We start from the raw sequence: 115,343 nt of genomic DNA, 5'->3' as shown, positions 1-115,343 counted from the left end.
CTCGTAGATGGCAATATCCAATGATTTTCATAGGAGCAGTCGTGACGATCCTCATGTTAATTGTAATTGGGCCATGGAATCAAGTAGAGACATCCAAGCATGCTTCGATTGTTGAACTAGCCCAGCATGAGGTTAAACAGTTTACGAGTGCGTATAATCGGGAGGAGGATACCTTTAAGGCCGGAAGAACTGGCTGGATTTTAGGGCAACAGTCTTATAAAAATGATTCGGAAACAAAGCTCATTGCCAATACGCTTCAAAAGGCAGTTATTTCGAAGAATGATGATGATTACTATGCATACCGTGATGTATGGGTGGAGTTTAACAATGGGCAGGCTGTGCAGCTAAAAATGTTCTTAAACGATGGACAGCTAGCTTTCAGCGATCGACATACAAATGTCTTTTACAAAGTGCAAGATGACGATACTGCCTCAGCATTTATTGCGCTTATGGAAGATGAAAAAGAATTTAGTTTTGGTAAGATCTTTACTTTTTTCATAATGGCTCTCTTACTAGGATGGCTTTTAGAAAAAGCTATTCGAAAAAAGTTTAGCATTTCAAAGGAACCAAAATATATAAATACAAGCCATCAACGTACAACGTATATTGCTAAGTTTATACAAGGGGCGACCTTAATTTTATTTAATTTAAATGGGTGGTTTTTATATACATCTGCATTTTGGATATTTTTAACTGTCGCTATAGTAAGCAATTTTTTGATTGACTATTATTATGGACGTGAAGAAAAAAGACATTATGTTTCGATAGGGTCATTTGCACTAGTGCCGCTAATTATTATATTTATCATTTATTTTCTATAGAAAAGGAAACGAACGAAAAGAGATGCTCACATTATTCCAGAGCATCTCTTTTTGATGGATTGAAAACTTGTTTTGAAATTACCGACAAAAATACTAAATTAACGCCGTTCTAAAAAGTACTTTTTTACTTGTATGTTTTTTTGTTATAACTGATTGGTTTAGTTGCTTTTAAGTTTAAAAAGCATTACTAGCAGAGTCTAAAAAATGTGTAGGATTCATTTTAAGTGAAAAAATATATATTTGAATAATAAAAATGAATGGGTAGTGATTATTCATTTTGAAATATACAAAAAGTGTATTGGATTTATTTTATTGAATATCCATTAAAAGTTAAATAGATCGTTTAACAGTGTTTTTTAGCATCCTTTAACGAGAAAGAAATTCATTTATTTAAGCTGTAAAATTCTCTCTTATTCTAAAAATTTCTACATAGTGATTCCCTTTTTGTGCCCTATTCAAGAAATATGTTGGATTAATGAGAGTAAAGGAAAAAGGAATATACATAGATTGCATGTGAAAATATGCACAAAATTAATTATATCAAAATAATTTTTGCGCAACTTGATAATAGAGTAGAAAAATAATATTAGCTAAAAAATGTTACGGTTTTCGTTTAATAAACATCTATTTACTTAGAGACTGTAGGGTTTTTGTTATAAAATCACTAGGGTGAAAAATAAAATACTTTTTGGAGAAATAATATTTTTTAAAAAAACATCTTGCATTTGAATAATTCTAAGTGTTAAATTGTTTTCAGGGACGTTCATAAAACTTTCACAGGTAGCAAAAGAGGGGAGAAAAGAGAAATTATGAATAAAAATAGATGGTTAATTGCATTATCCGCAATCGCTATTCATCTTTCGATCGGTGGAGCATATGCATACAGTGTATACAAGCTACCGATTGTCAAAGAGATGGGATGGAGTGAAACAAACGTAACGGTTGCCTTCACAATAATGATGGGGCTTGCTGGTTTTTCAGCAGCATTGTTCGGTAACTTAGTAGAAAAAATGGGGCCACGTAAATCTGCCATGATAGCAGCTGTTCTATTTGGAGCAGGACAAGCTGGTGCGGGTGTAGCGATTTCAATGGATTCCGTAACATTGTATTGGTTAACATATGGTTTACTAAGTGGCTTGGGTATGGGTATTGGTTATATTGCGCCAGTATCGACATTGGTAAAATGGTTCCCAGATCGCCGCGGTTTAGCAACGGGTATGGCTGTACTTGGATTTGGTTCAGGGGCACTTATTACAGCGCCAGTCGCAGCTAACTTAATGGAGGCTGTAGGTATTTCTACAACGTACTTTATTTTAGGGGCAAGTTATTTCACGTTAATGATTTTAGGGGCTTCATATATAGCACCGCCTAAACCTGGTTATATGCCAGCGAATATGAAGGCTGCTGCAGATAATGGTAAAGAAGTTGTGAAAAAAGATTTAGCTGTCATGTCAGCACGTGAAGCTGTGAAAACTAAGCATTTCTGGATGCTTTGGTCGATGCATTTAGTAAACGTAACAGCAGGTATTATGATGATTTCTGTTGCATCTCCAATGGCTCAAGAAATTGTAGGATTATCAGTTGCGGGAGCCGCAGCAATGGTAGGAATAATGGGATTATTTAATGGTGGTGGTCGTTTAATATGGGCTGCTGTGTCTGACTATATTGGTCGTTCGAACGTCTTTGTCATTTTCTTTATCGCACAGCTAGTTACTTTTATCGTCTTACCGCATACTACAAACGTTATTATTTTCCAAGCACTTATTTTCTTAGTTGTTAGTTGCTATGGTGGAGGTTTCTCGAATCTACCTGCATTTGCAAGTGATTTATTCGGTACGAAACAACTTGGCGTTATTCATGGTTATTTATTAACGACTTGGTCTTTAGGTGGTATTTTTGGACCGCTTTTAGTAAGCACTATTAAAAATGCTTATGGAAGTTATATTCCAGTATTCTATGTATTTACAGGGTTAATTGCAGCTTCGTTAATTATTGCTTTAACGTTACGTGCAGATGTACGTAAACGAACAGCATTAAAAGAAGCTTCTCAAAAGGTTGGAGACGTCTCCGCTACACAATAAAATAATACTTTCAATTCGCACTTGAAGGTATCGGCCATATGAGTGTCATTTCGCACATGACGCTTGTATGGTCTTTTTTTGTAGCTGTTGTTATATAACACTTGATTAATCTCTGTTTAATGTATAACAGTCGGTGTCTGCTGTCAATATCATTACGGGAAATAAAGTGATTTCGCTACCAAAAGAGAAATTTTGTAACGGAAAGCAAATGAGGGGTTCATTTTCAAGAGGGAGTACGCTCCTTTAAATTATTGATTTGATTGAATCTTTTCATATGTTAAAACGTATATAAAATAAATAAGGAGGCAATGTAATATGGGGAAATTTTCTTTAAATGAATTTATCAATAAAACACAGCAAGACGACAACGAAAATGAATACTTCGAGTTAGAAACTGAGCGTGTATTAGAGGTTAACCTAGATGGCGAGGTTTGGTCGAAAATGGGCGCGATGATTTCTTACATAGGAGATATTAAGTTTGAGCGTGAGCGTGTGCTGGAACATGGACTCGGTAAAATGTTTAAAAAAGCATTAACAGGCGAAGGTACACAACTTATGAAAGCGAAAGGTAAAGGGCGACTTTATTTAGCCGATCAAGGGAAAAAAATAACGGTTTTCGATTTAAAGGATGAAAGTATTTGTGTAAACGGCAATGATTTACTTGCCTTTGAGCCAAGTATTAATTGGGATATTCATTTAATGCGTAAAATGGCAGGAGTCATGTCAGGCGGGTTGTTTAATGTAACCTTACAAGGAAGAGGGAAGGTAGCTATCACAACTCATTTTGAGCCGTTAACATTGTTAGTGAAGCCTGGTGAAACGGTCTATACAGATCCGCATGCTACAGTAGCGTGGTCAGGTAATCTGGCACCAGAGTTTAAAACAGATATTAGCTTCCGAACATTTATCGGTCGTGGTAGCGGTGAATCCATTCAAATGGCATTTTCAGGTGAGGGATTTGTCATCATTCAACCATTTGAGGAAGTATATATGTCTAAAGATAGCTAAAAAAAAGCGTGTCCATTTTGGGACACGCTTTTTATATGATGAGAAGTAACTTAAATCGCTGATAAGTCGCCGGAAATCGCTGATAAAAAACTCAGAATCGCTGATAAGTCGCCGGAAATCGCTGATAAAAGACTCAGAATCGCTGATAAGTCCCGAAAAATCGCTAATAGAAGTCTGAGATACAGATTATATTATAGTGCTGCATTCATCCCCGCGATACGTCCTGTAACGAGTGCTGACGTTATATTATAGCCACCTGTGTAACCGTGAATATCAAGTATTTCTCCGCAGAAAAATAAACCAGCTTTTTTCTTTGAAGCCATTGTCTTTGGTTCAATCTCTTTAACAGAAACGCCACCTCCAGTGACGAATGCCTTTTCAAGGGATTGCGTACCACTAACTGTCATTGTGAAATTGACGAGTAGTTTAGCTAAATTGCGGATTTTTTCCTGTGATAATTCAATACCTGTCAATTGTACATCGATGTCTGCACGTTCACATAAAAATAGCAACCAGCTTTCAGGTGCAATTCCTTTCCAAACATTTTTCACCGCTTTTTTTGGATCTTCTTTAATGAGTTTGTTTAAATATTGCAGACACGTTTCTTCATTATAATCAACAAGAGTTTGAATACGCATTGTCACAGGCTCGTAACCGGTTTTCATTAATTCTTTCACGACAAATTGACTGCAACGCAAAACAGCAGGACCGCTTAATCCGAAATGAGTAAAGAGCATGTCCATTTGATGTGTTACGAGCACCTTGCCCTTTTTGTTTAAAACAGAGACAGCGACATTTCTTAGAGCTAGCCCTTGTAGCTCACGAGCTTGAATAAAATCCTCTTTTGATAGTACAGGAACCTCAGTAGGGAAAAGAGTTGTAATTGTATGGCCAGCACGCTCTGCCCATGGATAACCATCGCCTGTTGAGCCTGTTTGTGGAACAGCTTTCCCACCAACGGCAACGACTACCGCCTTACTACGAATTTCTGTGCCATCTGTAAGACGTACCCCAAGAATTTTATCCTCATCCATTAGAAGTTTATTTACGGGTGTGTTTAAGCGAACTTCAACATGTAGTCTCTGAAGCTGACGAATAAGTGCATCTACAACATCTTGCGCGCGATTAGACACAGGGAACATACGACCATGATCTTCCTCCTTTAGTGCCACACCAAGTCCTTCGAAAAATGCGATAATATCTTCGTTATTGTATACCGTGAATGGGCTGTAAAGAAAACGGCCGTTCCCAGGTATGTGCTTAACGATTTCTTCAACTGGTAAACGGTTTGTGACATTACAGCGACCACCGCCTGAAATGGCTAGTTTTTTGCCAAGCTTCGTCCCTTTTTCTAGTAATAATACTTTCTTTTTATGCTCTCCAGCAGCGATAGCAGCCATTAAACCGGATGGGCCACCACCGATAACGATAACATCGTACATATATTTAAACTCACTTTCTTATCAAATTAGGAATCTTTCCTATTATACATTAAGTCTATATAGAGGGGCTTCTTTCACATTGAAAATAAAACAAAAGTATTTTATAATTCTTTATCTTCTACTTTAAACAGCTTGTCACCAAAACGTGGAGTTGATTTCCGTTCCGACTAGGCGCTTTGTAGCTGACGCTTCGCTTTCGCTACAGAAAACATTTGTAGCTGACGCTTCGCTTTCGCACAGAGCAAAGCTTCCTGGGGGCGTCCGATGAGCCGCTTCGCTTCGCTGCAGGGTCTCATCTGTAACGCTAATCCCCAAGGAGTCGCCTAGTCTCCACTACAATCAACTTATACACATGACATACTTTTTAATACAATGTCATCTAAAACTTTCGGTGATGAGTTTTCAAGTGTGAAATTTAGATGGAAGATGGAAATTTAAAGTGCTCGTTGTTTGAGCGAATAATCAGTGTTGAATAACCTCACTGATGAAAGTTTTGCAATATCTGTATTGTCTGTATGAAATGAATGTCTTTTCATGCTATTATGGTAAAGGTTAAGCACTAAATTATGAGGTGAAAAATAGAATGTGCGGATTTATAGGCTATATTAATGGAACAAATGTGATCGATCATCATCAAACGATCGAAAATATGATGAATACAATTATTCACCGTGGACCAGACAGCGGTGGGATTCATAGTGATGATAAAGTAACGTTAGGATTCCGTCGATTAAGTATTATCGACTTATCAGACGTGGCAAATCAGCCGTTGTACAGTGCGGATGGTAACATCGTTCTCGTATTTAATGGAGAGATTTTTAACTTCCAAGAGCTGCGTGCTGATTTAGTTGAAAAGGGTCACAACTTTAAAACACACTCTGATAGTGAAGTTATTATTTATGGTTATGTTGAATATGGCGTAGATTTTGTCAAAAAGCTTCGCGGGATGTTCGCATTCTGTATTTGGGATAAAAAGAATGATTTGCAATTCATCGCTCGTGATGGCTTTGGTATTAAGCCACTGTATTATACAGAAAACACTACAGATGGTACTTTTATTTTCGGTTCAGAAATTAAATCATTTTTACCACACCCATCATTTATTAAAGAATTAAATAAAAATGCGCTACGTCCGTATTTGACGTTCCAATACTCTTCAATGGACGAAACGTTCTTTAAAGGTGTGTACAAATTACAACCAGCACACTATATGCTTATTCAAAATGGACAAAAGCAAATTGTGCAGTATTGGGATAAAAAATTCCATGCAAAAGAAGCTCCAATTGAAAAATATGTTGAAGAAATTCGTACGACAGTAAGAGAATCAGTAGATGCGCATCAAATAAGCGATGTAAAGGTTGGTTCTTTCTTATCAGGTGGTATTGATTCAAGTTATATTACTTCATTATTACGCCCTGATAAATCCTTCTCTGTTGGTTTCTCTGACTATGAGGATATGTTTAATGAAACAAATTTAGCAAAAGATTTATCTGATACATTAAATATTCAAAATGAGCGTAAATATATTTCGGCAGATGAGTGTTTTGAAGCATTACCAAAAATTCAGTGGCATATGGACGAGCCACAATCAAACCCATCTTCTGTCCCACTTTACTTCCTTTCTGAATTAGCATCGAAGGATGTAACAGTAGTACTTTCAGGTGAAGGTGCGGATGAAATCTTTGGTGGTTACTCATGGTACCAAAACTCTGGCAAAATGCAAAAATATGAGAAAGTTCCATTTGGTATTCGTAAAGCGTTACGTGGCTTAGCAGAGGCGTTACCTAAAAATCAATATACACACTTCCTTATTAAAGGCGGTCAAACCGTAGAAGAACGCTTCATTGGGGAAGCGGTTGTATGGGACGAAGAAGATGCATTAAATGTTTTGAAACCGGATTATAAAAATGGTCCATCTGTAAAATCCATTACAAAACGCATTTACGATGAAGTTCCAGGTGATGATGATGTTACTAAAATGCAGTATCTTGATTTAAATCTTTGGATGCCAGGCGATATTTTATTAAAAGCAGATAAAATGAGTATGGCCCATTCTATTGAATTACGTGTTCCATTTTTAGATAAAGAAGTGATGGAATTAGCGAAAAACATTCCATCGAAATATCGCGTAAATGACATTGATACGAAATACGTTCTTCGTCAAGCTGCACATCAGGAATTACCTGAAGAATGGGCAAAACGTCCAAAGCTTGGCTTCCCTGTACCAATTCGTCACTGGCTACGTGAAGAAAAGTATTATAAGATGGTAAAAGAAATGTTTACAACTGACTTTGCCAATGAATTCTTTGATACTAAACAATTAGTAGGCTACCTCGATGAGCACTATGAAGAAAAAGCAAATCGTGGCCGTTATATTTGGACAGCCTATGTGTTCTTAGTATGGTATAAACAATTTTTCGTAGATATGAAATAGAGCAGTATCAAATCGGTGGGGGTTTTCTTAATCTCCACCGATTATTTTGAGCCTTCTACTTTCTATGGGAAGGGCACAGCCACTATTTTTTTATAGAGCTTCTAGAACTTTTTAATGTATTTGTGCGTCTGTTTACCTATAAATATGTTAAGATTACAGTTGGTTTACTTATTTAATAATTTGCGATGGTATACTTTCTAGTATTCTGCTGAATTTTTTATGGCGGTAGTATTAGGCTTTAAACAGTAAAGAAAGCTACGTTTGAAACAATCCTGTAAAAGGGCTCTGGTAGCGGAAGAAACCGCTAAGGTAGCAAAAAAGGACTGTTCAAAAATCAGGTTAAACCTCATTTTGAAAAACGCACGCCCTACTACATGGAAACAAATACCTTTAATGGCAAATATTTTATAAATGTTACGGTAATGAAAATATTGATTTTACGATGAATGGATGGGTACGATGTCCAATTTAATGAAAGGTACTGCGATATTAACAATGGGAATGTTTTTATCGAAGGTGCTCGGATTAATTTATATTTTTCCTTTTTATGCGATTGTAGGTGAGGAAAATGTTGCTCTCTATCAATATGCATATATTCCCTATTCGATAATGCTAGCAATAGCCATCTCAGGTGCGCCAATTGCTGTATCCAAGTTTGTTTCTAAATACAATGCATTGGGTGATTATCAATCAGGCCGCAAGCTAATGAAATCTGGCATACTTATTATGATGTGTACGGGGTTAGCTGCGTTTATTGTTCTCTTTATATTAGCTACGCCAATAGCGGGGCTTGTTATTAAAAGTGATGAACAGGCATTTACGGTAGAGCAAATTGCTTCAGTTATTCGCTGGGTTAGTTTCGCGCTAATTGTCGTGCCATTTATGAGCCTCTGGCGTGGATTTTTCCAAGGCTATGACAAAATGGAGCCTACAGCGGTTTCTCAGTTAGTGGAGCAAATTGTTCGTATTGTTGTGTTATTGGGTGGTTCGTTCTTAGTTGTGGTAGTTTTCAAAGGGACACCAGAAACAGCTGTTTCCTTTGCAGTATTTGCTGCATTTATTGGGGCAATTGGTGGGTTGCTAGTACTTTATTATTATTGGAAGAAGTATCAACCTGAATTTGATTTACTGCGCAGTCAAAGTGTGACGTCTACACAGCTACCAATGTCCAACATCTATAAAGAAGTAATTACGTATTCAATTCCAATGGTATTTGTAGGCGTAGCCAATCCGTTGTTCCAATTAGTGGATATGCTAACATTTAATGGAGCTATGATATCGATAGGCTTAGCGGAAGTAACGGATAAGTATTTATCAATGATTAACTTTACAACACAAAAGGTTGTCATTATCCCAGTAATGTTAGCTACAGGTTTTTCGTCGGCACTAGTACCGACGATTACAAAGTACTTTACGCAAGGTGAATATTTATCGCTACGACATGCAATGGATAAAACATATCAAATATTAATTTTTATTACATTGCCTGCGGTAGTTGGAATTTCATTGTTATCGAATGAAATTTACTTTATGCTCTATACTGAAAGTGAGATGGGGGCTATGATTTTAGCCCATTATGCACCTGTTGCTATTTTATTTGCATTATTCCAAGTGACGGCAGCTCTTTTACAGGGCATTGACTTCCAAAAGTGGATTGTCTTAAGCTTATTAACTGGAATTTTCGTCAAGCTAGCGATTAACATTCCGTTAATTCGTTGGATGGAGGCAGATGGCGCACTTCTTGCTACAGCTATTGGCTATAGTGTTTCAATTATTATTAATATGCTTGTGTTAAGAAAAACACTGAACTATAAATCTGAAATGGTTATTCGTCGTGTCATGCTCATTTCTCTTTTGACAGCTGCAATGGCGGTAAGTGTACTAATCGTTCATAAACTTTTAGTGTTATTAATGGGACCAGTAAGTAGTAAATTCTCTGCATTAGTTTATTCTGTTATTTGTGCTGGAGTAGGTGTAGCAGTATATGGCTATTTGTCTTTACGCCTCGGCTTAGCACAAAAGCTTCTCGGTGAACGATTGACAAGAATTACAAACAAACTAGGGCTTAAATAGGAGGTACTAATGCGTTTAGATAAATTACTGTCGAATATGGGTTACGGGTCACGCAAGGAAGTTAAGCAGCTTCTAAAGCAAAAAGCAGTGACAGTAGATGGTGCATATGCGAAGGATGCAGCATTACATGTTGATCCTGACAAGCAGGATGTCTCCGTTTTTGGTGAACGTGTGAACTATACAGAATTTGTATACTTTATGATGAATAAACCTCCTGGAGTTATTTCAGCAACGGAAGATTTACGAGATGAAACTGTTATCGATTTGTTAGATCCATTACACCAACATTTTCAGCCTTTCCCTGTAGGTCGTTTAGATAAAGATACAGAGGGATTATTGTTGATCACAAATGATGGCATATTAGCCCATAATTTATTGTCACCTAAAAAACATGTGCCGAAGGTTTACTATGCACAAATAGATGGAATTGTGACTGAGGATGACTGTGAGAAGTTTGCCCAAGGTGTTGAGTTAGACGATGGTTATGTAACAAAACCCGGAGAGCTCATCATATTAAAATCCGCTCAGCAATCAGAAATTGAGTTAACGATTCAAGAAGGAAAGTTTCATCAGGTGAAGCGTATGTTTGAGTCTGTTGGTAAACGTGTAACGTATTTAAAACGCCTATCGATGGGTAGCCTAAAGCTGGATGACAATCTAGAGTTAGGTGAATATCGAGCATTAACGGCTGAAGAACTAGCTTGCTTACAAAATAGGGATTAAGGAATTCCTCGATGCTAATATAGATTAGTATCGAGGCATTTTTTATATACATAGTTATACCGGTAACTGTATAATTGAAATAACTTTTGTGTAAAAAGCTATTTAGTCTAACGTACTAATAAATCTCTAAATGTTTCAGAAAATCTGATGGTGAAAATAAGTAGAGGATAAGTTAATGAAAAACCTAAGAATTAAATTATTAATATCTTTATTTGCCTTTGCATTAATATTAGTTGGTGTTATTTTTTACGTTAATAGGCAAATACTTACTGAAGATATGAACAAACAAGAAGTCATGAATAGAACATTAATTGAAAATCATATTCTTAAGGATATGCAGGCTGTAGATAATGCACATTTTTATTTTGATAAAAATCTCTCTGAAAAAATGGAAGAAGTACTACGAAAACTAATTACTTATTATAAAGAAAATCCACATATAGCGAAGTGGGATTTACAGAAAATAAAAAGCGAAAATGACATGGACGTGTATATACTCGACCAATCAAATACCGTAATTTATACTACTTTTGAAAAAGATAAAGGATTAGCTTTTTCAGAATGTTGCCACCGTTTTTCTACTTTACTAGACGAACGTCGAGCAAGCGGAGAATATTACTCTGATGGTATAGATATTTCAACAACTACTGGGGGATATCGAAAATTTGGCTATTTAGCAACACCTGACAAGAAATATTTATTTGAGGTAGGTATAGACTTACTTGATGATCCTGTATTCCAAACGTTTAACTTCGGAAAAACTGCTGACTATTTAATAGATAAATATGCAGATTTGATAGAAGTACAAACGATAAATGCGGGTGGTGTTTTCTTTGATGATTCTAAAGCTAAAAAAATAACTGTAAATGATAAATCGAAAATGTTTCAAGAGCATTTTGAGCTAGCAAAAAAAACGATGAAACCAACGGAATATCAAACGGAGTTTAAAAATGGTTATATCGAAAAATACCGTTTTATACCTTACGAAGCTGAAGCGATTCGGGGAGAATCCACTAGAAGAGTTGTATATGTGAAATATGGTAATTTCACAGAAATGAGAGCGCTAACTAAAAATATAAAACAGTTTCGAGTATTGCTTTTTATTGCCTTAGTAACTTCGTTCATCATGTTACTAGTCATCAACAAACTCCTTTCTAAAACGATTCATCTTGCAACATATGATCCTTTAACAAATGTTTATAATCGTGCTACCTATGTTAGTAAAATGGATAAGTTATTAAGACAAAGGAAGACGAATCAACCTGGTTTATTACTGTTAGATTTAGATAATTTTAAACAAGTAAATGATCGGTTTGGACATGTTGAGGGTGATAAAATTTTGATTGAAACAGCAAGAACATTAAAGCAAGAGGTGGAAAAAAATGGCTTTGTTGTAAGATTTGGTGGCGATGAATTTGCAATTGTTTTATATGATACGAAGGATGAAAGTATGGGAAAATTAGCAAATTCCATTTTGGAGAAAATTCATCACTTGAAGTATGAGGATAATATTTCTATTGATAAATGGTCTGTACTTTCAGTAAGTATGGGCGGAGCTATTTGCATTCATCCAGATGAGTCAGAAAGAAGCTTATTTGAGCGTGCAGATAAGGCGTTGTATCAATCGAAAAATGCTGGTAAAGACCAATACACCAGTTATGAAGAAGCTCCTGCTAATAAAGAAAGCTAATGCCACTTCAAAATTTTAAGGATAACATAATATACTCGCTCCATTTTTAATAGTGAGTTCAAGCAAGAAGTTAAAGCCTCCGAACGCAATTTGCCGAGGCATAATTGATAGGCTTGAGATTCGCTTTAGAAATGGAGCGATTTTTTGCCGTTAAAATCCGTAAAAGGTTACATTATATTGGCTCATCACCAAAAGCTGTGGATGACATTAGTTAAAACAGATGCCTGTTGAGCACTTTATTCATGGTGCGTCTTAAGCTTTGATCTATAAAATATACAACTGCATAAAACTAGGATAGCAATGACTGCAAACATTGCATTCATATAATGTGTTAACAGCCACCCACCAATAATTGGTCCAATAAATCCTCCTAAATTTTTAAATTGAGCTGCTCCTAAATAGGTTCCCTTTTGTGTATCAGGCGCAATTTCATCAATCATGACACTCATCGTTGGAAAGGCGAAAATTTCACCAATCGTGAATATAATCATAGCGATCATATATAACGAATAGTTAGTTGAGAAGCCGAATAATAAAAGACCAAATGCCAAAAACAAAATCCCTACTAATAGAGTGGCTGTGGATGAAAAACGTTCCGAAAGTATGCTAATCGGTAATTGTAGTAATAACACAACTGCTGCATTTAGTGAAATTAGTAGAGAATAGAGCTTAATTCCATCTTCAATTTTAAGTTCAATGATTTGTGGCAGTGTAGAATCAAATTGAGAGTAACCGATATTTATTAAAATTGCCCCGAAAATAAAGCTTAGTAATACACGATTCGTTAATAGAATCGTAAAGGTTTGCAGTATTTTAGTTGGTGTTGAAGCTTTTGGTTGTCGCATTTCATAGCGATTTAATACGAAAAATAAAAATACGGCGTAAATAATATACATAGTCCCTGTCAGCATGAATGGAATACTTGGACTGGACAATTGAGAAATATAAACACCAATTATAGGGCCGATTACAGCGGCTATATTAATGGCTGTGTAACGAAACGAATATAATCTTTTTCGTTTATCTACAGGAGTAAAATCAATCATTAATGCCTGTGTTGAGGGTTCAAAGAAGGAGCGACATAAGCCATTAAGGGCGTTCAATGCTACAAAGAACCAAATCGTTTGTGCTGTTGCAAAGCCAAAGAACACAATACTCCAAACAATAATCGTAAGTAAAATGACGTTTTTTCTACCAAAGCGGTCTGTTAAATAACCACCGAAGAACCCGCCTACAGTGGAGATTAACGGAGCAATACCAACCGTTAAACCTATTTGTAAAGGGGATGCTTCTATTTCATTATGTAGGTAAATTGCTAAAAAGGGCATTGCCATATAACTTGCAATACGTGTGAAAATAGTTCCTCCTAAAATAATCCAAACTAGTGGATGAAACAGTTTGGGAAGTTCCATAGAATCGTCCTCTCGAAATGAAGAATGTTTCGATTTTAACGGATTGTTAAACAATTGTAAATAGTGGGAAAATATTCGGAGATAACGCCAAGGAAACAAATTTTATAAAAATACAGTAATTTTTAGAGTGGTGGTTTGAACAGAAAACCTCTGATGTGCAGGAACATCTATAAAAATTATTAAATGCTATGATAATAGTGCATGAAATTTCGGAGTTTGTGAATATTTATTATTTTGTTTTTTAAAGATATAGGCATGGTGTTTTTTTGATAGATGATAGAAAACAAAAGGCTGTTTTCGTATACAGTGTGCTATTCAACTCCCATGAAAGATGGGCTAGGATAGTTAAATAAAAGCGGTTGTATTATTATGGTAAAATTGATTGAAAGGGAGGGCTGTCAAAATGAATTTTTCAGGGGATGCGGTAGGTATGGTAGGAGCGTTGTTTGCGTTAATACCTATTTTGTTAGTAGCTTTAGTATTAAGATGGGTTAGAATCATTCGAGTGAATAGTGAAATTCAAATTGAACAAAACAAAGAAATTATTTCTTTACTTGAAGAAATGACTAAGAAAAATTAAAAGCGATAAATAGATGGGTAATTGAAGAAGTGCAGTTGCCTTTTTCGCTAACAGGGTGCTTCGCATAAAATTGGATTCGCTACATAATATTTTGTAAATACTTTAGAGCCAAACAAAAAAAGAATGACCACGACGAAAGGTCATTCTTTTTCCATACAAGATGCTTTACGTGTTACACGTAAAAACTAAGACGTCAATTTTACTTTTTTCTTCGTCGTTGTCCATTTGCCTCGACTTGGACTCATCACCAAATCGTTAAAGGCTAACACGTTCAAATCTCTTTGAACGGTGCGAGGAGTGATACTAAACTCTTCGACTAAATCCTGTGTAGACACGGTTCCTTTGTCTAAAATAAACATGTACACGTCTTTAATACGATTAAGCATTCGATCAGTAGTTGGTTTCATAAATGAACCACTCCTTCATCTTAATTCTCTTGGCAAAGACTAGCGGACGACAATATGTGCGGAGTGCACTTAGGCTAATAAGTAGCTGCCTTAGACATCCCCTTTTCTAATTTTATATTCAGAAAAATCATTCTGATAAATTCATTATATAGAAAAGCTAGTCAATTTTCTAGTGAATGCAAGGGAAATTTACAATTAAGACATAAAATTTTCACTGTATTTTGTGGGAATAAGTGAAAAACGTGCTATATGTGGTATTGTCCGAAGTAAGATTTTGAAAAGGTTGTAAGAAAGATGATTGTAATTTATGTTGTAAAGAGTAGAATAATGTTAATACATTGAAGGAGGTACATCGTATGGATTGGTTACAAGCCGCAAAGGAAAGGCAAGATGAATTGATACAAGAGTTACAGGAGCTTGTGCAAATAAATAGTGTTCTCGATGAGAATACGATCACTACTGAAGTACCTTTTGGTGATGGTCCACTAAAGGCTCTTGAATGGTTATTAGCAAAAGGCCAAGTCGAAGGGCTGCAAACGAAAAATATTGATAATTATGCAGGTCATATACAGATGGGTGAAGGCGATGATTTATTAGGTATTTTATGTCATGTTGACGTAGTACCGGTTGGTGATGAAACGGATTGGACATACCCACCCTTTAGCGGCACTGTAGCAGATGGTAAGCTATTTGCTCGTGGCGCAATAGATGATAAAGGCCCAACAATTGCGGCATGGATGGCCATGAAACTTGTCAAAGATGCAGGCATTAAGCTTCATAAAAGGGTACGTATGATAATTGGTACGGATGAAGAAACAGGCTTCCGCTGTGTCGACCACTATTTTAAACATGAGGAAATGCCGACGATTGGATTTGCACCAGATGCGGATTTCCCGCTCATCAATGCTGAAAAAGGCATTGCAGAGCTAGTGTTCTCTCAAAATAAAACAGGTGATGCTTCGAAAGAACAGCTATTACTATTTAATGCTGGAAAGCGACCAAATATGGTACCTGATTTTGCAAAAGCAACAGTGCAGTTTGTTTCCCCACAATTCGCACAGAATTTTCACGCATTTTTAAGCGAAAATCAGCTAGAAGGCTCTTTATTAATCGAGGGTTCTCGCTATATAATAACTATCAAAGGTAAAGCAGCTCATGCAATGGAGCCGGAAAAAGGTGTCAATGCAGCTGTTTATCTTACAGCATTTTTACAACAAGAGTTGACGACAGAGGCAAGTAAACAATTTGTCGACTTTATCGCAGATGTTTTTTATCAAGACCATTATGGTCACAAGCTTAATTTACAATTTGAGGACGAAATGTCTGGTAAAACTACATTGAATCCAGGTATTGTAACTTATGATGTGACGAAAGGTGGTAGCATGGTTATTAGCATGCGCTATTCTGTCACATATCCATTTGATGAAAAAATCACAGAAGCACAACGCTTAGCTGTGGCTAAAGGATTTTCATTGGATATTCAGGATGACTCAAAGCCTCATTATGTAAGTGAGGACGATGCATTTATCCAGACGCTAGCAAATATTTATAGACGTCAAACAGGAGATTATGAAACGCCTTTACTTTCTACAGGTGGTGGTACGTATGCACGTGTGATGAAAAAAGGTGTGGCATTTGGCATGCTGTTCCCGGGTGAACCTGATGTAGCGCATCGTGCGGATGAGTTTGTCGTCATTGAAAATCTCATAAAAGCAACAGCAATTTATGCTGAAGCAATTGTTGAACTTGCGGGAAATAAATAAATTAAATATGAAAAGGATGAACGAAGCATGGCATATTCATTATGGAATGATCAAATCGTTGAAGAAGGATCAATTACAGTATCTCCAGAAGACAGAGGTTACCAATTTGGTGACGGTATTTATGAAGTAATTAAAGTTTATAACGGAAACATGTTCACAGCACAAGAACATATTGATCGTTTCTATGCGAGTGCCGAAAAAATTCGTCTTGTCATTCCGTATACTAAAGACGTATTGCACAAATTATTACATGATCTTATCGAAAAAAATAATTTGGAAACGGGTCATATTTATTTCCAAATTACACGAGGTACAACATCTCGTAATCATATTTTCCCAGATGCAAGTGTTCCAGCTGTATTAACAGGGAATGTTAAAGCTGGCGAGCGTTCATATGAAAACTTTGAAAAAGGTGTTAAGGCTACCTTTGTTGAGGATATTCGCTGGTTACGTTGTGATATTAAATCATTAAATTTATTAGGTGCTGTACTGGCGAAACAAGAAGCATCTGAAAAAGGCTGCTATGAAGCTATTTTACATCGCGGTGACATCGTAACAGAATGTTCATCAGCAAATGTTTACGGCATTAAAGATGGTAAGCTTTATACACATCCTGCAAATAACTTCATTTTAAACGGTATTACACGCCAAGTTATTTTAAAATGTGCTGAGGAAATTAATTTACCAGTTATTGAAGAACCGATGACGAAGGCTGATGTATTAACAATGGATGAGGTAATTGTGTCATCTGTATCTTCAGAAGTAACACCTGTTATCGATGTGGATGGTAACAAAATTGGAGCTGGAGTTCCTGGGGAATGGACTCGTAAATTACAGCAAGCATTCGAAGCAAAATTACCACTTTCTATTAATGCAAAATAAATAAATCCTTTAAGAGAACTACCTAAACTTGGGTAGTTCTCTTTTTCTATAGAACAAATTATGGATGTTTTATCGTGAAACGTCATGTAAAATAAAAAGGATGAAAGCAGTTGTAGAATGATTGCTATCGTAATTTAAGGTTAAAGAGCAAATGTCGATGTAATGAATGCAAATGTCTATTTCTCTTTATTGAGTAATTTTTTATGTAGCGACCGTTACAACTACATTATGCCAAGGAGAAAATTGATACTTCGATTTGCCTTCCAAGCAATAGTAGGGAAATTAGCAAATTAGATATAGGGCGAGTAAGATTGGAGTGACCAAAACACATGGCACAATTGGTGAAAATACAAGATTATATTTCACGCTATCAAATTGATTTAGCAAGATATCCAACTCAATTTGTACGCTTAAAGAAAAGTCAATGGGAGCGTGTTAAGCGACAGTGGGAGTTAGGAGAAGAAATTAGTGAGTGGCAACATACCGACGACGACTCAGAAAATGATTCTTTCACAGAAAAAGAGAGATTCTCTTTATTCAAAAAGATATTTGCAGGTCGTCAGAAGGAAGAAAATGTGGACGTTGAACAGATAGAAATATCGAATGAACTAATAAGTGATGAAGATATCATACCTGAAGAAGAAACGACTCTAACATTTGAACCGAAAATTGTCTACGCACCACAATCAATTCATGAATTAAAACGAATGTTTATCGATCAATTTTTCCATTTTCAAATGAAATGGGCAAGTTCAACATTACGTGAAAAGTCGTATGTAGATCCTCGTTTTATGCGTGATCCATTACTACGAAATTTATTGCAAAAATTACCGGACAATTATTTGCTTTTTTACAATCCTATTTTACAAATTAGAAAAGCACCTATAGAGCTTGATGTCGTATTAATGTCACCGACAGAATGTATTTGTATAACAGTGCTGGAAGCAGAAAATCAAGCTGTTTATGTAGGAGGCAGTGAGCGATTCTGGATAAAAAAAGTGGGAACGAAGGATTCAAAAGTCCTTAATCCAATGATAAGTTTAAATCGTATGGAGTCAGTATTAACGCAATTATTTACGCAGGACGATATAAATATGCCAATTCGTAAAGTCATATTAACACAGAATGGCTATTTCGATTATCCAGGATCACCTTACGGAATTCAATTTGTGGATCGTCGAAACTATGGAGAGTGGATGGAGCATTTAAAGAAAGTATCCTCTCCTATGAAACATATGCAAATTCGTGCTTCTCAAACGATTTTAAACAACGTACAAACAACATCTTTTAATCGAGATATTTGGAAGCAATCTTCTCAACCAGCAGGGGATTAGTGAATGCGAGTATTATTTATTGTGAATGAAGCAGCAGGGCACGGCAAAGGTAAGAAAGTCTGGCATCACCTGCAACGACAATTATCAATGAATTATGAAGTCGCCTTTACAGAATATGAGGGGCATGGAAAGGAACTTGCAAAAAATTGGGCGCAAAATGCTCAAACCAAACAATTAATTGTTATTGTTGGCGGTGACGGCACAATACATGAGATTGTTAGTGGCGTTGTACATAATAAATTTATCGTTATTGGTGTAGTCCGTGCTGGTTCCGGAAATGATTTCGCACGATACTTTACTACATTTCAAAATGCTTTTCAAATTGAAAGCTATATTCAAAATAATGAAATGGCTAATCTCCCAATGGATGTTGGTGTCGTTCATTTTGGAGATCAACAGCACGAAATATTTGTCAATAATGCTGGTGTGGGCTTTGATGCATTTGTCACAAAACGTATTAATAAATCCCGTTTGAAGCTTTACCTCAATAAAATAGGGCTCGGCAAGCTATCCTATGCTGCGGCTGTTGTAAGAGGGCTATTTAGCTTTAAATCCTTTGATGTAACTATTCGGACAAACGATCAAGAATGGCAATTTAAGCAGGCGTGGTTTGTAGCGATGAGCAATCAACCTTATTTTGGAGGGGGGATGAAAATTTCCCCATCTTCTAAACCTAATGATGGACGAATCGAACTGACAATCGTTCACGGTATTTCACGACTTAAATTGCTACTAGTATTTGTTACTGTGTTTTTTGAAAAGCATACAAAATTTAAAGAGATTACTTTTTTGCAAGGCAATCAATTTAACATTTTCGTGCAAGCAAATAACGTTGATTGTCATACAGATGGTAACTATATTGGAGAAATTAGAGAGGGAACGAATATCCCTTGTACAGTGCAACGTAATGCTTGGCAGGTTATAGCAAAGGAACATTGAAAGATGGCCCATCACTAAAATATCATTTCGCAATAATTTCATGCGAATTTTATAGTTATACGTTATACTATAAAAAATCAATAATTTCATGAGAAAGAAATGAGGAAAAAAATTGAGATTAAGAAATAAGCCTTGGGCGGAGGAAATGATTACGAGTCATCCAGAGGTGATTGTTCCAAATCCTGAAGACTTTAAAGGGAATTGGCAGGCTGTTTTCGGAAATGACAACCCACTACATATTGAAGTAGGTACTGGGAAAGGACAATTTGTCACAGGTATGGCCTTACAAAATCCAGATATAAATTATATTGGGATTGAGCTTTATGACAGTGTCATTGTTTGTGCATTGGAAAAAATTATAGAGGCTAAATCTCCAGCGAATTTACGACTATTAAAAGTAAATGGCGCAGATTTAAATAAATTTTTTGCAAAAAATGATGTAGACCGTGTGTATCTGAATTTCTCAGATCCTTGGCCAAAAACGCGCCATGCTAAGCGACGTTTAACGCACGGGGATTTTTTGAAATTATATGAGTCGATTTTAGTGGATGAGGGGGAAATCCATTTTAAAACGGATAACCGTGGTTTGTTTGAGTATTCATTAATTAGTATGTCTGAATATGGTATGTTACTTAAGTATGTATCACTCGACCTACATGCGAATATGCCTGAGGATAACGTTATGACTGAATATGAGCAGAAATTTTCTGCTAAAGGACAGCCGATTTATCGTCTAGAATCGCAATTCTTTACTAAATAGGGGGAGTATGGATGGATCAGTTAACGTTTCACAATATGTCATTATCATGGCTAAACGGGGGTGTCACTTGCCTTGATGGCGGTGCTATGTTTGGCGTTGTACCAAAACCACTTTGGTCACGCAAATATCCAGTCAACGAAAAAAATCAAATCGAGCTACCAACTGAGCCGATTTTAATTCAATATGGTGGCAAAAACTATCTTGTTGATGCAGGTGTTGGCTTTAACAAATTAAATGAAAAACAACTACGAAACTTTGGGGTAACTGAAGAATCAACATTAGCGGCTAGCTTACAGGAGCTAGGACTAACAACAGCTGATATTGATGCAGTATTAATGACGCATCTACATTTTGACCACGCAGGGGGTTTAACGCAATGGGAAGATGATATCCTTGTACCAACATTCCCGAATGCCAAAATCTTCGTAACGAAAATCGAGTGGGACGAAATGCGTGAGCCAAATATTCGCTCGAAAAATACGTATTGGAAAGAAAACTGGGAGCCAGTTCAGCACTTAGTAGAAACGTATGAAGGTACGTTGGAAGTAGCTCCGGGTATTGAAATGATTCATACGGGTGGTCATAGTGATGGACATGCCATTATAAAATTAACTCAAAATGGCGAGGTATTATTGCATATGGCAGATATTATGCCAACACACGCACACCAAAATCCATTATGGGTTTTAGCGTATGACGATTATCCAATGACGAGTGTCTTTGCCAAGGAACGTCTAATGAAAGAAGCACTTGCAAATGGCTACGGCTTTATCTTCTACCATGATGTGTATTACCGCATGATTAAATGGGATGAAACAGGTAAAGAAGTAGTAGATAAATTAGAACGCAGCAGACAAGCTGTTATTACATTTTAATCAAAAAACGTGTGAACCTTTTGTGTTCGCACGTTTTTTTATCTTTATTCAGCAAATGCTCTTTGAAACAAAAGTGCAACCGTGAAGACTTTCACCTCTGACTTGGTACATTTAAAGGGAACTTCCTGTATTGTAGCGAAAGCGAAGCGACAGCAACAAATGTTTTCTGTAGCGAAAGCAAAGCGTCAGCTACAAAGCGCCCGGTTGGAACTGAAATCAACTTCAAGTTACGGTGATGAGCCTAATTGTCTATACCCCATTTTTTTGACACTTTTTTCGTGAACATCTTGGAAAATATGATACACTAAAAGCTATACTAAAACACAAAAGAGAGTTGAAATATACATGGCAACTGAGCAACCATTTTTACCAGTATTACTAGGATCAGATATGAATGCATATGGTATGGCACGTGCATTTTATGAGGCTTATGGTATTAAACCACTTGTATTAGGACGTTCACATTTAACGGCAACGCAAGATAGTCATATCATAAACTTCGAAGAGATAGATCGCTTAAATGAACAGGATGTATTTGCACCTGCACTTGCAAAGGTCGCAAAAAAATATTCAGATAAAAAACTACTGTTATTAGCTTGTGGAGATGATTATGCAAAGCTTATTATCAAAAATAAGCCAGCATTGCAGGAGCATTTTACAGTACCATACATTGATGAATCACTTATGGATGAAATTTTATTAAAAGAAAATTTCTATAAAATGTGTGATAAGTACGATTTTAAATATCCTGGTACGACGACTGTAACAGCAGACAATTACGAAAACTTTACACCACCATTTGATTACCCAATTATTTTAAAGGCATCGAACTCGGTGGAATATTGGGCATGTAAATTCCCGGGTAAGAAAAAAGTTTTCGTTGCGAATGATGAAGCGGAAAAAACAGCTATTTTAAAAGCAATTTATAGCTCAACTTATCAGGATACAATGATTATTCAAGAATTCATTCCAGGTGATGATTCGTATATGCGTGTACTAAATGCGTATGTAGGGAAGGATGGCAAAGTGAAGCTAATGTGTCTAGGAAACCCAATCTTAGAAGAGCATTCACCTGAAGGAATCGGTAGTTATGCAGCAATTGTTACAACATACGATAAAGAATTAATGGATCAAGTACGTTTCTTCTTAGAGGATATCGGTTATACAGGCTTTGCTAACTTCGATATGAAATATGATATGCGTGACAAACAGTATAAGTTGTTTGAAATTAACTTACGTAATGGTCGTTCTAGTTATTATGTAACGGCGAGTGGTCATAATTTAATGAAATATGTAGCGGATGACCATATGTTAAATATTGAACAGGAAGTAACTTATGTTCAGGACAAGCATTTATGGATGATCATTCCTAAAGGCGTGCTATTCAAATATGCATCAAATGAAAAGCTTAAGTTAGAAGCTAAAAAATTAATTCGTGAAGGGAAATATACAAACTCTCTTTACTTTAATCAAGATATGAATGCGAAACGTTGGGTGAAGCTAACGTTAAATAATTTAAATTATTATCGTAAATACAAAAAATACTTCAACAATAAAGGATTGTCTGAGTAAAACGAAGAAGCCATCTCCAATGACGAGATGGCTTTTTCAAGTTATTGAAAAACTATTATATCGATGAAATAAAGATGTGTTATTAAATAAAAATAGCTCTTCAGCAAAAAGAGTGGTTGATTTCCGTTCCGACTGGGCGCTTTGTAGCTGACGCTTTGCTTTCGCTACAGAAAACATTTGTAGCTACCGCTTCGCTTTCGCACAGAGCAAAGCTTCCTGGGGGCGTCCGATGAGCCGCTTCGCTGCGCTGCAGGGTCTCGGGCCAACACGAAGTTGGTCACGAAGGCGTTATCACAGGATGTGATGCTTTTAGCCTTCGTTCCTCTATTGCTGATCCCCGAGGAGTCGCCCAGTCTCCACTCCAATCAACTTATTCACATAGCGTATATATGTATGCCACTCTAATTTATAGTGATAAAAAGAAATTTTTAAAAATTGTTTTTTGTGCGAAAGCGTAGTTTAACGTAGTGGCTGCAACAGCGTAAGCAACTTGAAGATTGCTCACAGAATAGCGAGTGGTTAGGAACTGAAATCTCGCTCAACAATCTTAAATATTTACTTGATCATTTTGTTTTTAACTCTATTAAAAGAAGCTATCTCAAATAAATAAGATGGCTTCTTTTTTGTAGGGTTTTATAATATTTGTTCGTATATTACTGAGTAAGGTTATACTTCTGTTAGCTCTACTACTACACCTGAGCGAGCGTCAGCAGCAAATTCAAATGTTTGCATTTCGCCCTCATGCATACGAGAGATACCTCCGCGGTATACAGGGATAGTCATAATGCCGTTAGAGAAATTGTCTGTTTTCATAAAAATCCAAGAACCGTCAATCGGTGAATCCTTTTTAAATTCCTTTTTTATGTTTTCGAGTACTTGTCCTGCAGGTACATACGGAGAAACCTTTTCGCTTGCTTCTTTAACAATGACTGCGGCAGCTAGGCCAGTAGCAACACCAATTAAAAAATCACGTAATTTCATGCTTCTTTCCTCCTTTTTCTATAGCTCCATTTTAACATAGCATACAGAGTGAATGCACGTTCACACTTTAGCACTTTTTAGGAAATGTATCAATATGACGAACTTGGAAATTACACTGGTGCTTCGCTTTTGCACAGAGCAAGTTTTGGGTAAGCTTTGAAGATGAACGATAACTCTCATTTATCATGCTATTCATTGAAAAATGGAAGTTTTCTGATCAATATAGATAAATATGTTACAATGGCAAGGAAGAATATTCTACTTCGTGGGGAGAGAGAGTCATCATGAATGAGGAAACATTACAATTATTTAAAACACTAACAGAATTACCAGGCGCACCGGGTAATGAACATGCGGTACGTGCGTTCATGCGTTCTGAGTTGGAAAAGTACTCGGATGAGATTGTTCAGGATAATTTAGGGGGTATTTTCGGTGTGAAGCATAGTGAAGTTGCTGATGCACCAAAAGTGTTAGTTGCTGGTCATATGGATGAAGTGGCATTTATGGTTACTTCTATTACTGATAACGGGATGATCCGCTTTCAAACATTAGGTGGCTGGTGGAATCAGGTAATGCTAGCGCAACGAGTTGAAGTATTTACTAAAAACGGTGCGATTCCTGGCGTAATTTCATCAATACCACCACACTTATTAACAGATGCTGAACGTTCTAAACCAATGGATATTAAAAATATGCTAATAGATGTTGGCGCAGACAATAAAGAAGATGCTATTGCACTTGGCGTTCGTCCAGGTCAATCAATTATCCCTGTCTGCCCATTTACAACAATGGCAAATCCGAAAAAAATTATGGCCAAAGCTTGGGATAACCGCTATGGCTGTGGATTGGCAATTGAATTGATGAAAGAATTAAAAGGTGAAAAGTTAGCCTCGCATTTATATTCAGGTGCCAATGTAATGGAAGAGGTTGGTCTGCGAGGTGCTCAAGTGTCCGCAAATATGATTAAACCGGATTTATTCTTTGCTCTAGATGCTTCACCTGCAAATGATATGTCAGGAGAAAAAAATCAATTTGGTCAGCTTGGAAAAGGGACATTATTACGTATTCTTGACCGTACGATGGTTACACATAGAGGCATGCGTGAATTCATCTTAGATACTGCGGAAACGAATAATATTCCTTATCAATATTTTGTATCACAAGGTGGTACAGATGCAGGACGTGTACACACGGCAAATGACGGCATTCCTAGTGCAGTAATTGGTGTTTGCTCACGCTATATTCATACATCAGCTTCAATTATTCATATTGATGACTATGCGGCTGCAAAAGCTTTAATTGTGGAACTAGTGAAAAAAGCAGATCGTTCGACATTAGCAACGATTCGCGCTAATGTGTAAAGTGATTCCGCTGAAAGAAGTTAAAAGATGCCTTTAGGGGCATCTTTTTCTATGCGAAGAAAGAGGGATTAGAAAATGAACATAACTATTGGAACAACAAACAAAGCAAAAACAGAGGCAGTTGAAGTTATTGCTAGAAAATATTTTGATAAACCAAATTTTACTTGCGTAAAGGCTGCTTCACAAGTATCCGATCAACCGGTGACTCATGAAGAAACACGATTGGGAGCAATAAATCGTTCGAAAAACGCAATCAAAGAGACGGGTGCCCAATTATCGTTTGGATTAGAGGGTGGAGTGACTGAAATTGATGGTGTTATGTACGTTTGTAACTGGGGAGCACTTACAGTATCAAATGGCATAACTTATACAGCTGCTGGCGCACAAATTATATTACCAGAAGAAATTGCCCAGGAAATAAGAGCTGGGAAGGAACTTGGTCCTGTAATGGAGCACTATACACAACGTCGAGATATCCGACAAGGTGCGGGAGCTGTAGGCGTTTTCACACAAGGGTTAGTAAGTCGTCAGATGATGTTCGAGCATATAGTTTCTCTTCTTATTGGCCAATATTTATTCACATTAGCACATGACTAGTTTCTGTTAATTAGTGATACTGGAATGGTGAAGTTGCAACTTTAAAATAATTTTTTTAAAATAGAAAAATATAAGATAATTTACATGAGATGACGAAAATCGTTCATTCGGTTAAGATTAAATAATTGGATAGTTTTGAACAGAACGGTTCACAAACATGTGAGCCGTTTTCTCTTCATTAAACTTCTTGCAACAATTATTTTCTGTACTCAAAAGCGCTAAATAAGGGGAAAGGATACCCGGATTTGCTGGAGTAAACGTCACAACCTGTGACAATTTATTTCTGCACGACAGCGGTCATTACGCAAAAATAAATTAATTTAAAAGAAAGGATGTGAGCTAGGTGAAACAAATTAAATCAGAACAACTTGTGACCCTATTAAAACAACATTTGAATGAGGAAAAGTTTGATTTTGAATTTGATAAAAAGCACGATAAACTACGCCTTAACCATAAAAAAATTGGTAAAGGGATGGAGCTATCTTTACCAGGCATTTTAGCAAAATATAATGATAAGCAAGGGGCTGCAATCGATGAAGTTGTTTATACAATCGAGCAAACCTTTAATGCAATGGAACAAGAAATGGAACAAGGATTCCAAGCTATTACAAAAATTTATCCAGTTATTCGCGCAACATCCTACCCTAAAGCCTCGAAGGAGGGGCATGCATTCATTACTACTGAACATACAGCCGAAACGCGTATTTTTTATGCGCTTGATTTAGGAAAAACCTATCGTTTTATTGATGAATCCATGTTAGAGGTACTACAATTAACAGTAGAGCAAATTCGTGAAATGGCACGATTTTCTGTAAAGCAACTGCCAACCGTTTATAAAAAAGATGAAGTTGCAGGGAATATTTTTTATTTTGTTAATGCTAATGATGGCTACGATGCAAGTCGTATTTTAAATGAAAGCTTTTTGAAAGAAATGCAGACTAACATTGAAGGTGACATGACGTTATCTGTACCACATCAGGATGTATTAATAGTAGGTGATATTCGTAATGAAACAGGGTATGATGTATTAGCGCAGATGACAATGCATTTCTTCGCTGTCGGTACTGTACCGATTACGTCATTATCTTTTATTTATGAAGACGGGGAGCTAGAACCGATCTTTATTTTAGCAAAAAACAGAGTTAAAAAGGAGCAAGAGAAACAATGAATGTATTTTACAACAAAGAGCATGTAGGAGATGTATTGCTAGTACAATTAGCAACAGAATCGATCGTGAAGACAGAGTTAGAACGTGCGGGTGATATCGCTATTTTAAAGGAAGCACAAACGGGAGAAATTAAAGCATTTAATTTATTTAATGCTAGCAACTATATTCAAACTGATGCAAAAGGTCTAGTTGAAGTTACGCCAGAATTAGTAGAACAACTAGAGGCAGCTATATCAAAAAATGGAGCTGTAATCAGCCTTGATGTAGATTTTTCTCCAAAATTTGTTGTAGGTTATGTAGAATCGAAGGACAAGCATCCAAATGCTGATAAATTAAGTATTTGTTCTGTAAACGTAGGTGAAGAAACATTACAAATTGTATGCGGCGCGCCAAATGTGGAAGCAGGTCAAAAGGTTGTTGTTGCAAAAATTGGTGCAGTAATGCCTTCTGGAATGCTTATTAAAGAAGGTAATTTACGTGGTGTTGAATCATACGGTATGTTATGTTCAGCACGCGAATTAGCAATACCAAATGCACCTTCTGAAAAAGGAATTTTAGTATTACCGGAAGATGCGATAACTGGTAGTGCGTTTGAGGCACCAACAAGATAAAGCCTTCTAAAGCTGTTTAGCTGTGCGAAAGCGCAGCGACAGCAACAAATGTTTTCTGTGCGAAAGCGCAGCGACAGCAACAATTTGCTAAGTGAAAATTGATTATATGTACTTAAAATCGTTATGCTACTATTATGCTAGTAACATAACGATTTTTTTATCTAGAATGAGCCTCTTAATGCAAGTTTCTATTACATTTTTATGGTATGCTTTTTGTTATAGACATTTAACTTTTTTCAGCAAGTATTTTCTGTAGCGACAGCATCAATTGTTTTTTATACCGAAAGCAAAGCGTCAGCTACAGAAGTCTCCTACCTTTATAGGTGGTGAGATGAATGCAGATTTAGGCTACTTTTTAGCGGGTGTCTAAATATCCGCTGAAATAGAAGACCTCAGTCTAGAAACGCCACGTCCTGTGGCAACGACCGAGTGACTAACATCATGCGGCAGACGCTAAACGTTAACACTACGCTTTCGCGCAAAAAAAAATCTATTGGCAAAGCCTCCGGTCGCAATTATGCCGAGGCATAATTGATTTAGTTAATGCTATAAATGAAGTGTAAGAGAAATGAGTGAACAATGTGAATTGGTTAAAAAAACAAATGAATAAATTTTTAAATAAAGAGGACAATGATTACGAATATGAAGAGTTTTATGAAGACTATGAAGAAGAACAATCACAGCAGTTGGATTCATATAAAGAAACACCCATAGCAAAACAAAAAACTTTTCGTTTTCCGTTAATTGAGGATGAGGAATTTTCAGCTTCACCATCACCATCATCAAAGGCAGCATTTAATCAAATGGATGATACTTACTCCGGACAAATTGAAGATTTATCGCTACCGAAGCATTTAAATAATCATATTGTGGATTCGAGTGTTTACGATGTTGAGGTTTCAGGTATTCGAGATTTATTAGCAAATCGGACGAAGAGAACTGGTAGAACAACGATTACACGAAGTCGGCCTGAACAGGAGAATCGTTCAAAAGCAAGTCTTGTTTTTCGAGATGCGCAAAATGATTTACCGACTTCACCTAAAGTTACGAATTATCAATTAGAAAAAGTAGATGAAAGTGCTTTAATTGAAAATCGCAAGCGTTTTGTACCAAGTGATGTTCCGTCACCAGTTTATGGTTTTTCTAGGCCAAGTCCAATTGAGCAATTATTAGAGAAACGGAAGGAAGAGCACGACAAGAAAGAGTTAGCAATACCTACAGCTTTTAAGGCTTTAAAAGAAACGACAACAAATGAGGCTATTGAAAATATACTAGAAGAAAAAGAGCCTATTAGCGCAGTTCAGAAAGATGAATCTGAACAGCTTGACATCAATGAAAAAATCGAAGTACCTGCTAAGCAACCGATTACTTTTGAAGATAAATTAACAGACGAAACAAATCATCATAGTAATAAAACGACGACGGAATTACCTGTACCGCAAACAACTTCTTTTGCTGTAGAATTTGAAAATCAAATGAAAGAAGCCGTTCAACAGGAGCTGAATATTGAACAACTTTCATCTGACCAATCAGAAATCCATGTAAAAGAAGTAGTTGTAGAACAAGTACAAATCGAAAATTCGACCATCCACATTGGTGAAGTTACAGTAGTCCAGCCACCAATGAAGGAAGATAATAAGCAAGATGTGTTGCAAGAACAGTCTATAGAAGAACTACCTTTAGAAGAGCAATCGGTAGAAAAGAAAGAAAAAAGTGGCATTCCATTTAATGTTTTAATGCTAAAAACTGATAAAGAGAAATGGAGAATCCAACAGCAATTTAAAAATATGAAATCGACATCAACAATTGTTGACATAAATCAAGAAAAACAGGAGCCTTCATCTGAGCTTATTCATTCGGAAGTAGAACAGCACATAGTGACATCCGAAAAAGCACAAATTCCACAATCTATAGATTTAGAAATTAGTGAGTTAGAGTTGGACAATGATACAGCTACACAGTTGACGAAGGAACACGAGGTTTCTATTGAAAATACTACTCCATCCGAAAAAGAACAAAATCCACAATCTATAGGTTTAGAAATTAGTGAGTTAGAGATGGACAATAATACAGCTACACAGTTGACGAAGGAACACGAGGTTTCTATTGAAAATACTATTCCATCCGAAAAAGAACAAAATCCACAATCTATAGGTTTAGAAATTAGTGAGTTAGAAATGGACAAAAAAACAGCTACACAGTCGACAGAAGAAAACGAGGTGTCTATTGAAAATACTGTTCCATTCAATGCTGCAACAGAGAATGTATCAGTCATTACAATGGCACCAGTCACATCAATGTCTAACGTTTCGACATTAGAAAAAACAGTGATTGATGTAGAGAGCTTCGATGAAATTTCAGCGACTACCGAAATGGAAGTAGCAACGGCTACTGAGCAGAAGGTTACTACTGAGAATTTAGATATTCCTAAGGAACATTCTATTGATAATGAGAAGTATCTAGAGCAACCTTCCATATTAGCTGAAACATTTGTGGAAGATCAAGTACAGGAAACGCCTCGGAAGCCTGTTCATGTGTATCAAAAGCCAGATGATGAGTTTTTAGAGCCACCTGAGGAAAAAACACAAGATACTGAGTGGATGGAGCAACAGGGAGATACATTGGTCGAGGCTTTGTCTTATTTCCAAGTCTCAGCTCAAATAGAATCCATTATGCAAGGGCCTGCCGTGACACAATTTGAAATAACTGTGAGTCATGGTACAAAGGTTAGTAAAATCCGCAATCTTTCAGATGATTTGAAGCTTGCATTGGCAGCGAAAGACATCCGCATCCAAGCACCGATTCCTGGGAAGAGCTCAATTGGCATTGAGATACCGAACCGTGTATCTCGCGCTGTTCGATTATCGGAAGTGACAAATAGTGCTTCTTTCCTCGAGTCAGATTCACCGTTAGAAGCAGCATTGGGTCTGGATTTAACAGGGAAGCCTGTAACTATTGATTTGCGAAAAATGCCACATGGATTAATTGCCGGAGCCACAGGTTCTGGTAAATCAGTTTGTATTAATTCAATTTTGGTTAGTTTATTATATAAAGCTGCACCACATGAATTAAAGCTGATGCTTATCGATCCTAAAATGGTAGAATTAGCACCGTTTAATCATATTCCGCATTTAGTTAGCCCGGTCATCACCGATGTAAAGGCAGCTACAGCTGCACTGAAATGGGCAGTGGAGGAAATGGAACGTCGTTATCAGTTATTTGCGCATGCGGGCGCACGTGATATTACACGTTATAATGCAATTGCGGATAAAAATAATGAACATAGCTTAAAATTACCGTATATTCTAATTGTCATTGATGAATTGGCAGATTTAATGATGATGTCTCCTGCAGATGTAGAGGAGGCGATTTGTCGTATTGCCCAAAAGGCACGTGCTTGTGGTATCCATTTAATAGTTGCAACGCAAAGACCGTCTGTTGACGTTATTACAGGGCTTATTAAATCAAATATTCCTACACGTATTGCTTTTGCGGTATCTTCACAAATCGATTCACGTACAATTTTAGATGCACAAGGTGCAGAAAGATTGCTTGGACGAGGCGATATGTTATATTTAGGTAATGGTATGTCTGCTCCTGTTCGTTTGCAGGGGACATTTGTGACAGATGATGAAATTGAAGCAATTATTGAGCATGTTCGTGAGCAAGGAGAGCCTGATTATATATTCGATCAAGAGGAACTTTTAAAGAAGACTGAGGTTTCTGCTGAGCAAGATGAACTGTTCGAGGATGTATGTAGATTTGTTTATGAGCAAGGAGGAGCCTCTACTTCCTTAATTCAGCGCAAATACCATATTGGCTATAATCGTGCTGCTCGTTTAATCGATATGTTGGAATCACATGGCTTTGTGTCTGAGGCACGGGGCAGTAAACCACGAGAAAGTTATATTACAGAAGAAGATTTAATTGCTATGTTTGAATAAGAATTACATTGTTTTCGTATAGATTATCTTATTCACGTCGAAATTAGTATTTTTAGAAAAGTTACACATTTATCCTTATGCATAAATAGTGCTATAATAGACGAGATATGAAGATTAGTACGTATTTTTTAGTACTTACAAAGGTATTAATACCTAATAATTGGTGGAAAATACGATACACCTAATAGATGATAGAAGGGATATTGATTTCCCGGGGGGTTTAATTGATGACAGTTTTTCATTTCACAGGCATTAAAGGTTCTGGCATGAGTTCACTTGCACAAATCTTATTTGATGCTGGTGAACAAGTACAGGGCTCAGATGTTGATAAATATTTTTTCACGGAACAGCCGTTACGTGATCGTAATATTCCAATTTTTACATTTAATGCAGATAATATTAAAGAAGGTATGACAGTTATTGCAGGGAACGCATTTCCTGATGACCATCCTGAATTAGAGCGTGCTCGTGAAATCGGAGTAGAGATTATTCGCTACCATAAATTTTTAGGTGAATATATCGGTAATTATACGTCGATTGCTATTACTGGTGCACATGGTAAAACATCTACAACAGGCTTGATGGCTCATGTTGTAGGTGGGTATAAACCAACTTCTTATTTAATCGGTGATGGAACAGGAGCTGGACATGAAAATGCTGACTTCTTTGTGATGGAAGCATGTGAATACCGTCGACACTTTTTAGCATATAATCCCGATTACGCTGTAATGACAAATATTGATTTTGACCATCCAGACTACTTTGCAAACATAGAGGATGTTTATTCGGCATTTCAATCATTAGCACTACAGGTTAAAAAGGCAATTATTGCTTGCGGTGATGATGAACATCTACAACGTATTCAAGCGAAGGTGCCTGTTGTTTATTACGGTTTTGGGGCTGAAAATGATTTTGAGGCTCGTAATGTTGAAAAAACAACTAAGGGTACAAAATTTGATGTATTTGTCCGCAATGAATTTTATAGCACATTCTTTATCCCATTATTTGGGGATCATGCGGTATTAAATACGTTATCTGTTATTACACTTTGCCAATATGAAGGTATTTCACCAGACATCGTTCAAGAACGTTTAAACACATACAAAGGTGTAAAAAGACGTTTTACAGAAACGAATATTGGGAATAATGTTTTAATAGATGACTATGCGCATCATCCAACTGAAATCCGTGCAACGATTCAATCAGCACGACAAAAGTTTCCAGAACGTGAGCTAGTAGCTATTTTCCAACCACATACATTTACACGTACACAAGCTTTTTTACAGGATTTTGCAGATAGTCTAAGTCTTGCGGATACAGCATATTTATGTGATATTTTTGGCTCTGCAAGGGAAACACAAGGCGCACTTTCAATCCAAGATTTAGCGTCTTTAATTGAAGGCAGTGCAGTGATTACCACTGAAGGAATTGAAGTGTTAACAAAGCATAAGGACGCAGTATTTTTATTTATGGGCGCTGGCGATGTTCAAAAATTCCAGGATGCTTTTGAAGACGTGCTAAAGAATAACGAAACAGCTTAATCCGCAAGGAATAAGCTGTTTTTCTCAAAATGAGGAGGAATTCAGTTTTTTTTGTCGAATATAAGGAAAGTAATAGTAAAGAGAATTATTACTTGCAGGAGGTCTAGTTATGGAAGTTATTTTGTATATTGCAGCAATCATTGCAGCAATTGGTTTTTTAATTTTTTGTGTGAGTGTTGGGATGACATTATTTTCGCTCAAACCAATTCTTAACAGTTTAGCTGGAACATTATCAGGTATTGAAGGACAAATGGAAGGTATTACACGTGAAACGACTTCCTTACTATCCAAAACAAATAGCTTGGCAGAGGATATTCAAGAAAAATCTGAACAGTTAAATTCCGTTGTTCATGCAGTTAAAGGAATTGGCGACTCTGTGAATGGATTAAATACATCTGTACAGCAAATTACTTCTTCAATTTCTAAAACTGTGGAACAAAATGAAGAAAAAATTGCACAAGTTGTTCAATGGAGTAATGTTGCAATGGGCATTGCAGATAAGTGGAAGAAACGCAAAATTATTGATCAGGCCAATGAGGTGATTCAAGAAGATGTTTATTCTTCTGAATCAGAGCAGTCGGAAAAATCGAGAAGAAAATGGGGCCGTAAAAAATAATAATTATTCGGTAGGCATTAAATGTCACCGGAATAAAAATAAAATTTAGGCATATGTTGTAGAATGCATCCGCGAAAGCAGATGGACAACTAGTCTAAACAAATTAGATAATAAGATGGGGAGGAATTGTTGCATGACAACTCAAAAGCCAAATTATAATGAAGTGAAGGAACAACAACTTGAAAGTTCATTGCCACAGCTTTATCAACCGCAAGAGTCGATCTATGAAGAGGAGCGAGTGAACATGAAGGATTTTGTTATTGGCGCATTAGTTGGGGGTATAGTAGGGGCAGCTGCAGGCTTATTGCTAGCTCCAAAATCAGGAAAAGATTTACGTAGCGATGTAGCAGTACAAGCTGTTAACTTAAAAGATAAGAGTGCAGATTTCTCGACAACTGCTAAAGATAAAACGGTTCAATTATCTAAACAAATTCAAGAACAATCTACACAATTAGTAGAGAAAGTAAAAACATTAAAATCAGCAAAAGCACCAACTGTTTTTGACGATGGTACTGTTTCTTTTGAGGGTGAAGAACCACTGGAAGATTTCATTCCTAGTGAAGAACCTAAAGCAGAGGATGCTAGTGAAAAAAAGGAACAAGCTGAGGAAAAAAGTGAAGAAGTTCGCGCTTAATAGCTAAAAGGGATACGTTACATCGTAGATAAGATGTAACGTATCCCTTTTTTTAAGATATTGGCGCTTTTTCTAGTAAAATCTCTAATTTATCTCCGCCGAAAATCTCCATATCAAAGCTTGCCGGTTGGCCATTTCGTAAAATTGTAAAATTACCTTTAAATGTAGTAGGTAGCTGCCAATTAGAAAAACGGAACACATCCTGGTATATCCAACGACTTCGATCTTTTTCTTTAAACGAAATTTTTGCTCCATTTGGAACAGTTGAAAGAGGTGAAACCACTACATGATTAACGAGAACTTCGTTGGCCATCTTTTTCAGCTCTAACACCTCGTTTTGAAAATGGATGACAATTTTATCCTCAAGTAAAACATTCATTTGGTCAGCAATCCGTTGAACAGTAGGGAATGTTTGTTGCTGAAATGTAAGTACATCACCGTCTTGGACAGCATATGACATTTTAGCTGGTTTACCATTAATCATTAATTGAGCTGAAAACTCTGGTAAATACAGTGGTTTTCCGTCCACTTGAATATAAAATGACTCAAATTGTTTTAATAACTCCAAATTATTTGTGAGCTTAAATACATCCTCGACCGTTTCAGCTATTTCAAACATCACAACATCTCGATCATTTAATGCGCTATCGAGTGATGTCGGAGAACCATTAACAGTTATTTGTGGTTCGATGACATATTTCGTATGTTGAATTGTAATTGTTTTAATGGCAGCATCATCTACAATATCTCTCACCGTAGCATTAGCTGGCTGACCGTCTTGGCCTTCAATTAGCTGGATGGCATCGCCTGTTTTAATCATCGTTTTTGTGGATGCCGGATGACTATTCACTAAAATTTCTGCCGGTTGACCGTGACCGCCAGGGATGAAAATATCTTGTCCATTAACATTCACTGATAATCCATGACCCGGTTTTCCGTATAATTGCTTTGCTCGAATATTGGCTGCTAAAAATGCATCTGCAACGGTCATTTCCTTTAATTCAAAAAGGCGAACTACTTGTTCATTGACAGTTAGACTCATATATTGAATAGGCATTTTTTTTGCTGCAATGGCAATACCGATTGGGGTCACCAATTCAGGAGATGCTTTAATATGATCTTCCCTCGTTAAGTTTTGAATGGCGTCAATCCCTCGAACGGCAATGCGATTGGCAGGTAAATCTAGTACTAGTCCAAGTTCAGTTGTAAGATTTGGCGTTAAGCTCCCTCCACCGACTAGCATTACCGCCTTAGGAGCAGTCTGATTATTCAGGCGTAAAATTTCTTCTCCAATAGCTTTTGCGAGTTGCTTAACAGCAGGTTCGATTGCTTGAAGAACCTCTTGTTTCGGATAATATTGATCAAAGCCTAAAATATCCTGGATTAAAATGTTTTCTTCTGTTTGCAGTTGACGTTTCGCTTCTTCAGCAACAGGGAAGTCGAGTAAGTAATGGTCACTTAAAGCCTCTGTTATTTCATCACCAGCTGTTGGTACCATGCCATATGCGACAACAGTGCTTTTATCGGTAATGGCAATATCAGATGTACCAGCACCAATATCAACAAGCGCCACATTTAAACGACGCATTGTTGGGGGAATAAGTACATTAATAGCTGCAATAGGTTCTAAAGTTAGTGCATCCATCTCTAATTCCGCGCGTTTAAGAGCCGCGATAAGTGATTCTACGACAACTCGTGGCAAGAACGTAGCAATAACTTCAATTTGTGCTTCATCACCTTGCTGATCGAGTAGGCTACCAATTTCTTCGCCATCTAAACGGTAGTATAAAACTGAATAACCAACGCAATAATAGTGGCTTATTTTAGCGTCTTCTTTATGTTGAAGAAGCTGTTGCTGTGCCTGTTGAACAGCTTGCAGTTCTAAACGACTTATATCTTCCTCCGTAAAGATTGGTCGATTACGTATATTGATCGTCACGCTTGCTTGTTCTGTTTTTAAGGAGCGACCAGCCGCAGCGACGCTCACTTTTTTTAAAGGACCATGCTTCTCTTCAAGTTCATGTTTAATTTCATTGATTAAATCTGCCACATACATGACATTATGTATTTGACCATCAACCATGGCCCGTTCTTTATGTTCTTTTACCAAGATGTCTTCCACGTGAAAACGGTCATTATCTTCAGCTAAAATAATGCCTACTACAGAACGTGTACCGATATCAAGTGCAAATAATTTTGAACTCAATGTACTCGCTTCCTTTCTCGTAATATATTAACTTGCTTTCAGCAAATACAGCTGGCATAGAGGAAATCAGGCTAAAAACACATCCTGTGAAAACGCCTGAGTGACCAATATCGTGTTGGCATATAAAGCCTCTGGTGGATGTCACGAAGCGGAAAGGAGTCTTTGTACTCGCTTCCTTTCTCGTAATATGTTAATATAATTTAGCGAGTTGAAGCGCTAAATTAAAAATGCGTGACATTCAGTGCAACATTGATTATAATGTTGCTAATATCTAAAAATGTAACATACATTTCAGAGTTCTGAAAGTGTCTGTCGTGAGGAGAGGAGCAAGAAACATGAGCCAAAAAGATTTAGAAAGCTTACGTAGTCAAATAGACGGTTTAAACTTAGAAATTCTTCGTCTAATTAACGAACGTGCAGCAGTAGTTGATGAAATCGGTAAGATTAAAGAAAAACAAGGTGTAAATCGCTATGATCCATTACGTGAACGCCATATGCTTGATCTTATTAAAGAGCACAATCAAGGTCCGTTAAACCAAATGACGGTTGACTATATATTTAAGCAAATCTTTAAAACAGCTTTAAAACAACTTGAAGCGGATAAGAAAAAAGAATTACTTGTTTCTCGTAAGAAAAAATCAGAAGATACTGTCATTAATGTGAATGGTGAGCTAATTGGCCAAGGAAAACCATCTTTCGTATTTGGACCTTGTGCTGTAGAATCATACGAGCAAGTAGCAGCAGTAGCAGCATCTATTAAAGCAAAAGGTGAAAAGTTAATTCGTGGCGGCGCTTATAAACCACGTACTTCCCCATATGACTTCCAAGGTCTTGGATTAGAAGGACTTAAAATTTTGAAACGTGTGTCAGAGGAATATGGTTTAGGCGTTATTACGGAAATCGTTACACCAGGTCATTTAGAGGAAGCTTTAGATTACATTGATGTTATCCAAATTGGAGCACGTAATATGCAAAACTTCGAATTATTAAAAGCAGCGGGTGCAACAAATAAACCTGTACTTTTAAAAAGAGGCTTAGCGGCGACAATTGATGAATTCATTCACGCAGCAGAATACATTATGTCTAAAGGAAATGAGAACATCATTCTTTGTGAGCGTGGTATTCGTACTTACGAAAAAGCAACTCGTAACACATTAGATATTTCTGCTGTACCAATTTTAAAACAAGAAACGCATTTACCAGTACTTGTAGACGTAACACATTCAACAGGTCGTCGTGATTTACTATTACCATGTGCTAAGGCAGCAATTGCTATTGGAGCTGATGGCGTAATGGCAGAGGTGCATCCAGATCCATCTGTAGCACTTTCTGATTCACAACAACAAATGGATATCCCAACATTTGATGCTTTCTACGAAACATTACAAAAATTCATGAAGAGCCATGAAATCAATGCTTAAGATATTTCAGCGGGTGTCCCGCTGAAATAGGGGAACTTAGTCTAACAACGCCACGTCCTGTGGCAACGACTGAGTGACCAACATCGGTGTTGTTGTCGCTGCCGCTTCGCTTTTTGCGCAGATAAAGTCCTCTTGCTGATACTTCGCTTTCGCGCAGGCAAAAAACACGTTGCTGTGCCGTTGCGTTAGCACTACGCTTTCGAGCAAAAAAACATCAGCAGGCTTAAGCACAAAGCCGATGCCAGACGTAATTATGCCGGGGCATAATGAATGTGTTGATAAACACCGCTTGCTTTAATCGCAGGCGGTGTTTACTATATAGTGACAAAATAATGACTAGAAAAGTACTATTTGTACTTGGTTTTTCTTTTCATGTACATACTGCTTCTTGAAAAGAATATGAAAATTATCGTATGATAAGGCTATAAAAGGAAAAAAGGGAGGCACGTGCGATGACTGTTACAATTTATGATGTTGCAAGAGAAGCAAATGTTTCGATGGCAACGGTCTCTCGTGTAGTCAATGGTAATCAAAACGTAAAACCGGCAACACGGAAAAAAGTATTAGAAGTAATTGAACGATTAGAGTACCGTCCAAACGCAGTAGCGCGTGGATTAGCAAGTAAGAAAACAACAACAGTTGGCGTGATTATCCCGGATATTGCAAACAATGTTTATGCGGAGCTGGCACGTGGTGTAGAAGATATTGCAACAATGTATCGTTACAATATTATTTTAGCCAACTCAGACCAACATGAAGATAAAGAGCTTCAGTTACTGGATACAATGCTAGGAAAACAGGTTGACGGTATTGTTATGATGAGTGATGAAGTAACTGAAAAAATGCAACAAACTATGGATCATTCACCTGTACCAATTGTGCTTGCAGGTTCAGTAGATGAATCGCAAACAATTGCGACTGTTAACATTGATTATTTCCAAGCAGCTTATGAGGCGATTACATTGCTCATTCAGAATGGCCATAAGCGAATCGCTTTCGTAACAGGTCCACTTACGTATACTATTAATGGAAAATTCAAACTTGAAGCTTATAAAAAAGCTTTACAAGACGCAGGTTTACCTATAGATGAATCACTTATCGCTGCTGAAGAATCGAGCTATGATATGGGCTTAGAGGCGTGGGAATCATTATCTTCACTGGAAAATCCTCCAACTGCTTATTTTGCAGGTAGTGATGAATTAGCAATTGGCTTGATTCATGGTGCACAGGATGCAGGTAAAGATGTACCTAAGGATATCGAAGTAATCAGCTTTGAAAATTCAAAATTAGCACGCATGGTTCGTCCGCAGCTAACAAGTGTCGCGTTACCACTGTATGATATCGGAGCTGTTGCAATGCGTTTGCTGACTAAATTGATGAACAAAGAGCCTGTTGAGGACGAAGCGGTTATTTTGCCTCATCGTATTGAACATCGACAATCTGTCAAAAGTAAATAACAGTAATTAACACGTAAATCTGATAATGGATTTGCGTGTTTTTTTATAGACGGTTTGAAAGCGCCAGAAGATAGAGGACTAAAGTAAAAATAAAAAGCCTCACGATTGTCGTGAGGCATAGTGTTAACCGTGTTTTTCATTGCGAATAATATGAAGCGCTTTAGTTAGCATTTGCGCATTTTTTTCTTCAATCTCTGCCTTGCGAGGGATTGGCTCATACAATGGATTTGGATCCTCCCAAGTTGGAATAAAAGGCACTGGTGCTTCAGGCTGCCAACGATCTAACCAAGCTTGAGGTAGAGGTCCTGTTGGTAATTGCTGATCTGTCATTTCAAGCCATAGCATCGACCATGCGCGAGGCACAACACGCCAAATATCATAGCCTCCACCGCCAACGGCAATCCATTTCCCCCCACAATATTCATGTGCTAATTTATGCGCAAGTTTTGGAATTTCTCTATAAATGTTCATTGTTCCATATAAATGTGTTAGTGGATCAAAATAATGTGCATCTGCGCCGTTTTGCGTTAATACAACATCCGGCTTGAAAAATTCAAAGACTTCTCGCATAGCTTTTTCATAGATTTCTAGAAAACTCTCATCTTCTGTAAAAGCATCAATTGGAAAATTAAAAGAAGTGCCATAGCCCTGCCCATTTCCACGTTCCGTAATATTCCCAGTTCCGGGGAAAAGATAGCGCCCTGTTTCATGAATAGATAATGTACAAACATCTGGATCCTCGTAAAAACTCCATTGCACCCCATCTCCATGATGGGCATCGGTATCTACATAAAGTACACGAGCATTGTATTTTTCCTGCAAATAACGAATAGCTACTGTACTATCGTTATAAATACAAAAACCTGATGCACGGCCACGGAAGCCGTGGTGTAGCCCTCCCCCTAAATTGAGAGCGTGCTCGGCTTTTCCTTCCATAACATAATCGACAGCTGTTAATGTTCCACCGACAAGCTGTGCACTTGCTTCGTGCATATTTTCAAAAATGGGTGTATCTTCGGTGCCTATGCCATAGCTTTCACATTGTGCCTCTGAAAGCTCACCATGTCCTGCTCTTTTAACGATTTCAATATATTTTGGATCATGTGCAAGTAAAAGTTCTTCCTCTGTTGCGACACGAGCTGGAACGATATTCAAATCATCAAGAGCATCAATATTTTGTAACAAATCCATTGTAAGCGTCAAGCGTTTATGATTGAAAGGATGGGTATCTGAAAATTTATATCCGAGTTGCTCTGGTGAGTATATAAATACTGCTTTTTTCATTGTAATGAAACACCTGGCAAATTAGGCCATAATACATCAAAGCCCTCTTTACGAAGTTCTTCAATCATAGCTAATGGATTGAGAGTTTTTACTCGGATACTTAAAATTTTATTTTGCGTATTTTCAGAGTCGGGATAAACTAAGACGCTTTGGACATTTGCATGGTGTTTACGAAAAATTTTAGTAATCTCAAATAATATTCCTGGTGTATCGGATACACGAATTTCTATTTTTGAGCCAGGTTCAGTGGCACCTGTTAACTCTAAGTATGTATAGAGTAAATCGGTAGTAGTGACAATCCCAACTAATTTTCCTCCGGAGACAATTGGCAAACAGCCTATTTTAGATTCATAAAAAGTAAGCGCTACTTCCTCCACGAAATCAAGTGGATGACCGACAATTGGATTTTTAATCATAATCTCTTCCACTTTTGCATTAAAAACTGGAGAATTAGGCTCATCCCGTAACGAGGAAGGCAATGCCTCTTTAATATCTCTTTCAGTGATCACCCCAAGAACATGATACTCCTCATCTACAACTGGTAAATGACGTACTTTTTTCTCACGCATGAACTTCAGCGCTTCAACCACTGTGTTTGTCGGAGCCAGCGTGTATGGCTCATCATTCATAATTTCTTCTACGATCATATACTCATCCCCTTTGTGTTGGTTTTAATACATGAAGCGATTTCTAAAGCGAAGTCTATCGAATCTTTCCATTGTCTCAGGAGGCACGCGTTTGCCTTCACGTGCCATCAGGCAGTTAGCGGGATGTGATGTAATTTCAGGGTCATCTGTCGCAAAATATTCGAAGTTGGCAGAGCCCATCATTTTCTCCATCATTTTTCGATAATCCCAAACGTTTAAACCAGTCCCTTTTAAATCCCAATGCCAATAATACTCGGTAGTGATAACAAGATAGTCTTCCATTTCATCTCCCATAAAAGATACGGCTAATAGTGCTTTACCAGCACCTGTACCACGATAGTCTGGAATGACTTCAATAGCACCTAATTCAATCATGTTATCAATTCGATCCTCCGCCCAGCGTTCGAGTGGATCGGGATATAGATAAGTGACGTAGCCTACAATAATGTTTTCATTTCGAATAATAATAATTCGTCCTTCAGGAAGTCCTGCAATTTCTATAATGGCTTGCTGCTGTTGCTTTGGAGGTCTAAAAGCAACCAAGCCTTCGTGGAATGAATATGTAGCTAATTTTTCTGGAGGAACAGGTCCTTCCACATACACAGTACCATGCTTTGTTTCCTTTGTGACAGAAAAAAAAGTTTTTTTGTGTTCCATAATGACACCACCTGAGTTTAATAGTTTCATTATAGCTGATTTCCTGCGGAAAAACGCTATCTTTTGCAAAATATACCTGCATTTTCGGAAAAGTATAAATATTAAGACATTATTAATGAATTCGTGTAAAATAGTTGTATATCGCATCTGTTATTCAACAGATGAATGTAGTGTGAATAGGCATTCACTATTTTTACACTGCTTAAACTGTTGTATAACAAATGCTGCATAACGTAGTTGTCTTTGGAGAAGGTGGTGAATTTTGAAGGGAAAAATAATGACATTACGACGATTTAAAATTTGCTTACTAATGTACTAAGGCAATAGCAAAGAGAGGGGTATTTTCATGGGGATGAAAATGTTGGAGAAGTTGAATGCTTTACCTGGGCAATATAATTTACTTGATTATGAGAAAGCTGCGGCAACTCATGATTGGAAAGAGACAGAAAAGGGATTTAGTTGGTATGAAACAGGGCTTGTAAATATGGCCTATGAGGCAATTGATCGTCATACAAAAACGCATCGAAAAAACAAAGTTGCACTTTATTTTAATGATGGAAAGCGTAAAGAGACTTATTCTTTCAATGAAATGAAAAAGCTGACGAATAAAGCAGCCAATGTTTTTAAAGCAGCAACAAATTTAGAAAAAGGTGATCGATTATTTATTTTTATGCCGCGTTCACCTGAGCTTTATTTTTCTTTATTAGGCGCATTGAAAATGGGTGTAATTGTAGGTCCACTATTCGAGGCATTTATGGAAGGTGCAGTTTATGACAGACTTGTAGATAGCGAAGCTAAAGTATTAGTGACAACACCAGAGTTACTTGAACGTGTACCTTTAGCGAAGCTACCGCATTTACAGCACGTCTTTTTAGTAGGATCTGATGTAGAGGAAACACCACAAATTTTAGATTTCAATAGACGCTTGAAAGAAGCACCTTGTCAATTTGATATTGAATGGGTGGACAGAGAGGACGGTATGATTCTTCATTATACTTCTGGATCAACTGGAGCTCCAAAGGGCGTATTGCATGTTCATAATGCAATGCTTCAACAATATCAATCTACACAATGGGTATTAGATTTGCGTGAGGACGATATTTACTGGTGTACGGCCGATCCAGGATGGGTGACAGGTACAGCATATGGCATTTTTGGTCCATGGTTAAATGGTGTCACAATGCTAATTGTTGGTGGAAGATTTTCACCACAAGCTTGGTACCAAGCTATTGAAGATTATAGTGTAACAGTTTGGTATAGTGCACCAACTGCTTTCAGAATGTTAATGGGTGCTGGTAGTGGTATGCTTGAGAATTATGATCTATCTTCGGTACGCCATATTTTATCTGTTGGTGAGCCGTTAAATCCAGAGGTAATTCGTTGGGGGACTGATGAGCTAGGTCACCGTATACATGATACATGGTGGATGACAGAAACCGGTGCGCATATGATTTGTAACTATCCTTCTATGGATATTAAGCCGGGCTCAATGGGTAAACCATTACCAGGTGTTCATGCGACAATTGTTGATGATGCTGGTAATGAAGTACCACCTTTTACAATGGGAAATTTAGCCATTCGACGTGGTTGGCCTGCAATGATGCGTCAAATTTGGGGAAATCCAGAGCGTTATGAATCCTATTTCTTAAAAGGTGAATGGTATGTGTCTGGGGACTCTGCCTATATGGATGATGATGGTTACTTCTGGTTCCAGGGGCGTGTTGATGATGTGATTATGACAGCTGGTGAGCGGGTAGGTCCTTTCGAGGTAGAAAGTAAGCTCCTAGAGCACCCCGATATAGTAGAGGCAGGGGTGATTGGAAAGCCAGATCCTGTCCGAGGTGAAATTATTAAAGCTTTTGTATCATTACGTGAAGGTGTTGAACCTTCAGATACATTGATAGAGGATATTCGTAATTTTGTTAAGAAAGGTTTATCTGCACATGCAGCACCACGTGAAATTGAATTTAAGGATAAGCTACCAAAAACACGCAGTGGTAAGATTATGCGTCGTGTGTTAAAGGCGTGGGAGTTAAATTTACCAACTGGTGATTTATCTACGATGGAAGATTAATTATAAGAAGCAGGAATTTGTTCGGTTGACGAAAAATTCCTGCTTTGTTTTTTTACTGCCAGTTATATGTGGGGGAGCATTAGCCCTCTACTAGCGCCGTATATACTGTTTGCTTACCAACTATTTCGACAATAATCGTGTAAATGTCATGATCATTTGTAGCGAAAATTTCAGATCCAAATGGCAGTTTAGTAGCATAAAAATCTTTGAAAAATAGAGTGGATGTCGTCGTTTTTTTATTTCTCCAATTTTGTCTTCTTTTATAAAATCACCCTTTTTTAGAGATTCTTGATCGGATGCTTTTATATAGATTAATTGATCAATTTGTAAAATATCTGCTTGAGGATCTTCTTTAAGAATAGTTTTTAGGCGAAGCGGCGGAAAGAAATCCGAGCGACGGAAGGAAGAGGCGAAGTGACGGAAAGAAATCCGAGCGACGGAAGGAAGAGTCAAAGTGACGGAAAGTAGGGCCAGAGCGACGGAAGGAAATCCGAGCAACGGAAAGAAGAGTCGAAGCGGCGGAAAGAAGAGCCGGAGCGACGGAAGGAAGAGGCGAAGTGACGGAAAGTAGAGCCAGAGCAATGGAAGGAAGAGGCGGAGCGACGGAAAGAAATCCGAGCGACGGAAGGAAGAGGCAAAGCGACGGAAAGAAATCTGAGCGACGGAAAGAAATCCGAGCGACGGAAAGAAGAGGCGAAGTGACGGAAAGAAATCCGAGCGACGGAAGGAAGAGGCGAAGCGACGGAAAGAAGAGCCAGAGCGACGGAAGGAAAAGGCGAAGCGACGGAAAGAAGGGCCAGAGCGACGGAAGGAATATGGTTATCAAAACTTTGTTAAAATCATTCATTGAAAGAAGTTTATGAAAATTAAATAAATAAATAAAAATTCAGTTGACTTAATAAATATGCAGACGTATACTAATTTTAACTTAATTCAGAGGTGAGTGCATTGAAAGTAGGGATTGTTGGTGCAACCGGATATGGTGGATTAGAGCTTATTCGATTTTTACATAATCATAAAGCGGTGGAACGGATCGATTTATTCACATCTTCAGAAGAAGGCGTCATTTTTTCTTCTAAGTTTGGTCATCTCGTCCATATTGCCGATACACCTTTACAAAAAATTGATTATAGGACTTTGGAGGAATTTGATGTTGTTTTTACAAGTACACCTTCAGGAGTAACAAGTGAGCTATTACCGCCATTGGTGGGGAAAGGTCCTAAATTAATAGACTTGTCTGGTGATTTCCGTTTACAAGATCCAGCATGCTATGAAGCATGGTACGGTAAAAAAGCGGCGCCATTAAAATTCATTCAACAAAGTGTTTATGGTTTAACTGAATGGAATGCAGAAAATATTCAACATGCTTCTCTTATCGCAAATCCAGGATGTTATCCAACAGCAGTTTTACTTTCGTTGTTACCATTGCTAAAAGAACGATTGATTGATTCAAGCTTTTTAGTGATTGATGCGAAAAGTGGGATTTCAGGGGCTGGAAATAAACCATCGCAAACAACGCATTTTAGTGAGGTAAACGAAAACTTTTCAATCTATAAAATGAATACACATCAGCATATACCGGAAATCGAGCAGGCCATTTCAATGTTTGCAGGGGTTAATACAACTATTTCTTTTAATACGCATTTAGTGCCAATGACTAGAGGGATTTTATCTACTTCTTATGCACCTGTTATGTCTGGTGTTACAGAGCATCAGCTAGTAGCTTGTTTACAGCATGCGTATGAAAAGCATCCGTTTGTACGGATCGTTACAGATGTAAATAGTCTGGGAACAAACTGTGTAAAAGGTTCGAACTATTGCGACATTTTGGTGAAGGTTGATAGCCGTACGAATCTTGCCACAATTGTTGGGGTCATCGATAATTTAGTCAAAGGTGCTGCAGGGCAAGCCATTCAAAATATGAACGTTCAATTTGATTTACCACAAACGACAGGATTAGATGTGGTGCCGTTCTTTTTGTAACTTATTTGGAGTGAATTTTTGTGAAATTGATTAACTAAGGGGGAGATTTTATGACATTAGTAGCATCCACAAGTATTATGAAAAAATTATCGAGTAAAAATATTGTTTCACCAAAGGGCTTTAAAGCTGCAGGTTTACATTGTGGTTTAAAGCATAAGAAAAAAGATTTAGCTGTGTTAGTTAGTAAAGTACCCGCAAGTGTAGCAGGTGTCTTTACAACGAACGCTGTACAGGCAGCACCATTAAAAGTAACGAAAGAGGTTGTGTACACAACGAAGAAAATGCAGGCGATGATTGTCAACTCAGGAAATGCTAATGCATGTACAGGAAAGCAAGGTGTAAAAGACGCCCAAACAATGCAGGCCCTCATAGCAGAAAAGCTAGGTATTGGGGCAAATTTAGTGGGTGTTTGCTCAACTGGTGTCATCGGTGAAATGATGAATATGGAGCCATTGGCAAATGGGATTAACCAGTTAGAGCCAAAGGATAATTTAGAAAGTGCTATTGATTTTGCACAAGCGATTATGACAACAGATACGGTTATGAAAAACACAAGTTACAGTACTATTGTTGATGATAAAGAGATTATTATCGCTGGCGTAGCAAAAGGGTCAGGTATGATTGAACCGAATATGGCAACAATGCTAGGTTTTATTACGACAGATGCAAATATTGAATCAGATGTTCTACAGGCTACATTAGCTGATATAACAAATATGACGTTTAATGCAATTACAGTGGATGGGGATACATCTACAAATGACACAGTAGTTGTCATGGCAAACGGCTTAGCAGGAAACGCTGCTTTAACTCCTGACCATCCAGATTGGCAAAACTTCTACTATACATTGAAAACAGTAGCTGAGGACTTAGCGAAAATGATTGCTAAAGATGGTGAGGGTGCTACGAAGCTGATTGAGGTTGAAGTTGAAGGGGCATTTTCGGATGAAGAAGGACGTAAAATTGCTAAAACAGTAGTTGGTTCACCACTTGTGAAAACGGCTGTATTTGGCTGTGATGCAAACTGGGGACGTATTATTGCCGCTGTAGGTTATAGTGGTGCAACGGTTGATCCTGAAAAAATTACGATTCAAATTGGCGGTGTAACGATGGTTGAAAATGGTGAACCAGTGCCATTTTCGGAAGATGAGTTAATTCAAATTTTAAAAATGCATGAAGTGAAAATTTATGTGTCTCTTGGTATTGGGGAAGGCAAAGGGCATGCTTGGGGATGTGATCTCACTTATGACTACGTTCAAATCAATGCCTCATACCGCTCGTAAACGAATGGTCATTAAGCTTGGTGGAAGTACGTTAGATGGCTTAAATGAGTTGTTTTTTGAGAATTTTAAAAAACTCCAAGAAAGCGGCATAGAGCTTATTATTACCCATGGTGGTGGTCCAGCCATTAACCGTGAACTAGCGGTGCGCGGAATAGAATCATATGCATTAAATGGTATTCGTGTCACGAGCAAAGCTGCAATGGATATTGTACAGTCAACGTTAATAGGGAAGGTCAATCCTGCGCTTGTTCATGAATTAACAACTTCTGGCATTGCTGCTATTGGATTAAACGGCTTTGATGGTCAGTTAATTTTAGCAGATTTTCTTGATAAAGATGTATACGGTTTTGTTGGTGAAGTGAAAGCCATCAATACATCTTTGCTAGAAGCAATAATGAGAGCCGGGGTTGTACCGGTTATTGCTTGCGTGGGATCAGATGAACATGGTCAGGCATTAAATATTAATGGAGATACGATAGCAAGTGAAATAGCATTAGCGATAGATGCGGATAGCCTATTACTAGTAACGGATGTAAGTGGTATTCGAATTAATGATGAATATCAACCGAAAGCAACACGCTCCTCTATCAATCAATGGATTGAGGAGGGGCATATCTATGGTGGGATGATACCTAAAGTTCAAGGAGCTATCGAATGCTTAAGTGCAGGTATTCCATCCGTGCAAATTGTTGGAGAATCCTTAGTGGGTACGACGATTTTATCCGGGAGTTGAAGAAAACCCGAATAAGTAAAGTTCCCCTTCATCCTCACCAGTAACAGTCATTCTTCTTTATAGATAGGTGGTATAAAAGGAGCAATATAGTTGTTTAGAAAAAATGATTGTTATAGCAAACTTAGTAGGAGTTGATAAAATGAGTGCTTTATTTGGAAACTATGGCAAGCGCCGCGCCCAAATTGTCAAAGGGCAAGGAACTGTTGTAGAAGATTCGGCTGGGAAAAAATATTTAGATTTTACAAGTGGAATCGCTGTAGTAAGTCTTGGTCATGCACATCCTGCAATCGTGAAGGCTATTCATGATCAAAGTAAAAAACTTTGGCATATTTCTAATTTATTTGATATTCCTGGTCAGGAAAAGGTTGCACAAAAATTAATAGCAGATACACACTTTTCTTATGCATTTTTCTGTAATAGTGGGGCGGAAGCAAATGAAGCGGCCATCAAACTCGCACGCAAGCATACCGGAAAAAATCATATTATTACTTTTGAAAAATCCTTTCATGGGCGAACTTTTGGAGCGATGTCCGCAACAGGTCAGGACAGTGTACATAATGGCTTCGGACCGCTTGTTGAAAAATTTACGATTCTTCCTTTTAATGATGTGGCAGCACTTGAATCAACGATTGACGATTCTGTGGCAGCAATTATGCTTGAAATGATTCAAGGTGAGGGCGGAGTTAATAGTGTATCACCAGAATTTGCTGCAGCAATCGCTAAAGCCTGTGACGACAAAGGAATATTACTAATAATCGATGAAGTTCAAACAGGTATTGGACGAACAGGTACAAGATATGCCTATGAACAAACGATTTTAAAGCCAAATATCGTGACATTGGCAAAAGGGCTAGGTGGAGGATTCCCGGTTGGTGGAATGCTAGGAACAGCCGAGCTATTTGATACATTTAGTCCTGGCACACATGGGACAACATTCGGTGGAAACCCACTTGCGATGAGTGTTGCTGAAACCGTGCTTAATCATGTTTTTGAGCCAGCTTTTTTACAAAATGTGCAGGAGCGATCTTCGTATTTTGTTAAGCAGTTGAAGGTGAATCTACCGTCTACATATACGGTACAAGGCCAAGGCTTACTTCTTGGCATTGGTTGTGGCGATACTGAGGTAGCCTCGTATATAGCTGCAGCAGAGGAAAATGGCTTATTATTAGTAGGGGCGGGACCAAATGTTATTCGTCTACTACCACCATTGACCGTTTCAAAAGAGGAAATAGATGAGGCAATTGCGATTTTAAAAACGATACTGTTATAGTATCTGGACTATTAAAACGATAAAAATGAATCTGCTAGACTTTCTTTGTAAGAAATCTAGCAGATTGTTTTAATGCTTATCAAAAAAGACTTAACATCATAACATGAGGTTGATTTCCGTTTTGGCTGGGCGCTTTGTTGTGGCTACCGCTACGTTACACTACGCTTTCGCACAGAGCAACGCTTCTTCGGGCGCTTCATACTCCAAAGTCTCAGCTAATCCCCAAGGGGTCGCCCGGCCTCTCACTCCAATCAGAATACGTTATAAAAAATGGCATCTGCAACTTTTTGGGTAGTTTAGTAAAATCCTATTGTAGCTCTTTTACTAAAGTTTTCACTAGAGTAGGGAGCCAATCATGAAGGTGACTAAATGTAAAGCCTGCAGCTTCTGCCTTTGTAGTAGACATATACCAATCTGCCGGAACGCCATATGGTGACTGCGACATTTCATCGTTACCTACCAGAGAAATTTTTGCAGACTTTCCAGTCGTTTCTTCAATAAGCCCGAGCAAATCCTTTAACGAAATGGCACCTGCAGCTGTGGCATTATAAGGTCCTTCAATTGGTGTAATGCCAGCAAAATATAAAAATGCAGCTGCTTCGTCATCCGTAATAAAGCTCATCTTTGCTTCGATATTTGGTAATGAAATAGGCTGTTCCTGTAAAACTCGTTCAACATGAAAATGTAAACGGCGTGTATAGTCGTTCTCCCCCATAACAATCGGAAAACGTACAGCGACAACAGGGAATGTGGCTTCTTTGAAAAGTACTGCCTCTGCTTGACGCTTACCCTCTCCATATGAAAAATCTTCACGGTTCCCCATCCGAACTTCATAATCATATGGATTAAAATCTTCTTCTGTTTTGACAATGCCGTCTATTTCGTAGGTTGATAGAGTAGATGTAAAAACGAACTTTTTCGTTTTACTTTCTAAAATTTCACATATTTTATGAGCTTCGTTAGGAGAATAGCAAATATTATCATAGACAATATCCCATGTTGTATTGGATAGTGCCTGTGACAACGAATCGGCATCATCTCGATTAACGATTAGCTGCTTCACCTTTGTGCCAAAAGGATTCCCGCTTTGTCCGCGTGTTAAAATAGTTACGCTATGACCGTTTTGAATAAAGAGTTCAACAAGCTTTTTACCAAAAAAACGAGTGCCTCCTAAAACTAAAATGTTCAATTATTTCCACCCCTTCAAATTAGTAGTCCCCTTTATAATGGCAAAAAAACAGGCATACTACAATTACTTTTAATTGTAGTATGCCGTGTAAGATGATTATTGGGTAGTTGGTGGATTAGTCGGTGGAGTTGGTTTTCCGTTGTCTCCTCCGTTAGAGCCATTCCCGTTATTTGAGCCATTCCCGGTGTTTCCGGAACCATTCCCGTTATTTGAGCCATTGCCGTTATTTCCGGAACCACTGCCGTTATTTGAGCCGTTTCCGTTATTTCCGGAACCACTGCCGTTATTCGAGCCGTTTCCGGTATTTCCAGAACCATTGCCGTTATTCGAGCTGTTGCCGTTGTTTGAGCCGTTGCTGTTACTACCATCTGACCCATTGCCATTTTCCGAACCGTTTCCATTTTGGTTCGGGTCATTACCGTTAGTAGGTGGGGTCGTTGAGGGATCTTTTTCTTCCTTGTCTTTTTCAGGCTGGTTTTCATTCGCACTACCACCAGTAGAAACGACATTAGATTGCGCTGAAGTTAAACCTGTAATATCGACAGCGACAACAACATAGGCTTGACCACTTGCTACTGTCATACTTTGTGATGACTCAAGCACTGATCCGACAAGTGTTTTACCACCGTTTGTTACTTTATATATTCGATAACCGACAACATCATTTGAAGAGCCAGTCCAAGATAATGTATTGCCATTAACTGAAGCGGTTACTGCTGCTGGCGAATTGTGATCTGCTGGGAAATCAACAGCTGATACCGATGAATTCGATAATGTCGAATTTTTTGGTAATAGGCTTGCTGGGTTACCGCCAAGTCTGCCTAACATTCGTTTAATAAATGCTTGATTAATACCTGCGCCACCTGGTTTTACAAATTCTGGTGGTGTGTTAGGGAGTGCATTATACGTTTTACCTTTAATCGTCACAACCTTTGAGGAAGCTAAGCTATCATCTGGCTGCGAAGGTAAAAATACTTTCGCGTTAAACAAATCAGAGCGTACGAGACCAGCATTAGCACATGCTGCTGATGGCGCTAAACCAGAAATACCACAGAATGATGCAGTGACAACGTTTTTCGGTTGCTTAAATCTAGTTTTAGGGGAGATTAATTGTGGATCGACATCATACACAGAATTCATTAATGATCCCCATAGCTTGTTAATTCGCACACTAGGCTGTTGATACGTATTATTAAATGTATACAGTGATTGATTGTTATCATAACCCATCCATACACCAAGAGAAACATTCGGGTTATAGCCAACTAGCCAAACGTCTTTATAATTTTGCGAAGTACCTGTCTTAGCAGCAAAGTCAGCAGAGAATTTAAGTGAATTTCTTGCAACTGTACCTGTTCCTTGTGTTAACACATCTCGTAACATATCTGTAACGATATAAGAAGTTTCAGGACTAAACACTTGTTCAGGTTTAACTTCATGTTTATATATGATATTTCCATTTTGGTCTTCAATTCTATCAATCATATAAGCGTCAATGAATTGACCGCCGTTTGCGAATGTTGCATAGGCATTGGTGTTCTCTTCAACTGTAATACCATCCTTTACTCCCCCAATCCCAGCTGCAAGGTTTGTAAAGTCATCAGGTTGTAAAGTTGAGATCCCCATTTTTACTAAATAATCGGCAGGACGTCTGTTAAGAATATCATAATATAGACGTAAAGCAGATAAGTTTTGTGAACTAGCTAAAGCTTCACGTGCAGGTATAAGTCCTCGTTCATCGTTACTAATATAGTTGCTCGGACTCCAACTGCCAACAGAGAATTTTACGTCGACTAATGGGCTACCTGCACCGATTACACCGTATTCTATTGCAGGTGCATATACGAGTAATGGCTTCATTGTTGAGCCATTTGAGCGTTTTGCCTGTGTAGCATAATTATAATTTTTTAATTCAAAGTCACGACCACCGACAAAGCTTAAAATACGTCCAGTATTATTTTCAATTAAAATACTGCCGACCTGTACGGGCATTTCAGTTTCCACTGCTTCACCTGTTGCAGGATCCTTGTCTTTAACGGTGTATGTATGACCGTAATTTTTGAAGTTTTCCGCTGCTTTTTGCATCGCATCGTACATATCCTTATTTATAGTTGAATAGATGCGATAACCTTTTGAACGGACATCACGATCTGCTAGGATCGTATACTTATCTTTTAATTTTTTTTCATTTTTTAAGCGTTCTGGATCAATACCATCTGCTACCGCTAGTTTTTCAGCAATAATTTCTGTCGCGCGACTTTCGAGCTCATATGTTAGCCATGGGTAGCGATCCTCTGTGCGCATCTCTGGTGAACGGAAGTCAGCGGTAATATCATAAGCGAGTGCTTCTTTATATTGAGCTTCGTTAATGTAACCTGCGTCTTTCATGCGATAAAGTACAGTTTTCATACGGTCAATACCCTGTTGAAGAGCTTCTTTACTTTTAAGTGCACCCGTATTCGTAAAAGGTGTGTAAGTAAAAGGTGCTTGAGGAATTCCAGCTATATACGCTGCTTGAGGAAGCGTTAAATCCTTTGCTTTTACATTGAAAATACCTTCAGCAGCTGTTTCAACCCCTGCAATGTTTCGACCGGAAGAGTTACGACCGTAAGGAATTATGTTTAAATAGGCCTCTAAAATTTCTTCCTTTTTCATAAAGTGCTCTAAACGCATAGCAAGTAAAAGTTCTTTTGCTTTTCGCTCATAAGATACTTCGTTTGTTAATACTTGGTTTTTTATAAGTTGTTGTGTTAGTGTAGAACCACCAGTTTGAGTGGAAGAGTTTGTGACGTCTTGAAGTAGCCCGCGGATGACAGCTTTCGGAACTATTCCGTTATGTTCACGGAAATACTCGTCCTCTGTCGCTAATACCGCATTAATAACATCAGGTGCGATATTGTTTAATGTTGTTGCCCGACGGTCTAAATCTGTACGTAATTTTCCGATATAAATATCATTGGCAAAATAAATCTCACTCGTTGAATCGTAGTTGAAAATTTCATTTCGTAATTCTTGCTTTGAGCGTAGTGGCTCTTCTTTTACAAGTGACGCAAAATAGCCAGCGCCAACTGACCCGGCAAATACAGTACCTACCAATGCAAAGACTAAAAATAGTAAAAATAAGTTCCAGGTAACACTTCCTGAAATACGTAATTTCTTCATCCATTTTTGTTGAATTAATTCATCGATCTTTGCATTGATTTTCTCAATCCAATCTTTCAATGTATCGACCTCCTAAAATCTTGTCTATTATAGCACATATTGATTTAGGTCGAACATAGTTATTGACAATGAAAAAGAATCGTATAGAATAATGCTTATAGTTTTCTAGTGATGAAGAGCTTGCAGTAGTGTCTATATTCCCTGTTTAGAGAGCCAGCGGTTGGTGAAAGCTGGTCATAATGTAGAGACGAATTACGTGCTTGGAGCTTAGACGTGCGCGCCTGCGATAAAGGCGGTTGAATGAAGAGGAAGATGGATGACATCTTCAAGCCGGGTGGTACCGCGTTAGTTATTAACGTCCCTGCATGCAATGTTTTGCGTGTAGGGACTTTTTTGTTTCTAAAATAATTCTCCCTACACAACATATTAAACACTTAGGAGGAATAAAAATGACGAACGAATTATTACAAGACTTAGAATGGCGCGGATTGTTATACCAACAAACTGATGCTGAAGGTATGAAAAAATTATTAGATGATCAATCTGTTTCTTTATACTGTGGTGTTGATCCAACTGCGGATTCTATGCACATTGGGCATATTGTGCCTCTTTTAACGCTACGTCGATTCCAAAAAGCAGGGCACCGTCCGATTTTATTAGTAGGTGGTGCGACTGGTATGATTGGCGATCCATCTGGTCGCTCGGAAGAACGCCAATTACAAACTGTTGAGCAAATTGATAAAAATGTTCAAGGTATCCGTAGTCAATTAGAGCGTATTTTTGACTTTGCAGAAGATGGTAATGGTGCACAATTAGTGAATAACCGTGACTGGATTGGCAATATAAATACGATTGAGTTTTTACGTGATTATGGGAAATTAATTAACGTGAATTACATGTTAGCTAAGGATACGATTGCATCACGCCTTGATACAGGGATTTCATTTACTGAGTTTGCGTATACTTTAATTCAAGGTATTGATTACAATCATTTATACAATCATTACAACTGTCGTATTCAAGTAGGTGGCTCTGACCAGTGGGGGAATATTACAACAGGTTTAGAAGTTATTCGTAAAACACATGAGGAAGAAACGAAAGCTTTTGGTATAACAATTCCTTTAGTAACAAAAGCAGACGGTACGAAATTTGGTAAAACAGCAGGTGGTGCTGTATGGTTAGATAGTAAGAAAACTTCTCCATACGAGTTCTACCAATTCTGGATTAATGCTGCAGATGCTGACGTTGTAAAATACTTAAAAATCTTCACATTCCTTTCTCGTGAAGAAATTGAAGCTTTAGCAGTATCTGTAGAAGAGGAACCACATTTACGTAAGGCGCAAAAAGCACTAGCCGAAGAAATGACTCGCTTAATTCATGGTCAAGAAGCTTTAGACCAAGCAATCCGCATTACAGCTGCTTTATTCTCTGGAGACTTAAAAGCACTTTCTGCTGATGAAATGAAGGATGCGTTTAAAGATGTTCCTTCTATTGAATTGACTAAAGAAGATAAAAACATTGTGGAATTATTAGTGGAAGCGGGTATTTCACCTTCCAAACGTCAAGCTCGTGAAGACGTAACAAATGGTGCGATTAGCGTGAATGGTGAAAAAGTCACTGCATTAGAATATGTAATCGACGGCAAAGATCGTTTAGAAGATGCATTCAGTATTGTTCGTCGCGGCAAGAAAAAATACCATATGGTGAAGTTTGTTTAATTCGAACAAACATGTCAAACATCCCCTCGAAATTTGAGGGGATGTTTCTTTATGTGGCTCTTCTGCAAAACGAGGGGGTGATTTCCGGTGCTTTCCTGGGGCGTCAGATGAGCCAAAGCGGGTAGCCTGGAACGGAAAACACTCTATTTAAAGTGAACAATATTAACAAAGACCTCCTTGATTATTTCTTTTAGCTATCTAAAAAACTAGGAAGCTTTACGTGCTTATATTCTTCGGGGTGGAGCATATTCGCTAGCTTTAATGCACCCTCTATGAGGCGTGGTGATGGGCGACAATAAAGCCATTCCTCCATTACGTGAAGCCGTTTCATTTTAACGGCTTGAAGCTCCTGCACTTGTGCACGCTTTAATAAATTAGCCGGTTGAATCCGCTCAAATGCAACCCCTACCCAAGCCATCATAATATAGTCTGGGTCGCGCCTTACAACATCAGTCCAATCAGTTTGCACGCTTGCTAGTTCTACATCTTGAAACAGATTTTGCCCACCAGCAATGGCACTTATTTCAGTTAGCCAATTTATGTTACCTGGTGTAAAGATAGGGTTTGGCCACCACTCCCAATAGAGGGTTGGTTTTTTAGGAATCGTTTGAGCAACTGTGCGAAGACAATCGATACATTGTAAATATTCCTCAGAAATTTCTTGTGCACGTCCTTCCGCTCCACAGGCTTTACCTAAAGTATGGAGATCCTGTGCGATTTCCTCTAATGAATTAGCATTAAAAACAATATGGGGAATATTTCTAGCTTGTAACGCTTCAATATTTTTTTCCATTCCAGGGACACTTAAGGATGCGAGTACAAGATCAGGCTGCAACGCCTCTAATGCATCCATATCGATTGATAAATCTGGGCCAAGCTGAGGTAAGTTTTTAACTGATAATGGCCAATCCGAAAAATCATCGACTCCAACAAGCTGATCAGTCAGGCCTAAATAAGCAACAAGCTCGGTATTACTAGGACAAATTGATATTAAACGCATCTTCTTATCTCCAATTCTTTTTAAGAAAAGTATAGCTAGTGTTGGAATCACATACAATGACAGAATGTTTTTCTCAATAAAAAAAGGCATGCCAAGAGACATACCTTCTGATTACTTATTAAGAAAGTGCGATAGCTTCGAGTGATTCTTCTTCTTTCGCTACAGGGCCCATCGCATTTGTAATAATTTGTTTAATGTCTTCTAAAATAGCTTTACGTGGGTTTGTTGCAGCACATACATCTAACATTGCATTTTTCGCTAAGATTTCAATATCCTCATCCTTCGCACCTAGTTCGCGGAAGCCACTTGGAATGTTCAAATCGCTAGAAAGTTTTTCGATTGCTACAATTGCCTTCTCCGCAGCATCACGTTTACTTAATCCTTCAACGTTTTCACCTAACAATTCAGCAATTTTTGCAAAACGCTCAGTACGTGCTGTTAAGTTAAAGCGGCAAACATGAGGCAATAAAATAGCATTACATACACCATGTGGTAGATTATAGAAGCCGCCTAATTGATGAGCAATTGCATGTACGTAGCCAAGTGAAGCGTTATTAAACGCCATGCCTGCTAAAAATTGTGCGTAAACCATTTGTTCACGTGCTTCTAAATCAGCACCGTTTGCGTAGGCACGTGGTAAATATTCAGGAACTAACTGAAGTACCTTTTCAGCGCAAGCGTCAGTAATTGGTGTTGCGTTTGTCGATACAAATGATTCGATTGCATGTGTTAATGCATCTAAACCGGTTGCCGCTGTTAGAGCAGGAGGTAAGCCAATCATTAGCTCTGGGTCATTAATTGATAGTAGTGGTGTAACATGTTTGTCCACAATAGCCATCTTCACTTTACGAGCTGTATCCGTGATAATCGTGAAGCGAGTCATTTCACTTGCTGTACCAGCAGTTGTGTTAATAGCGATTAATGGCACTAATGGGTTTTGTGATTTGTCAACGCCCTCGTAATCATGAATGCGTCCACCATTCGAAGCAATAAGTCCGATACCTTTCGCTGCATCGTGTGCGCTACCTCCTCCAAGAGAAACGATCGAGTCACAGTTTTCAGCGTGATACACTGTAATCCCATCTTCAATGTTTTGATCTGTTGGATTTGGTTCTGCTTTCGGGAAAATTGCTACATCAATTCCAGCAGCTATAATGATGTTAGCAATTTGTTCAGAGAGACCTAGTTTGTGTAAGCCCTCATCTGTTACGATTAATGTCTTTTTCACTTCTAAATCATTTAAGCGTTTACCAACTTCTTGAATTGCTCCAGGTCCAAATAAGTTTGTTTTCGGCATAACAAATTGCTTTAGAACGTCTGACATATTTCCAACCCCTTTAAAAAAATTGTTATTGCTTGAATGATGGCGAACCACCTTTCGAAATTCATAGTATTCTATTATTTGTAAAAGTTCAACTCGTATTTTTATTAAAATTGTTAATTTTAATTGTGTTATTATTTTACAAAAAAGTTATCTTTATTTTGAGGTGACAGAAGGTTGAATTGCCTAGAAGTGTTAATTTTAAAAAGGATCGAAAATTGTTTTTCTATGAAAATAAAATATATTTTTTGGAAATGTGTTCTATTTTAAAGGAGAATAGAATAGTAAATAATTGATAATTTGTTTTTACTGTAATAGTAGTGATTAAGTTGTTTTTTATTGTGTAATTACTATTTTAAAGTACATAAAATCGTCATAATTTACAGGAATATATAAAATTATTTGATCCTCCTTTTTAAATTGTTTAAGGAAATCCATAATGCGAGAGTTACCGAATAATGTGCCATATAGAAAATTGCCGTTGAATCTGAACTGATAGGAGGATAACCGCTGTGATTATTAAAAGATATACCTCCTGCTTATAACCGAACCAAATAGCTTAATTGGACGCTTTAATGCTTTTCTAGGGAAAAAATCATAGCACAGTAAGTTCAGAAACCCCAATATTTCCTCCTTTGAATTTTTAATCTTTCCTATTTAGACTTCCGTAAAGATAAAAGAATTCCTTTTTCATTGGTCTATATTAATTAATCTTATTAAAGTTTTTATTTTCTGGGCACTTTGCAGGAATAATTGCCATTTTATTGAATACTATTTCAATGAAAGTATATTCAATAAGGGGTGGGGGTGATGTCAATTAGACATGAACAAAAAGAACAACGAAGGGCATTGATTTTACAATCTGCATTAGATTTGTTTATTCGGAAGGGATATGGTGAAACGAAAGTTGCTGATATTGCTAAAGCTGCTAATATGAGCATGGGGTTGCTTTTTCATTATTTTGACTCTAAGGAAAGGCTTTATGAAGAGCTTATTCGTATAGGGTGTGAAAGGATTCAAATGGATTTTAGTTTTACGAATGAATCCCCATTAGCTATTTTTACAGCCGCTGCTGAGGAGTTGTTTGACATGATTCGTACAAACCCGTCTGCAGCAAAAATGTTTGTCCTAATGGAAAATGCACAACATCTTGATTCCTTGTCGGAAGATTTAAAAGAAATGCTCATGGAGGCAGATAAAGTAATAAGAAAGAGTGTTCCATTAATAGAGAAAGGGCAAATGCTAGGTGAAATTAAACAGGGTAATGCTGAAGCCCTTGCCGTAGCATTTTGGTGTTCTATTCAAGGAATCGCTCAATACATTGCGCTGCATCCTGAAACTCCTTGTCCAAATACGATGTGGGTTATTTCAATCCTTGAAAACAGGGAGGTGGATTGAAAAATGAAAACAAAACGCAACTTAATAATTTTTATAGTTGTTGTTTTGCTATGTGGTTGGCTTGGTGTTTTTGTAGATCGCTTCATCCCTGAACAGCCTAGAGGTGACACGCTTGGAATGGGCATTTGGCTAGTGTTTCCGCTGCTGACAACTATACTATTACGTGCCTTTGCGGGAGATGGTTGGCGAGATATTGGCTTATTCCCTAATTTGAAAGGTAACATAAAATGGTATATTGTCTCTCTCCTAACCTATCCTAGCGTCACTTCTATAGTTTTGTTAGTAAGCTATCTATTTGGCTGGATGGATTTTTCGGATTTTAATTTAGATGCACTAGTTTCGGTTTTCGTTGGTGGTTTACTGATTCAGTTTATTAAAAACTTTTTTGAGGAATCCGTTTGGAGAGGGTATTTGACAAGTAAACTTTTAACGTTAAAAGTAAGTGATTTTCGGTTATATTGTATTGTTGGTGGTGTTTGGGGAGCGTGGCATATTCCGTACTTTTTAGTGTTCCTATCAGAAAGTGATATCTTCAGTGTACTTCCTGTAGATAGATGGCTATTTGCGTTAATAGGTATAGTGACGATGATTTGCTGGACAGTAATGTATACAGAAATTTATTTAATGACGAAAAGTATATGGCCACTTGTCCTTATGCATACGACAGAAGATGCACTTGTAAATCCGCTTATTCTTGATGGCTATATTAAAATTGCCCAAGGGAAAGAATTCCTTGTTTCCCCAACGGCTGGCATTATTACTACAATTCTTTACCTAATGGTAGGGCTTTTATTGCGAACTAAACGAAAAAAGCTGGAGAGGGAAATTGTATCAAAATCAACTACGGCTGTTATCGTGAAAATTTGAATTTTTTTGGCACCGAATCAATTTCGTCTATAGTAATTATTGTTGCTACCACTACGTTAGAACTACGTTTTCACTCAGAGCTGTTGAAATGGTGGAACCAGATAAAAATTTCCAGTTTGGTTCAATTTGAGTATTATTAAACTAACGATGCAGGTGCAGGATAGTTTAATAAGAAAGGGAGATAACAGTGGGATATTGGGAAAAGGAATTACTTAATACATCACGTGGGACCTTTGAAATATTTATCAAGGGAGAAGGGAAACCACTTTGTATGACCCATCATTACTCTGTATTTAATCGGACAGGAGATTATTTTGCGGAGACATTTACAAAAACAAACAAAGTATTTTTAGTAAATTTAAGAGAGGCAGGACATTCAGAAAAAGCAGTAGAGCCTTATCAACTGAGTATGTTGGAATCGATATTCGATTTAGAAGCTATACGTGAAAAATTAGGATTTGTTAAATGGGGATTTGCGGGGCATTCAACTGGAGGTATATTAGGAATAATTTACGGAATATATTTTTCAAATAGCCTAGATTTCAATGTAATTGTCGGAGCAGCTGCAAGAGAATATATGACATTTTCAAAAGATTGTATTTATAATCCCGAACACCCTAAATTCAACAGAATGCAAGAACTGATTGAAATCTTAAAACGCCCAGATTTACTAACAGAAAAAAGAAATAAACTAAAAGCTTAAAGGACGAAGCTATCTTTATTTGAGCCTGATAAATATGATGAACTTTTTTCTCTAAGTATAAGTAAGGAAATATCTGCAATTCGTTTGAACTTTTTTAGTCGAGAATTGCAAGTATATGATGTGTCGAAAAAGTTAGGATTTATAGTAACGCCAACTTTAATAATGTGTGGTAGATATGATGTACAGTGTCCTGTAATATATTCTATTGAAATGCATGATAAAATAACGAACTCAAAATTAGTTATTTTTGAAAAAAGTAACCATTATCCGTTCTTGGAGGAATCAGAGAGATTTGTGGATGAATATAAGTTGTTTATAAAGGAGCAACCATAATATTTAGCATCGTCGATAAAAAGCAAAAACCCTAGAGAACCTTAATGTAAAAGGCTTTCTAGGGTTTTCTAAACTACTCTTTGCAGAGCAATTTAATTAACGAGAGTAATACTCTACGATGAATGCTTCGTTGATTTCAGCTGATAATTCAGAACGCTCTGGAAGACGAGTGAATGTACCTTCTTTTTTGTCAGCATCAAATGTTAAGTAGTCAGGTACGAAGTTGTTTACTTCGATTGCTTCTGCTACTACAGCAAGGTTTTGAGATTTTTCACGAAGAGAAATCGTTTGACCTGGTTTTACGCTGTATGAAGGAATATCAACGCGTTTGCCATCTACTAAGATGTGGCCGTGGTTTACTAATTGACGAGATCCACGACGAGTACGAGATAAACCTAAACGGTAAACTAGGTTGTCAAGGCGAGTTTCAAGAAGGATCATGAAGTTTTCACCGTGTACACCTTTCATTTTACCAGCGCGGTCAAATAGAGTACGGAATTGACGTTCGTTCATGCCGTACATGTGACGAAGTTTTTGTTTTTCTTGAAGTTGTAAACCGTATTCTGATAATTTTTTACGTTGGTTTGGACCGTGTTGACCTGGTGCGTAAGGGCGTTTTTCGATTTCTTTACCTGTACCGCTTAGTGAGATACCAAGACGACGTGATAATTTCCAAGATGGACCTGTATAACGAGACATATTGTTGTCTCCTCCTTTAAATTTGGTTTTTTTGTTGTAAAACAAAAACCAGTAGTACCCATTCTTATACGCATTTTATTTTCATGTATTTTCGCCTATGCAGCCTTTAGGTTACGCAATACACCATCTATTTGTTTAGAATCTGTTTAGTTATACTAAATAGAATAGAGGAATAAAATACAGTAATAAGCTTATACCACTGCTGCGTTTATTTTACACAAACTCCATTGTAACGGCTTATTACATAGACGTCAATTATTAGACTAACTATTTTCGAAAAAAGGTAATAGTATAAATTTCCTCTTTATACATATTTCTGAACACAAGAGTAGTTAATGGTACAGTGTGGAATGTGAAATGTAAAAGTAAAATAGAATAACATAGTCAAAATGACACAAATTATGTATACTATATTATAAGTTAATAGTATTGATTTGGACGTTATATAGAAAAGGTGATTTCATGACAGACCATTTACAAACGCTAAAATATATAAAATCAGATGTTTTGAGCATTTGGGTGAGTTCTAAGGAACAAGCCGGTTTTAATGAGTATTTTTGCTCATTAGAACAGTGTCTAAAGAAGCGCTTTGGAATTGTGAAAATGGCATTTCTTGGTTTTGAAGGCAATTCTTTAATACCTGTTGAAGAAATGGCTACTTTAACAATTGAAACAAAACTAAATGCTGTGTCATGGTTAATGATTGAAGCTAACTTTTATCAACAGAAGTTGGTGAAAGTCCCTTATATATTAAAAGAAAAAGAAGCATATATGATGATGACAGATATGGTGCTTTTCCAAGCAGATGGTAAAAATCCAATTGGTGTGCTACTCGTTGAGGCAACCGATGCCTGGACAGACTTTATGGCTTCAGATTATGGGGAAGAGTTTATTGAAACGCTCACGAAGTTCTTTCAGATAATTAGAGAAAATCTTCAAGTAAAAGTGAATGAAGATCAATATAGAAAATTGTACAATATGACAGATTTATTTCATTCCACTATGGATATTGATTTAATTTTAGAAAATGTCTTGAAAAATATTAAGGATAATTTTCCAGAGTTTAATGTGGAGCTTATACTATCGAATGATCAAGACCGCCATACGACGATCGATATTAAGCTATTTGATTACTTATCTGAAAGACCAGCGACAATTGAGGCTTTTGTCTCAGGAGAGTTGACGACGGAGCTAGCAAGCGATTTGAATTGTCGATTATTAAACGCCCCTATAAAAGGAAGACAAGCAATTTATGGTATTTTACAAGTAAGTGCACCTACAACATATCTTTTTTCAACGACTGAAAAAGATTTTGTACGAATGCTAGCACAAACATCTGGAAATGCGCTAGAAAATGCGAAATTATATCATCAATCACATCGCCTTGTAAGTGATTTACAACTCATCAATGAAACATCGCATCGTTTAAATATGAGGATTGACATAAATGAAATGTTACTTTTCCTTCAAAAACAGTTAATGAAATCTTTTCAACCTATGGAAGTTTGTTTCGCTTTTAAACATAATGATACCTTTAAAGTGACGGATGCTAGTACAGCCTTATTCAATGCAGAGAAGGGTCAAACATATATCAAACATGTTGAACATCATTTCGAACATACTAACGATCCACTATTTATTGCCGATTTCAGTCGATTAACCCCTAATCAAATTGAATATCGTTCAATTATGGCAATCCCGATTTTAATGGAAGAAAAAATTAACGGCTTTAGTATTGTGTTACACAAGGAGCCATATTTCTTTTCATTTGATAGCTTTAAATTAATGCAATCATTAATCCATCACTCTTCTTTAGCAATTGCAAACTCTATACTACGTAATCAACTTCAAGAAATGGTAGATTTGGACCATTTAACAAAATTATATGCAAGAAGTTATTTAGATCAGTATGTAGAAAGATCCCTTAAAAATGATCAATCAGGGATGTTTTTACTTATTGATATTGATAATTTCAAACGTATTAATGATACGTATGGTCACCAAATTGGTGATAAGATTCTTATGCAAATTGCGGTCCAGTTAAAAGAAACGATTGGAGCTCGTGGCATCTGTGCACGCTGGGGTGGAGAAGAAATGTCTGTGTATATCCCAAATATTGATGAAAAAGAAGCAATCGAATTAGCAGCCACAATCGTTGCAAAAATTCCAAATACAACAGATCCTCAGGTGACTATTTCAGCAGGTCTCATAACATGGGACGAACAGTACCATCCAGCTTTTCAGTCTGTTTTCCTCCATGCAGATACAGCGCTATATGAAGCGAAAAACAGTGGCAAAAATCGATTTTGTGTTCATGATCGATCTTATCAAAACAATTTATAATGTGAAATAAAGAAAACGTCAGCCTTATGTGCTGAAATGCCCTGAAATGACAATACATCATTTCAGGGTATTTTTTATAAATGGAGAAGTAAGGTTTTAACGAATATCTCTAACCCTTCTTGATCTTCCTTTGAAAAGCGGTTTACGATTGGACTATCGATATCAAGAACACCGATGACCTGTTCTTCTTTTATTAAGGGAATAACAATTTCGGATTGGGATGCAGCATCACAGGCAATATGTCCAGGAAAGTCATGTACGTCTTTTACTACTATTGTTTCTGCTTTGTCTACAGCTGTTCCACAAACTCCGCGTCCAATTGGTATTCTGACGCAGGCAGGTAAGCCTTGGAATGGCCCTAATACAAGTTCATCCCCCTGTAATACATAAAAACCAACCCAGTTAATGTTTGGTAGGAATTGATTTAGTAAAGCAGAGGCGTTGCTTAAATTAGCAATGCGATCGCTTTCTCCCGTAAGTAAGGCATCTAACTGTTTGGCTAATGTATTATATTGCTCGGCAATGGGTCCTTCATAATTAATTTGTGTAAACATAATAGCACCTCGTTTGAAAGTTATTTATTTTGGAAATATAACATTATAGTGTTGATGTAAATCAGCAACACTATGAGCATCTGAACCAAAAACAATTGGTAGCCCAATCGATTTACTATAATCGATAAAGGGTAAAGGTGGATAAGGTTCCTGACAATATGTTTTACTTAAACCAGCACTATTTAAATCTAGCTCATAGCCTTCTTCCTTCATTAAATCTAAAACTTCCCGAATCCGCGTAGAATCATCAATTTTCATCTTATGTGCTAATTGAAATTTGTGAATAAGTGAAGGATGTCCAATGCGCTTAGGCTTGTATTGCCCTAAATCTGCTTTAATGGATTGTAGGATGGTATCATAATATAAATTATACACTTGTTCAATAGAACCCACTTTTTTTGAAAAAGCCATAAAGCTTTCTGGAGAAAAGTCTATGCATGCAAAGGTATTTTGCCATTGTAAAAAATGGACAGATAAAATAGAGTCATCTAAAAAGTGTCCATATGTATCAAGAAATTGACGAGTTTCTTGTTCAAAGCCTTGAATATAGTCCACCTCAAGACCGATATGAATGCGAATATCTTGCGCATACTCCGCTTGAAGGCGTTGTAAATCTTCAAAATAAGGCATTAAAAATTCCGGATTCATACCACTATCTTGCTGAGGTGTAGGGTCAGTAAAATTCAATGGTAATGGTGCATGTTCTGTAAAGGTGATATCAGTAAAGTTGTGAGAAATTGCTTTTTCAATGTATTGCTTAAATGAATCAGAAGTACCATGTGGACAATAAGGACTATGAACATGGCCGTCACATTTCATAAAATTACCACTCCTTTAGCTTTTGGACCAAACACTTTTATTTGCGCAAATTGTTCAAAATTTAAGTAGGTGTTATTCTAGAAAGGCGTAAATACATAAAAAACACTCAAATTTTAGTACAAAAGGCGATAACATAGTATATAATAAAAACAACTAGCCAATTCGTTTATTGTAGAATAGGAGGCTTACGATGGAGTATATCATCATTCCGGTTATCCTACTATTAATTTTAGCGATAGTAGGATTTATGATGCGACGAAAACATACAACAATCATTGCTAAACTTGAAAATGAAAAATCACAAATACAAAACAATCCCATAAATGAGGAAATTTCAAAAGTTAAATCTTTGAACATGAACGGTGAAACGGAAGAGATGTTTGAACGATGGCGTAATAGCTGGGATGAAGTCATCGATGTACATATGACAAAAATTGATTCACTTTTATTTGATGCAGAGGATCAAATTAATAGACTTCGTTTTAAGAAAGCAACGTTAATTGAACGTGAGATAGAAGATTATATTCAAAAATGTGAACAAGATAAAGATAAAATCTTAGAAGAACTAAATGAATTAATTGGCAGCGAAGAAAAAAATCGTATTGAAATTGAACAATTAAAAGAATACTATCGCTCTGCACGTAAAACATTGTTAGCTCACCAACATTCATTTGGTGTAGCATTACCGGCTCTGGAGAAAAAGCTGGAGATGTTTGTTCAAAAGTTTGAGGAATTCGATGTTCTTACTAGCGAAGGGAATTATTTGCAGGCACGAGAAATTGTTATTGGATTGAACCAAGAATCACAACAGACATTTGAATATATTAATGATGTCCCAACAATTTTGACTGAATTGCAAGTAAAGCTCCCAGGAGCGGTACAAGAATTGCGTAGTGGCCAGCGTGAAATGGAGGAGCAATCCTACTATTTACAGCATTTAGAGCTAACTAAGGGGCTCGATAAATTTGATGAAGAATTTGAAACATTAAAAAATGAATTAGCAGAGCTTAATTTAAGCGTTGTTAAACCACGTGTAGCTGAAATAAATGAAGAGATTGATCACTTTTACGATCTACTTGAAAAAGAAGTTATTGCTAAAAATTACGTTGACCAAAATTGTGATCGTTTATTAAGCTCCATTACTAATGTTATAAGTTCAACAAGATTAGTAAGTGATGAAGCAACGTTTGTGCAGCAAAGCTATCGTTTAAATGAAAAAGATGCCGAAATTCCAAAAGCTGCATTAAAGCAATTAGAGGCTTTACAACGTCGCTATGATTTATTAGCGATGCGTGTTAGGGAGGAAAAATCTGCATACTCAAGTTTGCAGGAAGAATTGATTGAAATTAACGAGGAACTTGAACGTATTCATGAGGAGCAAGGTCACTTATCAAATACGATGAAGAAGCTCCGAATTGATGAAAACAAGGCCCGTGCACAAGTAGAAAACTTAAAGAAAACATTGCAAGAAACAGATCGTCTATTGAATAAGGCGAATATTCCAGGTATCCCTGAAGAGATGGACGCTCGTCTAGATGAGGCGGCAGAGCATATTTACGTAGTTATGCAAAGCCTTCAAGAGGTACCACTCAATATGGGAACAGTTCATAACAATTTAAATGCTGCAACACTTTGTGTAGAGGATGTAAAAGCGAAGGCGCATGAATTGATTGAAAATGTAATGCTGATTGAACGTATTATTCAGTATGGTAACCGTCATCGTGCCACAAATCCTAAGTTGCATAGTTGTTTAAGAGAAGCAGAAAAATCCTTTAATCAATTCCGCTATTCCAAGGCATTAGAAGAGGCTGGAACGGCAGTTGAAGAAATGGAGCCAGGTGCTTTAAAGCGAATTCAAGAACTTGTAGCAGAAGAAACGCATCAAAATAGTCAAGCATAATAAAGAATTACATCAGCTGTCTAAAAGGTATAGTTAATACTTTTTAGGCAGTTTTGTTATAAAGGTGCAAATTTCAATAAACATATTTGAAACGTTTGAGGAAGCTACGCATTCAATTTTAATGAGAAATGGAACGGGAAGCTTGACATGCTGTCTCACTACGATATTGATTAAAAACTATTAGAGGTGTTTCAAATGCAATTTTATATTCGGGAAATGAATGAAATTTTTGCGACTGATATTTTATGTTGGAAATATGAGGAACCATATGATTTTTATAACAATGATCTATGCGATGAATCTTTAAAAGAAATTCTTGAAAGTCCGTATTATGCAATTGTTAATGATAAAGAAGAGCTAGTTGGTTTTTTCTGTACAGGAACATCAGCACAAGTACCTATAGGGCGTAATTATGGTGCGTATTTAGACGAGTATATTGATGTGGGGATCGGGATGAAGCCTGAGCTAACAGGAAAAGGTTATGGTTCAGAATTTTTTTTGTTTATTTTAAATCAGCTACAACAAGAAAATCAAAGTCCTCTTCGTTTAACAGTAGCTACATTTAATACAAGAGCAATTCACCTGTATGAAAAATTAGGCTTTACAAAAGTCATGGAATTTACAGCTTCAACTGAATTTATAACAATGAAGAAAGATTAAAAATAAGCATGTTTAACTAGGGTTTATCAATACGGTGTTGAAATATAGTTTAAATATGGTCGCTGAAAGTGGAGGATGGCATTTATTTAAAGCATATGTCATGTATATAAGTTGATTGGAGTGGAGGTTGGGCGACTCCTCGGGTTCAGATCAGATCGCGAGTGAAGCGGCTCATCGGACGCCCCCACGAAGCTTTGCTCTGTAGCGAAAGTGAAGCGACAGCAACAAATGTTTTCTGTAGCGAAAGCGAAGCGACAGCAACAAATGTTTTCTGTAGCGAAAGCGAAGCGACAGCAACAAATGTTTTCTGTAGCGAAAGCGAAGCGACAGCTACAAAGCGCGCAGCCGGAACGGAAATCAACCTCACGTTATAGTAAAAGCCTAACACAATGTAAAACTCAAATTTTTATAGTCAGGAAACGCTCATAGTAAATTTTGATATGCCACTCTATAATGGGTGGTTTTGCACATTAAAAGTAAACAATAAGCGATTAAATTAGGATAATTGTTAAAGTTAGTAGTCAATCGCTGAAGATTGCGTTATGATAAATACCGTTAAATCAACGTTTTGAAAGTGTGTGAATATTAATGGAAGTTAATACAATCTATTTAGACAACAGTGCAACAACAAAACCTTTAAAAGAGGTTATGCAAGCATTTATGGCAGTGAATGAGCAGTATTATGCTAATCCTGCTTCCATTCATGCAATGGGTGTTGAATCAAACGAATTGTTAATGCGTGCACGTGAGCAAGTAGCAGATATTTTGCAGACAGAAGCAAAAAATGTGCTATTTACATCAGGTGGTACTGAATCCAATAACACGGCTATATTTGGTTTAGCACGTAGCAATACACATAAAGGAAATCATATTTTAACAACCGAAGTTGAACATCCATCTGTTCTTGAATCTGTTAAGCAACTTGAGCAAGAAGGTTTTGATGTTGAATACTTACAAGTCGATAAAAATGGTGTTATTTCTTTAGAGGAGCTTCGTACAAAAGTGCGCAAGGATACCATTTTAGTAAGTATGATGCATGTAAATAATGAAATGGGTGCTATCCAACCAATTTTTGAAGCTGCAAAAATTATTCATGAATCAAGTCGGGCAGCTTTTCACGTGGATGCTGTACAAAGCTTTGGAAAGTTACCAATATCATTTAACGATGAAGATGGACCAGACTGTATTTCAATTTCTGGCCATAAAATTCATGGCTTTAAAGGTTCAGGTGTACTAGCGTTCCGTAAAAAAATGAAATGGCAACCGTATGCACTTGGCGGAGGGCAGGAGTTTGGTTTACGTAGTGGAACAGTAGCTGTACCGCAAGCAGTAGCTTTATCCAAAGCAGCCCGAATGGCGGTCGAGACGATGAATAATCGTGCAAAAAAATATCGACAATGGAATGATGAAATATGTACGCAATTACGTGGTTATGGAGATGTAGTGCATATTTTATCAACCCCACAAGGTGCGGCACATATTTTATCTTTTAGTATTCGCGACTTAAAAGGTGAAGTCATTATCAATGCATTGCAAAAACGCAATGTAATTGTGTCGACATCGAGTGCTTGCTCATCGAAACAGACAAAAACAAGCCATGTTGTTGAAGCTTTAAATATTGATGAGCACTATAAAAAGGGTGTTATTCGTATAAGTTTTGGAGCGCATGTAACAAATGAAGATATAGTAAAGTTTAAACAAGTATTAGATGAAGTATTGATGGAACTTAAAGGAGAATATTAAAAATGATTTGGAAAGAAATTTTAATTCGATATGGTGAGCTTTCTACAAAAGGTCGCAACAAGATGGATTTTATTCGTCGTTTACGCGAGAACATTCGTCATGCGTTTGCTGATTTAGGACATTTACACATTCGCACAGAGCGCGACCGTATGTTTATCGGCATTGAAAATGAAACACAAATGGACGTTCTATTAAAAGGATTACCTAAAATTTTTGGTATCCAATCTTTTAGTCCAGTGGCAGCATGTGAAAAAGACATGGAGGCCATGAAAAAACTTGCCATAACAATTATGGATACATTTAAAAATGAGCAGCTTACTTTTAAAGTAGAAGTAAAGCGTACAGATAAAACATTCCCGTTAGAATCTCATGCTATTCAACGTGAAATTGGTAGTTATGTATTACCACGATATCAAAATTTATCAGTAAAGGTGAAACAGCCTGATATCGAGCTTCGTGTAGAGGTGCGTCATGATGCAACATATATGATGGCACAAGTTATTCCGGGTGCAGGTGGAATGCCTGTAGGTTCAAATGGTAAATCTTTATTAATGCTTTCTGGTGGAATAGATAGTCCTGTTGCAGGTTATTTAATGATGAAACGTGGAGTGCGCTTAGAAGCGATACACTTCTTTAGTCCACCTTATACAAGCCAAAATTCATTAGAAAAAGTAAAGGTGCTGGCTAATGAATTAACGAAATTTGGCGCTAGTATACGTTTACATGTGATTCCTTTCACTGAAATCCAAGTTCTTATTAAAGAAAAAGTACCTTCTAATGTATCGATGACAACCACTCGTCGTATGATGCTAAAAGTTGCTGACAAAGTACGAGAAGAAATTGGTGCATTAGCAATTGTTACAGGTGAAAGTCTTGGACAGGTAGCGAGTCAAACTCTTGAAAGTCTAACAGCTATTAATGCCGTAACTAACACACCAATTTTACGTCCATTAATCTCATCAGATAAATTAGAAATTATCGATATTGCAGAGAAAATAGGCACATACGAAACGTCAATTCAGCCATTTGAAGACTGCTGTACAATTTTTACTCCAGCAAGTCCAAAAACAAAGCCGAAGCTTGAAAAGGTTGAGCATTACGAAAGCTTCTCGGATTTTGATGAGCTAATCGAACGAGCAGCGAAAAACCGTGAAGTCTATATTTTCCCGAAAAAAGAGCAAGAAGCCGATAAATTTGCAGATCTTCTATAGAAGAAACTTGCGATTTCCTAAGCGAACGAGCCGACTCAAAATCTTGAGTCGGCTTTTTGTTTATTTCCTTCGTGGCACAATTTACCTAAAAAAAATTTGTATTAAAAATCTAATATCGCACATTCTATATTCACAAGGAGGTGAGAGACATGACTTCAAATCGCAGTTCAAACAAGCTTGCTGTACCTGGTGTAGAGCACGCACTTGATCAAATGAAATACGAAATTGCACAAGAATTTGGTGTTCAATTAGGAGCTGACGCTTCAGCTCGTGCTAACGGTTCCGTTGGCGGTGAAATCACTAAACGTCTTGTACAAATGGCAGAATCACAATTAAAAGGTATGCCAAACAACAACCTATAATTGCATAATCGCAATTATAAAATTAAAACCAGTGACCGTAAAAGGCACTGGTTTTAGTTTGTTTAAATTTATCAATTTTTATCCCGTATGAATGGGCGTAATTTATCTATATCAAAAGAGAAGCGTCATGCCCTCCCATTGTAAAAATCCGCTTGGAAAAGATAAAGATCCCCACTACCATTATCCTACAAATGATTTCAATGTAGAGACTGTATTTGCAATATCCTCACTTTGGCAAATTGCAGAAATAACTGCTATTCCATCAGCACCTGCTTTAAATACTATAGGAGCATTCGAACAGTTTATGCCTCCAATTGCAACGATAGGGAGATCCGGATATTGCATCCGAGCTTGTTGTAAAAAATTCGTTCCACTAGGTGGATTGGCGTCACTTTTAGAAGTGGTTGAAAAAATCGGACCAATTCCTACATAATCAGCACCATATTGTAGAGCAGTTTGTAATTCAGCTTGTGAATGAACAGAAACGCCTAAAATCATGTTGCCAATTTTATTACGCACCATCGACACAGGAAAGTCCTCTTGCCCAATATGAACACCGTCTGCTCTAAGCTTTATAGCCAGCTCGATATCATCGTTGACGATAAACGGAACATGATATTGTTGACAGAGCTTTTGACATTTACGAGCAAAATCTTCATAGGCTTGCCCAGTTAATGTATTTGGTCCTTTTTCGCGATATTGAAACATCGTAACTCCTGATTGCAGTGCTTTCTCTAAAACGTTTAATGGCTCGTGTTTGAAAACATTACTTGTACCCATTATAAAATATAGCTGTAGATCGTCACGTTTCATGAATGATCACCTCGCAGGAATTTTTCAAGTTTTGATAAGCAAAATGATTTGTAGGACCATGTCCATTACCGATTGATAAATCATGAGTTATAGCTAATTGAATAAATTTTTTAGCTTCTACAATCGCATCTTCTATAGATAGTCCACGACCAAGAAAAGCAGTTAATGCTGCGGAAAACGTACAGCCTGTACCATGCGTGTTTTTCGTTGCAATACGAGTGGACTGCATGGAAAATGACCGACCATCTTGGAAAAATACATAATCAGTAGCATAACGTTTATCCTCTAAATGACCACCTTTAATAATGACGCATTGAATGCCCATTTGTAATAAGACGTTAGCTGCTTCTTTAATATCTGTTAAAGAAGTGATTTTCCTTCCAGAAAGGGTTTCTGCCTCTGGAATGTTCGGTGTGACCACTGTTGCTAAAGGAAGCAAATAACTGCGTAATGCCTCAATTGCTTCTTGCTGTAATAAGCTTTCGCCACCTTTAGCAATCATGACAGGATCTACTATAAGCGGACAATTTATTGCAGTTAAAATCCGTGCGATTGATTGAATAATTTCCGAGGAAAACAGCATTCCAGTTTTTATAGCACTTATTGAAAAATCTTCGACAAGCGCTTGAAGTTGTTTTTCGACAAAACTAACTTCAATTGGTAAAACATCCGATACCCCGAGTGTATTCTGGGCGGTTAAAGCTGTAATAACAGACGTTCCAAATACCTTTAATTCCTGGAATGTTTTTAAATCAGCCTGTATTCCTGCGCCGCCACCGCTATCAGAACCAGCAATTGTCGTTACAATATGCATCATTGTTCACCACCCTTGGAGAGGCGGTGTAGTTCGTTCAAAACTGCAATTTGAAAATCGCCAATAGATGAAGTGGAAGAAGCAGCTTGCTCTGCTACTTTTTTATAAAGAGATAATGTTTCTATTAATTGGTCAAATGCCTTATTTCCTACAAGGTAGGAAGCACAACAAATGGCACTCAATAAGCAACCTGTTCCAGTGACTTCTGTCATTTGTGAATTTCCACCTGTAATCCATTGCTGATGTTCGCCATCAGTAATAAAATCCTTTTCACCGGTCACAATAACAATACAATTGTAAAGCTGAGCTACTTTTTGTGCCTCAACTTCTAAAGAAATTGAACCACTACCACTATCTACGCCTTTTTGTTGCCATTCTATATCGGCTATTGCTGCAAGCTCTCCGACATTACAACGAATAGCAGCAAAATTTATTTCCTTGAGTAATTGTTGTACCGTTTGTTTCCGGTAAGTTGTTGCACCTGCAGCAACAGGATCTAAAACAACGGGAATGCCAAGAGCATTTGCTTTTTTTCCTGCAAGTAACATTGATTCTTTCATTCGCTCATTAAGGGTACCGATATTTATTAATAAGCCTGAGGCAATTGCGACCATTTCTTCAACTTCATGACTGTCATCTGCCATAACTGGTGAAGCGCCTATAGCTAATAAGCCATTTGCTTGGAAATTAGCTACAACATAATTAGTAATGCAATGAATTAATGGATTTTGTTTACGGATAGTATGAAATAACATTTTTAGTCCTCCTTGTTGGATGGACGTAAGCGTGCAAAAAAGGCTCTTTTTCGTGTAGAAAAAAACACGTAAAAGAGCCTTTCATCAGTAAATAGATGTGAATTGCTCCCTACGTCAGTATTAACTAACAGGTTCAAAGGGTCAGGTTTTACCTTCTCAACTCTAATTGAGTCCCCCTGCAATCATGCTTTTAGTTGACCAAAATGTATCATATTATTCATTCGTGTTCAATAGGTTATTTTTTCTTCGCGAAAACAGCACTAATGCTATGTCAAAATTGATAGTACCAATACGTGACTGATGCCATATAGCAGAGCATGATAGTTGTCACGACTTTAATGAATTGGAGTGAATTCCATTGAAAATGATAAAAATTGAGTTTTATAATGAGCGTACAAAAGGGGGCATTTGCCATGAAAAGAGAAGATTTAATCGCACCAGAATGGTATAACATTTCAGATGAAATTGAAAAATATGCACAGGATTCTACTAAAAATGCATTATTAGTTTATAACGAAGATGAGGAAATTCAATACTTAACATATCGAGCTTTACTTGAAAAGGCAAACCAGGCAGCACATGTATTTACAACTCAAGGTTTAAAAAAAGGTGACGTTATTTTGGTTATGGTGCCAAGATCAGTTGAAGCGTATATCGTTTATATTGCTGCCTTAAAGGCAGGCTTAACGATTATACCTAGCTCAGAAATGCTAAGAACGAAGGATATTGAATATCGAATCAATCATGCCAATGCAAAAGGCGTTGTTGCATTTGAACCTTATATTGAACAATTCGATAATGTTGGAAATTTACAAGAAATACAGCAGTTTGTCATTGGTCATGCACAGGAACCTTGGCAGCCATTGCTTGAAAAAATGCAAAATCAACCGACGACTTACATAAGTTCTACACCGACTAAGAGTACAGACATTGCATTTTTAGCTTATACGAGTGGTACAACCGGCAATCCAAAGGCAGCGGTTCATACACATAGCTGGGGTTATGCGCATTTGCGAACTACTGCACCAAATTGGTTAGGTGTACAAGAAGATGACATTGTTTGGGCTACCGCAGCACCAGGTTGGCAAAAATGGATATGGAGTCCGTTCCTTGCTACTTTAGGAAGTGGTGCGACAGCATTTGTTTACAAAGGTCACTTCGATGCGGCAACCTACCTTTCATTGCTTGAGAAATTCAATATTAATATTCTATGTTGCACACCGACAGAATACAGATTTATGGCAGGTCTTGAAAATTTGCAAGACTTCAATTTAAGTACGATACGTCAGGCAGTGTCAGCCGGTGAACCTTTAAATAGTGAAGTGATAAAAGTATTTTCCGACGTCTTCAATGTACAAGTACGAGATGGTTATGGACAAACAGAGAATACACTACTTGTTGGAACAATGGTAGGGATGGAGGCTAGAATGGGCTCAATGGGCAGACCTACCCCAGGTAATACGGTTGAAATTATTAATGATTTTGGAAATCCTACTGTAATTGGAGAAGTAGGAGATATTGCTGTGCACTGTGAATCACCCGCGTTATTTAAGAAATATTTAAACGATCCCGAACGTACAAATTTACAATTTAGGGGTGAATGGTATATTACAGGAGATCGTGCATATAAAGATGAAGATGGCTATTTTTGGTTTGAAGGACGTGGGGATGATGTCATTATTTCGTCTGGGTATACGATAGGTCCATTTGAGGTAGAAGACGCGTTATTGAAGCATTCAGCAGTAAAAGAAACGGCCGTAGTTGCGAGTCCCGATGAAATTCGTGGAAATGTCGTGAAGGCATTTGTTGTGCTGACTGATGGAGTAGTGGGTGATGAAACGCTTATAAAAAAACTACAAAGCCATGTAAAAACTTTAACAGCTCCTTATAAATATCCTCGTGCTATTGAGTTTGTTACTGAGCTACCAAAGACTACATCAGGCAAAATTCGCCGTGTCGAATTACGTGAGCAAGAAAAAATCCAATATAGTAATCATCGTTAATTTCCTAGGAAATAATGTCGAAAATCAAAGTTCCTGCTTTTTTTATGAACTTTGATTTTTTTTTAATAGAAGATAATGTAGTATAGGTTGAATAAGTTGGATTGGTTAAAGCTTTTGCATAGTATTGGTCAGTTACCGAAATTTGGGAATGTTATTTGTTAAAATGTGTAACTTGTTTATAAGTGGATTGGACTAGTTAAAAGTCAACCCCATGTTAAGGTGCTAAGCATATTATTGCAATAAGTATGAAACAAATTTGGATATCAATCGTATAACGTTATGAGGAGGCGGAAAGATATGAATGGTAAAAGGTGGACCGCTTTAATAATTGCAGGTGTATTATTATTGTTTTCATTAGGGATCAACACAATTTTTGCAATTTTTAAATCGAATTTCTTCAGTAATTTTGATAGCTTGGTGGCGGGAAATGATTTAACTGTGATGGAAGAAGTTAAAGAAAGCGGCGATATGGATAAACGTATTGCATACTTAAAGGTTGATGGTACGATTCAAGATGTTGGCTCAAGTACGTTTTGGGAACCAGTTTCTTATGATCATCAATTTTTCTTAGATCAATTAGAAAACATTTTAAATGATAAGACTGTGGAAGGTATCGTCTTAAGTGTTAATACACCAGGTGGCGGTGTAAAGGAATCAGCTGAAATCTATAAAAAACTCATGGAAATTAAAGAAGAGAGACAAATTCCAATCTATGTAACTATGGATTCGATGGCAGCTTCAGGTGGTTATTATATTTCAGCGCCTGCAGATAAAATATTTGCGCAACGTGATACAATTACAGGTTCAATTGGTGTCATTATGCAATCTATTAATTATCAGGCATTAGCAGAAAAAGTTGGGATTAAATATGAGACGTTTAAATCTGGTGAACATAAAGATATGCTTAGCCCAATGCGTGAAGTAACACCAGAAGAGCGTGCTATGATGCAAGACATGATTAATGAAACATATCAGGAATTCGTTCATATTGTGGCAAAAGGTCGTAATATGTCTGAAGCTAATGTGAAAAAAGTTGCCGATGGTCGAATTCTTAGTGGTAAGAAGGCTCTGGAAGCGGGCTTAGTAGATGAGATTGGCGATGAGGAAGCAGCAATTACTGCAATGCGTAAAGACTTTAGTTTAGAGGACGCAGAATTATTTGAGTATTCATATGAGACGGGTGGTTGGCCATCATATGTTGGGATGAAGATTGGATCAATGTTTGGCCCTTCAGCAGAGGAAAAAATGTTGATGAAAATTATGGCAGATTATAAAGCACCAAAAATGATGTACTTATATGGCGAAAACTAAGGAGGGAGTACAATGACAAACAATGATATTGTTATGCAAGGTTCACCCTCTATGGAGAATACGTTCCTAATAAATCAGCCAATTACGAATAAAAATTATGCGTTAAAAACGGCAGGCTTTTGGATACGTTTCTGGGCATTTTTATTAGATGGATTCGTTATTACAGCTATAGGTGGAATTCTCGTTAACCCAATTTTTTATTTAATGGATTGGTCATTATCTGAGACTGTATGGTATGCACCGATTTCGATTTTATCTGCTATTCTTTATTACAGTTATTTCGTATTAATGACGAAGTTTTTTGGGCAAACATTAGGGAAAATGATATTTGGATTGCGTGTTATTTCATTAAAGCATGATAAACTGACTTGGTCAGATGTGTTATTCCGTGATTGGATAGGGCGTATCATCAATAGCATTTTCATGCCACTTTATATTCTTGTAGGCATTTTACCAAACAATCAAGGTCTACATGATTATTTCGCGGATACAACAGTCGTTCATGAAAAAGTTTATGTTGAAAAAGATATTGTGCAATCATATTTGCCAATCAAAGAGGAAAAGACTAAATCTGCACCTCTAGAGGAAAAATCAGAACCTGAAAAGCTGGAAAAACATAACGAAGAATAATGGCTTGAGCTGTCTCATTACGGTGAGACAGCTTTTTTTGTGATGGTAGAGGTGATTAATGATTTGTTCATTGGAGAAAAGTCCCGAAAGTTGGGATGACATTTAATTATAGCGACTTCGTTCAGGCGGGGTGACTCTTTGGGAATTAGCAATAGAGGAAAATGTATCACGATCTGTGATAACCCCTTCATTACCAACACCCTGCTGCTGCCACTTCGCTGTCGCGCAAAAAACACCCTGCTGCTGTCGCTTCGCTGTCGCGCAAAAAACATTTCCTGCGCCAAGCTGCTAAATCGCTAGTCGGAACGAAAATCAACCCTATATTATGGTGATGAGCTTGGGGAAATGGTGCAATCATAAGCAATTATGGTAGAACAGGTTCGAGAAAATTCTTTCAAAACTATTTTGATGAGCTGTCTTAGTTGCAATTAATTCCCTCCATTTAGTAATATTATGTACATATGAAGATTAGGAGGCGTTTATATGGCACAAGTAACATTTAAAAATGGCCCAGTAACACTTGTAGGTAACGAAGTAAAGGTTGGAGACAAAGCACCAGACTTTACTGTATTAGCGAATGATCTATCACCTGTTACATTAAAAGATTCAGAGGGGAAAATTCGTTTATTTAGCGTTGTACCATCATTAGATACTGGTGTTTGTGACGCACAAACACGTCGTTTTAATGAAGAAGCAGCAAAGTTAGGGGATAATGTAGTTATTTATACCGTATCTGTTGACCTTCCATTTGCTCAAAAACGTTGGTGTGGTGCAGCAGGCATTGATGCTGTTCAAACAATTTCGGATCACCGTGATCTTTCATTTGGTGAAGCATACGGTGTCTACATCCAAGAATTACGCCTTCTAACGCGTGCAGTGTTTGTTGTGGATGCAAATGACAAAGTGACATATGTGGAATATGTTCCTGAAGCAACAAACCATCCAGACTATGAAGCGGCAATTGCAGCTGTCAAAGCACTAGCATAATTTATTGATATTAGGCTAAGATATTACTAGACAAAGGGGCTGTGACAAGTTTTTGTCACGGCTCTTTTCTGCTTGAAAGGAAGTTATGTATGGAAAATATCGAAAAGTTATTTGGTAAGCTAAATGAACATGCTGAAAAAATAGAAAAAGAACATAATGTTACATTACTAGAGGGGATTTTAGATGGTTTAGAGGCATGGTTAGATGGGGAAGTTGACTTTTCACAAGACGGTGCTACAAAGGAAGATGTGCGCAAAGCAATTCAAATTGCTGTTTTAAAGGGGATGCGAAAAGGTTCTCAACCGAATCACCAAATGACACCTGATACTCTTGGATTATTAGTTGGTTATTTTGTGGAGCAACTATTTGCAGAGCGACTAAAAACAGAAAAAATATCTATTTTAGATCCAGCAGTAGGTACAGGAAATTTACTATTAACAGTTATGAATTTATTAGACGGAAAAACAGAAGCTACAGGTGTAGAAGTTGATGAGCTACTTATTCGTATAGCTGCTGCTACAGCTGATTTGACAGAGCAGCCCGTTTCCCTATTCCGTCAAGATGCTTTACAAGATTTATTAGTAAATCCTGCAGATGCTGTAGTTTGTGATTTACCGGTCGGGTATTATCCGAATGAAGACGTCGCATTAGATTATGAACTATGTGCTTCAGAAGGAATGAGTTATGCACATCATTTATTTATTGAGCAGTCCATTAATTACACAAAGGATGGGGGCTACTTATTTTTCTTAGCACCAACCCATCTCTTCGAGTCTGAGCAGTCGAAACAACTGCATAAATACATTCAAAAGCATGCTTGGATTCAAGCGATTATTCAATTGCCAGATACAATGTTCGCCAATAAAGCACTTGAAAAGAGCATTGTCATTTTGCAAAAGCAAGGTAAGGAATTCAATGCTCCAAAAGAAGTATTATTAGCAAAAGTACCAAACATGCAAAATAAACAAGCTCTTGCTATGTTCTTCGAAAAAGTGAAGATGTGGCAAGAAGGGAAATAAGTATAAAAGGTATCCAAAATAGGATACCTTTTAGTTTGTCGCTAAAAGAATAAAATAAAATAACTTTTACTACGAGTCGCTGCAAAAACGAAAGGGTTAATTTTCGTTCCTCTATTGCTAATCCCCAAAGAGTCGCCCAGTCTTCATGCTAATCACCCACTGCACTTCTTAAAGTCATAAAGGTTTTTCAACAATAAGAAAAAGGTACCCAAAATAGGATACCTTTTATGTAAGACAAAATTAATTTTCAGGTGTACGGATTACAAGTACGTCACATTTAGCTGAGCGAACAATTGCTTCAGATACTGAACCGATTAGGAAGCGTTCTACTGCATTTAGACCAGTTGCACCACAGATGATTAAGTCTGCGTCTACAATTTTAGAAAGCTCTTTTGTAATGATATTTTTTGGTGAGCCGTATTCAATTACAAGGTTAACATTTGTTAAGCCTTCTTCTTCAGCTTGTTTTTTGTAACCATTTAATAGCTCTTCAGAGAATGCTTGTGCACGCTCAGCAATTGAACGATCATATGCTTCGATTGCAGCGAAAGAACGTGTGTCAATAACATTTACTAAATTTAATACAGCACCTTCATTACGTTTTGCTACATCAATCGATTTACGGAAAGCGTATTCAGCTTCCTTAGAACCGTCTACTGCAACTACAATGCTTTTATATTTATTAGCCATTTGAATTACCTCCCTGATTTGTATATGTTGATTATACCAAATGATTTTCTAAAGGAAATACTTTCCGTCATAAAAAATGTGAAGAAGTGAAGGCATTTACATGCACAAAAAAATAAATAGTACTATCAAAAAGCAATTTTTTTGTTACTTTCGAGGCATTCTACAGGAAATCTCATATCGACAAGAATAACTAATTACCAATATATTAATTGGAATGTTTGTCATTGTTAGAATATTAGAAATTTTATCTATTATTATTTTAATTAAAGCATTTTTTGTTTATGTTTGGTAATATGGAAGTGCAAGGGGTGCATCAATACATCGAAGAGTATGTAACAAAATGTGCTTATTTTTTAGGTAATGGAAGGGGACAGGGAAGATGAAGATTGGTATTCCAAAAGAAATTAAAAACAATGAAAACCGTGTAGCTATGACACCAGCAGGGGTTGTTACATTAACGAATGCAGGTCATGAAGTGTACATTGAATCTGGAGCAGGTTTAGGCTCAAGCTTTCCAGATGCAGACTACGTTGCTGCAGGTGCTCATATTGTTGAGACAGCAAAAGAAGCATGGGCACAAGAAATGATTATGAAAGTAAAGGAGCCCGTAGCATCAGAATACGATTACTTCTATGAAGGTCAAATCTTATTTACTTATTTACATTTAGCGCCAGAGCTTGAATTAACGCAGGCACTTTTAAATAAAAAAGTTGTAGGCATTGCTTATGAAACAGTGCAATTAGCAAATGGATCCTTACCACTTTTAACACCAATGAGTGAAGTTGCTGGTAAAATGGCAACGCAAATTGGTGCACAATTCTTAGAGAAGAATCATGAAGGTAAAGGTATTTTACTAGGTGGTGTATCGGGTGTACCACGCGGTAAAGTAACAGTAATCGGTGGCGGTATAGCTGGAACAAATGCAGCGAAAATAGCTGTAGGTATGGGTGCTGATGTAACGGTTATTGATTTAAGCCCAGAGCGTTTACGTCAATTAGAGGATTTGTTTGGCCGTGATGTTCAAACATTAATGTCGAATCCTTATAATATCGCAGAATCAGTGAAAAACTCAGATTTAGTAGTTGGGGCAGTTTTAATTCCTGGAGCTAAAGCACCAAAGCTTGTTTCTGAGGAAATGATTCAGTCAATGCAACCGGGTTCAGTAGTAGTCGATATCGCTATTGACCAAGGCGGAATTTTTGAGACATCTGATCGAGTGACGACACATGATGATCCAACTTATGTAAAACACGGAGTTGTACATTATGCGGTAGCAAATATGCCAGGAGCTGTACCACGTACATCAACAATTGCTTTAACAAATAATACAATTCCTTATGCGCTACAAATTGCGAATAAAGGTTACAGACAAGCATGTGTTGAAAATGCTGCACTAAAACTAGGTGTTAATACTATAGATGGACATCTTGTTTACAAGGCTGTTGCAGATTCTCAAGGCTTGCCATATGTAAATGTTGATGAATTAATTCAATAAGTAACAATACAAAAGGAAGCACTATGTTTAATGATGAGTGCTTCCTTTTGTATTGTTGAAGAACTATGGCTCCGTTCCATACTTAGGCCTTTGTAGCTGTCGCTTCGCTTTCGCTACAGGAAAGATCAATCCTTTGCGGAAGCGGAAGAGCTATACTTTACACTAAAAAAGGAAGCAACCGACATGGTGCTTCCTTTTCCTTAAATAAACTTACAGTACAATCAAGTCTTTCGGGAATTTTGTAAGTATTTCTACGCCATCTTTTGTTACTACCACATCATCTTCAATGCGGACACCAGTCACATCGGATTTATAGATACCTGGTTCAATTGTGAAGACCATGCCTTCTTCCATAGTCATTTCATTAGCGCCTGTAACAGATGGGAATTCATGTACAGAAATGCCTAGTCCATGACCAAGTCGATGTGTGAAATATTCGCCATAGCCTGCGTCAGTGATAGTATCGCGAGCGATTTTATCTAAATCCATTGCGCGAACACCTGGTTTTACAGTTGCGATTGCATTTGTGTTAGCGGCTAATACTGTGTTGTAGATTTCCTTTTGTGCCTCACTAGGTTCACCAAAGGCAACCGTACGTGTAATGTCAGAACAATAACCGTCGTAAATTACGCCAAGGTCGAATAATATCATATCGCCTTTTTCTATTTTTCGAGCACCTGGTTTACCGTGTGGAGAGGCTGTTTTTGGACCGCTCAATACCATTGTTTCAAAGGACATCTTGCAGCCTTTATCCTGAATAGCGCTTTCGATCGCAGTTAAGATTTCCATTTCTGTTTTGCCTTCAGCAATTTCTTTACAGCCGATTTCAATAGCATAGTCTGCTAGTTCTGCAGCTTTACGTAATTTTTCTAATTCTGTTTCATCTTTAATTACTCGCATTGCATTGATTTTTTCGTCAAGACGAACAAAACTAGCCTGCGGGAATGATTGTTGTAGGGCCTCTAAACGCTCTACGATGAGCTGAGCTTTTTCAATAGCAAATGTTTGTGGGTTAACATTACGAGCTTTAATAGCTTGGGCAAGAACTTCCATTGAATTTTCAGTATCTTGATGACCGATGACCTCATAAGGCCAACCTGCATCCTTCGCATCTGGGATTTCCATTTTGGGGCAAATTAAAAAAGGTTCTGCCTCTTTAAAAATCATCACGCCAAGTAATCTCTCATGCGGATTACTTTTAAAGCCTGAAACGTAAAAAACATTATCAGGTGTCGTTACGAAAGCGGCATCAATTTGGTTTTGTTGTAAATAGTTTTGAATTTCTTCAACCTTTAACATAGACAGTTCCTCCTCTTAGTGCATTGAAAAAAATTTCAAGTGCTTGGCTAAATAATAGCCTCCCCAGCATGGGGCTTCAACGAAATGAATAATTGTTTCCTACAAGGTATACCTCTGTTAGGAAAGAATCTATTATTCTCTGTACTAGCATATCAAAAAAAGGGAAAAATCGCATGGATAGCGAATAAAAATGATGTAGCACAATATGTACTGCTGGGAGGAAACTTATATGGAAATTAGTTATCATGGACATTCAGTTGTTAAAATTCAATCAAATGGGAAAACAATATTAATAGATCCATTCATTAACGGGAATGGGCTAACAGATTTAAAGGTTGCTGATGAGGCTCCGGATATTATTTTACTTACACATGGTCATAATGATCATGTCGGTGATACAGTCGAGCTTGCGAAGAAAAAAGACGCGCTTGTCATTGCACCGAATGAGCTAGCTAATTGGATTTCTTGGCAAGGTGTGAAAACGCATCCAATGCATATAGGGGGAGCTAAGGAATTTGATTTTGGTAAAGTGAAGTTCACGCAAGCGTTCCACGGTTCGTCATTTGTAACAGAAAATAATGAAATTATATATATGGGGATGCCTGCTGGAATTTTATTATTTATCGAAGACTTAACGATTTATCATGCAGGGGATACCGCTTTGTTTAGTGATATGAAATTAATTGGAGAGCGCCATCCTATTGATATTGCATTTTTACCGATTGGTGATAATTTTACGATGGGCCCAGAGGATGCGGCTTGTGCAGTTTCATTTTTGAAGCCGAAAATTGTTGTACCAATTCATTATAATACATTCCCTCCAATCGAGCAGGATCCACAAATTTTTGCAGATTTAGTGCAAGATGCAGAGGTTCAAATTTTAAAAGTAGGTGAAAAAGTTAACTGTTCCTAATTTGTGACACTGCTGTACTATATGAGTTGGCACCACGTGCGTAGTTGAAACGATGGGAAAAGTAAAACAAATTATCATTTTATATTAAATATTTTAATAAAAAATATGGTACACTAAGAGCAGAATTTGATGCTTGAGAAATAGGTGATATTTTGTCTACAAAACATGAGAGAATTTTACAATACATCGAATCATTACCCGTAGGTGATAAAATTTCAGTACGTCAAATTGCAAAGGAGATGCAGGTGAGTGAAGGAACGGCATACCGTGCTATTAAAGAAGCGGAAAATCGCCGTTTAGTAAGCTCTATTGAACGTGTTGGAACAATTCGTATTGAGAAGAAAAAGAAAGAAAATATTGAGCGATTAACCTTCGCTGAAATAGTTAACATTATAGACGGCCAAGTTTTAGGTGGAAAAACAGGTCTACATAAAACGTTAACGAAATTTGTTATTGGTGCCATGCAATTAGAAGATATGATGCGTTATACAGATGCTGGAAGCTTGCTCATCGTTGGTAACCGTATAAAAGCACATGAAAATGCACTGCGAGCTGGTGCTGCTGTTTTAATTACAGGGGGCTTTGATACAACTGAGGAAAACAAGTTACTTGCAGATTCCTTGGACTTACCGATTATTTCAACAAGCTATGATACCTTTACCGTAGCAACAATGATTAACCGTGCAATTTATGACCAGTTAATCAAAAAAGATATTTTATTTATTGAAGATATTTATGTGCCGATGACCGATACTTCTGTTCTTCGAAATGATGAAACAATTCATCATTTCCAAAAGCTAAATGAACGAACAACTCATGGTGCATTTCCTGTTGTTACAGCAAACAATAAGCTTGTTGGGATGATCACCGTAAAAGACGTTATTGGTCGAGAAGAAACCGAGCTAATTGATAAGGTTATGACAAAAAATCCGATTGCTGGATCGATGAAAATGAGCGTTGCTTCTGCAGGACATCGTATGATTTGGGAAGGGATTGACCTATTACCAATTGTGGATGATGACAATATTTTGCAAGGTGTGATTAGTCGACAAGATGTACTAAAAGCGCTTCAGCTTGCTCAAAGACAACCGCAGCATGGTGAAACGATTGATGATTTAGTGAAAAACGAGATGAAGGTACTTGGCGATGAAGAATTGATCGTAGAATTTAAAGTAACACCACAAATGACAAACCAATATGGTGCAATTTCTTATGGAGCATTCACAACTTTGTTAGCGGAAGTTGGCTCATTCGCATTAAAGCGCCGTAAACGTGGGGATGCAGTTGCCGAAAACATGACGATTTATTTCATTAAGCCTGTGCAAATGGAAAGTACACTTACTGTAAAGCCTCGAATATTAGATATGAGTCGTAAGTTTGTGAAAATGGACTTCGAAGTGTTTAATCAACAAATGCTTGTTGGGAAGGCTATGATGATGTTCCAACTACTGGAACGTTAAGAAAACGCAAAAAGGGATGGTCTAGGGTAAATGCTAGACCATCCCTTTCACTTCTTTCAGCGGGTGTCACGGAATCGGAGGGGAGTTATTAGTCTATAATAGCTAACTGACCTACATCGGTGCCACTCCCCCTACGCTTTCGTACTAAAAAACACCTGATGGCATAAGCACAAAGCCGATTCCAAACGTAATTATGCCGGTGCATAATTGATTATTTATTGGTTAATTCGGTACTCCTCGTCAACAAATTGACCGTAGTGGCGAACCCTTTTAATATTTTCTATAACAACAAAGATGCCTAAAACGATAAGAATTGCTACAATAATAAATGTATATAACCCAGGGAATAAATAGGCTTGGTTTAAACCAAATAAAAGGATAAATGCACCGAAACTTACATTGGCTTTGCTTTTGTACCAATTTTTAGCGATTGGTAATGAAGAACGAAACTGTTTTGTTTTAAAATAAAAATAAAAAACAAATGATATGATTATTGCAAATACAAATATTAAATTGAGCATAGTAAACCTCCTAGCATAACTAGTCATTATTGTAACGATATTTAGAGAAAAATGCTAACGGTTATTACTATCAATTTGGGGGAAATTAATTTGAAAAGACAAATCATCGACACAATTGCTTCATATGAAACAATCATTATCCATCGCCATGTGCGACCAGATCCAGACGCATATGGATCTCAGCAAGGGTTAAAAGAGCTTATTTTAGCAAATTATCCGGAAAAGAAGGTTTTTGCTGTAGGTGAGCATGATGAATCTTTATCATTTTTAGCATATCCAGATTCTATTACGGATGATATATACGACGATGCTTTAGTTATAGTGACAGATACGGCTAATACTGAACGAGTTGACGATCAACGCTATACAAAAGGAAAAATGATGATAAAAATAGATCACCATCCAAATGATGATCCGTATGGTGATTTACTATGGGTGGATACGAATGCGAGCTCTTGTAGTGAAATGATTTATGAGCTTTTTGAGGAAGGGAAACAAGTAGCAAACTGGATTTTACCCGATGCCTCCGCTAGATTATTATTTGCGGGTATTGTAGGGGATACAGGACGTTTCCAATTCCCTAGTACGACCGTAAAAACGTTTAAAATTGCAGGAGAGCTTATTACATATAATTTTGATCGAAATCAAATTTTCGATGGAATGTATGAAATGGAGCAAAAGCTTTTAAATTTACAGGGCTATATTTATCAAAATTTCAAAATGGATGCGTATGGAGCAGCACATATCAAGCTGACAAAGGAATTGCTGGCAGAATTCAATGTTGTACCGTCAGAGGCGTCATTGTTAGTTGGCTGTCTTGGAAGTGTGAAAGGTATTTGTGCATGGGTGGTTTTCATTGAAGAGGCCGATCAAATTCGAGTGCGTTTACGTTCAAAAGGTCCTATCATTAACACTTTGGCGAAGGAATTTAACGGTGGAGGGCACCCTCTTGCATCTGGGGCTACAGCCTACTCATGGGAAGAAGCAGAGCGTGTAATAACACGATTACAGGAAATTTGTAAGGCGTATCAATAAAGCGGTTGCTTTATTGATGTAAACTTAGAAAGGAAGGGATTCATTTGACACATGTATACACGAAAATGCATACGAGTGCGGATTTATTGAAAAGTACGATTCGTCTTGAACAATTGATCCCTTTTTTACAAGAGCAAAATACTCAGGCCTGTGCAATCGTCAATTCAAAATTGTACGGGCTTTTGCCTTTTTGTAAAGCATTGCAGCAAGCGAATATTCATGCTGTAATAGGGCTCACGATAAATGTACAGTGGCAAGAAAGAAAGGTTCCACTTGTGCTCTATGCTCAGACGCAAGAAGGCTACCAGCATCTTTTAAAGATTAGTAGTGCAGTTTCAATTCGAGAAGATGAGGCACTTCCTTGGAAATGGCTTGAAGGATATGCGGCAGGCTGTGTGGCATTACTTTCTTCGGATAACTTAATAGAAATTGAGGATTGGACTGAAGTAGCAAGTGCTCTAAACAAGGTATTTGGTAACCGTTTATTTATGGGTATAGCAAGACCTGCAGGGATGATAGCAGAAAAAGAAGAAGCGTATGTAGCATGGTGTGAAACGATGAACATAACTGTAGTTGCCTCTCACAGCTGCTATTTTTTACGTCCAGAAGATCATTTTGCCTTTGAGGTTGCAAGAGCAATAGATTCAGGTGACAAGATTACCGATACAATGTTATCAGCTCAATTACAAGGTTATTTCGCTCCAACGAAAGAGGAATGGCAAAGTTGGTTTGCTGATCATCCAGAATGGCTTGAGTCTAGTGCAATGATGCTTGCTAGCTGTACGGCGGAAATTCCTGAAATGCACGTACAAATGCCTAAATTTCCTGTCCCAACAGGTGAAACAGCCGAAAGCCTACTTGTCAAAAAGGTTTTTGCAGGATTGGCAGAACGTTTAAAGCAAACTGAAATTCCTCAAGTTTATCGGGAGCGACTTCAATATGAGCTTGAAATTATTTGTGCAATGGGCTTTGCAGATTATTTTTTAATTGTTGCAGATTTCATGCATTTTGCTAAAGAAAACCGTATTTTAACGGGTCCCGGTCGTGGTTCATCGGCGAGTTCGCTTGTTGCTTATAGCTTATCTATAACGCAAGTAGATCCATTAGTTTACGGCTTATTATTTGAACGATTTTTAAACCCTGAACGTGTTACACTGCCAGATATTGATATCGATTTTGTCGACAGTAAAAGACAAAAAGTTATTCAATATGTCGCTCAGAAATATGGCAAGGCAAATGTAGCGCAAATTATTACGTTTGGTACTTTATCTGCTAAGGCTGTTGCTAGAGATGTTGCCCGTGTTTTTGGTTTTGACGCTGAAACAATGGAGAAAATTTCAAAAATGATTCCGAATAAACCGGGGATAACATTGCAAAAAGCACTGGCCGAATCACAAGGTTTACAAGGCTGGCTAGCCGAGGATGAAAAACATCGGCGCTGGTTTGAAGTGGCGTTAAAACTAGAAGGGTTGCCAAGAAATTCTTCTACTCACGCGGCTGGGATTGTGCTGTCGCCTTCACCATTAGTCAATACGATACCGATTGAAGAGGGCCATGATGGCGTATATTGTACGCAATGGCCGATGGGAGATGTAGAAGCTAGTGGGCTTGTCAAAATGGATTTTCTAGGATTGCGCAACCTGACAATTTTAGAGCAGATTCGTTGGTCGATTTATAAAGCTGGCGGTCCTTGGATCGAGTTTGAGCTTATCCCCATGCAAGATGAAAAGACATTTCAACTTCTTCAAATGGGCGATACATTAGGAATTTTTCAATTAGAATCGGAAGGTATGAAGCAAGCTTTACGTGATATTCATCCAAATCATTTTTTAGATATAGTGGCAGTCAACGCGTTATATCGCCCGGGTCCAATGGATTTTATTCCTGTATATGCAAAACGAAAAGCAGGAAGAGAATCGGTTACTATGCTCCATCCAGCGTTAGAACCTATATTACGTGAGACGTTTGGTGTCATAATTTACCAAGAGCAGATTATGCAAATTGCTTCGGTGCTGGCTGGTTTTACGATGGGACAAGCAGACTTACTGCGTCGGGCAGTAAGTAAGAAAAATCGTCAAGTATTAGAGGAGCAACGTGCCGCATTTGTAGAGGGAGCAATGAAGCAAGGCTTTGACGTTCATGTGGCAGAAGAAGTGTATGCATTAATTGTGCGCTTTGCAGACTATGGGTTCCCTAAAAGCCATGCTGTCGCATACAGCGTTATTTCCTACCAAATGGCTTATTTAAAAGCACATTTCCCACAAAGCTTTTATACAGCACTTTTATCAAATGCAACAGGAAATGTGGAGAAAATTCTACAGGTTGTGAGTGAGGCGAAAGAGAAGGGGATTCCATTTTATCCACCGTCATTAAAACAGAGTACAAAGTTTTTTACTGTTGAAAAGGATGGAATTCGCTATAGTTTATCGGGAATAAAGGGAGTGCCTCATACATTTATAGAGAAGGTAAATGCCTTACGCCAAACGAATGCAGAAGCATTTGATAATTTATTTGACTTAGCAGTTGCTTTAAGTGCGCAGCATTTTAAACCAAAAGTAATGGAATCTTTAATTTTTGCTGGAGCTCTTGATTATATAGGTAAAGATCGTGCTGTACTAATAGCTACATTGGAGGCAGCCTTAAAGCATGCTGAACTGCTAAGACCAACTGAAGATATTGATATCGAATCTGCTACTGCCTTTAGTTTTGGTAAGCCGAAGTATATGGAAGCGGAAGCGATGCCACAAAAGGAAAAATTACTTCATGAAAAGGAAAGTCTTGGTTTTTATATTTCTGCACATCCGGTCTCAGAGGAAAGAGCTTTTTGGAATGAAGTAAATAGTACGTGCCGAGAGTTGAAGCATGCTCGTGAGGGAACGTATGTAAAAATGATTGGCATAATAGAAGAAGTAAAAAAAATACGCACAAAAAAAGGTGAGCAAATGGCTTTTGTTCAGCTTCAGGATGAGTTTGGAACGGTATCTGTAACCTTATTCCCGCAAGTTTTCCATCTTGTTCAAGAGCTGTTACTAGTAGACGAAATGCTTTACATTGAGGGAACTCTTGAAAGGCGCTTTGGTAAACCTCAAGTGAAAGTAAAACATGCGCAAACGACGAAAAGAATATGAAATTCAAGAAAAATTTAGAAACTGCATAATCTTTTATGCAGTTTTTTCTTTACTTTTTAATAATTATTTTGTAAGCTAGAGTCAATGTTGAAAAGTGGTCAGACCACTTTTGTCTTCATTCAGTAGAGATTCCATCTTTTGAACGTTTCATAGGTATCCAAACATCTGCTGAATGAAGATAAAGCCTTTGGATGCATCGTTTATCTCAGCTATAAATAATCTAAGGCAAAATTGATAGAACGAGGAGTTGATCGTATGGATAAAAAAACCGAACAAAAGAAAGTTTTTTTAGATATCGTCCAACAATTACGACAACTTATTAAATTAGAAAAAATACAGGCTGGTGAAAAGCTACCTTCCGAACGAGTCCTTTCAGAACGTCTAGGTGTCGGGCGATCCTCCGTGAGAGAGGCATTGCGAAGCTTAGAGTTGTTAGGTCTTATTGAAACGAAACATGGGGGAGGTACTTTCCTAGCTTCCACACATAAACATCAGCTAGTGGAAATACTGTCGATGTTTATATTAGAAGATGAGAAATCAAAAAAGGATGTCGAATTAACGCGAGAAATTCATGAAAAGGAAGCTATTCGCGTAATAAGTTGTACAGAGACTCTGCGAACACTACCTGTGTGGGACAGTTTTTTTGTAAAGCTAGAGATAGAAAGTGCGATTAATTGTCGGGACGTTTTACGGGAAATAATAATCACGTCAGGAAATCGTCTTTCACTAAAAGTATGGTTTCAGTTAGTAGTTTATGACGGTGACCGATTAAATCGAAATTCAACAGAAGAAGAAAAATTAATCATTCAAACAATGTTGAAATCGATGCAGCTAGGATATGAAAAAGAAGCATTAAAAGCTTACGAGCAATGGATGAAGATTGTACGAAGTAATTAGACAACAAAGGGGGAGTCAAACATGGCAATTCGCAGCTTATTTACGAAAAAGAAAGAGGATGGACAAGAAAAGGGATTTCCAGAAGGACTTATGACAAAATGTCCAGAATGCCGTCACATTCAATTAACGAAGGAATTAGAAAAAAATAATAAAGTATGCTCGAAATGTGACCATCATTTCAAAATGACAGCACAGGAGCGCGTTGCATGCTTTTTAGATGAAGGTTCATTTGTTTCAATGGACGATCATTTACAAACAAGTAATCCGCTCAATTTCCCTGCTTATGTTGAAAAAATTTCAGCGGATCAACAAAAAACGGGATTAAATGAAGCTGTACTGACAGGAATAGGCACCCTTGATGGAGAAGAAATTGTAGTAGCAATTATGGATTCTCATTTCCGTATGGGTTCAATGGGCTCAGTTGTCGGAGAAAAAATTACACGTGCCATTGAAAAAGCTACTGAATTACGTGTACCGTTTATTATCTTTACTGCAAGTGGCGGAGCGCGCATGCAAGAAGGCGTACTATCATTAATGCAAATGGCAAAAACGAGTGTTGCATTAAAACGTCATAGTGATGAGGGTCTATTGTTTATTTCAATACTCACGCATCCTACAACAGGTGGCGTTTCTGCGAGCTTTGCCTCTGTTGGAGATATTAATATTGCGGAGCCACAAGCATTAATTGGCTTTGCTGGTCGTCGTGTAATTGAAGAAACAGTAAGAGAAAAACTACCAAGTGATTTCCAAACGGCAGAATTTTTACTAGCACATGGTCAGCTTGATGCCATTTTCCATCGAAAAGATTTACGAAACCAAGTAGCAGTGCTTGTAAAAATGCATACGAAAGGCGGCGTGCAACATGTCTAAAAATTTAGCTTTTGAAGAACCAGTAGTACAATTACGTGAAAAAATTGATGAATTAAAAACGATTGCTACCGAAGCAGATGTAGATATGACAGGCGAAATCGAAAAGCTTGAAACACGTCTAACACAGCTTGAACAATCTATTTACGCCAATATGAAGCCGTGGGATCGCGTACAGGTTGCCAGACATCCAGAACGACCAACAACTTTACAATATATAGAGGCTATGTGTGAAAACTTTATTGAGTTACATGGTGATCGTACATTTGGTGATGATGCAGCTATTCTTGGAGGAATTGCTTTTTTTGAGGGACAGCCGATAACAATTATTGGACACCAACGCGGAAAATCTACTAAGGAAAACATCCGTCGAAATTTTGGTATGCCACACCCTGAAGGATATCGTAAGGCATTACGCTTAATGAAACAGGCTGAGAAGTTTAAGCGTCCAATTATTTGTTTTATTGATACGAAAGGTGCTTATCCGGGTAAAGCAGCTGAAGAACGCGGTCAAAGTGAAGCGATTGCTAGAAATCTCGTCGAAATGGCGGGCTTAACAGTGCCGGTTATTTCTATCGTTATTGGGGAAGGCGGAAGCGGCGGTGCGCTTGCATTAGGTGTAGCAAATCGTGTCTTTATGTTAGAGAACTCAACTTATTCGGTTATCTCGCCAGAAGGGGCTGCATCGATTTTATGGCGTGATGGTAGCCTAGCGAAGCAAGCAGCAGAAGCAATGCGTATAACAGCACCTGACTTAAAAGAGCTTGGTGTTATTGATGGAATTATCCCTGAGATTACAGGTGGAGCACATCGCAATGTAGCGAAACAAGCACTTAATATAAAAGAATGTATAAGTGATACACTTAAAGCATTGAATTGTTTAAATGGCCAACAATTAATTGAAGACCGTTATGAGAAATTTAAAAAGATTGGACAATATACAGAAGCTTAAATTACAGTTTTAAGTTTTTGGATATGTAAATTTGCTCGAAAATAGTTAGAAATTATAATTCATATTCATAAAAAATAAGAGTGAATAGCACAAAAAAATATGTGAAATATATTGAATGAATGTTAAATTTCGGATATTTTTGAATAGAAAGAGTGTGTGAAAGCGCATTCTTTTTATTTTTTATGTAAAAGTTATGTTTTTCTAGCCTCAGAACCCTTACATAGTTTGTTTTTTCATGTTAATGTGAATAATAATAGTATCTGCAGGAGGTTCGACAATGAAAAAAATTGCCGTATTAACAAGTGGTGGAGATGCGCCAGGAATGAATGCAGCCATTCGTGCAGTCGTTCGTAAAGCAGCATATCATGGAATTGATGTTGTCGGAATTAAGCATGGCTATGATGGCTTAATAAAAGGTAATATGGAAAATCTCGATTTAGGTTCAGTAGGTGGCATTATTCAACGTGGTGGTACCCATTTAAATTCAGCAAGATGTCCTGAATTTAAAGAAGACGCTGTTCAGCAGCGAGGCATTGATAATATGCGTGAAGCTGGCATTGAAGGACTAGTCGTTATTGGTGGAGATGGTTCTTACCGTGGAGCTATGGATTTAGTGAAAAAAGGCTTTCCTGTTGTAGGCGTACCAGGAACAATTGATAACGACGTACCTGGAACCGAGTATACTATAGGATTCGATACTGCACTAAATACAGTCGTGGAATCGATTGATAAAATCCGAGATACAGCAACTTCCCATGAAAATTCCTTTATAGTTGAGGTAATGGGACGAGATGCAGGGGACATTGCTTTATGGGCAGGTCTTGCAGCTGGTGCTGAAACAGTTCTAATTCCAGAAGAAGATTATAATTTGGATGACATTGTGGCACGCTTAGATCGTGGTGCAGCTCGCGGTAAAAAGCATAGCATTATTATCGTCGCTGAAGGTGTCATGTCTGGTAACGAATTGGCGAAGCTTTTATATGAAAAAACAGGAAAAGAAACGCGTGTTTCTGTTCTTGGACATATCCAACGTGGCGGTTCACCTACTGCGCGTGATCGTGTTTTAGCGAGTCAATTTGGTGCACATGCAGTTGAATTGCTGATGGAAGGAAAATCTGGCAGGGCGGTAGGTATCCGCAATCATCAAGTTATTGACTACGATATGCCTGAGGCTTTCGAAAAAAATCATGAGGCAGATGTAAGTTTATATACTTTAATGAAAGAACTATCAATATAATTTGTCATAAAAACGGAGTGGGCAGAAAATGAGAAAAACAAAAATCGTATGTACAATTGGTCCGGCAAGTGAGTCACCAGAAGTTTTAGAGAAACTAATTGAAGCAGGTATGAATGTAGCCCGCTTAAACTTTTCACATGGTTCTCATGAGGAGCACGAAGTACGTATTAATTTAATTCGCGAAGTAGCACAAAAACTTGGGAAACCAGTTGGGATTTTACTCGACACAAAAGGTCCAGAAATTCGTACGCATAATATGAAAAACGGAGAATTGCATTTAGCAGCAGGGCAAGTAATTGATATTTCAATGACTGAAGTTGAAGGAACTGAGTCAAGCTTCTCTGTAACGTACGATCGTTTAATCGAGGACGTTGAGCAAAACTCAATTATTTTATTAGATGATGGACTTATTCAATTACGTGTATTAGCAAAAGATATGGAAAAAGGACTTATTCATACGATTGTTGAAAATGCAGGTATCTTAAAAAATAAAAAGGGTGTTAACGTGCCGGGCGTTTCTGTACAGCTTCCTGGAATTACAGAAAAAGATGCACAGGACATTCTATTCGGTATTAAACAAGGTGTTGATTTTATTGCAGCCTCGTTCGTTCGTCGAGCAAAGGATGTATTAGAAATTCGAGAATTACTTGAACAAAATGGTGGTAACCACATTCAAATTATCCCGAAAATCGAAAACCAAGAGGGTGTCGATAATATCGATGAAATCATCTTAGTTTCAGATGGATTAATGGTAGCGCGTGGTGACCTAGGCGTAGAAATTCCGGCAGAAGAAGTACCACTTGTACAAAAGAAATTAATTTTAAAATGTAATCAAGTAGGTAAACCAGTTATTACAGCTACACAAATGTTAGATTCGATGCAGCGTAATCCACGTCCAACTCGAGCAGAGGCTAGTGACGTAGCAAACGCAATTATCGATGGTACAGATGCAATTATGTTGTCTGGTGAAACGGCAGCCGGGCTTTATCCAGTAGAGTCCGTACAAACAATGAATAAAATCGCACAGCGTACAGAAAATTCATTAGACTATAAGGCAATCGTCTCTACACGTAGTCGTGAAAAAGAGGCAAACATGACTGAGGCGATTTCTCAGGCAGTAGCATACACTTCGATTAACTTAGGTGTGAAGGCAGTACTAGCACCAACAGAAAGTGGTAACACAGCTAGAATGATTGCAAAATATCGTCCTGGTGTACCGATTGTCGCTGTGACAGGTTCTACTAATACAGCTCACGCATTAACATTAGTTTGGGGTGTGAACCCAGTTGTATGTCAACGAGTTACGACAACAGATGAAATTTTAGAACTAGCTGTTGATGAAAGCTTGAAGCATGGTTTCGTAACGCATGGTGATGCTGTTGTCATTACGGCAGGTGTACCAGTTGGTGAAGCAGGTACTACTAACTTAATGAAGGTACACATCATCGGAGATTTATTAGCTCGTGGTCAAGGAATTGGTAAAGCTTCAGTAGTAGGTAAAACAGTTGTTGCCAAAAATGCTGCAGAGGCACTAGCATATGATACAGACGGATGCATTTTAGTAACGGTTGGCTCAGATCGTGATATGATGCCAGCACTTGAAAATTGTATTGGTTTGATTACAGAGGAGGGCGGGCTAACAAGTCATGCAGCGGTTGTAGGGCTAAGCCTTGGTATCCCTGTTATCGTCGGAGTAAAAGAAGCGACTACATTGATTCGCCACGGTCAAGAAATTACAATGGATGCTGAAACAGGCGTTATTTACAAAGGGCATGCAAGTGTTCTATAATCTATAATATAAAGCTCTAGTGCAACTAATTGCACTAGAGCTTTTCTTATAGTAAAGAAGTAAATAGCATTTTGCCTAGTTTAAACTTACTTTACTAAATAAAAATTTCTCTCATGGAATGAGATTTACTATAAAAAGAATAACGTCATCGTCTCCTTAAATTGGACCCATTATTTTTTAAATGAAACTTAATGGGCTATAATAACGTATAAAAGGTATAGCCTTTTCAACTAGAAAGGAGATAATATGAGAAAAATACTTCTTGGTTTCATTGTCTATGGATTAGCCGAGTTGGCGTTATTAATAGTAATTGGTCAAAATTTTGGTGTTCTAAATACATTATTGCTTATAGTCGCTACGAGTATTATAGGTATTTATATAGTGAAAAATAAAGGTATGAATTCGGTACAAAAGGTAAAAAATACGATAGCACGCGGAGAAGCTCCAGGGCCAGCATTAGTTGACACAGTTTTAAATTTCAGTGGTGGTGTACTTCTAGCATTACCGGGTTTTATAACTGATCTTGTTGGTTTATTATTACTTATGCCTTTTTCTCGTAAAATGTTCCAGCCAATCTTTTATTATTGGATGCGGAAAAAAATGAAAAAGGGTCATTTTATCATCGTTCAAAAATAGCATTATCTTTTAGTTTAACCGCTAAAAATAAAAATATAGGGCTCAGTAAAATGCCGTAAAAACCAAATAATAATATAGAGGCAGCACTGATGAAAAAAGTATGGAATGTACGTAATTGTAATGTATTTGACCAAAGCATGGATTCAGCTAGCTGCCTTGTTAATTGAACGAAGAGATACAAAAGTAAAATAGCTGCACATAAAAAGGTATTGCCTTTTAAGTAAAAATAAACGCTCATGGGTACAAGGAATACGCCAATCCCGAAGAACGGAAGTACATCTGCAAATGCAACTATAAAAGCTTTAATGATGGCTTGTTCAAATTGGAGAATCATAAATCCCGCACAAAGAATGAGCAGTGTAATTGTGAATAGCTGAAACTCTACGTACAAAAAGTAATGAAATAGCTGCATTATTTTAGAAAAATGCTTCTGCCATTCATTGCGGAATTTTTTTGGCACATATTGAAAAAACCAATAGCGGGATTTGCGCGTTTCTAATAGGGCGAAATAGTAAGCAACAAGGAATATAAATACTTCAATTACATGCTTCATGAATAGCTGGAAAATATTAGCTGTGTATAAGAAGATAGAATCGAAAATAGAAAGCGATTTTTCCTTTAAAACTTGGATGAACATTGATTCATATTCAGTAAAAAGCGGGAAATTTTGCAATGTATTTCTGATTTCAGGGAAGACAAGAATAATACTGTTTATCGTTATGATAACGAGAAGAAAAACGCAAGCTAGTATAAGTGCTTCCACAATAATTGCTGCAAGCCAATAGGTAATTCTACAATAAGAATGAAGGAATTTTATGATAGGATAAGTGGAAAAAGATAAAAATATCGCAAGTGATACAGGCAATACGAACCACAATATTACCAAATAGAATATAAAAAATAAAATACTTATAGTTCTTTCGTATGAAAAATATTTAATATTCCTCATTTTTACAAATTCACCCCGTTTCAAATGATAATTTAAAATTGAAATGCGCAAAAGAATCTCTTTTAAAACTCATTTATAATCGCTCGTGCACCTTTTTCTTTATTCGGAGGTTTTTCATTCACAAAGCTGTCAAAAATGATTATAATAGCAATGTAAGCGATTAACTTAATGGTTCATATGAGCAAAAAACGTAAATGCGAGCTAATAACTGCATTTACCACTAAAAAATATATTATGAGGGAGCGATAATTTATGTCAGCAACTAAAGGTTTAGAAGGTATCGTAGCAGCGGAATCTAAAATCAGTTCAATTATCGATGACACACTTACATATGTTGGTTACAACATTGATGATTTAGCAGAGAATGCGTCATTCGAAGAGGTAATTTATTTATTATGGCATACTCGTTTACCAAAAGCGGACGAGCTAGCTGAATTAAAACAACAATTGGCAGACAACATGTCTATTCCACAAGCAATTGTAGAGCAATTCAAAACATACCCACTTTCAACTGTACATCCAATGGCTGCACTACGTACTGCAGTATCTTTACTTGGTGTATTCGATGAAGAAGCGGATGTTATGGATACAGAAGCTAACTACCGTAAAGCAATCCGTTTACAAGCTAAAATTGCTACAGTAGTTACTGCATTTGCGCGTGTTCGTAAAGGTTTAGAGCCAGTTGCGCCAAAACCAGAATTAGGATATGCAGCAAACTTCTTATACATGCTTAAAGGTGAAGAGCCAGCAGCAATCGAAGTGGAAGCATTCGACAAAGCATTAGTATTACATGCTGATCACGAATTAAATGCATCTACATTCACAGCACGTGTATGTGTAGCTACATTATCAGATGTTTATTCTGGTGTAACTGCAGCTATCGGTGCATTAAAAGGACCACTTCATGGTGGTGCAAATGAGCAAGTTATGAAAATGTTAACTGAAATCGGCTCACTAGAAAACGTTGAATCTTATATTCAAAATAAATTAGATAACAAAGAAAAAATCATGGGCTTCGGTCACCGTGTATACCGCAAAGGCGACCCACGTGCACCACACTTACGTGTAATGTCACAAAAATTAACTGAGCTAACTGGTAAACCAGAGCTTTATGAAATGTCAGTTAAAATCCATGACATGATCGTAGAACAAAAGAAATTACCTGCAAACGTAGACTTCTTCTCTGCGTCAGTGTATGATTCTTTAGGTATTGATCATGACCTATTCACACCAATTTTCGCAGTGTCACGTACTTCTGGTTGGGTAGCTCATATTTTAGAGCAATATGCTAACAACCGCCTAATCCGTCCACGTGCAGAGTATGTTGGACCAGGCATGCAAAAATATGTTCCAGTCAGCGAGCGCTAATTCGGAAAATATGCTAGAATATTTGGGACTGTGTTACTGAAAACACAGTCCTATGATTATGAATTTAGGAGGCAACATCAATGTCAAACAAAATTGTAGTTGAAAATGGCGTACTTAATGTACCAAACAATCCAGTAATTCCTTTCATCGAAGGTGACGGAATTGGTCCAGATATTTGGGCTGCAGCATCACGCGTAATCGACGCAGCTGTAGAAAAAGCTTACAACGGTGAAAAGAAAATCGAATGGTTAGAAGTTTTAGCTGGTGAAAAAGCATTCAACCAAACTGGTGAATGGTTACCACAAGAAACTTTAGACAAAATTAACGAATACCTAATCGCAATCAAAGGTCCTCTTACTACGCCAATCGGTGGTGGTATCCGCTCTCTAAACGTAGCATTACGTCAACAGCTTGACCTATATGTATGCTTACGTCCAGTACGTCACTTTGATGGAGTACCTTCTCCAGTTAAACGTCCAGAAGATGTTGATATGGTTATCTTCCGCGAAAACACAGAAGACATCTACGCTGGTATTGAATTCGAATCTGGTTCTGAACAAGCACAAAAAATCATCAACTTCCTACAAACTGAATTTGGTGTTAACAAAATCCGCTTCCCAGAAACTTCTGGTATCGGTGTAAAACCTGTATCTAAAGAAGGTACTGAGCGTTTAGTACGTTCAGCTATCGAATACGCTATTAATCATAAACGCCCATCTGTTACTTTAGTACACAAAGGTAACATCATGAAATTCACTGAAGGTGGATTCAAAAAATGGGGTTATGAATTAGCTGAAAAAGAATTTGCTGATCAAACATTCACTTGGAACCAATATGATGCTATTAAAGCTGAACAAGGTGAAGAAGCAGCAAACAAAGCACAAGCTGACGCTTTAGCAGCTGGTAAAATCTTAGTTAAAGATTCTATCGCTGATATCTTCTTACAACAAATTTTAACTCGTCCAAATGAGTTCGACGTAGTTGCTACAATGAACTTAAACGGTGACTATATTTCTGACGCATTAGCTGCTCAAGTTGGTGGTATCGGTATCGCTCCAGGCGCAAACATTAACTATGTAACTGGACACGCGATCTTCGAAGCTACTCACGGTACAGCTCCAAAATATGCTGGTCAAGATAAAGTAAACCCATCTTCAGTATTACTTTCAGGCGTATTAATGCTTGAGCACTTAGGATGGCAAGAAGCAGCTGACATGGTTACTAAATCTGTAGAGAAAACAATTTCTTCTAAAGTTGTAACTTACGACTTCGCTCGTTTAATGGACGGCGCTACAGAAGTAAAATGTTCAGAATTCGCTAATGAATTAATCAAAAACCTATAATTTTCTATTTTAAATAGAAATTATAGTTAAAGCGGAAGTATGTTCTGCCGATATAATTAGGGTGAAATGTAAATTTCTATTGACCTTAGCTTAATAAAATATTTACAATGAACTTGTTTAATCGAGGGAGGAGAATTTATTCTCCTCCCTTTTTTAAATTCTTTCAGTCGGTGTTTAAACATCCGCTGAAAGAAGCCTCCGGCGGATGTCACGGAATCGGAAAGCAGTTCTTTGTGCTTGCACAAAACCGGTTCCTGACACAATTTATGCCGAGGCATAATTGATTATATAACCTAATTTTAAAGGAGCGTATTCGAATGTCTCTGAAACGAAAAAAAATCTCAGTAATCGGTAGCGGTTTTACTGGCGCTACTGCAGCATTTTTAGCAGCTCAAAAAGAACTTGGTGATGTAGTGTTAGTGGATATTCCTCAAGCTGAAAATCCAACAAAGGGTAAAGCTTTAGATATGTGGGAAGCTGCACCGGTGCAAGGCTATGATTCTTATGTTAAAGGTACTTCTAATTATGCAGATACTGCAGATTCTGATGTAGTAATCATCACTGCTGGCGTTGCACGTAAACCAGGTATGAGCCGTGACGATCTTGTTCAAATTAACCAAGATGTAATGAAAGCAGTTTCTAAGGAAATTGCTAAATACTCACCAAATGCAACAATCCTCGTTCTTACAAACCCAGTTGATGCAATGACTTACACAGTATTCAAAGAAACTGGTTTCCCTAAAAATCGTGTAATAGGTCAATCGGGTGTACTTGATACAGCTCGTTTCTGTGCGTTTGTAGCTGAAGAACTGAATATCTCAGTAAAAGACATCACAGGTTTTGTGTTAGGTGGTCATGGCGATACAATGGTGCCACTTACTCGCTACTCATTCGCTGGTGGTATTCCATTAGAATCATTAATTCCAGCAGATCGTCTTGAAGAGATAGTAGACCGTACACGTAAAGGTGGCGCTGAAATTGTTAACCTCCTTGGTAATGGTTCGGCATATTATGCTCCTTCCGCGGCGCTTATTGAAATGGCGGAAGCAATCATTAAAGACCAAAAACGTATCCTTCCATCAATTGCATACTTAGAAGGCGAATATGGCTACAATGATTTATATCTAGGTGTTCCGACATTATTAGGTGCAAATGGTATAGAAAAAATCTTTGAGCTTGATTTAACAGACAAAGAAAAAGCAGCTTTAGATAAATCGGCAGAGGCTGTCCGCGACGTTATGAAAGTTTTAGCTTAATAAAAGTTTATGAAATCGAGTGGGATTCATTCCTACTCGATTTTTTTAAGTAATGGGACATCGAAAAAATAAGAATAGTGCGTCAAAAAGGGGTAGAAAGTAGATATAGGTAATTAACGGAAACATGTAGGGTCCGCATACTGTAATGAAGATTATTATAATCAATGTTTGACAAGAGCTACAAAATACTATTGATAAAGGCCCAACGGATTTTTCTTCAACTCCCATGAAAGAACTTAATCATCTTTCGTTTTCTGTGGTGTAGCGCTGGTTTTTGCGCTACATGGATGGCTAACGGGGCAGCTTTTTTAAATAAGATAAAAAAGTTTGTTAGTACAAGTAAAACATCGAGGTGAAATTATGAAATTAACATTGGCAACAACCGAAGAAATCAATATCCTACAATCAAAATATAAAAAATTTAACACTCACCTTCTCGAAAAGCCAAATGAGTTATACAATCATATCGGAATTATGGACGTATTCAATCGTGTTCTTACTGAAGAAGAGGCATTTGAGTTATTGGGAGAAAACCATAATTTAAAGTATAGTGCAAATTTCTTGGATACTTTTACGCAACTTTTTCATAAAGAAGAGAATGGAATGTATGTACACATTTATAAAAAAGGTTTGAGTAAAGAAGAGTTTAAATATAAAGTAAGTTGCTTAAATCGGTCGGAGGCGAATATTTTTCGAATTATCACTGTATCCAAAGAAGGAAAGAAAAAAATTTGAAAAATATAGTTCAGTTACTGAGAGTTTCGTAAGGGAATTGGGATTTGTCTTTTCCTATTTATTCTAAGTCGATAATAGGTTTTAATAAGTGTAAGGAGATTATTGAAGAAAATGGCTTATTTATACGGCAATAGGAAATGAACAGTAATCGATATACCGATTTCTTGTTTCGATAAAGAGTGCAAGAGTTTAAGATAAGCTACCAAAGTCACTGGTAGCTATTTTATTTCACTAACGGAGCAATTTAGAATAATAAGGAAAAATATTGTTAAGATTTGATAGGTCAAGTATCCTATGGTAAGAGCATTCTTATTTAGAGAGTATTTAACAAGAGTGGCGGAAACACCTACACATAATGAACTTTTGCAGAGGAACTTGATGAAATCGCAAAAGAGATTTTGGAAACAATCTAAAAAATATCCCTTATTCAACTTAGGAGATGCTTTAGTTGAATAACTAGCAAGAGGTAACCATCTCATATGTGGTGGTTTCATTTAATTTGGGTGGTGCCACAACTTAAGAGTTGAGGAGACAATTTGTTAAAAACGTATGCTATGTTAATAAGTTGATTGGAGTGGAGACTGGGCGACTCCTTGGGGATCAGCGTCACAGATGAGACCCTGGAGCGAGCAACGCGAGTGAAGCGGCTCATCGGACGCCCTCAGGAAGCTTTGCTCTGTGCGAAAGCGAAGCGACAGCAACAAATGTTTTCTGTAGCGAAAGCGAAGCGTCAGCTACAAAGCGCCCAGTCAGAACGGAAATCAACCCCACGGTTATGCTAACGCTTTACTTTCATGTAGATATACAATACTGCTGCTTCGCTTTCATTACAGAAAATATATTGCTGAATAAAGATAAAATGGTTATTCTGCTTTTCGTTGTACTTTTGGAATAAAATTGATACTATGAAGGTATATGATAGAAAAGGGGTTGGCGTATTTTTGCTTCAAAAAAACAGTAAGCTTGGTCTCACTATTGATGAAGTTACAGTTGGCGAGAAGATTCATATTACCGAGAAAATAGAAGATAAGGATTTACTGCTTTATTTAGGACTTACGAATGATAATAATCCGCTTTATATTCAACATGATTATGCAGCGATGACGCCTTTTCAAAAGCCAATCGTACCAACAATTATGTTAAATGGCATTATTACTTCAGCAGTGTCAAAGTATATTCCTGGACCAGGTGCACGAATTATTGAGCAACATATAAAATATTTAGAGCCGCTCTATCATTATGAATTATTTGATACTCTTTTAGAGGTAACGGAAGTAAATAAATTACAAAATACAATTACTGTATCGGTACACTCTTATAATGAGCTGAAGCAGCTTATGATTGAGGGTACTTTGCTGGTGACACCACCACTTGCTTTATAGACGTCTTGAGATTTGAAATGGGGGTTTCAAATCACTAACGGAGGCTTTATACATGACAAAAACGATTTTAGTGGTAGAAGATGAATTTTCAATTGCGACATTATTGAAATATAATTTAGAACAGGCTGGATATGTTGTAGAAACAGCTGCGGACGGTCAAGAGGGTCTAGATAAGGCAATCGACTTACAACCCGATTTAATTTTATTAGATTTGATGCTTCCAAGGCTTGATGGTATGGAAGTTTGTAAACAGATCCGTCAGCAACGTATGAATACACCTATTATTATGCTAACAGCAAAGGATGATGAGTTCGATAAAGTACTTGGTCTAGAGCTAGGAGCAGACGATTATATGACGAAGCCCTTTAGTCCGCGCGAAGTGTTAGCACGGGTAAAGGCGGTTTTAAGACGTTTTACACAAAATGTAGTGCCTGAAGAGAAGAATGCGCCACAAGAGAAAATGTTTGAATTTGGGCAATTGCGTGTCTATCCAGAGCGATTTGAAGTATTTTTACAGGAAGAGGCACTGGAATTTACACCAAAGGAATTTGAGTTACTCATTTATTTACTTGAAAATAAAAACCGTGTTTTAACACGTGATCAGCTATTAAGTGCTGTATGGAAGTATGACTTTGCTGGTGATACTCGAATTGTAGATGTGCACATTAGCCACCTTCGGGATAAAATCGAAGAAAATAGCCGTAAGCCGATATTCATCAAAACAATTCGTGGCCTTGGTTATAAATTCGAGGAGCCGAAGACGACATGAAATCAATGAGCAACCGTTTATTCTTGACATTCATGCTATTGCTTGGATCGATATTAGCTGTCCTAATGATTGTTATAGGTCAGCTTTTTCCTGTTTATATAGAACAGTACAATGAGCAAGCTAGTTTACAGGTGCAAGAATCCATTAACCAAGTATTAGCTGAACGAAAGATCGAACTAACAAAAGAAGATAGAGAGGCACTGTATTTTGCTCAAAACATTGAGGCAACAGATTCTATTATATCGAATGTTCATGCACGACTTTATGTTGTGCTAGCGATTCTTTTTTTAATAGCGCTTATTTTAATGGCTATTGTAAGCCGCTATATGATTCGAAATTTCACTGCTCCTATTGATAACGTGACAGATACAGCACTTGAACTGGCGAAGGGAAATTACCGTGCTCGTGCCCATGAAAATGAGCATGAACGCATGATGCCACTTAGTCACTCCATCAATATTTTAGCGCGTAACTTACAGGATATTACGGCGATTCGCGAGGTAGAAGAGGAAAGGCTTAAAACGTTAATTGAAAATATGGGAAGCTCCCTCATGATGATTGGACGTGAGGGCAATATATCTATAGTGAACCGTGTATTTTTAGAGCGTTTCGGTATGCAAATTGACGATGTACAAGGAAAAGTTTTTCGTACAATTGGCTTACCTAAAACTCTGGAGCAATTTATCGACCATGTGTTTCTAACTGAAATGCCTTATCGACAACAAATTAAAATGGAAGTCCAACAGGAGCTATACAATAAAGAAGTCTATGGTGCACCTGTTATAGGGGATCATGGTAGATGGCTTGGTGTTGTTATCGTTATGCACGATATTACAGAGCTTGTTCGTTTAGAGCAGATTCGTAAGGATTTTGTAGCAAATGTATCCCATGAATTGCGTACACCCATTACATCTATTAAAGGCTTTTCTGAAACTTTACTGGATGGAGCATATAAGGATGAGAAAATGCTGCTATCTTTTTTAGAGATCATTTATAAGGAAAGTAACCGTCTGCAAATGCTTATCCAGGATTTACTAGAATTATCGAAAATTGAACAGCATGGTTTTACCGTTAATATTATGCCGATGGGCTTGCAAGATGTACTTATACGTGGAGCAGAGCTGACAGGACCTCGTCTGGATGAGAAAAATATGAGCTTTCGTGTTGATATAGAACGTGATGTTCAAGTTATGGGTGATGCGAATCGTATCATTCAAATTGTCACGAATTTAATTACTAATGCTATTACGTACTCTCCAGAAAATACAATCGTTACAATTCGATTAAAGGAAAATGAAACGTACGGTATTCTTGAAATAGAAGACCAAGGTATAGGTATTGAAAAGCATGAAATTGCCCGTGTCTTTGAACGGTTTTACCGTGTGGATCGTGCACGAAGTCGGAATTCTGGGGGTACAGGTTTAGGGCTTGCTATTGTGAAGCACTTAGTAGAGGCGCATCATGGCCGCATTCAGGTAGAAAGTGAAGTTGGAATTGGGACAAAAATGATTGTCATGATTCCGAAAAAATTAACGAATTCTTTACATTAGTACAATTTTAGATTCACAATGGGGCCTTATACTTGTTAGTAGAAACCCCTATATAATTATTAAGACTTTTTAATAGCCAAAATAAAAATCTTTATATATGAAGATTTTCTGTTTGTGTTGCTTGGTTATCGCCGATAAGAAGAATCTATTGCCAAATTTTTTGGTGATAGATTCTTTTTCTGTTTTACACGTAACGCAAATAGGTGTAAAGTATAGTAGCATAATATTCAACTAACTTATTAGTTGAGTCAATCGGGCTTACGGTCTGCACTTGACCGTTTAAGCGGGATAAAAAATTGAGAGAAGGATGACCATGAAAATCGTCAAAAGTATCGTGCAAATCGGCTATCTATATGTAATTTTATTTGTTGGGAATAGTATTGCACGTCTACTTCACTTGCCGATTCCAGGGAGCATAATTGGACTAGTCTTATTGTTTTTACTTTTGCAGTTTCATATTATTAAGCTTGAATGGATTGAGCTAGGTGCAGGTTTATTACTTAGTGAATTATTACTATTTTTCATTCCATCTGCTATCGGAGTAATCGATTATACTGCATTATTCGGTGTGCAAGGTGTGAAAGCTGTGCTTGTTATTGTATTGAGTGCCATAGTTGTAATGTTTGCAACAGGTTTCACAGCACAATTGCTAGGGCAACGAAAGAAAGGTGATACTGCATGAGCTTTTTAATAGCTATACTAAGTTTACTAGGTACGATTGCAGTTTTTTATACTAGTAAAATGTTTTATAAAAAGTTTCAGAAGGAATGGTTAACACCTATACTGATCACACCATTAGTGGCAATTATTATCCTGCTGCTAACGGGTACATCTTATAAATCTTATACTGCAGGGGCCGGTATTTTATCAAATTTACTAGGCCCAGCAACAGTTGCATTCGCGGTACCTATTTATAAAAATTTTAACCTATTAAAGAAACATGCTTTTGAAATTTTTCTAAGTATTGCAGTTGGCTCAGCCGTCGCGATTACATCATCGTTTATCTTTGCTGTATTAGTTGGACTAAATAATGAGCTTGTGCATAGCATAGTTCCACGCTCCGTTACTACCCCAATAGCGATGGACATTTCCAATATGATTGGTGGCTCTCCTACGCTTACTGCAGTTTTTGTTATGGTAACTGGTATTTTAGGAAGTCTTATAGCACCGTTAGTTATTAAAGCATGTCGTTTCCATCGACCATCTTCTAGGGGTCTACTGTTAGGAATGGGAGCACATGGTACGGGTACATCAAAAGCATTTGAATTTGGTGAGCTAGAAGGTACGTTTGCAAGTCTTGCTATGATTGTAGCTGCATTAATTAGCATTGTATTATCAACAACATTTTTCCCAGCATTTGAACATCTAGTAGTCAATATCCTGTTGCCTTAAATGGTAGCAGGATTTTTTTGTTCTGTTTTATTTAAAGAGCTTCACAATCCTCCTTATGTCAAACTGCCTAAAATAAAAAATGGGTTTATTAAAATATTTTGAAACTTTTTAAGAAGTGCCCCGTATACATTAGTACTAAGACTTAAGGGAGGATTAGACATGAGTGTGAAAAGGTCACTAATGATGGTGGGACTTGGCATTTTCGGCATTGTTGCACTTATTGCGGTATTTACATCATGGTACACGGTAGATGAATCAGAACAAGCCGTTGTCATAACGTTCGGTCGTGCCGATAATACAGTAACAGAACCAGGTTTACATTTTAAATTACCTTGGCCTGTACAATCGGTTGAGGTGTTATCGAAGGAAACATTTAGTTTACAGTTTGGCTATAAGCAAAATAAAGATGGGGAATTGGAAGCTTATGATGCTGAAACGAAAATGATTACAGGGGATGAGCATATTGTTTTAACAGACCTTGTCGTTCAATGGAAGATTACTGAACCGAAAAAGTATTTATTCAGCTCACAAGATCCAGAAAAAATATTACATAGCGCTACGTCGAGTGCGATCCGATCAATTATTGGGAGCTCAAAAATCGACGCTGCGTTAACAGAGGGAAAAGCGGACATAGAAGCAAAATCACGAGATTTACTCGTTTCTCTTATTGAAAAATACGATATTGGTATTAGTGTTTTAGGGGTAAAACTAAAAGATGTTGAGTTACCGAATGCAGATGTTCGAGCAGCGTTTACAGCTGTTACAGACGCACGTGAAATGAAAAATACAAAAATTAATCAAGCAGAAAAATATAGGAATCAGCGTACTAATGAAGCTGAAGGTGAAAAAGATGCTATTATCTCGAAGGCTCAAGGTGAAAAAACAGCCCGTATTGAGCAGGCCCAAGGGGATGTAGCTGTCTTTAATAAAATGTATGAGCAATATAAGGGTAATAAACAAATTACACGTGAGCGTTTAATTATAGAAACGCTTGAAAATGTTTTACCTAAAGCACAAATTTATATTATGAATGATGATGGCAGTACAATGAAATACTTGCCTCTTCAAGCATTGCAACCTGCGAAACAGGAGACATCTACTGCGCAGGAAACACCAAAAGAGGAGAAAAAAGAAGGGAGCGGTAACTAATGGACCAAAAAAATAAGGATCTTGAAAAATTCCTCAATTTTTTATCAGGTAAATCCAAAAATACTGCTCCAAAAGAAGAGGATACAGTGGATAATGTGGTCAAAATGTCGAAAAAAAGCCCGATGAATCCGAAAAAATATATTTCTCTTGCCGTAACATTAACAGCCGTTTTTGCTATTGCCATAATAGTATTTACTAATGTTTATATCGTTAAAGAATCCGAATACGCAGTTGTTAGACAGTTTGGAGAAGTAGTGAAATTTCAAAGTAATCCTGGCTTGAAAATAAAGGTTCCGTTTATTCAAAGTGTCACGAAGCTACCAAAAAACCAAATGACGTATGAAGTTTCTGAAGAAGAAATTAATACAAAGGATAAAAAACGAATTATTATTGATAATTATGCAGTTTGGCATATAACCGATCCAAAGCAATTAATTTCAAATGCAGGAACGATAGAAAAAGTTGAATCACGCATGGAAGAGTTTATTTATTCAGTTATTCGTTCAGAGCTTGGTCGAATAGAATATAAGGCGATTATTAATGATGAAGATTCTTCACGTGGAAGTATCAACGATCAGGTAACTGCACGTGTCAATGAGTTACTTTCAAATGATAAGTATGGAATAGAAGTAATAGATGTTCGTATTCGTCGTATTGACTTGCCATCTGTAAATGAGCAATCCGTTTTCACAAATATGATTTCAGACCGTGAATCAATGTCGCAAAAATATTTATCAGAAGGTGATGCTGAGAAACGCCGTATTGAAGCTCAAACAGATAAGGAAGTTCAAGAAATGCTCGCAACAGCGAAAAAGGATGCAGCAATCATTCAAGCGGAAGGTGAAGCAGAAGCGGCTAAGATTTACAATAAATCGTTCTCTCAAGACCCTGAATTCTATTCATTGTACCGTACATTAGAATCCTATAAGAAAACTGTAGGTGAAGATACGGTCATTATTTTGCCAGCCACTTCACCATATGCCAAAATATTATCTGGCTATATAAAGTGAAACTTTAATCAGTGGGAGTTCTCCAACCCCACTGATTATTAGTCTTCATCAATCGGGCATTTACAGGCAGTTAATCTCCCGCTTAACTTCTTTGCTTTCGTGAATTTTAAGGTGAAAGTCTTGTACCTGACGCTTCATTTTTGATATAGATAAATTACTGCCCGTTAATGCGGGATAAAATAATACGATTATTCTTGCAGGGATAAGCATATGAAGTCGTCTCAAACTTTTTGAGACGGCTTTTTTACATTTTAGTAAATTTTTAGCGTTGGAAGGACTTTAATGGATAGTGATATTTATATATGCGTTCCGATATGCGTTCCGATTGGGCGACTCCTTGGGGATTTAGCAATAGAGAAAACGAAGACTAAAAACATCACATCCTGTGATAACGCCTTTGTGACAAACATCGTGTTGGCCCGCGATCCTGCAGCAAAAGTGGCTCATCGGACGCCCAACGGAAGTCAACACCACGTTATGGTGAAAAGGAGCCCTTCAAAGTCTAGTTAGGTATTTTTAATCAATGATTCCATAAATATTTATCATATGTTGATGGTATGTTATGAAAATGATAGAAATTTATAATTTTGTGTTCCGTTTATGACTATTATCTGATAGAATGATATTGTTCGAGAAATAAAAAATGGGGGTAATAGTTGTGAAGTTGCAAATTAGCAAGTGGCTCCAAAATTTAGGGATAGCCTGTAGTATTGCATCGTTATTTACACTTTTCTTCCGTCTATCAGATTTTGCATGGATCACAAAAAGTGTTTATCATATACCAGTATTTTTTGTCATTTTGTTTTTATTAGGTTTAGTTATTGCTGCGGATGTACGCAAAATATTTAAAACAATATTTTTATACGAAAAACGCAAGGTTAAACGTCCTATATGGCAAGTAGGGATTGGCTTTATTTTCTTCTTAGCGCAAATCGGCACTGTCATGGTGTTTAATACAGAGCTTACACATCCACAGCTTGGTGGTATGCCATTATTTTTAGTATTTGCCTTTATGAACGCCTTTATTTTGACAGTCATATATGAAGAGATTTTTTATCGTAAAGAAAAAACGAATAAAGCTAGTGAATAACATGGATGAGGTCAATTACAATGAGTGATTGGCTTTTTTTGTGCAGTCAATCCTAAGCTATTGATGTAGAAAATTTGGCGATTTTCAACGTTATGATTGGTAAAATACCCGTTTTCTCGATAAAGTAAAAGGAAGAGGCATTTTCAAACATACGTTTTCGTTTTACAATTAAGAAGACGACAACGCAGGAGGATAAAATCATGACAAAGGAAAAATTGCTATTATTGGACGGCAATAGTTTAGCATATCGCGCGTTTTTTGCGTTGCCATTATTGACGAATGATAGTGGGATTCATACGAATGCAGTATACGGCTTTACAACAATGCTACAAAGAATATTAGAGGAAGAGCAACCAACGAAAATTTTGGTTGCCTTTGATGCGGGTAAGACAACCTTCCGTCATGAGACATTTACGGAATATAAAGGGGGGCGACAAAAGACTCCACCAGAATTATCGGAACAGTTTCCTTATATACGGAAGCTTATTGATGCTTATGGTATTAAGCGATATGAGCTTGAAATGTACGAAGCGGACGATATTATAGGGACACTTGCCAAAGAAGCTTCATCACAAAATATGGACGTCATTGTCGTATCAGGAGATCGTGACTTAACACAGCTCGCTACTGAGCAAGTAACAGTATATATTACTAAAAAAGGCATTACTGAAATTGAAAAAAATACACCAGCCTTTATTGCAGAAAAATACGGCTTAATGCCCGAGCAAATTATTGATATGAAAGGTTTAATGGGGGATTCTTCAGATAATATCCCTGGTGTACCAGGTGTCGGTGAAAAAACAGCAGTTAAATTGCTAAAAGAGCATGGTTCAGTAGAGTCGCTTTATGCGGCAATGGATACGGTGAAGGCTTCTAAAATGAAAGAAAAATTAGTTGCCAATGAAGAACAGGCATTAATGAGTAAAAAGCTCGCTACCATTTATACTGAGGCACCGATTGAAATAACGCTCGCGGATCTTATCTATAATGGTCCAAATGAAGAGGAATTAATTAGCGTATGGCAAGAGCTTGGCTTTAAATCATTGCTAGAGAAAAGTGATTTTACTGTCCAAGAAGAGGAACAAGCTCCTTTTGACTATGAAATTGTGCAAGAAGTAAAGCAAGAGCATTTAAAAGATGTAATGGCAGTGCATTTGGAGCTAGAGAACGAGCATTATCATACATGCCAGCAACTAGGCATTGCACTAACAGATGGAGCGAAAACAATATATGTGCCGTTTGATATTGCGGCTAAATCAGATGTCCTTCGACTTTGGTTAGAAGATGCTACTAAAATAAAGTATATGTCTGATTCAAAAGCATCTCAAGCTGCGTTAAGTCGTGCGGGAATTCGTTTAGTTGGTGTTGAATTTGACTTATTACTTGCTTCTTATATTAATAATCCTGCGCTAAGTGGAGATGATGTGGCAACACTTGCGAAAGAACTAGGCTATCGTAATGTGCAGGCAAATGAGACTGTTTATGGTAAAGGGGCGAAACGAGCTATACCTGCCATTGATGTACTTGCTGAGCATGCCAGTCGCAAAGCCTTTGCTGTATGGTCTTTACAGCCTAAGCTTGAAGAATTGCTAAAGGAAAACGAACAGTTTGAACTGTATAAAAATTTAGAGCTACCGCTTGCTGCTATTTTAGGGGCTATGGAAAGTGAAGGAATTACGGTCAATCGTGCCACATTAGAGAAAATGGGGCAGGAACTAAATGACAAACTAATTGTAATTGAACAGGAGATTTATACGGAGGCAGGAGAAGCCTTCAATATTAATTCACCAAAGCAATTAGGTGTCATCCTCTTTGATAAACTTAGTCTTCCTGTTATTAAAAAGACAAAGACAGGCTATTCCACTGCAGCGGATGTTTTGGAAAAATTAAAACCGGAGCATGCCATTATTGAGCATATTCTTTTATATCGTCAGCTTGGGAAATTACAGTCAACTTATATCGAAGGCCTGCTAAAGGAAATCCATGAAGAGGATGGCAAGGTGCATACTCGATTCCAACAAGCATTAACAGCTACAGGGCGTTTAAGCTCAACGGATCCGAATTTGCAAAACATCCCGATTCGTTTAGAAGAAGGGCGAAAAATTCGTCAAGCATTTGTGCCATCGAACGAAGATTGGATATTATTTTCTGCCGATTATTCGCAAATCGAATTGCGTGTATTGGCCCATATGTCAAAGGATGAAAACTTAGTTGACGCTTTCCGTGAAGGTATGGATGTTCATACACGTACTGCTATGGATGTCTTCCATGTTTCAGAAGATGAGGTCGACAGTAATATGCGCCGTGCTGCAAAAGCAGTAAACTTTGGTATTGTTTATGGTATTAGTGATTACGGCTTATCGCAAAACTTAGATATTACCCGTAAGGAAGCTGCTACATTTATCGAGAAATATTTTGCGAGTTTCCCGGGTGTAAAACAATATATGGATGATATCGTCCAAGATGCGAAGTTTAATGGTTATGTGACAACCATTTTAAATAGACGTCGATATTTACCGGATATTACGAGCTCAAATTTCAATATACGAAGCTTTGCAGAGCGTACTGCGATGAATACACCAATTCAGGGAAGTGCAGCTGATATTATTAAAAAAGCAATGATTGATATGGATGCTCGCTTGAAAAAAGAAAATATGCAGGCCAAACTTTTATTACAAGTGCATGATGAATTGATTTTTGAAGCACCTAAAGAGGAGATTGCATTACTTGAAAAAATAGTACCAGAGGTTATGGAGAACGCAATCGCACTTTCAGTACCATTAAAAGTAGATTTTAATTACGGTGCGACTTGGTACGAAGCAAAATAAGGAGGGGTTAAAATGCCTGAATTACCAGAGGTTGAAGGTGTCGTCCAGGCATTAAAACCTAAAATTGAAGGGCGTACAATTCAACAAGTTCAACTATCTGAAATTATTCGTTTTTCCTTTGGGGAGGGAAAACAATGTATCGTGAAGCAAGCTGAGCCCGATGCATTTGAAATATCATTGTCTCAAATGATGATTACAAAAGTCGAACGACGTGCGAAATACATCTTTTTTCATTTGCTGAAAGCAGATGACCCATATGTGCTTGTTAGTCATTTAGGGATGACCGGTGCATGGTTTGTCGTGAATTCGCCTGAGGAAATCCATGAGGCGAAATTTAAAAAGCATATTCATGCTACATTTCAAATGGCAGATGGTGGCTATTTAATTTACTCGGATATACGCCGCTTTGGTGAACTACGGTTTTTAACAAAAATTGAAGATCATGCACCATTAACAAAAATGGCGCCAGAGCCGTTCGATGAAATAGCCTGTGATTATTTTATTGCGAAATCAAAGTTACCGAAATATGAGAAAAAGGCCGTTAAGGATGTCATTATGGATGGGCAGGTTATTTCGGGCTGTGGCAATATTTATGCTACCGAAGCATTATTTGCTCAAAAAATTCATCCGGCTCGCACCATGAACCGCATCAGTGAAAAGAGTAAGTGTGCATTATTCGAAGCAATTGTCGCCATTTTACGCCAAAGCATTGAAGCGGGGGGTTCAACAATTTCAGATTATCGTAATATTAATGGTGAGGCTGGAACTATGCAGAAACGACTGCAAATGTATGGAAAGAAGATGTGTCCAACGTGTGGTACTGCAACGAGCCAAATGACGATAGGTGGGCGCACATCAGTCTTTTGCCCAAATTGTCAACATTAAAGGGGATTTAACTATGATTATCGGACTAACGGGAAGTATTGCAAGCGGAAAAAGTACAGTAGCAAAAATGATGACAGCACTTGGTTTACCTATTGTCGATGCAGATATTGTTGCACGTGATGTTGTAGAACCAGGAACGGAAACGTTAAAGTTAATAGCTGAAAATTTTGGACAACATATATTGCTTGAAGACGGTAGTTTAAATCGTACGAAGCTTGGCGATATTATTTTTCACGAGCCTGCTAAACGTAAAGTGTTAAATGATATTATGCATCCTGCTATTCGTCAGGAAATGTTACGTCAGCGTGATGCTTATTTAGAGGCTGGAGAAAAGCATGTTGTGATGGATATTCCGCTTTTATTTGAAAGTAAGCTACAGCATTTTGTCGAACGTATTATTGTGGTATCGGTTAGTGAAGAGGTGCAGCTCCGTAGATTAATGGAACGTAACAACTTATCGAAGGAAGATGCACTAGCTCGAATGCGTTCTCAGTTACCTTTGTCAGTTAAAGAAAAAGGTGCGCATGCGGTTATTTATAATAATGAAAATCTAGAACAAACCGAGCAGCAATTAAAAAAAATCCTGACTTATTGGGATGTAATTTTAACTAAAAATCTGTAAAATCATTCGATGCGTAGCAATGACATATTGCTACGCATTTCATATTTTTGAAAAACTAATGTGTTGCAGGGAAATCTCTTAATGGTGTGGCTCAGTAAAGGGTGATTTCCGTTCCAGGCTACTCGCTTTCCTGCCGGGATCCCGCAGCGTAGCGGATGTTTTCTGTGCGAAAGCGAAGCGGCAGCAACAAAGTGCCCAGCCGGAACAAATCAACCCCTTGTTTTGCCGAAGAGCCATACTTTATTTAATGTGACACCTTAATTTCATTGACGCAGTAGTTAACAACTTGAATGCATAGCAAAAACACTTTGCTATGCATTTTTTTGTGAGTTTATACCATAATAAGGACTAATTTAGGCGATTTTATTTTTCAGAAAATAAGAACTTTAATATTATGAGTATATAATGTTCATCTTTTTTAAAATTGTGTTATACTAATCACCATAAAGTATATAATTAATATGAGTATGCACTCACAGGAGGATTTTATAAATGACAGTATCAGTTGCTATTAATGG

Annotated in this window: 94 protein-coding genes, 1 pseudogene, 1 riboswitch and 1 other annotated feature (2 of these 97 running past the window's edge); of the genes and pseudogenes, 73 read left to right on the top strand and 22 right to left on the bottom strand. The window is 37.4% G+C overall.

Going from position 1 to position 115,343, the window contains the following annotated elements:
- From MY533_RS17225 to MY533_RS17215, 3 genes are all read left to right on the top strand, one after another.
- Positions 1-821, top strand: the 3' portion of a protein-coding gene (locus tag MY533_RS17225) for a hypothetical protein (RefSeq protein ID WP_248716930.1). It extends 109 nt beyond the left edge of the window; only the last 821 of its 930 coding nucleotides appear in the window; its start codon lies off the left edge, out of view; it ends in the stop codon at positions 819-821.
- Positions 822-1,630: 809 nt separating this feature from the next.
- Positions 1,631-2,902 carry an L-lactate MFS transporter gene (locus MY533_RS17220; protein WP_132364562.1) on the top strand — a complete coding sequence of 424 codons (1,272 nt, stop codon included), beginning with the start codon at positions 1,631-1,633 and terminating at the stop codon, positions 2,900-2,902.
- Between the two features lie 315 nt (positions 2,903-3,217).
- A complete protein-coding gene (locus MY533_RS17215; RefSeq protein WP_132364559.1) occupies positions 3,218-3,910 on the top strand; it encodes an AIM24 family protein in 693 nt (230 codons plus the stop codon).
- A 191-nt stretch (positions 3,911-4,101) separates the two neighbouring features.
- Here MY533_RS17215 and MY533_RS17210 read toward each other — a convergent pair whose 3' ends face one another.
- Positions 4,102-5,352 (bottom strand): BaiN/RdsA family NAD(P)/FAD-dependent oxidoreductase, encoded by a 1,251-nt coding sequence (locus tag MY533_RS17210; protein ID WP_248716929.1) that lies wholly within the window; start codon positions 5,350-5,352, stop codon positions 4,102-4,104.
- A 583-nt stretch (positions 5,353-5,935) separates the two neighbouring features.
- Here MY533_RS17210 and asnB point away from each other — a divergent pair.
- From asnB to MY533_RS17190, 4 genes are all read left to right on the top strand, one after another.
- A complete protein-coding gene (gene asnB / locus MY533_RS17205) occupies positions 5,936-7,786 on the top strand; it encodes an asparagine synthase (glutamine-hydrolyzing) (RefSeq protein ID WP_132357259.1) in 1,851 nt (616 codons plus the stop codon).
- A gap of 459 nt (positions 7,787-8,245) precedes the next feature.
- On the top strand, positions 8,246-9,859 hold the full coding sequence (locus MY533_RS17200) for a putative polysaccharide biosynthesis protein (RefSeq protein WP_248716928.1): 1,614 nt from the start codon (positions 8,246-8,248) through the stop codon (positions 9,857-9,859).
- Positions 9,860-9,868: 9 nt separating this feature from the next.
- Positions 9,869-10,582 carry a pseudouridine synthase gene (locus MY533_RS17195; RefSeq protein WP_248716927.1) on the top strand — a complete coding sequence of 238 codons (714 nt, stop codon included), beginning with the start codon at positions 9,869-9,871 and terminating at the stop codon, positions 10,580-10,582.
- A gap of 175 nt (positions 10,583-10,757) precedes the next feature.
- A complete protein-coding gene (locus tag MY533_RS17190; protein WP_248716926.1) occupies positions 10,758-12,272 on the top strand; it encodes a GGDEF domain-containing protein in 1,515 nt (504 codons plus the stop codon).
- A gap of 236 nt (positions 12,273-12,508) precedes the next feature.
- Here MY533_RS17190 and MY533_RS17185 read toward each other — a convergent pair whose 3' ends face one another.
- Positions 12,509-13,684, bottom strand: a complete 1,176-nt coding sequence (locus MY533_RS17185; RefSeq protein WP_248716925.1) for an MDR family MFS transporter — start codon at positions 13,682-13,684, stop codon at positions 12,509-12,511.
- Between the two features lie 403 nt (positions 13,685-14,087).
- On the opposite strand from MY533_RS17185, the gene MY533_RS17180 reads away from it, so the two are divergent.
- Positions 14,088-14,264: a hypothetical protein gene (locus MY533_RS17180; RefSeq protein ID WP_248716924.1), complete on the top strand. Its 177-nt coding sequence runs from the start codon at positions 14,088-14,090 to the stop codon at positions 14,262-14,264.
- 185 nt (positions 14,265-14,449) lie between these two features.
- Here MY533_RS17180 and MY533_RS17175 read toward each other — a convergent pair whose 3' ends face one another.
- Positions 14,450-14,671 (bottom strand): DeoR family transcriptional regulator, encoded by a 222-nt coding sequence (locus MY533_RS17175; protein ID WP_049667439.1) that lies wholly within the window; start codon positions 14,669-14,671, stop codon positions 14,450-14,452.
- A 356-nt stretch (positions 14,672-15,027) separates the two neighbouring features.
- Here MY533_RS17175 and pepV point away from each other — a divergent pair, with 356 nt between their 5' ends.
- The 7 genes from pepV to MY533_RS17140 all read left to right on the top strand — a co-directional run bounded on the left by pepV (position 15,028) and on the right by MY533_RS17140 (position 22,796).
- Complete coding sequence (pepV, locus tag MY533_RS17170) at positions 15,028-16,434, top strand: dipeptidase PepV (RefSeq protein ID WP_248716923.1); 1,407 nt, start codon at positions 15,028-15,030, stop codon at positions 16,432-16,434.
- 27 nt (positions 16,435-16,461) lie between these two features.
- Positions 16,462-17,316 carry a D-amino-acid transaminase gene (dat, locus tag MY533_RS17165; protein ID WP_132357253.1) on the top strand — a complete coding sequence of 285 codons (855 nt, stop codon included), beginning with the start codon at positions 16,462-16,464 and terminating at the stop codon, positions 17,314-17,316.
- Between the two features lie 329 nt (positions 17,317-17,645).
- Positions 17,646-18,650, top strand: a complete 1,005-nt coding sequence (locus tag MY533_RS17160; protein ID WP_248716922.1) for a nuclease-related domain-containing protein — start codon at positions 17,646-17,648, stop codon at positions 18,648-18,650.
- Between the two features lie 3 nt (positions 18,651-18,653).
- A complete protein-coding gene (locus MY533_RS17155; RefSeq protein WP_248716921.1) occupies positions 18,654-19,589 on the top strand; it encodes a diacylglycerol/lipid kinase family protein in 936 nt (311 codons plus the stop codon).
- 112 nt (positions 19,590-19,701) lie between these two features.
- Complete coding sequence (trmB, locus tag MY533_RS17150; RefSeq protein WP_248716920.1) at positions 19,702-20,349, top strand: tRNA (guanosine(46)-N7)-methyltransferase TrmB; 648 nt, start codon at positions 19,702-19,704, stop codon at positions 20,347-20,349.
- Positions 20,350-20,360: 11 nt separating this feature from the next.
- Complete coding sequence (locus MY533_RS17145; RefSeq protein ID WP_248716919.1) at positions 20,361-21,224, top strand: YtnP family quorum-quenching lactonase; 864 nt, start codon at positions 20,361-20,363, stop codon at positions 21,222-21,224.
- Between the two features lie 345 nt (positions 21,225-21,569).
- A complete protein-coding gene (locus tag MY533_RS17140) occupies positions 21,570-22,796 on the top strand; it encodes a carboxylate--amine ligase (protein WP_248716918.1) in 1,227 nt (408 codons plus the stop codon).
- 666 nt (positions 22,797-23,462) lie between these two features.
- Here MY533_RS17140 and MY533_RS17135 read toward each other — a convergent pair.
- Positions 23,463-23,777 carry a hypothetical protein gene (locus MY533_RS17135; RefSeq protein ID WP_132357247.1) on the bottom strand — a complete coding sequence of 105 codons (315 nt, stop codon included), beginning with the start codon at positions 23,775-23,777 and terminating at the stop codon, positions 23,463-23,465.
- A gap of 284 nt (positions 23,778-24,061) precedes the next feature.
- On the opposite strand from MY533_RS17135, the gene MY533_RS17130 reads away from it, so the two are divergent.
- From MY533_RS17130 to MY533_RS17095, 8 genes are all read left to right on the top strand, one after another.
- The gene (locus tag MY533_RS17130) at positions 24,062-25,138 is read left to right on the top strand and encodes a M42 family metallopeptidase (RefSeq protein ID WP_248716917.1); all 1,077 of its coding nucleotides are present in this window, start codon (positions 24,062-24,064) and stop codon (positions 25,136-25,138) included.
- Between the two features lie 75 nt (positions 25,139-25,213).
- Entirely contained in the window at positions 25,214-25,735 is a 522-nt protein-coding gene (locus MY533_RS17125; RefSeq protein WP_248716916.1) for a DUF84 family protein, read from the top strand.
- Between the two features lie 343 nt (positions 25,736-26,078).
- The gene (locus MY533_RS17120) at positions 26,079-26,903 is read left to right on the top strand and encodes a DUF1444 domain-containing protein (RefSeq protein ID WP_248716915.1); all 825 of its coding nucleotides are present in this window, start codon (positions 26,079-26,081) and stop codon (positions 26,901-26,903) included.
- Positions 26,900-27,514 carry a YtpR family tRNA-binding protein gene (ytpR, locus tag MY533_RS17115; RefSeq protein ID WP_248716914.1) on the top strand — a complete coding sequence of 205 codons (615 nt, stop codon included), beginning with the start codon at positions 26,900-26,902 and terminating at the stop codon, positions 27,512-27,514. Before MY533_RS17120 ends, ytpR begins: the two co-directional genes overlap by 4 nt.
- 581 nt (positions 27,515-28,095) lie before the next feature.
- Entirely contained in the window at positions 28,096-31,458 is a 3,363-nt protein-coding gene (locus MY533_RS17110; protein WP_248716913.1) for a DNA translocase FtsK, read from the top strand.
- 227 nt (positions 31,459-31,685) lie between these two features.
- Positions 31,686-32,999: a UDP-N-acetylmuramate--L-alanine ligase gene (gene murC, locus MY533_RS17105; protein WP_248716912.1), complete on the top strand. Its 1,314-nt coding sequence runs from the start codon at positions 31,686-31,688 to the stop codon at positions 32,997-32,999.
- A 109-nt stretch (positions 33,000-33,108) separates the two neighbouring features.
- Positions 33,109-33,615: a DUF948 domain-containing protein gene (locus MY533_RS17100; protein ID WP_132357241.1), complete on the top strand. Its 507-nt coding sequence runs from the start codon at positions 33,109-33,111 to the stop codon at positions 33,613-33,615.
- A 133-nt stretch (positions 33,616-33,748) separates the two neighbouring features.
- On the top strand, positions 33,749-34,249 hold the full coding sequence (locus MY533_RS17095; protein WP_053485032.1) for a YtxH domain-containing protein: 501 nt from the start codon (positions 33,749-33,751) through the stop codon (positions 34,247-34,249).
- A 52-nt stretch (positions 34,250-34,301) separates the two neighbouring features.
- Here MY533_RS17095 and MY533_RS17090 read toward each other — a convergent pair whose 3' ends face one another.
- On the bottom strand, positions 34,302-36,455 hold the full coding sequence (locus MY533_RS17090) for a cell division FtsA domain-containing protein (RefSeq protein WP_248716911.1): 2,154 nt from the start codon (positions 36,453-36,455) through the stop codon (positions 34,302-34,304).
- Positions 36,456-36,790: 335 nt separating this feature from the next.
- Between MY533_RS17090 and MY533_RS17085 the strand changes: the two genes are divergently transcribed.
- Together MY533_RS17085 and ccpA are read left to right on the top strand one after the other, a co-directional pair.
- Complete coding sequence (locus tag MY533_RS17085) at positions 36,791-37,876, top strand: bifunctional 3-deoxy-7-phosphoheptulonate synthase/chorismate mutase (protein ID WP_248716910.1); 1,086 nt, start codon at positions 36,791-36,793, stop codon at positions 37,874-37,876.
- Between the two features lie 452 nt (positions 37,877-38,328).
- The gene (gene ccpA, locus MY533_RS17080; protein ID WP_248716909.1) at positions 38,329-39,333 is read left to right on the top strand and encodes a catabolite control protein A; all 1,005 of its coding nucleotides are present in this window, start codon (positions 38,329-38,331) and stop codon (positions 39,331-39,333) included.
- Positions 39,334-39,456: 123 nt separating this feature from the next.
- On the opposite strand, the gene MY533_RS17075 is transcribed toward ccpA, so the two are convergent.
- The 3 genes from MY533_RS17075 to MY533_RS17065 are packed head-to-tail and all read right to left on the bottom strand — an operon-like array spanning position 39,457 to position 41,921.
- A complete protein-coding gene (locus tag MY533_RS17075; protein WP_248716908.1) occupies positions 39,457-40,617 on the bottom strand; it encodes an acetoin utilization protein AcuC in 1,161 nt (386 codons plus the stop codon).
- Positions 40,614-41,264, bottom strand: coding sequence for an acetoin utilization AcuB family protein (locus tag MY533_RS17070; protein WP_132357235.1), 651 nt, complete (start codon positions 41,262-41,264; stop codon positions 40,614-40,616). Before MY533_RS17070 ends, MY533_RS17075 begins: the two co-directional genes overlap by 4 nt.
- A gap of 24 nt (positions 41,265-41,288) precedes the next feature.
- On the bottom strand, positions 41,289-41,921 hold the full coding sequence (locus MY533_RS17065; protein WP_100542416.1) for a GNAT family N-acetyltransferase: 633 nt from the start codon (positions 41,919-41,921) through the stop codon (positions 41,289-41,291).
- A gap of 346 nt (positions 41,922-42,267) precedes the next feature.
- Between MY533_RS17065 and acsA the strand changes: the two genes are divergently transcribed.
- The 6 genes from acsA to MY533_RS17035 all read left to right on the top strand — a co-directional run bounded on the left by acsA (position 42,268) and on the right by MY533_RS17035 (position 49,264).
- A complete protein-coding gene (gene acsA, locus MY533_RS17060) occupies positions 42,268-43,995 on the top strand; it encodes an acetate--CoA ligase (RefSeq protein ID WP_371873269.1) in 1,728 nt (575 codons plus the stop codon).
- Positions 43,996-44,552: 557 nt separating this feature from the next.
- On the top strand, positions 44,553-44,858 hold the full coding sequence (locus tag MY533_RS17055; RefSeq protein WP_248716907.1) for a hypothetical protein: 306 nt from the start codon (positions 44,553-44,555) through the stop codon (positions 44,856-44,858).
- A gap of 85 nt (positions 44,859-44,943) precedes the next feature.
- Positions 44,944-45,978, top strand: coding sequence for an N-acetyl-gamma-glutamyl-phosphate reductase (argC, locus tag MY533_RS17050; RefSeq protein WP_248716906.1), 1,035 nt, complete (start codon positions 44,944-44,946; stop codon positions 45,976-45,978).
- Positions 45,979-46,028: 50 nt separating this feature from the next.
- Positions 46,029-47,261 (top strand): bifunctional glutamate N-acetyltransferase/amino-acid acetyltransferase ArgJ, encoded by a 1,233-nt coding sequence (argJ, locus tag MY533_RS17045; protein WP_248716905.1) that lies wholly within the window; start codon positions 46,029-46,031, stop codon positions 47,259-47,261.
- On the top strand, positions 47,224-47,994 hold the full coding sequence (gene argB, locus MY533_RS17040; RefSeq protein WP_248716904.1) for an acetylglutamate kinase: 771 nt from the start codon (positions 47,224-47,226) through the stop codon (positions 47,992-47,994). The genes argJ and argB overlap by 38 nt, the downstream gene beginning before the upstream one ends.
- Before the next feature lie 139 nt (positions 47,995-48,133).
- Complete coding sequence (locus tag MY533_RS17035; RefSeq protein WP_248716903.1) at positions 48,134-49,264, top strand: acetylornithine transaminase; 1,131 nt, start codon at positions 48,134-48,136, stop codon at positions 49,262-49,264.
- 307 nt (positions 49,265-49,571) lie between these two features.
- Here the strand turns inward: MY533_RS17035 and MY533_RS17030 are convergent, their stop codons facing one another.
- Positions 49,572-50,453: an NAD-dependent epimerase/dehydratase family protein gene (locus MY533_RS17030; protein WP_248716902.1), complete on the bottom strand. Its 882-nt coding sequence runs from the start codon at positions 50,451-50,453 to the stop codon at positions 49,572-49,574.
- A 96-nt stretch (positions 50,454-50,549) separates the two neighbouring features.
- The gene (locus MY533_RS17025; protein WP_248716901.1) at positions 50,550-53,675 is read right to left on the bottom strand and encodes a transglycosylase domain-containing protein; all 3,126 of its coding nucleotides are present in this window, start codon (positions 53,673-53,675) and stop codon (positions 50,550-50,552) included.
- 102 nt (positions 53,676-53,777) lie between these two features.
- Positions 53,778-53,981 (top strand) — a binding site (T-box leader).
- A gap of 83 nt (positions 53,982-54,064) precedes the next feature.
- Between MY533_RS17025 and tyrS the strand changes: the two genes are divergently transcribed.
- Positions 54,065-55,333 (top strand): tyrosine--tRNA ligase, encoded by a 1,269-nt coding sequence (tyrS, locus tag MY533_RS17020; RefSeq protein ID WP_248716900.1) that lies wholly within the window; start codon positions 54,065-54,067, stop codon positions 55,331-55,333.
- 190 nt (positions 55,334-55,523) lie between these two features.
- Here the strand turns inward: tyrS and MY533_RS17015 are convergent, their stop codons facing one another.
- Together MY533_RS17015 and MY533_RS17010 are read right to left on the bottom strand one after the other, a co-directional pair.
- Positions 55,524-56,333, bottom strand: a complete 810-nt coding sequence (locus MY533_RS17015; RefSeq protein WP_248716899.1) for a cobalamin-binding protein — start codon at positions 56,331-56,333, stop codon at positions 55,524-55,526.
- 118 nt (positions 56,334-56,451) lie between these two features.
- Positions 56,452-57,657 carry an iron-containing alcohol dehydrogenase gene (locus MY533_RS17010; protein ID WP_248716898.1) on the bottom strand — a complete coding sequence of 402 codons (1,206 nt, stop codon included), beginning with the start codon at positions 57,655-57,657 and terminating at the stop codon, positions 56,452-56,454.
- An 807-nt stretch (positions 57,658-58,464) separates the two neighbouring features.
- Between MY533_RS17010 and MY533_RS17005 the strand changes: the two genes are divergently transcribed.
- The 3 genes and pseudogenes from MY533_RS17005 (at position 58,465) to MY533_RS16995 (ending at position 60,955) form a co-directional block, all read left to right on the top strand.
- Positions 58,465-59,052 carry a TetR/AcrR family transcriptional regulator gene (locus MY533_RS17005; protein WP_248716897.1) on the top strand — a complete coding sequence of 196 codons (588 nt, stop codon included), beginning with the start codon at positions 58,465-58,467 and terminating at the stop codon, positions 59,050-59,052.
- 3 nt (positions 59,053-59,055) lie between these two features.
- Positions 59,056-59,919, top strand: a complete 864-nt coding sequence (locus MY533_RS17000; protein WP_248716896.1) for a CPBP family intramembrane glutamic endopeptidase — start codon at positions 59,056-59,058, stop codon at positions 59,917-59,919.
- 187 nt (positions 59,920-60,106) lie between these two features.
- A pseudogene (locus MY533_RS16995) lies at positions 60,107-60,955 on the top strand (alpha/beta fold hydrolase).
- Between the two features lie 96 nt (positions 60,956-61,051).
- Here MY533_RS16995 and rpsD read toward each other — a convergent pair.
- Positions 61,052-61,654, bottom strand: a complete 603-nt coding sequence (rpsD, locus tag MY533_RS16990) for a 30S ribosomal protein S4 (protein ID WP_142508770.1) — start codon at positions 61,652-61,654, stop codon at positions 61,052-61,054.
- A gap of 462 nt (positions 61,655-62,116) precedes the next feature.
- Between rpsD and MY533_RS16985 the strand changes: the two genes are divergently transcribed.
- Positions 62,117-63,997 carry a sensor domain-containing diguanylate cyclase gene (locus MY533_RS16985; RefSeq protein WP_248716895.1) on the top strand — a complete coding sequence of 627 codons (1,881 nt, stop codon included), beginning with the start codon at positions 62,117-62,119 and terminating at the stop codon, positions 63,995-63,997.
- A 74-nt stretch (positions 63,998-64,071) separates the two neighbouring features.
- Here MY533_RS16985 and MY533_RS16980 read toward each other — a convergent pair whose 3' ends face one another.
- A complete protein-coding gene (locus MY533_RS16980) occupies positions 64,072-64,551 on the bottom strand; it encodes a GAF domain-containing protein (protein WP_132357220.1) in 480 nt (159 codons plus the stop codon).
- Positions 64,552-64,575: 24 nt separating this feature from the next.
- A complete protein-coding gene (gene hisJ / locus MY533_RS16975; RefSeq protein WP_248716894.1) occupies positions 64,576-65,370 on the bottom strand; it encodes a histidinol-phosphatase HisJ in 795 nt (264 codons plus the stop codon).
- 190 nt (positions 65,371-65,560) lie between these two features.
- Here hisJ and ezrA point away from each other — a divergent pair, with 190 nt between their 5' ends.
- From ezrA to MY533_RS16950, 5 genes are all read left to right on the top strand, one after another.
- Positions 65,561-67,270 carry a septation ring formation regulator EzrA gene (gene ezrA, locus MY533_RS16970; protein ID WP_248716893.1) on the top strand — a complete coding sequence of 570 codons (1,710 nt, stop codon included), beginning with the start codon at positions 65,561-65,563 and terminating at the stop codon, positions 67,268-67,270.
- A gap of 195 nt (positions 67,271-67,465) precedes the next feature.
- Complete coding sequence (locus MY533_RS16965; RefSeq protein ID WP_248716892.1) at positions 67,466-67,930, top strand: GNAT family N-acetyltransferase; 465 nt, start codon at positions 67,466-67,468, stop codon at positions 67,928-67,930.
- Positions 67,931-68,518: 588 nt separating this feature from the next.
- Positions 68,519-69,673, top strand: coding sequence for a cysteine desulfurase family protein (locus MY533_RS16960; RefSeq protein WP_248716891.1), 1,155 nt, complete (start codon positions 68,519-68,521; stop codon positions 69,671-69,673).
- Positions 69,674-69,675: 2 nt separating this feature from the next.
- Positions 69,676-70,884 (top strand): tRNA uracil 4-sulfurtransferase ThiI, encoded by a 1,209-nt coding sequence (thiI, locus tag MY533_RS16955; protein WP_248716890.1) that lies wholly within the window; start codon positions 69,676-69,678, stop codon positions 70,882-70,884.
- A gap of 149 nt (positions 70,885-71,033) precedes the next feature.
- A complete protein-coding gene (locus MY533_RS16950; RefSeq protein WP_132357214.1) occupies positions 71,034-71,246 on the top strand; it encodes an alpha/beta-type small acid-soluble spore protein in 213 nt (70 codons plus the stop codon).
- A gap of 180 nt (positions 71,247-71,426) precedes the next feature.
- On the opposite strand, the gene thiE is transcribed toward MY533_RS16950, so the two are convergent.
- The 3 genes from thiE to thiM are packed head-to-tail and all read right to left on the bottom strand — an operon-like array spanning position 71,427 to position 73,628.
- A complete protein-coding gene (gene thiE, locus MY533_RS16945) occupies positions 71,427-72,059 on the bottom strand; it encodes a thiamine phosphate synthase (protein ID WP_248716889.1) in 633 nt (210 codons plus the stop codon).
- Positions 72,049-72,873 (bottom strand): bifunctional hydroxymethylpyrimidine kinase/phosphomethylpyrimidine kinase, encoded by an 825-nt coding sequence (gene thiD / locus MY533_RS16940; protein ID WP_248719230.1) that lies wholly within the window; start codon positions 72,871-72,873, stop codon positions 72,049-72,051. The genes thiE and thiD overlap by 11 nt, the downstream gene beginning before the upstream one ends.
- A complete protein-coding gene (gene thiM / locus MY533_RS16935; protein WP_248716888.1) occupies positions 72,873-73,628 on the bottom strand; it encodes a hydroxyethylthiazole kinase in 756 nt (251 codons plus the stop codon). Before thiM ends, thiD begins: the two co-directional genes overlap by 1 nt.
- An 89-nt stretch (positions 73,629-73,717) precedes the next feature.
- Positions 73,718-73,816: riboswitch (TPP riboswitch) on the bottom strand.
- Between the two features lie 225 nt (positions 73,817-74,041).
- Here thiM and mbcS point away from each other — a divergent pair.
- The 5 genes from mbcS (at position 74,042) to MY533_RS16910 (ending at position 79,578) form a co-directional block, all read left to right on the top strand.
- Complete coding sequence (mbcS, locus tag MY533_RS16930) at positions 74,042-75,631, top strand: acyl-CoA synthetase MbcS (RefSeq protein WP_248716887.1); 1,590 nt, start codon at positions 74,042-74,044, stop codon at positions 75,629-75,631.
- A 297-nt stretch (positions 75,632-75,928) separates the two neighbouring features.
- Entirely contained in the window at positions 75,929-76,942 is a 1,014-nt protein-coding gene (gene sppA, locus MY533_RS16925; RefSeq protein WP_248716886.1) for a signal peptide peptidase SppA, read from the top strand.
- Between the two features lie 12 nt (positions 76,943-76,954).
- On the top strand, positions 76,955-77,572 hold the full coding sequence (locus tag MY533_RS16920; protein ID WP_248716885.1) for an RDD family protein: 618 nt from the start codon (positions 76,955-76,957) through the stop codon (positions 77,570-77,572).
- A gap of 483 nt (positions 77,573-78,055) precedes the next feature.
- Entirely contained in the window at positions 78,056-78,559 is a 504-nt protein-coding gene (gene tpx / locus MY533_RS16915; protein WP_248716884.1) for a thiol peroxidase, read from the top strand.
- A gap of 89 nt (positions 78,560-78,648) precedes the next feature.
- Positions 78,649-79,578 carry a class I SAM-dependent methyltransferase gene (locus MY533_RS16910; protein ID WP_248716883.1) on the top strand — a complete coding sequence of 310 codons (930 nt, stop codon included), beginning with the start codon at positions 78,649-78,651 and terminating at the stop codon, positions 79,576-79,578.
- A 240-nt stretch (positions 79,579-79,818) separates the two neighbouring features.
- On the opposite strand, the gene MY533_RS16905 is transcribed toward MY533_RS16910, so the two are convergent.
- Entirely contained in the window at positions 79,819-80,268 is a 450-nt protein-coding gene (locus MY533_RS16905; protein WP_049667487.1) for a universal stress protein, read from the bottom strand.
- A gap of 379 nt (positions 80,269-80,647) precedes the next feature.
- Between MY533_RS16905 and ald the strand changes: the two genes are divergently transcribed.
- On the top strand, positions 80,648-81,763 hold the full coding sequence (gene ald, locus MY533_RS16900; protein ID WP_248716882.1) for an alanine dehydrogenase: 1,116 nt from the start codon (positions 80,648-80,650) through the stop codon (positions 81,761-81,763).
- Between the two features lie 210 nt (positions 81,764-81,973).
- On the opposite strand, the gene MY533_RS16895 is transcribed toward ald, so the two are convergent.
- The gene (locus MY533_RS16895; RefSeq protein WP_248716881.1) at positions 81,974-83,062 is read right to left on the bottom strand and encodes a M24 family metallopeptidase; all 1,089 of its coding nucleotides are present in this window, start codon (positions 83,060-83,062) and stop codon (positions 81,974-81,976) included.
- Positions 83,063-83,291: 229 nt separating this feature from the next.
- Between MY533_RS16895 and MY533_RS16890 the strand changes: the two genes are divergently transcribed.
- Complete coding sequence (locus MY533_RS16890; protein WP_248716880.1) at positions 83,292-83,975, top strand: metal-dependent hydrolase; 684 nt, start codon at positions 83,292-83,294, stop codon at positions 83,973-83,975.
- 152 nt (positions 83,976-84,127) lie between these two features.
- Positions 84,128-85,435 (top strand): DRTGG domain-containing protein, encoded by a 1,308-nt coding sequence (locus MY533_RS16885; protein WP_132357203.1) that lies wholly within the window; start codon positions 84,128-84,130, stop codon positions 85,433-85,435.
- Between the two features lie 215 nt (positions 85,436-85,650).
- Here the strand turns inward: MY533_RS16885 and MY533_RS16880 are convergent, their stop codons facing one another.
- Positions 85,651-85,956, bottom strand: a complete 306-nt coding sequence (locus MY533_RS16880) for a YtpI family protein (RefSeq protein ID WP_132357202.1) — start codon at positions 85,954-85,956, stop codon at positions 85,651-85,653.
- 90 nt (positions 85,957-86,046) lie between these two features.
- On the opposite strand from MY533_RS16880, the gene MY533_RS16875 reads away from it, so the two are divergent.
- The 8 genes from MY533_RS16875 to MY533_RS16840 all read left to right on the top strand — a co-directional run bounded on the left by MY533_RS16875 (position 86,047) and on the right by MY533_RS16840 (position 96,497).
- Positions 86,047-86,991: a DHH family phosphoesterase gene (locus tag MY533_RS16875; RefSeq protein WP_248716879.1), complete on the top strand. Its 945-nt coding sequence runs from the start codon at positions 86,047-86,049 to the stop codon at positions 86,989-86,991.
- Positions 86,992-87,035: 44 nt separating this feature from the next.
- Positions 87,036-90,119 carry a DNA polymerase III subunit alpha gene (gene dnaE / locus MY533_RS16870; protein WP_248716878.1) on the top strand — a complete coding sequence of 1,028 codons (3,084 nt, stop codon included), beginning with the start codon at positions 87,036-87,038 and terminating at the stop codon, positions 90,117-90,119.
- Positions 90,120-90,374: 255 nt separating this feature from the next.
- The gene (locus MY533_RS16865) at positions 90,375-91,016 is read left to right on the top strand and encodes a FadR/GntR family transcriptional regulator (protein ID WP_248716877.1); all 642 of its coding nucleotides are present in this window, start codon (positions 90,375-90,377) and stop codon (positions 91,014-91,016) included.
- Between the two features lie 21 nt (positions 91,017-91,037).
- Entirely contained in the window at positions 91,038-91,886 is an 849-nt protein-coding gene (gene accD / locus MY533_RS16860) for an acetyl-CoA carboxylase, carboxyltransferase subunit beta (RefSeq protein WP_132357198.1), read from the top strand.
- A complete protein-coding gene (locus tag MY533_RS16855) occupies positions 91,879-92,835 on the top strand; it encodes an acetyl-CoA carboxylase carboxyltransferase subunit alpha (RefSeq protein WP_132357197.1) in 957 nt (318 codons plus the stop codon). The genes accD and MY533_RS16855 overlap by 8 nt, the downstream gene beginning before the upstream one ends.
- A 277-nt stretch (positions 92,836-93,112) precedes the next feature.
- Positions 93,113-94,072 (top strand): 6-phosphofructokinase, encoded by a 960-nt coding sequence (gene pfkA / locus MY533_RS16850; RefSeq protein ID WP_132357196.1) that lies wholly within the window; start codon positions 93,113-93,115, stop codon positions 94,070-94,072.
- Between the two features lie 28 nt (positions 94,073-94,100).
- Positions 94,101-95,861 carry a pyruvate kinase gene (gene pyk, locus MY533_RS16845; RefSeq protein WP_248716876.1) on the top strand — a complete coding sequence of 587 codons (1,761 nt, stop codon included), beginning with the start codon at positions 94,101-94,103 and terminating at the stop codon, positions 95,859-95,861.
- Positions 95,862-96,107: 246 nt separating this feature from the next.
- Positions 96,108-96,497: an FxsA family protein gene (locus MY533_RS16840; protein WP_248716875.1), complete on the top strand. Its 390-nt coding sequence runs from the start codon at positions 96,108-96,110 to the stop codon at positions 96,495-96,497.
- Here the strand turns inward: MY533_RS16840 and MY533_RS16835 are convergent.
- Positions 96,481-97,446 carry an AI-2E family transporter gene (locus MY533_RS16835; RefSeq protein WP_248716874.1) on the bottom strand — a complete coding sequence of 322 codons (966 nt, stop codon included), beginning with the start codon at positions 97,444-97,446 and terminating at the stop codon, positions 96,481-96,483. The genes MY533_RS16840 and MY533_RS16835 overlap by 17 nt on opposite strands.
- A 252-nt stretch (positions 97,447-97,698) precedes the next feature.
- Between MY533_RS16835 and citZ the strand changes: the two genes are divergently transcribed.
- The 16 genes from citZ to MY533_RS16755 form a co-directional block, all read left to right on the top strand.
- Positions 97,699-98,814 carry a citrate synthase gene (gene citZ / locus MY533_RS16830; RefSeq protein WP_132357192.1) on the top strand — a complete coding sequence of 372 codons (1,116 nt, stop codon included), beginning with the start codon at positions 97,699-97,701 and terminating at the stop codon, positions 98,812-98,814.
- A gap of 80 nt (positions 98,815-98,894) precedes the next feature.
- A complete protein-coding gene (icd, locus tag MY533_RS16825) occupies positions 98,895-100,157 on the top strand; it encodes an NADP-dependent isocitrate dehydrogenase (RefSeq protein ID WP_132357191.1) in 1,263 nt (420 codons plus the stop codon).
- Between the two features lie 317 nt (positions 100,158-100,474).
- Positions 100,475-101,413 (top strand): malate dehydrogenase, encoded by a 939-nt coding sequence (gene mdh / locus MY533_RS16820; protein ID WP_132357190.1) that lies wholly within the window; start codon positions 100,475-100,477, stop codon positions 101,411-101,413.
- 360 nt (positions 101,414-101,773) lie between these two features.
- Positions 101,774-102,148, top strand: coding sequence for a hypothetical protein (locus tag MY533_RS16815; protein WP_248716873.1), 375 nt, complete (start codon positions 101,774-101,776; stop codon positions 102,146-102,148).
- 941 nt (positions 102,149-103,089) lie between these two features.
- Complete coding sequence (locus MY533_RS16810) at positions 103,090-103,530, top strand: MaoC/PaaZ C-terminal domain-containing protein (RefSeq protein WP_248716872.1); 441 nt, start codon at positions 103,090-103,092, stop codon at positions 103,528-103,530.
- A gap of 52 nt (positions 103,531-103,582) precedes the next feature.
- Complete coding sequence (locus tag MY533_RS16805; RefSeq protein ID WP_248716871.1) at positions 103,583-104,299, top strand: response regulator transcription factor; 717 nt, start codon at positions 103,583-103,585, stop codon at positions 104,297-104,299.
- Entirely contained in the window at positions 104,296-105,849 is a 1,554-nt protein-coding gene (gene pnpS, locus MY533_RS16800) for a two-component system histidine kinase PnpS (protein ID WP_248716870.1), read from the top strand. Before MY533_RS16805 ends, pnpS begins: the two co-directional genes overlap by 4 nt.
- A gap of 313 nt (positions 105,850-106,162) precedes the next feature.
- The gene (locus tag MY533_RS16795; RefSeq protein ID WP_079561583.1) at positions 106,163-106,531 is read left to right on the top strand and encodes a CidA/LrgA family holin-like protein; all 369 of its coding nucleotides are present in this window, start codon (positions 106,163-106,165) and stop codon (positions 106,529-106,531) included.
- Positions 106,528-107,241 (top strand): LrgB family protein, encoded by a 714-nt coding sequence (locus MY533_RS16790; protein ID WP_248716869.1) that lies wholly within the window; start codon positions 106,528-106,530, stop codon positions 107,239-107,241. Before MY533_RS16795 ends, MY533_RS16790 begins: the two co-directional genes overlap by 4 nt.
- 159 nt (positions 107,242-107,400) lie before the next feature.
- Positions 107,401-108,390: an FtsH protease activity modulator HflK gene (gene hflK, locus MY533_RS16785; protein ID WP_248716868.1), complete on the top strand. Its 990-nt coding sequence runs from the start codon at positions 107,401-107,403 to the stop codon at positions 108,388-108,390.
- Positions 108,390-109,400, top strand: coding sequence for a protease modulator HflC (gene hflC, locus MY533_RS16780; protein ID WP_248716867.1), 1,011 nt, complete (start codon positions 108,390-108,392; stop codon positions 109,398-109,400). Before hflK ends, hflC begins: the two co-directional genes overlap by 1 nt.
- A 658-nt stretch (positions 109,401-110,058) precedes the next feature.
- A complete protein-coding gene (locus MY533_RS16775; RefSeq protein WP_248716866.1) occupies positions 110,059-110,490 on the top strand; it encodes a DNA polymerase I in 432 nt (143 codons plus the stop codon).
- A gap of 200 nt (positions 110,491-110,690) precedes the next feature.
- Complete coding sequence (polA, locus tag MY533_RS16770; RefSeq protein ID WP_248716865.1) at positions 110,691-113,318, top strand: DNA polymerase I; 2,628 nt, start codon at positions 110,691-110,693, stop codon at positions 113,316-113,318.
- Positions 113,319-113,330: 12 nt separating this feature from the next.
- A complete protein-coding gene (gene mutM, locus MY533_RS16765) occupies positions 113,331-114,203 on the top strand; it encodes a bifunctional DNA-formamidopyrimidine glycosylase/DNA-(apurinic or apyrimidinic site) lyase (RefSeq protein ID WP_248716864.1) in 873 nt (290 codons plus the stop codon).
- 13 nt (positions 114,204-114,216) lie between these two features.
- Positions 114,217-114,825, top strand: a complete 609-nt coding sequence (gene coaE / locus MY533_RS16760; RefSeq protein ID WP_248716863.1) for a dephospho-CoA kinase — start codon at positions 114,217-114,219, stop codon at positions 114,823-114,825.
- A gap of 492 nt (positions 114,826-115,317) precedes the next feature.
- Positions 115,318-115,343: the 5' end (the start) of a glyceraldehyde-3-phosphate dehydrogenase gene (locus MY533_RS16755; protein ID WP_248716862.1), read on the top strand. It continues 997 nt past the right edge of the window; the window shows 26 of its 1,023 coding nt (coding positions 1-26); its start codon is at positions 115,318-115,320; its stop codon lies off the right edge, out of view.

This window comes from Lysinibacillus sp. Ag94 (assembly GCF_023242215.1).
In the GTDB taxonomy this organism is placed as follows: Bacteria; Bacillota; Bacilli; order Bacillales_A; family Planococcaceae; genus Lysinibacillus.
The sequence above is the reverse complement of the archived record's forward strand: the minus strand, read 5'-3'. Positions and strand labels throughout refer to the sequence as shown.

Bases quoted from the DNA above. Each gene is read 5' to 3' on its own strand.
- argB (WP_248716904.1), top strand. From the start codon at position 47,224: ATGACTACGTTCAAATCAATGCCTCATACCGCTCGTAAACGAATGGTC.
- ezrA (WP_248716893.1), top strand. From the start codon at position 65,561: ATGGAGTATATCATCATTCCGGTTATCCTACTATTAATTTTAGCGATA.
- MY533_RS17015 (WP_248716899.1), bottom strand. From the start codon at position 56,333: ATGCGTTTAATATCAATTTGTCCTAGTAATACCGAGCTTGTTGCTTAT.
- citZ (WP_132357192.1), top strand. From the start codon at position 97,699: ATGTCAGCAACTAAAGGTTTAGAAGGTATCGTAGCAGCGGAATCTAAA.
- MY533_RS17100 (WP_132357241.1), top strand. From the start codon at position 33,109: ATGGAAGTTATTTTGTATATTGCAGCAATCATTGCAGCAATTGGTTTT.
- tpx (WP_248716884.1), top strand. From the start codon at position 78,056: ATGGCACAAGTAACATTTAAAAATGGCCCAGTAACACTTGTAGGTAAC.
- MY533_RS16835 (WP_248716874.1), bottom strand. From the start codon at position 97,446: ATGAGGAATATTAAATATTTTTCATACGAAAGAACTATAAGTATTTTA.
- MY533_RS17185 (WP_248716925.1), bottom strand. From the start codon at position 13,684: ATGGAACTTCCCAAACTGTTTCATCCACTAGTTTGGATTATTTTAGGA.
- rpsD (WP_142508770.1), bottom strand. From the start codon at position 61,654: ATGTCTCGTTATACAGGTCCATCTTGGAAATTATCACGTCGTCTTGGT.
- accD (WP_132357198.1), top strand. From the start codon at position 91,038: ATGGCAATTCGCAGCTTATTTACGAAAAAGAAAGAGGATGGACAAGAA.
- MY533_RS17220 (WP_132364562.1), top strand. From the start codon at position 1,631: ATGAATAAAAATAGATGGTTAATTGCATTATCCGCAATCGCTATTCAT.
- pyk (WP_248716876.1), top strand. From the start codon at position 94,101: ATGAGAAAAACAAAAATCGTATGTACAATTGGTCCGGCAAGTGAGTCA.
- sppA (WP_248716886.1), top strand. From the start codon at position 75,929: ATGAATGGTAAAAGGTGGACCGCTTTAATAATTGCAGGTGTATTATTA.
- dat (WP_132357253.1), top strand. From the start codon at position 16,462: ATGGCATATTCATTATGGAATGATCAAATCGTTGAAGAAGGATCAATT.
- MY533_RS16980 (WP_132357220.1), bottom strand. From the start codon at position 64,551: ATGTTTACACAAATTAATTATGAAGGACCCATTGCCGAGCAATATAAT.
- thiM (WP_248716888.1), bottom strand. From the start codon at position 73,628: ATGTTATTTCATACTATCCGTAAACAAAATCCATTAATTCATTGCATT.
- mutM (WP_248716864.1), top strand. From the start codon at position 113,331: ATGCCTGAATTACCAGAGGTTGAAGGTGTCGTCCAGGCATTAAAACCT.
- MY533_RS17210 (WP_248716929.1), bottom strand. From the start codon at position 5,352: ATGTACGATGTTATCGTTATCGGTGGTGGCCCATCCGGTTTAATGGCT.
- MY533_RS17065 (WP_100542416.1), bottom strand. From the start codon at position 41,921: ATGGAACACAAAAAAACTTTTTTTTCTGTCACAAAGGAAACAAAGCAT.
- MY533_RS17190 (WP_248716926.1), top strand. From the start codon at position 10,758: ATGAAAAACCTAAGAATTAAATTATTAATATCTTTATTTGCCTTTGCA.
- MY533_RS17075 (WP_248716908.1), bottom strand. From the start codon at position 40,617: ATGAAAAAAGCAGTATTTATATACTCACCAGAGCAACTCGGATATAAA.
- thiD (WP_248719230.1), bottom strand. From the start codon at position 72,873: ATGCATATTGTAACGACAATTGCTGGTTCTGATAGCGGTGGCGGCGCA.
- pfkA (WP_132357196.1), top strand. From the start codon at position 93,113: ATGAAAAAAATTGCCGTATTAACAAGTGGTGGAGATGCGCCAGGAATG.
- MY533_RS16815 (WP_248716873.1), top strand. From the start codon at position 101,774: ATGAAATTAACATTGGCAACAACCGAAGAAATCAATATCCTACAATCA.
- MY533_RS16855 (WP_132357197.1), top strand. From the start codon at position 91,879: ATGTCTAAAAATTTAGCTTTTGAAGAACCAGTAGTACAATTACGTGAA.
- mdh (WP_132357190.1), top strand. From the start codon at position 100,475: ATGTCTCTGAAACGAAAAAAAATCTCAGTAATCGGTAGCGGTTTTACT.
- polA (WP_248716865.1), top strand. From the start codon at position 110,691: ATGACAAAGGAAAAATTGCTATTATTGGACGGCAATAGTTTAGCATAT.
- MY533_RS17000 (WP_248716896.1), top strand. From the start codon at position 59,056: ATGAAAACAAAACGCAACTTAATAATTTTTATAGTTGTTGTTTTGCTA.
- MY533_RS17130 (WP_248716917.1), top strand. From the start codon at position 24,062: ATGAATGAGGAAACATTACAATTATTTAAAACACTAACAGAATTACCA.
- MY533_RS16805 (WP_248716871.1), top strand. From the start codon at position 103,583: ATGACAAAAACGATTTTAGTGGTAGAAGATGAATTTTCAATTGCGACA.
- MY533_RS16910 (WP_248716883.1), top strand. From the start codon at position 78,649: ATGGAAAATATCGAAAAGTTATTTGGTAAGCTAAATGAACATGCTGAA.
- MY533_RS16985 (WP_248716895.1), top strand. From the start codon at position 62,117: ATGACAGACCATTTACAAACGCTAAAATATATAAAATCAGATGTTTTG.
- MY533_RS16920 (WP_248716885.1), top strand. From the start codon at position 76,955: ATGACAAACAATGATATTGTTATGCAAGGTTCACCCTCTATGGAGAAT.
- pepV (WP_248716923.1), top strand. From the start codon at position 15,028: ATGGATTGGTTACAAGCCGCAAAGGAAAGGCAAGATGAATTGATACAA.
- argJ (WP_248716905.1), top strand. From the start codon at position 46,029: ATGACATTAGTAGCATCCACAAGTATTATGAAAAAATTATCGAGTAAA.
- MY533_RS17140 (WP_248716918.1), top strand. From the start codon at position 21,570: ATGGCAACTGAGCAACCATTTTTACCAGTATTACTAGGATCAGATATG.
- MY533_RS16840 (WP_248716875.1), top strand. From the start codon at position 96,108: ATGAGAAAAATACTTCTTGGTTTCATTGTCTATGGATTAGCCGAGTTG.
- MY533_RS17200 (WP_248716928.1), top strand. From the start codon at position 8,246: ATGTCCAATTTAATGAAAGGTACTGCGATATTAACAATGGGAATGTTT.
- tyrS (WP_248716900.1), top strand. From the start codon at position 54,065: ATGACGAACGAATTATTACAAGACTTAGAATGGCGCGGATTGTTATAC.
- MY533_RS17095 (WP_053485032.1), top strand. From the start codon at position 33,749: ATGACAACTCAAAAGCCAAATTATAATGAAGTGAAGGAACAACAACTT.
- ald (WP_248716882.1), top strand. From the start codon at position 80,648: ATGAAGATTGGTATTCCAAAAGAAATTAAAAACAATGAAAACCGTGTA.
- acsA (WP_371873269.1), top strand. From the start codon at position 42,268: ATGGGGATGAAAATGTTGGAGAAGTTGAATGCTTTACCTGGGCAATAT.
- MY533_RS16895 (WP_248716881.1), bottom strand. From the start codon at position 83,062: ATGTTAAAGGTTGAAGAAATTCAAAACTATTTACAACAAAACCAAATT.
- pnpS (WP_248716870.1), top strand. From the start codon at position 104,296: ATGAAATCAATGAGCAACCGTTTATTCTTGACATTCATGCTATTGCTT.
- MY533_RS17035 (WP_248716903.1), top strand. From the start codon at position 48,134: ATGAGTGCTTTATTTGGAAACTATGGCAAGCGCCGCGCCCAAATTGTC.
- MY533_RS17155 (WP_248716921.1), top strand. From the start codon at position 18,654: ATGCGAGTATTATTTATTGTGAATGAAGCAGCAGGGCACGGCAAAGGT.
- asnB (WP_132357259.1), top strand. From the start codon at position 5,936: ATGTGCGGATTTATAGGCTATATTAATGGAACAAATGTGATCGATCAT.
- MY533_RS17195 (WP_248716927.1), top strand. From the start codon at position 9,869: ATGCGTTTAGATAAATTACTGTCGAATATGGGTTACGGGTCACGCAAG.
- MY533_RS16965 (WP_248716892.1), top strand. From the start codon at position 67,466: ATGCAATTTTATATTCGGGAAATGAATGAAATTTTTGCGACTGATATT.
- mbcS (WP_248716887.1), top strand. From the start codon at position 74,042: ATGAAAAGAGAAGATTTAATCGCACCAGAATGGTATAACATTTCAGAT.
- MY533_RS17175 (WP_049667439.1), bottom strand. From the start codon at position 14,671: ATGAAACCAACTACTGATCGAATGCTTAATCGTATTAAAGACGTGTAC.
- MY533_RS16865 (WP_248716877.1), top strand. From the start codon at position 90,375: ATGGATAAAAAAACCGAACAAAAGAAAGTTTTTTTAGATATCGTCCAA.
- MY533_RS16890 (WP_248716880.1), top strand. From the start codon at position 83,292: ATGGAAATTAGTTATCATGGACATTCAGTTGTTAAAATTCAATCAAAT.
- MY533_RS17160 (WP_248716922.1), top strand. From the start codon at position 17,646: ATGGCACAATTGGTGAAAATACAAGATTATATTTCACGCTATCAAATT.
- hisJ (WP_248716894.1), bottom strand. From the start codon at position 65,370: ATGAAATGTGACGGCCATGTTCATAGTCCTTATTGTCCACATGGTACT.
- MY533_RS17070 (WP_132357235.1), bottom strand. From the start codon at position 41,264: ATGATCGTAGAAGAAATTATGAATGATGAGCCATACACGCTGGCTCCG.
- thiI (WP_248716890.1), top strand. From the start codon at position 69,676: ATGATTTGGAAAGAAATTTTAATTCGATATGGTGAGCTTTCTACAAAA.
- MY533_RS16960 (WP_248716891.1), top strand. From the start codon at position 68,519: ATGGAAGTTAATACAATCTATTTAGACAACAGTGCAACAACAAAACCT.
- MY533_RS17145 (WP_248716919.1), top strand. From the start codon at position 20,361: ATGGATCAGTTAACGTTTCACAATATGTCATTATCATGGCTAAACGGG.
- MY533_RS16790 (WP_248716869.1), top strand. From the start codon at position 106,528: ATGAGCTTTTTAATAGCTATACTAAGTTTACTAGGTACGATTGCAGTT.
- icd (WP_132357191.1), top strand. From the start codon at position 98,895: ATGTCAAACAAAATTGTAGTTGAAAATGGCGTACTTAATGTACCAAAC.
- MY533_RS17215 (WP_132364559.1), top strand. From the start codon at position 3,218: ATGGGGAAATTTTCTTTAAATGAATTTATCAATAAAACACAGCAAGAC.
- murC (WP_248716912.1), top strand. From the start codon at position 31,686: ATGACAGTTTTTCATTTCACAGGCATTAAAGGTTCTGGCATGAGTTCA.
- MY533_RS17005 (WP_248716897.1), top strand. From the start codon at position 58,465: ATGTCAATTAGACATGAACAAAAAGAACAACGAAGGGCATTGATTTTA.
- MY533_RS17125 (WP_248716916.1), top strand. From the start codon at position 25,214: ATGAACATAACTATTGGAACAACAAACAAAGCAAAAACAGAGGCAGTT.
- MY533_RS16880 (WP_132357202.1), bottom strand. From the start codon at position 85,956: ATGCTCAATTTAATATTTGTATTTGCAATAATCATATCATTTGTTTTT.
- MY533_RS16950 (WP_132357214.1), top strand. From the start codon at position 71,034: ATGACTTCAAATCGCAGTTCAAACAAGCTTGCTGTACCTGGTGTAGAG.
- MY533_RS17135 (WP_132357247.1), bottom strand. From the start codon at position 23,777: ATGAAATTACGTGATTTTTTAATTGGTGTTGCTACTGGCCTAGCTGCC.
- MY533_RS17180 (WP_248716924.1), top strand. From the start codon at position 14,088: ATGAATTTTTCAGGGGATGCGGTAGGTATGGTAGGAGCGTTGTTTGCG.
- MY533_RS16795 (WP_079561583.1), top strand. From the start codon at position 106,163: ATGAAAATCGTCAAAAGTATCGTGCAAATCGGCTATCTATATGTAATT.
- MY533_RS17010 (WP_248716898.1), bottom strand. From the start codon at position 57,657: ATGTCAGACGTTCTAAAGCAATTTGTTATGCCGAAAACAAACTTATTT.
- ccpA (WP_248716909.1), top strand. From the start codon at position 38,329: ATGACTGTTACAATTTATGATGTTGCAAGAGAAGCAAATGTTTCGATG.
- thiE (WP_248716889.1), bottom strand. From the start codon at position 72,059: ATGAAACGTGACGATCTACAGCTATATTTTATAATGGGTACAAGTAAT.
- MY533_RS16905 (WP_049667487.1), bottom strand. From the start codon at position 80,268: ATGGCTAATAAATATAAAAGCATTGTAGTTGCAGTAGACGGTTCTAAG.
- ytpR (WP_248716914.1), top strand. From the start codon at position 26,900: ATGAATGTATTTTACAACAAAGAGCATGTAGGAGATGTATTGCTAGTA.
- MY533_RS17085 (WP_248716910.1), top strand. From the start codon at position 36,791: ATGAGCCAAAAAGATTTAGAAAGCTTACGTAGTCAAATAGACGGTTTA.
- coaE (WP_248716863.1), top strand. From the start codon at position 114,217: ATGATTATCGGACTAACGGGAAGTATTGCAAGCGGAAAAAGTACAGTA.
- hflC (WP_248716867.1), top strand. From the start codon at position 108,390: ATGGACCAAAAAAATAAGGATCTTGAAAAATTCCTCAATTTTTTATCA.
- hflK (WP_248716868.1), top strand. From the start codon at position 107,401: ATGAGTGTGAAAAGGTCACTAATGATGGTGGGACTTGGCATTTTCGGC.